Origin of the sequence: Chryseobacterium ginsenosidimutans (assembly GCF_039536845.1) — a bacterium.
Taxonomy (GTDB): Bacteria; Bacteroidota; Bacteroidia; order Flavobacteriales; family Weeksellaceae; genus Chryseobacterium; species Chryseobacterium ginsenosidimutans_B.
The window spans coordinates 340,583-455,925 of sequence record NZ_BAAAZJ010000003.1 but is presented as its reverse complement, the minus strand read 5'-3'; the positions used below and the strand labels follow the sequence as shown (position 1 = coordinate 455,925).

The following is a 115,343-nucleotide window of genomic DNA, read 5'->3' as shown; positions in this document are numbered from 1 at the left end:
TAATTTCATTTTCTAAATTAAAATGTTTTCCTGTCTGTAAACTTAAAGCAAAAGCAATACGAGGAGCGATTCCTTCATTTTTAAAAGTATATAATTTTTTAAGATTATATAGTATTTCATCATTTTCTTTACTTAATGTTATTCTCATAATTATGGAAATAGCCGTTTTTTAAATTAGTGTTTATACCATCATTAACCAACAAATAGGACTTTGCAATATTTTCTGAAATATCTTTAAATCTTTTAGGTGTAATCTCACTATTAGTTGAGAAAAGGACAACCTGTTCGGATAAAGTAGGATAATATTTTTTAGTAATAGCATCTCTATGTTCTTCGTCAAGTCTTCCTAAAGGTGTGTCGATGAAAATTGGTAAGGTTTGTATAGATTCATTCAAGATGGCTTTTATTAAACAAGAAATATAAATCTGTTTTTCTCCTGATGATAAACTTTCTTTTCTAATTTCATTATCATCTTGATCAAGCAATGTAATTTTCATTCCTTGTCCAGAAGCTAAAATTGTAACCTTGACATCTTCAATAAATTTACTATTATTTTCTTCACTTGCAAGTTTATGCATCAAGGCTTTTAATTCGTTAAGAATTGTTTTTTCTAAGCTATCCTTATGTTTACTCTTTTGTTCTTCTAAAAAAGTATTAAGTGTATCAATATATTTTTCTGCTTCTTTAATCTTTAATTTGTTTTGAGCATTAATATCAACCTTATTTCTCAGACCAACAAGTTCTTGATTAAAACGAGTTATATCCTTCCTTAATTTATTTATTTGTTGATTGTTTTCCCCAATTTTTCGATTATTCATAGTGATACTATATTCTGTTGTCTCTTTTTCTGCAAAATATTCTAAAATAATATCATCTTCTAAATCACCATCTGCCTGATTTAATATTTTTATTAATTCAGACATTCTCATAGTAGTAATATTTAATTCTTCTGCTGCACTTTGAAATGAATCGCTTGATTGAGAGTTTACAAAATTAATGGCGTTAGAAATTAAATTCTTTTCCGCATTATTTAAATCATGTTCAAACTCTACTTCTTGATGCTTATCCCCAGAAATATAAAGTTCACTCCCTAAACGCTTTGCTTTTTCATAATAGAAACTTTTATCTTTGAAAGACATGGTTGAATTGTCAGGTTCAGGTGGTTTGTTAAAAAGTAGTTCAATAAAATTCTCAATTTTTTCTGCATTTTCTTTCCATACTTTTTGAGAAATATCATTACTTTCTTGAGTTGAAATATGTTCTTTAACCTCTTCAAGCTTTCCAGCTAAAATAGTTAATGGCAAAATCTCATTTAATTCACTAAACTTTTCAGTAAGTTCTAATTCTTTTATCTTTAACTCTTGTATCTCGGAAATTACTTTCTCCCTATCGAAATTTGAATTTATTTGCTTGCTATTTTGAGAAATTAAACTATCGAAATGTCTAATTTGTTTTTTTAATTCATCAATTTCTTTAAGTTTCTCAGCATTCTCCTCTTCTGATTTTTCTATTTCTAAGTTTGATAATTCAATAGCTTTTTCTTTATCAATAATTAGCTCTTGAAGATTTTTATTTGCTCCTTCTTTTTTTAAGGTATTTATATAAAATTCAAAATCATCAATTAAAGCTTCATAAGTATCTAATCCTAATATTTTACCAAGTGCATCATTTATAAAACTTCCTTCTTCTTTAATAGATAGATTGGCAATATCAGCAATTTTTTCAGCATCAAAAAACACAAACTTAGCTGCATCTATAGGTATAATGTAGTCATTGATGAAATTAAACTTATCCTCATCATCATCGAATATATCCAAACCTGATATTGAATCGACAATTGATAATTTCTCTTCTGTATTTGCTGTATTTCGGGATCTGGTTATTATTATTTTATCCGTAGTAGAAGATAACTTAGTTATTTCAGGCAATTCAATTTCATCAACAAGAATACTAACCGAAAAAGTATCAATTCCCTCTTTTTGTGCAGACCAATTTATTGACTGCTGCATAAATGAAGAATAATTTTTTTCTTTTTGAATTTCTTTTTTGAAATTGTCATCTATTTGAGAAATTTTCTCCCCATACAAGCACCAAACAATTGAAAGCAGAAAATTAGTTTTACCATACCCGTTCTTACCACCAATAACTACAATGTTATGTTCTTCATTAGTAGATAAATCAAAATCAATAGTATTGTAATATTGTCGAAAATTGCTGATTTTTATATTAGAAAATTTCATTTTATTCCTTTTTCAATTGTATCAACAATTTTTTGTTGATGATAGTTAACTCGTTTTAATTTTTTAGCTTTCACAGAGTCTAGCAAAGATTCTAAGGATTTATAATCAATTCCTTTATTTATACAAATCTCTTTAAGTCGTTCGTTTTGATATATTTTGGTTTCTTTTATTTTCATAAATTTTGGTCATTTAATATTTTACTTACCTTTAAAAAACAATTATTCTCATAATTGTCAAGTTCATTATTACTATACATCTTTCGTTGTTTGTAAAAGAAATGGTAAAGTTTTTCTTCTCCCTCTATATTAATGCTGGGTAATCTGTGTTCACTTATAATGAAATTAAATAGTTCATCATATTTTTCAATTGAGTTTAAACGTCTTCTTCCATTTGTTGGTGGAAATTTATCAAAAATTTCAATAATTAGTTTTTCTTTTTGTTCATCTAATTCTTTAAATTTGATCTTTCTTTTTTGCACATTAAGCCATCTATAAAGCTTATTTTCCTCTTCCGAAAAATCATTATTAGAAAATGGTAATCTTTTTTCGATAGAAAGAAATTCATTTAAATCTTCGAATCGATCTTCCCAAGAGTTACGTTCATTAATATCAGAAGCATCCAAGACTTCAAACTCTTTTTCATACGTTTTAGTATTTATTCCAATATGAGAGTTTTTAAAAAAAATGAAAGTTTTAGATTCGTCAATTCTTAAGTTATAATAAATACTTTTATCATTTGACTTTGGTCTATATTTTAGTACATATTCTGTGATGCTTGAAATATGTTTTGGCTCATTAAATTTTTCAAGAAATTCAATAGCAATACTTCTAATTGTTCCACCTTTAAAATCTTCTAATTCTTTTTCCCATTTTTTTAAACCAAATATACTATCTCTACCAACTGGAACAAATCCATCCTTTCTTTTCATTGAAGCACGAACTTTGTTTTGGTCCGTATCATAATTGGGGTATAATTCTATAATTTTTTTTAAAATCTCCTCAACTTTTGATGGTTGACCTAGATTTTCAAGAGCCTCATAAGCATATTGATAGGATTGTTTGATGGTATTTTTTTTAAATACAATATTATCGTCTAAATCAAGATACAATTCAAATTCATCTCTTATTATTTTTTCAGCTACAGGAAAAGCCGAATCAATTGTTTCCATTTCAATTTTTGTAATAAATCTTGATAAATAGCTTTTAAAATTGAAAGAATAAGTTTCTTCAATCCGCTCATTTATTCTTTCTTCTATATCATTTACAAACAAACTGAAATCCAAGTTACCAATAATGTTTGTACGAATTAAATATATGTTATTCCAATTATGTCTGTTTCGAGAAGTAAAAAATCGAGATAATAGTACATCTTCAACATTTCCAAGCAAAGAAAAATCGTTATTCAAATAAACAGACAATACGAAAGAAATGAATTCTTTTGAAAAATTAGTATCATTCACATCATTTACACTAATCATTATATCGTCTGTTATTTCAATTTGCTTCGTAGAAATATCTAATCCATAGTTTTGAAATAAGTTATCATTAAAGTTTTTAATAAACAATAATTTTTCATAAAAGCTTTCCAAAGCATCTTTTCTTATCTGCCTAACTCTTTCTCTTGTCAAATCCATCTCTAGTGCAATTTCATCAAGAGTTAATACTTTTTCATTTCGATAAATTTTTAATCCTTTTTTTATTATTACAGTATAGTTTTCATTAAAAAAAGCATTTTTATTTAGCAAAAAATCAATAATCTGAAAAATATTTTCTGATTCTAATATTTTTACTGGAATTTTTGATATTAGAAATGTCTTCTGTATTAAATATTCATTTTTTAAAGTTATCAATTGCTTTTCATCATTTAATTGACTCACTTCTAATATAAAATCTTTTACAATTGAAATATAAACATCTAACTCGGGAATACATTTTGCTCCAATATTATCAATATCTCTTATTTTAAAGTTTTGAGATACTAAAAGTTTTTCAGCGAAGTTTTTTACTTTGAAATTTCCATCTACAAACTTAGCAATGCCATTTCGGCTTCTTACGGATAAACTGTCTGAATTAATTACAATAAAACTATTAATAACTTCTCTTTGTGTTCTTGTTAAACTTGAAATTATTTCTTCTAAAGACCTTCCCTGCATTGCATCATTTGCAATATTTTCCGAAACAATTGTCTGATATTTTTTACAAACTTCAATCAATTCTTCACTGGATCTCCTTCCGCAATTTCTAAGTTTTTCGAACGAGCCACGAGTTAAATAGTACTGCATTAACTTTCCAATAGAATCTAATCCATTATATTTACAAATATTGTAAGAACGTATACTTATGTCTTCTTTTTCGTAAATTTCATCTATTGTCATTTATGCAGAATTATTATTAAGTTTTCATTTGTCAAGTTAAAAAAAAATTAGGAGTTTGAATTACGGTTTCCCTCATTTTGTTTACAAAGCGATTTTACTTATCATATATCTACATATATTAAATTTACTTTTCCTATTAAAAAATATTATCAAGTATATTTTTTTTAAATACAATACAAAATTATCTATTTCCTAATGGGGTTATATAATAAGTATAGTTTTCTTCCGATTTTTTTTGAAAGAATTCAACATATTTTAAATCTTGATGAATAAATATCCTGCCCCATTCTGATGAATATTCATATCCTGCCTTATTTTTATTATAAATCTTATCTTTTAAATCTCTGTATGAAAGTTCCCCATTGGCTTTTTTAAATAAAATTTTATCTTCATTAATCAAAATATAAGAATTAGTCAGTATGGTTTCATCTTTTATCCTTTTGTTATTACTGTCAAAAATAGCAATATTATAGACTGGAAGTGTTCTGCCATAATTAGCTGTTATTTTATTATCATAATCATTTAAAGAATTACTTTGATAACTATCATTAGAACTGGAAGCAGTAACATTTCTAATAATTTTATTTAAACTTTCACGTAGATAGTTCAAAACTCTATTCGTTTCACTTAAACTACTATAATTATAAGCCCTAGTATTAACAATTCGCAATGACTCATTTTGAAACTTACTAACAATTTTTGTTTTTTCTTCATCAGTCAAATCTAAATCATAAACTGATTGAACCATTGCTGAAACCTGTTGTTGCAGATATGAAGTATTGTTATTATAACGATTTTGCAAGGTTGATGCTGCATTACCTAAAGATGATATATCTGGTTGTACTGGATCCCGATATTGCGTTGAGTTTCTCTGTGAGGTTTCGTAATATTCCCATTGCCTCGTCATTGTATTATAAAGCTCATAACCTGTCATATTTCCCCGTGCGTCAAAGTATTCATATCTCCGATTCATTGAGTTATATTTTTTTGTTGCAGATTGAGAAAAACAAAAAATTCCAAATAATAGAAATGCTGAAAAGATAATTTTTTTCATAAGTGAATATTTTACTCACTCAGTCCCTAAAGTGAAAAGGTTTAGTTTATAAATGCAGAAACGCAGGACTAAACCATATTAACTACCGAGGTACTGGTATACCCATACAGACTAATAGGAAAGCCCTGCGCATAGCAGGACGTTTCACTATTTACTTTTGTCTGTATTAAAAATTACCAGTTTTCGGCAGAACAAATAAACAGCTTACGCTTCTTTTTCGATAAAATTTGAATCACAAAGATATAAAAATTTGCAATCCGTATTTTACCATCAAAAATTATTCCTAAGCTTATCACAATAAAAATTTCCTTCAGGATAAATCCTCTTTAATATATACTTCGGTTTTGTCCTTTTTTACCCCTTCCAAACATCAACATTTAAAACTATCTTCACCCATTCCTGCACAGAATACCTATCCCTCAATCAAAAAGTTAAATTTATGAATGAGCGAATCCCTTAATTCTTGTTTTATGGTATCTAATCTATACTTTTCTAACAGTTTGTTGTATGAGTCCCTTATGTCATAATAGTAGGTAGAGGATTGATTGTTTTTTATTTTGCGCCAATATGAGGGACTTTTACCTATTTCAATGAATGTTTTTTCTTTTTGCGGCACTTTTTCAGCAGTATGACTGTCAATAATGTTTATTTCATCAAATACCTTTAAAAGGAGCTTAAACAACTTCATAAGACAGTTTTTGTTATAAATATCCTTAACAATGAAAATACCACACCTATTTTTTAGCATTTTACTGTCAATTATCTTAATTTCAACCCTCATTAAATTGTAAGGAAGCCCAAACTGTAAGCCTTTGTCGTAAATTTTCACTAAATACTCACTTCTATTGTACTGTTTATAACAACCTTTTCCTTTGAAGGTATCATTTTGGCTAAATTCATCAAAATTAAACATGACAAAGTTGTTTTCTAATAGGGTTTTAGGACTTTGTGAGGTTTTAATATTCAATCCAAATTCCAAATTGGTTATTTTGTAATCTTCAATATTTTCGTTGAGATCCTGTTGAAACTGTTCAAAAGCAATCAGAATATCAGAATAATAAAAATCCGTATAATTGTTGTTTCCTAAACTGTTTTTAATATTAAAAAATTTATGCACTGAATTTCTGATTATCCCCATTCTATCGGTAATCCTAACTTCTATATTTTCAAAATATCGTCTGCAAGGGTATTGCGGTTCTTTTGTGCAATAGTTCATTGAGCATATTGTATCACCAAAATTCTTTTTCAGGTTGGTTTCCAATGCTTCCTTAGTTTGGGTGTATATTTTAATAAAATCTATCATTTTTATTGCTTATTGTTAAAATTCGACATAGAATATCCCTCCTTAGTATATTACTATGGTCAAATATTGCTTTACGATTAAATTAAAGGGGTTTTAAGAGTGTTTTTAGTGTTTGATAGAGCAAACCATCAAACAAAACTGTCACCTGAAGAAACAACAAGAATGGAGCTCAATATCTTATTATTGAAAAGAATTAAATTCTGAATGACAGTGAATATAGAATAATGATGTTTTTATTCAGATTTTCTATTACTGATAAACTGTTCAACATCACTTTTTTTGTACCTAATACTTCTACCAAGTCGTACAGGGTTTAGCATTCCCTTATTTTCCCAATTCCACAGACTTACAGAGGAACAATTCAGAAAATTGCAAACCTGCTTTTTAGTCATAAGTTCGTCATTTTGGGATTTTTCAGTAAAATGAAGTTGGATTCTTTTTAATTCTTCCCTGATTCCTGATACAATAAGTTCAGATAAATATTCAGGACTTGCCTGAATTAAAATTGAATGTTCTTTAGTTGCCATAATATTTCTTTGTTTATTTATTATGGTGCTAAATTATAACCTGCACATACTATACTAAATCTTATACCGTATAACATCAGTATAATTTGATTTTACTCATTAATTGAGGTTAATTTTTCTATTTTGCCAGAGAAAAAAGTTGACAATTCTTTTTGTTGTGAGTGGAAATCTTCTGCAATGAGTTGCAGATATTTTAATTTTGAAATATCAAACAGATTTTTATCCGAGTTTACCTCTTTTATCGTTTGATTTAGATAGGGTTGAAGAGAAGATTTTGAAATTTTATAATCCTGAGAAATAATTTCTGCCAGTTCATTTATGGTATCATACCGCTTATTACCGTATATAGCTGTCATTTTCTCAAATGTGAGGGTTCCGTCTGCAAAAAGGAGTGCAATCCTATATACATTACTGTTTCGTAGCTTTTCTTTTTGTTTATCTGCTTTGTTGGCAAAGATTTGGGTCACATTCTCCTCAATCGGTTTAATATCATTGGGGAAAATAGTTTTAAAATACTGCTGAACATCAAATAAAAGGTATTCATTATACTTTAAAAGCCAATAACAAACAGCTTTTTGAACTTCCTGAGATAAGACATTGCCAAAATATATATGGCTTCTTAAAAAACTGCTAGATTCTTCTATATGTAAAAGCAAATCCTGATATATAATTTTACAGGCTGTTTCAGTTTTTGCATCAACTAATTGCAATTTAAGAGATTCAAGAAATTCAGGATGATATTTTTCAGTCATTTCATCCATAAATGAAGGCAAAGATTCCAAATCAAAACTTTCAGAAAATAAATCATAATCCGTAACAGCTATTTTATAATCGTAATCAGTTTTAGAATTTTTCAACTTTCCTATACTGTTTGGATCCCTTTGAATAATATAAACATTCTCTCCAAACTCCGTTATCAGATATAAACTACTGTCAATAGTCGAAATATCAAATACAACCTCTGGAGTATAGTATATAATTTTTCCATAATCTTTTATTATTTTATCTAATTGGAAAATATCCGTAACAATAAAGTCAATGTGGGTGAGATTTTTTAAAACTGGAGGTATCATAAATTCAAAAATACTATGAAATTTTGTGATTCAGTTCAATTATTTTTCCCATTTCTACTAAATCTCCCTTTTTATGATACTTTAAAATTTCCTGCATCTGATTTTTTAATTGCTCCAATTCTTTTTCTTTAAAATCAATATTTTTTATCTTTTCATTCCTTTTCTTGATATTATGACGTCTTACCTTTTCATGTTCTGCTGTTGGTCTGAAATACGTTTTAAAAGTAGATTCGTTGGAATGTCCTGTATAATCCCATATTTCCAATAATTCCCACCCCTCACAATAACGATTGGTACAAAAACTCCTACGGCTCGTATGAAAGTCTATTGTTTTGATAAAATCAATATCGGTAAATTTTATTCCTTTTCCTGATAAGGTTTCAATTCTCAAAACTTTTTCCTGAAAATAAGGTATTTCTTTTAACAGCTCTTTTAAGTATTCATTGGTTTTTTGGTTGGATATTGCCAACTGTCGAATATCATAATTATATTTTTCTAAAATTTCTTTGGTATAGCCATGAAATGAAAAGCTCAAATTTTTGTAATGGGTACTTGTACTCGTTTTTTGAGAAATCATATTGATTCTTTCTTCATCAATACTGATATGATCCGTTTGTAGTCTTGTAATATCACTAAATCGTAATGAAGTATGACAGGCTAAAACAAATAAATCCCTTATTCTTTCCAATCTTTTATTTTGGGTAAAATCAAACTCATACAATAAAGTAATTTCTTTTTCTGTTAAACTTGTGGAAACAGTAGGAGGAACTTTTATTTTAAATTCATCTAATAAATAAGCTCGTTTGTCTGTATATCCTTTTTCAAAAGCTCTTTTCAAAATCAAACTGATTCTTTTAATTCTGGTCTTAATAGTAGTCTGTTTCAGTTTCTTTACTTTTATAAGCCAGTTTTGAAAATTTAAACATATTTGTTCGTCAAATGTATCAATATCTAAAATCAATCCTTTTTCCTTTGCAAATTCCTTTAGTTCCCTATACGCAACCCTATAAGAGGAAGCATAACTTTTATGCAGGGTTTTAACAGATTCTCCCCTCTTTATAGCTTCTAAAGCATTGTTTTGTCTGGTTTCAATAATTTCTAAAACCTCCTGATAAATTTCTTCAAAATTTTTCTTTTGTTTTCTGATAGATTTTGTGCCACTCCCCTCGATTGCTGACTTAACAATACCTTTTAATTCCTCTTTTGTGGGGATTCTATTATATGTTTCATTAAAATTTTTATGAGACTGGATTACAGATAATTTAAACTTATTTAATTTATCGTTGTAATCTCTTCTATTCTTCCCTGCAATTACAGTGTTTTGATCTTTATTCCATTCTTTAACTGGAATTACTTTAATTCCTGTACTAAAACCGATATTATAATTTTTAAACAAATAACTACCTTTTAACAAAGTAGCTTCAAGGGAGTTTCTATCTTTTAAAAAATATCGCACTGTACCTAATTCACTGTTAAATTCTTCTTTCATTTTGAATGTAATTGTCAGTCATAAATAAGCAAAAATTAAACCAAAGGTCAAGGTACAGGTCAAGGTAAATATTTAATTTTGGTTAATTTTAATGAATCTTAATTAGCAACACTGAAATGAATATCAATCACTTATAATTAATAAAAATCATTCATTATTAATTAAAATTCACAGGTGATATAACCTGTGGGTCTACATAAAAAGCAATCTTCTGATTTCAGTTGATTGCTTTTTTATTTTATCATTATTTTTGTGAAATGAAAGTAAATGCCTAATAATAATCTTCAAACTACATCTATTTATTAACCAAACTATTCGATTTCAAATTATCAAGCAAAAAAAAGCAGATAACATTACTGCTATCTGCTACTTCTTAAGTAGAGAAAGATTAATCTTTCTTTAATTATGCTATACGAACGTTAACTGCGTTAACGCCTTTTGTCCCGTTCTGTAATTCAAATGTTACGACATCGTTTTCGCGAATACTGTCTACTAAACCTGAAGTATGTACGAAAACGTCTGGGCCACCATTTGATGGAGTGATAAAACCAAATCCTTTAGTTTCGTTAAAGAATTTTACTGTTCCTTGTTGCATTGTAATGTATTATAAAATTATTGTATTATTGATAAAATCTTTTTGAGTACAATAAATGATGTTATATTTTTTATAATCTTGAAATATTCAAGCTGAAAAAAGTACGGCATCTTTTATTGATAACAAAAATTAGCAGCTGAAAAAGCGAAGACTGAGATAAAAGAGTAAACTCAAAAGTTTCAGAAGAAGCGTCGGCAGAAGCCCTGATTGTTTTGCAAATGTACACATAATTTATTGAAAACAAGCACTTTTTATTTTTTTATTTATTTTCTTTACATTAAACCGCCATTAATTGGTTTTAACTGCTAATAAATTTCATATAAAAACTTATATATATCGAGATAAATTTAAAAGAATAAAAGAAACCACCTTTGTAAGATGGTTTACTTTTAATGATGTCTTAAAAAATTAAATATTTGAAATTAATATCTGGAAACAATCAACCATGCAGAACCTGTACTTTGTACTACAATTCCTCTTCCCATATCATTATTATTTAATCCATAATTAGAAAAATCACCTCCGTTAATTCTGAAAGTCCCGTTTACAGTAACATTTCCGGTAGTATCATTAATTAAATTATAGACTTTTCCTAAATTAGAAGTATTTGCTGCCGGAAGCGAAATATTTCCGGAAACAAGAATTGTGTAATCATCCGCCGAAACTGTTCCCGATGCTAAAGTTCTTATTTTTAAATTAAGAGAAGAAGCATCTTTCCATGATAAACTTGCACTTGCACCTGATCCATCGGTTACTAAAACCTGATTTGCTGAGCCATTAGTTCTGGGAAAATCATACGATCCCTGCACATTACCTGCAGAATCTGAAAAACTAAATGTGACACCTTTTGTTTTTTCAATGGTCATACTTGCAGATTCAGCACTTGTTTTGGCATGGCTTAGATACAAATTACTTGCACTTCCGTCATTATATCCCCAAATTGATGATGATACACTTTGATCGGTATTATTGGCAATCAGCGCAAAATTTCCTCCTGTAGAATTTGAAAAAGCGGCCATACTTCCACCTCCAAGTCCATTATTAGACTGTAAAGTACTCATTCCCGGATATACGGAAACCACACTGCTTTCTGTAGCAGAAATTAAATTTGTGTTATTAGAGGAATACATCAAATTGACAGGAATTCCAAAATCTGAAAAATTTGTTTCAAGGCCGTAATAATTTGTTCCGTCTGTATATTTTGTTTTGAAATCACCTGCAACGTCCAGTTGTTTTGTACTGACAGCTGATGAAGAAGTTGTACCAATCGCCACTTTTCCCTGCTGATAAATATCTTCTGTATTCTGAGTAGAAGCAGCGGATGTTCCCTGCACTTTCCATGGTTCCGATAAATTTCCGGATACAATTTTTATCCATTTATTTAAATCTCCATTAAAGTAATAATATCCTGAAGACGTAACGTCGACTGTCTGTCCCGATGGACTCGTATCAGCACTTGTAACATACACTAAAGCTCCTGTCTGAGAGGAAGTATAGTTTTTTAGTTTCAGTTGATCTCCCAAAATTCTGGGTGCAATAATACCATCAAATTTATTTGTATCGGAAGGTTTTCCCACTACATCGAAAGTAGCATTTGGAGTTTCAGTATTAACCCCAATTTGAGCATTAGCAAATACACCCATTAATAAAATGGGAAATAATAATTTTTTCATTTGTTTAAAATTGTTTTTTCAAACACAAAATTAGATTTTATTTAAACAAATCCTAATTTTTATCTTAAAAAATTAATAAATTCACACAAAAAAAAGGTGATCATACGACCACCTTTCAATTATTATGTTAAATATTTAAATTATGTTAAATTATTTCAAGTCGAACCTATCCGAATTCATAACTTTCACCCAAGCAGAAACAAAATCACTAATAAACTTTTCATGAGCATCAGAACTTGCATACACCTCAGCAATTGCTCTCAATTCAGAATTCGATCCGAAAACAAGATCCGCACGAGTTGCCGTCCATCTTTTTTCACCCGTCTTACGATCAACCCCCTCATACAATTCATTATCATTTGAAGCTACTTTCCATTGCGTATTCATATCTAAAAGATTTACAAAGAAATCATTGGTAAGAGTTTCAGGATTTCGCGTAAAGATTCCGTGAGAAGAACCGTCAAAATTTGTATTTAAAGATCTCATGCCTCCGATTAAAACCGTTAATTCCGGAGCGGTAAGATTTAATAGTTGTGCTTTATCTATTAATAAAGATTCTGTGGAAACCGAGAATTTTTTCTTCAGATAATTTCTAAAACCATCCGCTGCAGGCTCAAGATAACCCATTGCTTCTACATCAGTCTGCTCCTGTGAAGCATCCATCCTTCCCGGTGCAAAAGGAACGATTAAATTTTGTCCTGCATTTTTAGCCGCTTTTTCAATTCCGGCACTTCCGGCAAGAACAATTAAATCGGCAAGTGAAACTTTTTTGCCCGCTGTCTGATTTTCATTAAATTCTTTCTGAATATTTTCTAAAATGCCCAAAACCTTTTGAAGCTGGGACGGATTATTCACTGCCCAATATCTCTGAGGAGCCAAACGAATTCTTGCGCCATTTGCACCACCTCTTTTATCACTTCCTCTGAATGTAGAAGCCGAAGCCCAAGCTGTTGAAACCAATTCTGAAATGCTTAAACCTGAATCTAAAATTTTTGATTTTAATGCTTCAACATCAGAATTATTAATCAAAACATGATCAACCTCCGGAATAGGATCTTGCCAGAGTAGCTCTTCCGAAGGAACTTCCGAACCTAAATATCGAGCTTTCGGTCCCATATCTCGGTGCGTCAGCTTAAACCAGGCTCTTGCGAATGCATCTGCAAATTCTTCAGGATTTTCGTAAAATCTTCTTGAAATTTTTTCATAAACCGGATCAATTCTTAATGACAAATCCGTTGTAAGCATCGTCGGTCTATGTTTTTTATTAGGATCAAATGCGTCTGGAATAATTTCTTCTCCGCTTTTAGCAATCCATTGATGAGCTCCAGCTGGACTTTTTGTCAATTCCCATTCGTTTTCGAAAAGGTTTTTGAAGAAATAATTGCTCCACTGAGTAGGAGTTTCCGTCCAGGTAACTTCCAAACCACTCGAAATTGCGTCCGCTCCTTTCCCTGATTTATAAGAACTGTTCCATCCGAAACCCTGCGCTTCAATTCCTGCTGCTTCCGGTTCTTTTCCTACATGATCTGCAGGTCCTGCACCGTGGGTTTTCCCAAAAGTATGACCTCCTGCAATTAAAGCTACTGTTTCTTCATCATTCATCGCCATTCTTCCGAATGTATCACGAATGTCTTTTGCAGCTGCAATCGGATCCGGATTTCCATCAGGACCTTCGGGATTTACATAAATTAATCCCATTTGTACCGCTGCCAAAGGCTTTTCTAAATCTCTGGAATGATTAACTTCAGAATCATCATCACTTGGAAGAACGCCGTGACCTTCGACTCCTGGTGAACCATGAGCATAACGAAGATCTCCTCCTAACCATGTTTTCTCGGTTCCCCAATATACATCCTGATCCGGCTCCCAAACATCTTCACGCCCCCCCGCAAAACCAAAAGTTTTGAATCCCATTGATTCTAAAGCAATATTTCCTGTAAGAATCAGCAAATCTGCCCATGAAATATTTTTACCATATTTTTGTTTGATTGGCCACAGCAATCTCCTTGCTTTATCTAAGCTCACATTATCCGGCCAGCTGTTTAACGGTGCAAAACGCTGTTGTCCCGCTCCTGCTCCACCTCTCCCATCACCTACACGATATGTTCCTGCGCTGTGCCAAGCCATACGAATAAATAAAGGACCATAATGCCCAAAATCGGCAGGCCACCAATCCTGAGAATCAGTCATTAATGCGTGAAGATCTCTTTTTACGGCTTCAATATCCAGACTTTTAAATGCTTCTGCATAATTAAAATCTTTATCCATAGGGTTTGAAAGATTCGAATGCTGACGAAGAATATCTACCCTTAATTGTTCCGGCCACCAATCTAAATTTTTTGTTCCGCCGCCAGCAACGTTTTCTTTTTTCATTGTTCCGTTGTGGAATGGGCATTTACTGATGTCTCCTGAAGTATTTTCCATATCGTTTAATTTTTTATGTTGATTTTAAGTTAATTTCTAAGGCAAAGCAAACTTACAATTGTTATAATATAAATACAATCTATCAAAAATATTTTTACAATAGTTAAAAACAATAACCAATATTAAATCATTGATTTACTGGTAACATGAATATAAAACATATAATAATGCAATTAAGTTAGTAAAATTTTATATTAATTTGAATGAAAGTTAAAGCCCAACAAACATATTTAGAATAATTCAAGCTAACGTTAAGAGTTTCATAAATTTCAAACTTTTTAATTATCAAAAATTTAATTAACTTTATCTATTCACAAAACATGATATACAGGATATGAAAAAAGTATTAGTTGTAATTCTCGTCGCATTTATTATTATTCAGTTTTTCCCTATCGACAAAACGAATCCCGCTCCCACACCGGGAATGGACTTTTTAAAAATAAAAAATACACCTCCAGAAATTGCAAAAATCATTAATACTTCATGCTATGACTGTCATTCCAACGAGACAAAATATCCGTGGTATTCCAATTTTTCTCCAGCTTCATGGTTTATGAAAAATAACATCAATGAAGGAAGAAAACATCTGAATTTCTCTACCTTTGCAACATATGAACCCAAACAACAGGCTCATAAATTAGAAGAATGCATCGAAATGGTTGAAAAGAAAGAAATGCCTTTAGAATCTTATTTTGTGGGTCATCAGGATGCAAAACTTACGGATGAACAAAGAAAAATTTTAATCGATTATTTCAAAAAAGAAAAAGCAGAAACAGAACGTAAAATGGCATTCTAAATCTCAGAATCATGGAAGAGAATTGGCAAAATAAATATATTGTATTTTTCGATGGAGATTGTGGTGTATGCAATTTTTGGGTACAATGGATCTTGGAAAGAGATAAAAAAGACCAGTTTATGTTTGCATCTCTCCAGTCAGATTTTGGTCAAAAATTTTTATCTGAAAGAGGTTTGGACACGAAAATTTTCAACACACTGTATCTTTGGAAACCTCAACAATATTATTATATCAAATCAAGAGCTGTTCTACAAATCGCAAACTTACTCGGTGGAGTTTATAAACTTTCAGGGATCGGAAAAATTATCCCGAAATTTTTGAGTGACAGTGTTTATGATATGATCTCAAGAAACAGAATGAAACTGGCAAATCAGAAATGTTATTTGCCCACACCTCATCAACGAGCGAAATTTATTGAGGTTTAGAATAATAGCGAAAGATGCTTCGACTCCGATCGGCATGACATCGCTTCGATATACCGTTAATAAACACAGTTAGTATTAGAGTTGTCATGCTGAGCTCGTCGAAGCATCTACTATTTATAAAAAAAACTGCTTCAAAATTGAAACAGTCTCTTAATATTATTGATTCAAAGACCAAACAGAATAAGAATTCGGGGCACATTGAATTTTCACCCACTTGTCGCCTTGTGTAGTAGGATACCAACCTGAACTTCCAGTGAAATCTTTGATCTGCTGACTTGCCCAATTTGTCTGAATCCATCTTTCCTGCCACGTCGAAGAATTATTGATATAAACAACCAATCCCGGATTTCCATTGTAGCCGTTTCTTCTTGCAATATATTCGTCATTATCGGTGTATAAGATGGAAGTTGTTCCAGTAGCTTTGTTGTTGTGAATCCAGATCAGATTGTTTAATCTTTCTTTATTCAGCCACTCTTCATAATCGCGGTAGAAAATTGTAGGATACCCTTCATGAGTTAAAATATAAGCATATGCCAACATTTTATTATAAATAACATCTGTATCATGGTTTGCTACAAAGGTTACCGCTTTATAAGGATTCCTTTTCCACATCATATCGTCGTTCAGAGCATTTAAATTTCCATTATCAAAAGCTTCATCCATTTTATAATAGGCTGCAAAATCGAATACAGAACTATTAGCATTATTTGCCCACCATTCCAGTGTGTTTACATTTGAATCCCAAAGTTCTCCCACAGAAAATCCACCAACATTGGAGTTCCAGTTATTGACAACCCAAGGTCCGAAACCTTTCACATAATCAAACCTCCAACCATCAAATTTCATTACATTTTTATAATATTTCCCGACAGAATCATCTCTTCCCCAAAGCCAATCCTGAACATAAGGATTAGCGTGACAGAGATCCGGAAAACCTCCGAAAGCTCCTTCATCATTATTACCATAAGAGTTTTTATAAAAATCATTGTATGTTCTTGGAAATTTACCTGAAGCCACTCCAGAAAAATTCGTCCAAGTGTTTGTTCCTGTGTAAGGATTTGCTTCTGATTGCCCACCGCTGTTATGATTAATAACAATATCGGCATAAACCTGCATATTTTCCGTATGAGCTTTTGTAATTAAGGCTTCCAATTCCGCTCTTGAACCAAAACGGGTTTCGACGCTTCCATTTTGATTAAAATTTCCAAAATCATAATAATCTGTAGGATCATATCCCATTGAATAAGCTCCGTTTTGCGCTTTTGAAGCCGGAGGCAACCAAATTGCACCAATTCCGGCATTTGACCAATCGGTTACTTTTCCTTTAACGGTATCCCACCAATTGCCGCCATCGGGAACATCCCAATAAAATCCTTGCATGAGAACACTTCCTCCCGGTCCGGCAACAAATTTTGCATTGGAAGATGTTCCGGTACTGAAAGGATGACCATCATGATGGGTAACGTTCACTATTTTGTCGTGGACTTCTAATTGTTTTGAGGTTTCGTTAACGATTTCATCATTGTTCTGACAAGAGCTTACAAAGCCCAACGCCAGAAGCGAAAGTAAGAAATGTGTTTTTTTCATATCGAAAGTTTTAATTATTAAACTAATAACTAAAATACACTTTTATTAAAATATATTCTTATCGAAGGAGAAAAAATTTAACTTTCAATAAAAAACCCTAACAAAATCATTATAAATATTTTCATTAAAAAATCATAAACTTTTAAGATTTTCGGTACAATTTTTCCATTATTGCATATATTTGCAGACTATGGAATATAATACCCAAAAAACTCAGCTCCTTTTGCCAGAATATGGCAGAATTATCCAACAATTGGTTGAACGTTGCAAAGGGCTTTCTACAAAAGAAGAGAGAAGCGAAATGGCATTGGGCATCATTGATTTTATGGGTCAAAGAAACCCGCAGCTTCGCGACGAAGAAAATTACAAGCATAAACTTTGGGATCATCTTTTTATTCTGGCTAATTATGACCTGGATGTAGATTCACCCTATCCGTTTCCTACGAGAGAAGAATTGGCTGAAAAGCCGAAAAGAATGGAATATCCTAAGCTTCAGGGTGATTTTAAATTTTACGGAAAAAGTATTCTTCAATTAATAGAAAAAGCAATAGAGCTGAATGAAGGTGATGAGAAAGAAGCTCTTATCGAAGTGATTGCCAACAATATGAAGAAATCTTACAACGTATATAATAAGGAACATGTAACGGATGATGTAATTTTTCGTCATTTGAAAGAGCTTTCGGAAAACAGATTGGATCTTACAGGAATTGATTCTCTTGAGAAAAGTAAAATCTATTACACGACCAACAATAACAACCGAAACAACAACAATAATAACAACCGAAATAACAACAGGAATAACCAAAATAACAAAAGAAGGCACAACAACAATAACAACAATAATCATAATAAAAGAAAGTAGACATGAGTGGAACATTTCAAATAAGAGGAGGAAAAAGATTGCATGGTGAAATCACTCCACAAGGAGCTAAAAATGAGGCTCTACAGATTCTTTGTGCTGTTTTGTTAACTGATGAGGAGGTAAGAATTAAAAACATTCCTGACATCCACGACGTTAATCGATTAATTGAAATATTAGGAGATTTTGGAGTAAAAGTTACTAAAAACGGGCATGGAGATTATACTTTCAAGGCTGATAAAGTTAATTTTGATTATATAAAATCGAACGAATTCAAAAAAGACGGAGCCAAACTAAGAGGTTCGATCATGTTGATGGGTCCGATGTTGGCAAGATACGGTGAAGCTTACATGCCGACTCCGGGAGGTGATAAAATCGGAAGAAGAAGATTAGACACTCACTTTCAAGGACTTGTAGAGCTTGGTGCAGAATTTCATTATGATGAAGAAGAATTCTTTTATTCATTAAAAGCTAAAGAACTTAACGGTAAATTTATTTTACTGGAAGAAGCTTCCGTAACAGGAACTGCCAACATTGTGATGGCTGCGGCCTTAGCAAAAGGAAAAACAAGAATTTATAACGCAGCTTGTGAGCCCTACCTTCAGCAACTTTGTAAGATGCTGAACAGAATGGGAGCCAATATTTCAGGAATCGGTTCAAATTTATTGACGATCGAAGGTGTTGAATATCTTCACGGAACTGAGCATACAATGCTTCCTGACATGGTAGAAATCGGATCCTGGATCGGTCTTGCAGCCATGACAAAATCTGAAATCACTATTAAAAATGTAAACTGGAACCAACTTGGTGTTATTCCGAATACATTCAGAAAATTGGGAATCCAGCTTGAGCAAAGTAATGATGATATTTTTATTCCGGCTCAGGAAAATTATAAAATTCAGAAGTTTATTGACGGTTCTATTTTAACGATTTCCGATGCGCCGTGGCCAGGATTTACGCCGGACTTGTTATCTATTATTTTAGTAGTGGCAACCCAGGCAAAAGGAAGTCTTTTGGTACACCAGAAAATGTTTGAATCAAGACTATTCTTTGTGGATAAATTGATCGACATGGGTGCTCAAATTATTCTTTGTGATCCGCATAGAGCGACAGTTATTGGTTTAAATCAAGAAGCTCCGTTAAGAGGAACAACAATGGTTTCTCCGGACATCAGAGCTGGAAATGCCCTTCTTATTGCAGCACTTTCCGCTGAAGGAAAATCAATTATCCATAATATCGAACAAATCGACAGAGGTTATGAGAATATTGACGGAAGATTGAAAGCAATCGGAGCTGATATTGAAAGAATTTAATTCAAAAAAGAAGTTAGAAATTAGAGGTCAGAAGTTAGTTTTCCCTTTAATTATTTATAAATCAAAAGCGTTCAGTTTTCACTGAACGCTTTTTGTAATTAAAACTATATGAATCTCACCTATGAGTATTTTCTGCAAGTATATTCCACAGAAGTACTTAAAAGTTTATTTTTATTCAGATAAAATTCCAATTGCTCAAAATCATCTGAATTTACATTAATGTATAATTGAACAGACCCAAAACTTCTTCCGTTCACATATTCAACGTTTGCCGACAACACCCTGTGACAAATTCCAAACTGATTATAAATGGTATTCATCAAATGTTCGAATTTCATTTTACCATTTAATTCTACTTCAAGTATCAATTCTTTTTTTGGCAGGCTTATTTTGTTTTGTAAAACCTGCAGGTTTGGATTTGGTGTAATCATAACAAAACATTTTTTGGTTTAAATACTAATATTCATTGCTCTTTGCATTAAATCTTTGACAAAAATATAAAAAAATATTAGTCTACCAAATTAGTAGGGTAATATTTTTTTAATTTTAATTAAATTTTTTTCTTTGGAATTTAAATTTCGGTTAAAACCATTTGATTTTATTTCATAAAAAAACGGGCTAAAGCCCGTTCCTATTGATCTGAATATCTTCTATAAATCAATTTAATTCCTTTATTTTTTCGAGTTTATCAGAAGCAGCCAAACCATTCGGATTGCAGCCTAATTCACCTTCAGGAACTTTTAAATTCTTTTTTTGATAAAATTCTTCCCAAAAAGTGTTGGTTTTTCCGGTTTTCGGATCAACGAAAGTCATTGGTTCTAATTTAAAAATATGATCTTTTCTAAAGGCTCTTTCGATAAAATCTGAACAGTAATAAGAATTTTCATCCAAGATATAATTGAAATTGTAAGGTTTTCCCAACATAGATTCAGCTTCTGAAATCGCTCCGGGAATTGAGTTTTGGTATGGGGGTTTTAATCGATAGACAATTACTCTTTGTCCGTCATTTGCCTGATCTTTCAGAAAATATTTTAAATCCTGTTTTTGAGAGCCTCCTTTCGGAGCTGCGTGAAGAACAAAAACTCCATCTTTATTTTTTTCTAAAATTCCGATATGATCGAAAGAGGCGTTTTTCTGTTTTTGGGTAACATTATTAATCGCTCCCGAAAGTCCGGTTTCTTTTGCAGTCACAAAAAGCAAATCTCCGTTTTTTAATCCTGAAGCTTGTGGATTTTTACAGCTTACAATTACATTTAGAATAGAAATAACTGCAAAAATTTTCAGTAAAAAATTATTTATTTTTAAAATTCGTTTCATAAGTAGTAATCCAGTCTTCAACAGTCATTTTTTTGCTCAACTCAGCCAACAATTCCAAAGGAATTTCATCTATTTTTTTGAAGCGGACACAAGACTTTCCCATATCCAGCTTTCTTTTTGAATGTTTTGGAAATTCCTCAACAAACCAATTTAATAATTCTGGTTTTGCATACATTCCCATATGATACAATGCTATAAAATTCTTCTGAGAAGCAATACTGATAAAAGGTAATGGTGTTCCTGGAGCACAATGATAACCTGCAGGATAAGTTTTCAACGGAACTCCCCAACCAACCATTCCGTAGCTGATATTCCCAGAAAAACCTTCCGGTAAATTATCTTCGATTGTCTCGTATAATTTCTTGAAAATCTCCTGCCTTTCTTCAGGTATTTTAGAAATGTAATCTTCTATTGAAACAGCTTGTACCTGCATATTGTTCAGTTTTAATAATTCTTCAAATTAACAAAATTTGAATGAAATACTCAATTTAAATCAGGTATATCTAAAAAAAGCAGCTATACCAAAAGTATAGCTGCCCTGCGCAAATTATTAAGGTTAAAAATTATTTCTTGATTGCTTTTACAGTAGATACTGATCCATCATTAAATATAATGGTCACCAAATACAATCCGGAATTCAATTCACTTAAATTCAATTCTTTACTAGGGTTTTCAATAGTTTTCACTACCCTTCCAGACACATCTGCAATTGAAACAGATTTCATGTTCTTAGTTTCAGCAATGTATAAAACATCTTTGAATGGATTTGGATACACCTTAACCTCATTTTTCTTAACAGATGTTTCAGCGGTTCCTAAATTAGACTGTGTAAGAGAGAAGTCATCAAATCCCATATAAAACGGATCTGTTGTTGTATTGAACGCTTTAATTCCAAAAGAATAATCCCCCGTAGCCGTAGGTGTATAAGTAACGCTTACATTAGTATAGTTTGTACTATTACTTCCTCCTGTTGCAGTTTGATCAGCCGTAATAAATGTTGTTAAGCTCGTAGCTCCTGTTGCTGTTTGTCCGTTATTTACCAATACCTCATTTTGCCAACCTGTATAGTTATCTCCTACCCAATAGAATGAGAAAGTATAAGTGTTCCCTGCTGTTAAAGTAAATGTCGGAGTCCATAAATAAGCTGCATTTGTATATGGATAATAAATTGTCACATAATTCGGTGCAGATCTAGGATCATTATAACTTTGCTGAGAAGCATTTGCTGAAGTAAAATTATAAGTAGACGAACTACCTCCCGGAGTCTGCTTCCAACAATTTGGAACTATTGCCGATCCTATAGTTGACATTGCATCAAAATTCTCACTCCAAGGCAATGTAGTTATAGGAATACAAAGTGTTGTAAATGTTGTTGAAGTAGTACTCCATATACTTTTGTCTGTGGCACTACAGCTTGATCTTACCCATACATAATATGTAGTTGCTGGCAACAACCCGTTCAGCGGTGCTGAAATTGTAGCAGACGTTGCAGAGTTGGTCGCATTTAAAACCGTAGCAGAAGTAGGTGCCGTATTCGTAGTACTGTAATATACTTCGTATCCACTTGCAGGAGCAGGAGTCGGAGCCGTCCAGCCAATTGTAGCCGAGTTTGAAGTCACATTCGACGATGTAATTGCAGTCGGCTCAAGACAACTAGGAATATTCTGAACTGTAATATCATCTATATAAATAGAACGCCCCGAACCACCTAAACCATGTTTAAATGCTAATTGTACATCTGAACCAGCAGGAATATTAACAGTATACAGTGTTTGAGTAGTTGTTAAAGTAATCGCAGAACCAATTTGTGTAAAAGAAGCTGGATCTGTAGGGTTTGATAAAGTACCCACTAACAATGTATAATTAGCCGATCCCGATTTTGCATAGAACCTCACACGTTTAGTACCATCTGAAAGATTTACAGTTGGAGGTGAAACCAACATTTGGCTGCCTGTAGTAGCACTCGAATTATATAAATAATAAGAATTAGGTGATGAATAAGGATTTGATGCAGCTACATATCCATACCCCACAAATGATGCGCTTTCTAAATATGACCAACAACTTGGTGCATTATTATTCGTTGAAGAACCTGTACTTGTAGTATCAAAATTCTCTGTATACGGAACAGTGAAAGTAGAGCAGGCAGTTTTAAAAGTTCCTGCAAAAGACCAAACACTTTGGCTTGTTCCAGAGCTACAGTTAGTTCTTACCCAATAATAATAATTTGTATTCGAATTCAGACCTCCAATTGTAGTACTTGTACCTGTTACCCCCGGATAAGTAGGAGTTACTGTACTTGCAGGTATTGTATTGGAAGTACTGTGATAGACGTCGTAGCTTACAGCATTAGTTGGAGCTGTCCAGGAAACCAATGCAGAATTTGCCGTTATGCTTGCAACTGCCTGCAAAGTAGGAGGAGTACAAGTAGAATATGCATCTACCGAGAAAGCAAAAACATTCGGAATACCTGAACCACTCGCTTTAGTTACCGTTACACTTTGTATAAGCTTCGCCTGATTTGCGGCATTTATCAATAGCTCACTTTGATATAATCTCGGATTTGTCCCGCCTTCAGGTGAAGGAACATCATCACCAGCAGCAGGAGTTGCACCTGGTTTTTTTATCCTTCCGATTCCCTGAATTGCAAAATTAGCCGCGTTATACCAATCCGCAAGAGCGACGCCTGAAAATGTTTGTGAAGTAGCATCTGTAAAATTTACAACCACATTTACCGTAGAAGTACCACTTCCACTAACGGCAAGCATATACAATTTAGTAGCTGCTTTTGGCGTTGTAAACTGTAAAGTCCCCGCATCATTTATTGCAGCTAATCTTAAAGAGTTATTTGCACTCAAACTTCCCAATTGATAACTCAATCCGGGAGTTGTTGCCACCACAGAATTAATAATTCCGTCAACAGGAATACCATATGTAATAGGTGCACTTGCAGATGTTAGCTGAAAATCTTTAGCTACAAAAGCGTAAGAAACTCCATCTACATCATTATTTGTTGAAACGGTTGAAGAACCTATCCCGTTTGCAATCACATCTGCAGTAAGACCTGAAGCAATAGGCATTTGTTGGTAGTTTTGAGCTGCCATAGTACCTGCAGCCAACAGAGCCATCATATTGAAAGCTCCATAAAGTAGTTTTAATTTCATATTTACCAGTTATTGTAGCTGTAAATTTATAAAAAAAACAACATAAAAACGATTTTGATAATATTTTTATACAAAAAAACAAATATCATTAACATTAATTGCAATTAATCACAAATAATTGAAATATTAATTAAAAATATTAGCAATACAAAAACCTAATAATTCATTATATATCAGACATATTATTACCAATTATTTAATTCAAACAAAAACATTTCTTAGGTAAGGCATTATTTTATTATTGAGAAATTAAATCTTATTTTTGCCATACAAATTTTTTCAATAATGCCGAATATTTCAAACAGAGCACAACACATGCCGCCATCGCCGGTAAGAAAACTGGTTCCTTTCGCCCTTAAAGCAAAACAGAAAGGGATAAAAGTATACCACCTTAATATTGGACAACCCGATATTGAAACCCCGGAAACGGCTCTTAATGCTTTAAAAAATATTGATTTAAAAGTATTGGAATACGCTCTTTCTGAAGGTAACATCGAATACAGAAAAGCACTTACAGATTATTATCACTCATTAGATTTCACAGATCTTACACCTGATAATTTTATCGTAACAAACGGAGGATCAGAAGCATTAAACTTTGCCATCTCAACTTTATGTGATGATGGTGACGAAGTAATCATTCCTGAACCTTATTATGCAAACTACAACGGATTTACAAGTACGTTTAATGTAAATGTAGTTGCCGTTCCTTCAACAATTGATACGGGATTTGCACTTCCTCCGATTGAGGAATTCGAAAAGAAAATTACCGAAAAAACAAGAGCAATCGTTATTTGCAATCCTGGAAATCCAACAGGTTATCTTTATACTCGTGAAGAACTTCAGCAATTAGCAGAAATTGCTTTAAAATATGACATTGTCGTTATTTCAGACGAAGTTTACAGAGAATACGTTTATGATGGAAAACAACAGGTTTCAATGCTTGCGTTTCCTGAACTGGCTGAAAACTGCATCATTATCGATTCAGAATCAAAACGTTACTCTATGTGCGGGGTTAGAATCGGATGTATGATTACCCGTTCTAAAAAAATCCACGATGCTGCCATGCTTTTTGCTCAGGCAAGACTGAGCCCTGTTTTATTGGGACAAATCGCTGCAACTGCCGCTCATCAAAACGACGGAGCTTATATCAGAGCCGTAAGAGAAGAATATACCCACCGAAGAAATGTTTTGGTTGATTTGCTGAATGCAATTCCGGGGGTTATCTGTCCGAAACCAAAAGGAGCGTTCTACTGCGTTGCCGAACTTCCGGTTGACGATACAGAAAAATTCGCTCAGTGGTTATTGGAAAAATATTCTTTCCACGGAGAAACCATTATGGTTGCGCCTGCAGGAGGATTTTACAGCAACCCTGAATTGGGTAAAAAACAGGTAAGAATTGCCTACGTTTTAAACGAACAGGACTTAAGAAAAAGTGCGGCTATTTTAAAAGATGCGCTTGAAAAATATAAATTAGAATTCAATTTTTAATTTAAAATAATTAAAATATGTCAGCAATAAAAAATCTTGGTTTGAAAATATTCTGTCCAATACTTTTATTGCTGATATTTTTTTGCTGCGACAGTAAGAAAACTGAAAACAGTTCTTCGGCAAATCCAAACGAGATCATTTCTATCAATTATTCGGATATTGGCGGAGACCTCGGAAATTACAAAATCGTAAAAATCACAAAGGACTCTATTCATCTGGAAACGGGAATTACCAATAAGAAAACCCATAAAGAATGGAAATCTGCCATCACTCCTCAAATCTGGCAAAACCTTACATCAACCATTGACGTAAAAACTTTAGATAAAATTAAAAGTTCGCCCAGCAAGCAGTCCGTAGATGGATTTGATGAAACTTTCCAGATCAGAACTCCGAAAAAATACCATGCTTATGTAAATTCGTACGTTGATACGGTTTATTACAAGCAACTTCAAAAACTAAAAGATCAGATTCAAAATATTCTTCCTACAGAATACAAATAAAACCAATGCAAGAAAATTTTTCACTTCAGTCATACAACACTTTCGGTGTAGACGCAAAAGCAAGATATTTTGCTGAAATACATTCTATCAAAGAATTAAAAGAAGCACTTAACTTCTCGGACGTTCAAAATCTCCCACTTCTTTTTTTGGGTGGCGGAAGTAATATTTTATTGACTAAAGACTTCGATGGATTAGCTATTAAACTAAGTTTAAAAGGAATTCACGAAGATATTATCAGCGAAAATAATGTATTGGTAACTGCAAAAGCCGGAGAAAACTGGCATGAATTCGTGATGTTTTGTCTGGATAAAAATTATGGCGGCTTGGAAAATCTTTCATTAATTCCGGGAAATGTAGGAACTTCGCCAATGCAGAATATCGGAGCTTACGGAACAGAAATTAAAGATATTTTCGTGAACTGTACCGTTTTGAATCTTGAAAATCTTCAACTGGAAACTTTCAATTTGGAGCAGTGTAAATTTGGTTACAGAGATTCTATTTTTAAGCAGGAAGGAAAAGGAAAATATGTGATTTTGGAGGTTACTTTTAAATTAACAAGACAAAACCATAAAATAAAAACAGAATACGGAGCAATAAAATCCCAACTGGAAAATTTAGGAATTCAAAATCCTACCATTCAGGACATTTCGAAAGCTATCATCAATATCAGACAAAGCAAATTACCTGATCCGAAAGAAATCGGAAATGCAGGAAGTTTTTTTAAAAATCCCACCATTCTTTTAACGCAATTCGAAGAATTACAACAGAAATTTGAGAATATCCAAGGGTATCCGAATGGAGACTTTGTAAAAGTTCCGGCTGGCTGGCTGATCGAGCAGTGCGGCTGGAAAGGAAAACAGATCGGAAATGTTGCTTCTCATAAATTACAGTCTTTAGTTATTGTAAATGCAACAGGATTAGCAACAGGAAAGGAAATTTTTGATTTTTCGACGGAGATTATCAATTCTGTGAAAGAAAAATTCGGAATTGAATTGGAAAGAGAAGTGAATATTATTTAGTATTGTTAAAATTTCCCATGTTTTTATTTTGATAGAAGCTTTATACATAAAAAGCCAGAGATAAAATCTCTGGCTTTTTCCATTATTTTAACATTTAAAAATCTTTTTTCAGCATCTGTTTTTCAAAAATAAATGTTTTGGGAATTCTTGTAGAACTAATTTGCACGATACCTATTGAAAAATAACTATCAAAGTACAAGTTTTTCAAAATTTCTTTCTGATAATCAATATTTTCTAATGTAATATCGTTTTCCATCCCATACTTTTTAATAGCTTTTTTAATAATGACAGAGTCATCTTGTACCGAAAAGTTATATACTTTTTTCTTTTTGTCTTTTATAAGTTCCTGATACCTTTCTATAGAATCAGGACTAAAGGATGCCCACATATTTATATAAATAACAGTATCATTTTTTTGAAGTATTTTTTTATATAAAGGTGAATCTTCATAAAGATACACTTTCATTGATGTATTTTTTTTAATTTTTGTTTTACCAAAAAAAAGTATAAATAAAATACCTAACGAAAAGAATACTAGAAAACAAATGATAATAGCTTTTTTCATTTATAAAAATTATTTAACTTCAATGATTTCCGGTTGAAAAGTTCCTGATGAAACATTATAAATACCTTCCTTAATTTTAAATTTTCTACCTTCATCGTTCTCAAAAATTTCTGAATCAATAATTTCAAATTCATCAATCGATCCCTCAGAGTTTTTATGAATCACAATATCTGGAATGGGTATACAATTCATTGTTAATGTTGTACAACAAATATTTATTGTTGTTTCGACCGTAAATATTCCTATACCAACAGTTGCTTTAACAGGCTGACAAAAACCTCTTACTTTACCATCAGCAGTTTTGTTTTCTGCAAGACTTTTAAAAAACACATCAGCTAATTTTTTTTGCTCAGCTTCAGGCAATTTTAAAAATGATGCATTCTTCTGCGTCAATTCCGTTTTGGTTGTGTCATTTGATCTTTCATTGCTGTCTTCATTACAAGAGATCATAAAAATACTTAGGGCAAAAACACCCATGAAAATTTTCTTTTTCATACATTTTGAATTTTAAAGTTAATAAATTATTTTTCAATGATGTGATTATTTTTAAATCACTCAGCTAAAATATATGCTATCAGTTTTCTCCACAACAACCAACAGTTATAAAATCAACAACCATTGGTTGTCATTTTAAAAAGTATTACTTTAGCATTTAAATCTTGTATTTATGAGTTTAGAAACAAAACTTCGCAAACTAAGAGAACAAAAAGGATGGTCGCAAATGGATGTTGCCCACCAATTAGATATTTCGCAATCTGCCTATAATAAATGGGAAGCAGGACAGGCAAAACCAACTTTACAAAATTTGCAGAAAATTGCAGAAATTTTTGAAATAGATTTTATAGATTTAGTACAGGCACAAATTCCAAATATTGATTTATCAAACGCAAAATTTGAAAATTCACAAAGTTTAATTTTTGACTCAACCATTGAAAATATTAATTATTCTTCTCCAGAATTAGCTGACAAAATATTAGAAAATCAACAACAGATGGCAAAGTTGATGGAAAATCAAAATAAATTAATAGAAATTTTATTAAAAAAATAAATCTATTGAGATGCTTCGAGAGCCTCAGCATGACAATCCTAATACTACCTGCATTATTAGTGATAAATTTGTAGCGATGTCATGCTGAGCTTGTCGAAGCATCTCATGAAACATTTAAATAAAAAATAACACAAACATGAAAATCGCAATTCTCGGAGCCGGAAATATGGGTTTATCTTTTTCAAAATCATTTTTGAAATATGAACTGTTAAAACCTGAAAATCTACATTTAATCACAAGAAATCAGGCTAAATTTCCAAAAATATCAGAAGAATTTCCCAAATCGAAAATATCAACTTTTGATGAAGTTCAGGAATTGGATGCCGACTTAATTATCATCGCTGTAAAACCACAGGATTTCCAACATGTTGCTGAAAATTTCAAGTTTCAGTTAAAAGAAAATCAAATGGTTCTGTCGATCATGGCCGGAATTAAAATCGAGAAAATTCAAAAATTATTAAATCATCCTTTGGTTGTAAGAGCAATGCCGAATTCCCCTACTCTTTTGGGAATGGGAATTACGGGCTATACTTCGGCAACGGGTATTTCTTTCAGTCAGTTGATCAATATTGAAAGATTACTGAACTCAACAGGAAGATCGGTTTATTTAGAAAACGAAGAGCTTTTAGATGGTGTTACGGCTCTTTCCGGAAGTGGACCTGCCTATTTCTATTATATCGTTGATGCCATGATAAAAGCCGGAGTTGAAATGGGTATTGACGAAAACTTATCAAAACTATTTGTAAAGCAGACCATGTTGGGAGCTTATCATCTGATTAATAATTCTGATAAAAACTTAGAAGAACTAATTCAGGATGTTGCATCAAAAGGCGGGACAACAGAAGCAGCATTGAAAAGTTTTAATGAAAATAATTTAAAAGAAATTCTAAAAAACGGAATTCTTAATGCCGAAAAACGTGCAAAGGAATTGAATGGATAAAATACACAGATGCTTCAACAGGCTCAGCATGACATCGCTACAAATAAGGCGTTCAATAAAAAGGTTAGTATTAGAGTTGTCATGCTGAACTCCGTCGAAGCATCTCAATTGATTTAAACAACCCAATTTCCCAACCGTTTCTCTATAAATTTCCGAAGCAAAAATCCAAGAAGCACTCCAAAAGTATTCAAAATAATATCATCCACTTCAAAAATCCCCATTCTTGTAAAATACTGAAGTGCTTCAACAATGGTAATTACCGAAATAAAAGCAAAAAGCAACGTTTTTAAATCTTTAAACTTAGAAAAAATCCAACCCAGAAATCCGAAAGGAATAAACATCACGACATTTCCGACAACAATAATCACAATATCTTTCCACGAAATACACCCTTTTATAAAATTTATTGTAGAAATAATAGGTTCCATTGTTAATAAATTATCATCAAACTGTGTTCTGCCCATCCCAAAAAACATGAGATACAGCAAAAATAAAGTATAGGGAACGATAATAATTTTATAAAATTTCTTTAACATCGATTGCAAATTTATTCATTTCAAAAACATTAAATTTGTGTGTTAAATAAATTTAATGAAATACGTTTTACTTACGCTCATTTCAGCGATGCTTTTGTCCATTTCGTGGCCGACTTACGGTGTTCCGTTTTTTATATTTTTTGCCCTTGTTCCGCTTTTAATGATGGAACACGGAGTTTCAAAATTTTCAAATTACAACAGGAAAAGCTGGGTAGTTTTCGGACTTTCTTACCTGTGTTTCGTGATTTGGAATGTGGTGACAACAGGTTGGCTCTACGGTTCAAAAAATCCTGACGGAAGCCATTCTATGATGGCGGTTTTATTTCCGGTTTTGGTCAATTCATTTTTATATTCTCTTGTTTTTCAATGTTATCACTCGTATAAAAATGCACAGGGAACCTATTGGGGATTAGGATTTTTAATTGCCATTTGGATGAGTTTCGAAAAATTTCATTTAGGTTGGGAACTCACTTGGCCCTGGCTGAATCTCGGAAATGTATTTGCAGATTATCCGAAATTAATTCAATGGTATGATACTTTAGGAGCAACCGGCGGAAGTTTCTGGATTTTATTAATTAATATCCTGATCTTCTATACCGTAAGAACCTGGGAAGCAGGAAGAAAAAGAAAGGACTTAATTAAAAACACTTCTATTGTGGGAGCTTTGATCCTTATTCCTATGATAATTTCCATTATTAAGTTTAATAATTTTAATGAAAAACCAATCGGAAGTGTAAATGTTTTGATGCTTCAGCCCGATCTTGATCCTTATGCTGAAAAATATTCTCAGGACAGTTTAACGATAGAAAACGATCTTTTAAGTTTAGCCGAAAGAAGCTCAAAAGGGAAAATAGATTATTATATCGCTCCTGAAACTGCACTTCCGGGAAGAGGATCCATTTCTGAGAGAGCTTTTGAAAAGAGTTTAATTTTAAATAATATCAAAGGATTTCTAGCAAAACATCCGGGTTCGGTTTTCTCAACAGGCATTTCTTCGCATAAGTTTTATACCAATGGTCAAAATTTACCAAAAGAAGCCTATCAAATAAATCCCGGACTTTGGGTTGAAAGTTTTAACTCGGCGATTCAGGTGGTTCCGAATCAAAAAGTAGAAGTTTATCATAAAGGAAAACTAGTTCCGGGGGTTGAAATTTTCCCTTATATGAGCTATTTAAAACCGCTTTTAGGTGATGCTATGATTAATTTGGGAGGAACTGTTGCCTCTTTGGGAACAGATAAAGAAAGAGTGGCTTTCTCAAATCCTTTTAATAAAGGAAAAATCGCTCCTATTATCTGCTATGAAAGTATTTATGGAGAATTTACCACCGATTATGTGAAAAAAGGCGCTAATTTCCTTACAATCATGACAAACGATTCCTGGTGGGGCGTTACGGAAGGCCACAAACAGCTTTTATCATATGCAAAACTAAGAGCTATCGAAACAAGAAGAGAAATTGCACGTGCCGCAAACAGTGGAATTTCTGCACATATCAACGCAAAAGGTGAGATTACAGAAGATACTTTTTATGGAGATAAAACAACCTTATTTGCAAAGGTAAATCTTTATGATAAAATGACTTTTTATGCAAGAGCCGGAGATTTGCTTTCGAGATTTTCCATTTTTGCATTGGGATTTTTGTTATTTTATTTCTTGATTAAAAAATTCCAGAACAGAATGAAAAAGGATTAATTTATTTTAATTATTTTTATTACAAAAGACCTTAAAGTTCTCTTATATGACCATTTTTGAATTTTTCAGCTTAAAATCAAGAATATAAATGAGCAACTTATTTCTAAATAATTTTGTAAAAGATTTGTCTATCTAAAAAATTCTTCGTTATTTTGCAACCTCAAATATTATACAAATAAAGAACATCGAGATATGTCAAGAATTTGCCAAATAACAGGAAAGCGTGCAATGGTTGGTAACAACGTTTCTCACGCTAATAACAAAACGAAGCGTCGTTTTGAAATTAACTTATTGGAGAAGAAATTTTACCTTCCAGAGCAAGATAAGCACGTAATACTGAAAGTATCAGCTCATGGATTGAGAGTGATTAACAAGATTGGAATCGAGGAAGCTATTGAAAGAGCTACTAGAAACGGATTGATTAAAAAGAACTAAATCATGGCAAAAAAAGGAAATAGAGTTCAAGTAATCCTTGAATGTACAGAGCACAAAGAAAGCGGTATGCCAGGAATGTCTAGATACATTTCTACTAAAAATAAAAAGAACACTACAGAGAGATTAGAGCTTAAGAAGTACAATCCTGTTCTTAAAAGATCTACCCTTCACAAAGAAATCAAGTAATTTATAAATATAATTTACCATGGCAAAGAAAGTAGTAGCAACCCTACAAAGCGGACAGTCTAAAAAAATGACTAAAGTTGTGAAAATGGTGAAGTCTTCTAAATCAGGAGCTTACGTTTTCGAAGAAAAAGTAATGAATGCAGACGAAGTGGACGGATTTTTGAAAAAATAATCCCTACTTTATTTACAATATAAAAAACTACTCAGATTTTGGGTAGTTTTTTTGTTATCTTTGCTTTTGAGTTAATTACGAGCTGTTAATTGAATCGATGAATAAAGAATTCATTCGCTAATTGTATGGCTGATAATTTGTAATTTAAAATTCCGTAATTCATAAAAATGAGTTGGTTTAAAAATATTTTTAAAAAAGAAGAAAAAGAAACTTTAGATAAAGGATTGGAAAAATCCAGTCAGGGTTTCTTTGAAAAAATGACAAAAGCCGTAGTCGGCAAAAGCAAAGTAGACGATGAAGTTCTGGATGATCTGGAAGAAATACTTATTGCATCCGACGTTGGTGCGTCCACAACCATCAAAATCATAGAAAAAATTGAAGAACGCGTTGCAAGAGATAAATTTGTAAGCGTAAACGAATTGGATAAAATTCTTCGTGAAGAAATTTCAGGACTTTTACTTGAAAATCCTCACGCAGGAACAGGAAATATTGATACTTCGAAAAAACCCTATGTAATTATGGTTGTCGGAGTAAATGGCGTTGGAAAGACAACAACGATCGGAAAATTAGCACATCAGTTCAAATCTGAAGGAAGAAAGGTTGTTTTAGGAGCTGCGGATACATTTAGAGCTGCCGCAGTCGATCAATTGGTAATCTGGAGTGAAAGAGTTGGAGTTCCGATTGTAAAGCAGGAAATGGGCTCTGATCCGGCTTCTGTTGCATTTGATACGGTACAAAGTGCTGTTGCTCAGGATGCAGATGTTGTTATCATTGATACTGCAGGAAGACTTCACAATAAAATTAATTTGATGAATGAACTTTCGAAAATCAAAAGAGTAATGCAAAAGGTTATTCCTGACGCTCCTCATGAGATTTTGTTGGTTCTTGACGGTTCTACAGGTCAGAATGCTTTCGAACAGGCAAAACAGTTTACGGCTGCAACAGAAGTAAATGCTCTAGCCGTAACGAAATTAGACGGAACTGCAAAAGGTGGTGTAGTCATTGGTATTTCCGATCAGTTCCAGATTCCTGTAAAATATATCGGTGTCGGAGAAAAGATGCAGGATCTGCAATTATTCAATGGTACGGAATTTGTTGACTCGTTCTTCAAGAAAAGATGATTTCAATCATGTTTTCCCTAAATTAGCAATAACAAACTTTAAATATTAACAAATTAAAAAAAATGCAACTATGGGAATTTTAACATGGATTTTATTCGGTCTTATTGCCGGAGCAATCGCAAAATTGATCATGCCTGGAACTCAAGGAGGAGGATGGCTTATTACAATTATTTTAGGAATCTTAGGAGCTTTCGTGGGAGGAGCGATCGGAGTCTATGTCCTTCATTGGGGTGACGTAACTTCTTTCTGGAACCCTAGAAGCTGGATTTTATCAATCGGTGGAGCATTGCTTCTTCTCTGGATCTACGGAATGGTAACAAAGAAAAGTTAAAAATTTTTAGCTAAAAAAATAAAACGGCGGATTTGAAATTTCAAATCCGCCATTTCTTTGTACAATATAATTTAGTTTAGTTGATTTTTATCTGATATGGCATTTCCATTTTTACTTCAGACTGTAATTTTCTTTCTTCAACAATCTGCTGCAAAATTTCATAATTAGCCTTTCCTATTTTGCTTTTAACAACTCTTGCAGAAATATCATCTTCATTTAAATTTTTAAATATCTGCTCAAAAGGTGTCATGCTTTTCGGATAAGATGAAACAGCGTAAGACGATTTTAAGCCCGCTTTCTGAGCTGCAAATTTTACGGCATCATTCAGAGTACCCAACTCATCTACAAGCCCGATTTGCTTAGCTCTGGTACCGCTCCAGACTCTTCCTCCTCCGATATTATCAATCTGTTCAAAAGTTTTCTTTCTATTTTGAGTCACAAAATGTACAAATCTTTTATAAGTTCCTTCAACGCTTCTGGTAATTAAGCTTACTCCATAGGGTGTAACTCCATTTAAAGAAGAATAATATTGAGAATTGGCATTCGTAGCAACAATATCTGCACGGATTCCGTTTTTATTAGCAATATCTTTGAAGTAAGGAATCACTCCGAAAACACCGATCGATCCTGTAAGTGTATTGGGTTCAGAATAAATTTTATCAGCTGCCATGGCAATATAATATCCTCCTGAAGCAGCATAATCACCGAAAGAAACGATAAGCGGTTTTTTCTTTTTCAATTGCTGAAGTTCAAACAAAATTTCATCAGAAGCATTGGCGCTTCCTCCGGGAGAATTAATTCTGAAAACAACAGCTTTTATTTTATTATTTTCCTGAAGATCTTTGATATATTTAATATATTTCTCAGAATGAATATCATTATAATCATCACCACCATTGATAGAACCTGAAGCATATAAAACAGCAACTTTATCACCCGATTTATCATCATCAGAGTAAGAAGCAACATATTTTCCTAGAGAGATTTTATTTACTTTTTCATCTTCTTTTAAGTTTAATTTTGATTTAATTAACTGATCATATTCTGTTTTTTGAATTAATTTATCCGCTAATTTATATTTCAAACCTAAATCAGGAATCATCCCATACAAACTGTCAACAACCGTTCTGAACTGAGCTGTATCAATTTTTCTGGAAGCCGCTATTCTTGATGAAGTATTTTTCCAGATATCATTTAAAAGAGTGCTTAGCTGTTCTTTATTTTCAGGAGAAATATCATTTCTCAAAAAAGGTTCAACCGCAGATTTGAATTTTCCATGGCGGATCACTTCAATTCCAATGCCGTATTTATCCGCAAAATCTTTATAAAAAGCTACTTCAGTTGCAAGACCTTTAAGCTCAATCATCCCTGAAGGGTTTAGATAATACTGATCCGCAACAGAACCTAAATAATAAGAAGCCTGAGAAACTGCATTTCCGTATGCATAGACGAATTTTCCACTCTTTTTAAAATCCTGAATAGCATTTCTAAGATCATCAATCTGAGTAATTCCCGCATTAAGCTGATCGGCTTCAATACTTATACCTTTGATGTTATCATCAGTTTTTGCCTTATTAATTGCTTCAATTGCATCATAAATCAGAACACTTTTATTCTGATCGCTAATCCCAAATAATCCTTTCTGCTCTTCAGTCGGGCTGTCTATTATATTTGTTTTTAAATTAATTGTAAGTACAGAATTCTTTTTTACAACCACAGACTGCTCGCTTCCCATCGCACTAAATACAAGCATTATGATGAAAAAGAAGAAAAACACGACACATAATATGACAATAGCCACTATATTTGCCAGTACATTTTTAAAAAAACTTTTCATAAATCAATCATTTTCCAATATGTCGCAACATAAAGTGGTTTTGTTACTCGGAAGTAATCTTGGAGATCAAAAAAAAAATTTAGAAACAGCCCTGGAAAAAATCAAAGAAGGGGGAAATGAAATATTACAAATTAGTGAATTTTTAACATCCGAGCCCGTAGAGTTTGCCAGTTCCAATATTTTTTGTAATATTGCAACGATAATATTTACACATCTTTCGCCAATTCAATTACTTGATTTTGTTAAAAGCATTGAAATTGAAATGGGAAGAGTTAACGATTCGAAAGCAAAGGGAGGATATGCTGATAGAATTATAGATATAGATATCGTTAAGTATAATGAATTAAAATTTTTATCAGAAAGATTGGAAATCCCTCACAAGAAGCATCTTTTTGAAAGAGAGTTTTCCAGAATATTATTAAAAAAATTTATTTGAAATAAAACATAAAACATATTGTATGAAATTAGGTTTATTATTATTGGCCACATTGCCTATTGCTACTTACGCACAGGATAGTATAGCTGTTACTTCAAATAATAAGTATCCCAATACGTTCTCTTCAGGTTCTGCCAATGTTCAACCTTTCAACAACAAGGCTAAAAGATTCAATGACTGGTCTGTATCAGTCGGTGGTGGTGTAGCTTTTATGGCTCACTCTGATCTTAAATCAATCACTGACAAGAAAGTCAATTGGGGCTATAACACCTATGTGAGTTTGGATAAACAAGTTTCTCACGTATTAGGAATCAGTCTTATTTATCAGAGAGGTGAAACTACACAGAAGGCTCAACTGGAAGGAGCTGCAGGGATTGCTGCCGGAGTTGCAGAAGCGAAAACAAAGTATAATCAGATTGCCTTAATGGGAGACGTTAACTTCTCGAATATTTTAAGAAGAGTTGACAATCATTCTCCATACAGATGGGCTTTACATGGTTACGGAGGTATAGGTTTAATGAACTTCAATACATCATTGCATGATAATAATGAGTTCAGATGGAGCACTACTCCTGCTAGAATCCCTTTATTTATCAATCAAAAATTAGATATTAATTCAGTTTATTATCAATTTGGAGTAGGTGTGAAATATAATGTTTCTAAACTTATTGACATTGAAGCAAGAACAATGTACATCATCAGTGGTGATGATGAATTTGACGGAGGTGGAAATGCAGGTCCTGATGATTATGATGTAACTTCTAAAGTATCTAAGTACAACATGATCGACAAAAGAAGGTCTGATAATGCATGGACTGTTAACTTAGGAGTTTCTTTCAAACTAGGGAAACATATGTCTCATCTAGCATGGCATGATCCTTTACAAGAAGCATATTACAGAGTGAATGTTTTGGAAAATCAAAGTACAGATCTTGTCGTTTGTGAAAAAGGAGATCTTGACAACGATGGGGTTTGTGATGATTGGGACAGACAGCTTGATACTCCTGCAGGTGCAAGAGTTGACGGTGCGGGTGTTGCTTTAGATATGGATTTGGATGGAGTTATAGACTTATACGATAAGTGTGTGACTGTTCCAGGACCGGTAGAAAACAATGGTTGCCCTCCAACCCCAGTAGCTCCAGTAGTTACTCCTGATATTGTAGAAAAAATCAATAAGGATTTTGAAGGTATTGAATTTGAATTAAATAGCGACAAAATAAGACCTCAATCTTTTGATAAGCTTAACCATGCAGCAGAAGTTATCAAAGGATTAAACTCAAATGATCAATTTTTAGTGATCGGAGCCACTGATGCCAGAGGTTCAGCTACATACAATTTGAAATTATCTCAGAAAAGAGCTGATGCTGTTGTAAAATATCTTACAAACAAAGGTATTGCTTCTGGTATGCTTACCGCTGAAGGAAGAGGTAAAACGGATCTTAAATATCCTGAATGTGACCCTGCTACTAAATGTCCTGAATCAAAAAATGAAGCAAATAGAAGAGTTTACTTCAAAGCAAAATAAAATCATTTAATTAACTAAATAAAAAATACACTATGAAATTAAGTTTAGCAATTGTTGCATTGGCATTAGCTGTTCCTACAGCCAGCTTTGCACAAGACTCAACTGCAGTAGTTTCAAATGGAGAATATCCAAATACATTCTCTTCAGGCTCTGCGAATGTTTCCCCATTTACAAATAAATCAAAGAGATTTAATGATTGGGCGATTTCATTTGGTGCGGGTGTACCATTGATCCAATCTGCAGATTTAACATCTATAAAGAACGGTAACGGTAAAAACCTTTTTGGTTATTCTGCATATATTAGTATTGATAAAGCTATTACACACGCTTTTGGTATTAACTTACAATATGATAGAGGAGAAACAAGACAGGGATGGTTTAATACTAAAAATGCAGCTCCAGCAAATGCTTCTGCATATCAACAAGTAGCCGCCAGAACTCAATATGATGCGATTACATTATTAGGAGATATTAACTTTTCAAATTTATTGAGAAGAGTTGATAACCATTCTCCTTACAGATGGGCATTGCACGGGTATGCAGGTATCGGAACTTTAGCATACAGAGCATACCAGAAAGACGAAATGGGACAAAGAATGGTGACAGAAATTAAGCCATTCCAACTTGGTTCTATGTTTGCACAAGCTGGTGCTGGTGTTAAATACAAAGTTAACAGAAGAATCGATATCGAAGGTAGATTAATGTATGGTATTACAGGTGATGATGAATTCGACGGTGGTGGTAATAAATACAGCGCAATCAACCAACGTGAAGAGCAGGTTTCTGACAACTTCTTTAACGCAACTTTAGGGGTTTCTTTAAAACTTGGAAAACACGAATCTCACTTAATGTGGCATGACCCACTTCAGGAAATCTATTACAAATTAGATGTATTGGCAAACAAAAGCCAGGATATTGAGGTTTGTAAGAAAGGTGATCTTGATAATGACGGTGTTTGCGACGATTGGGACAGACAGCTTGATACTCCTGCAGGTGCAAGAGTTGATGGTGCCGGTGTTGCTCTTGATACTGACCTTGATGGTGTTATCGACCTGTACGATAAATGTGTAACTGTTCCTGGACCGGTAGAAAACCAAGGTTGTCCTACCACGACTCCTCCGGTAACTGGACCTGTAAAAGAAGATGTAACAACAATGGAAGGAATTGAGTTTGATCTGAACTCAGACAGAATTTTACCTTCTAATACACCGATCCTGAATAACGCTGTAAACTATATTAACTCTTCAAATGGTACTTATACCGTAATCGGAGCTACTGATACAAGAGCTTCTGATGCTTATAACCAAAAGTTATCTGAAAGAAGAGCCAACAACGTTAAAAATTATTTAATTAAAAACGGTGTTCAGTCTGGTAAGTTGAATGCAGAAGGTAGAGGTGAAAAAGACCTTAAATATCCTGAATGTGAACCTGCTACTAAATGTCCTGAATGGAAAAACAGAGCAAACAGAAGAGTTTACTTCGAAGCTAAATAATAAACTTATTAGTAAATTATATAAAAGTCACGCTTTGCGTGGCTTTTTTTATTATATTACTTTCATTATTTTTATCACATGATTTCTCAACAAGATCTTCAAGAGTTAAAATTTAAAACCCTGAAACATTTTTGGGGTTATGATAATTTCCGGGATTCTCAGGAAGCTATCATCGATTCGGTTATTAATGAAAAAGATACTCTTGTTCTTTTGCCTACAGGCGCCGGAAAATCTCTCTGTTATCAACTTCCGGCTTTGCTGAAGGAAGGAACGTCTCTTATCATTTCGCCGCTTTTAGCTTTGATGAAGGATCAGGTAAATCAATTGAAATCAAGAGGAATCGAGGCAGAATACCTATCTTCAGAATTGGATGAATATGATGCTGAAGGTATCTATGCCCGTTGTAAAGAAGGTCTGACAAAAATGCTTTACGTTTCTCCGGAAAGATTATCAAACAAACAGTTTCTACAAAATATTGAAGAAATACAATTATCATTTATCGCGGTAGATGAAGCGCACTGTATTTCAGAATGGGGGCAGGATTTCAGACCGAGTTATCAGAATATAAAAGATTTTAGAAAGAATAATCCTAAAATTCCTTGTCTTGCACTGACAGCAACTGCAACTTCCAAAGTTTTAGAAGAAATTAAATTAAAACTTGAATTAAAAGACCCAAAAGTTTTCCAAAAAAGTTTTAGAAGAGAAAATATCAGAATTTTCACCGAAGAAGTTTCGGACAAATTCCAACGTATTTTTGATATTTTAAAATTCACAAACGAATCCGGAATTATTTATGTAAGAACAAGAAAGGAAGCTGAGCAGTTAGCAGAGTTTTTACGCAAAAATCAATTAAATAATGTTGATTTCTTTCATGCTGGATTAACTACAAAAGAAAAAAACACCAAACAAACTATTTGGAATAACAGTAACAACAACGTTCTGATTTCCACAAATGCCTTTGGAATGGGAATAGACAAAGACAACGTTCGTTTTGTCATTCACTACTCTCCTGCCCCGTCTATTGAAAATTATTATCAGGAAATCGGAAGATCCGGAAGAGACGGTAATGAAAGTTTTGCTTTTTTACTTTGGAATAAACAGGAAATTTTAAATTTTGATCAAATCTTAAAAAACCAAATTCCGAATAAATCTGAATTTTTAAAAATTATCAATTACCTCTACTCCATTTTTCAGGTTGCAGAATTTGAATTGCCTGAGAAAGTTTTTCAATTAAATGCAGCCGGAATTCAGAATTTCACAAAGCTATCGAATGCAAAAATTAAAAATGTTTTAACCTTTCTTCACAATCAGGAAATTATTTATTTTAATGAAAATAAAAGTCTGTCATCATTACAGCTTTTAATGCAGGCAGATGAAATAGATCAGTTACCACAAAAAGACGCCTATTTTATTGAATTAATGCTCCGAACAATTTCCGGAATTACTACTCACAAAGTGATGTTCAGTGAACAACAGGTCAGTAGTAAAATTGGGGTAGATATTCATTTAATCAAAGAAAGACTGAAAGAACTTCAGCAAAAAGGGTATGTGGAATATATTGATGGTGCTTTATCTAGTATTAAATTTTTAAAACCACGAGACGAAAGAGTTAATAATTCAGCATACTGGAAACTTTTTGAGCATATTCAAAAAAATAAAATCCAGAAATGGGAAGAAATGAAGTTTTATATTGAAGACAATCAATATTGTAAAATGAAGTTGATTCTTGCCTATTTTGGTGAGAAAAATTCTAAAAACTGTGGTCAATGTTCTGTTTGTGAAAAGAATAAACAGTTGATTTTTGGCAAAAATATTTCTAATCAAATTGTTAATATGTTAGCAAAAAAACCTTCGACGATTGAAGAACTTTCGATTCAGTTAAGCTATCATTCCAAAGAAAATATTTTAGAAAATTTGATCTTTTTATTGGATTCAGGAAAAGTAAAAATGTTGAACTTTAGAACTTATACCTTAGCATAAAAGATCTTTTTTGTCATTCCAACGAAGGAGAAATCTGTTTTTATGTGAGGTGCTTCGACTCCGCTCAGCATGACATCTCTAATAAGAACTGTCAATTTTTTAATTTCAAATCTTTTAATCCTTTAATAAAGACCTTATCTTTGCACCATGAAATCATTGAAAGTCGTATTTTTAGGAACTCCGGAGTTTGCAAAAACTTCGTTGGAAGCTATTCACCAATCTCATCATGAAGTTGTCGGCGTTGTCACCGTTGCAGATAAAGCAAGCGGGCGCGGACAAAAAATCAATCAGTCTCCGGTAAAAGTTTTTGCTGTAGAAAATAATATTCCTGTTTTTCAACCTGAAAAATTGAGAAATCCAGAATTTTTAGATGAATTAAGAAAACTAGAAGCTGATGTTTTTGTCGTTGTTGCTTTCAGAATGATGCCTAAAGTTCTATTTGAAATGCCTAAAATTGGAACTTTCAATCTTCATGCTTCGTTACTTCCTGATTACAGAGGTGCTGCTCCGATCAATTATGCAGTCATTAATGGTGAAGAAAAATCGGGAGCAACTACTTTCTTTATTAATGAAAAAATTGATGAAGGAAATATTTTATTACAGGAGGAAATTCCGATCCTGGAAGATGAAAATGCAGGAAGTCTTCACGACAGATTAATGGAAATGGGTTCAAAACTGGTTGTAAAAACATTGGACGGATTAGCAGAAAATTCAATCATAGAAAAACCTCAACCGGAAGTTGAACATCCGAAAAATGCTTTTAAAATTTTCAAAGAAGATACAAGAATCGACTGGACGAAAAATTCAAAAGAAATTCATCAGTTTATTTTAGGAATGTCGCCTTATCCTGCTGCTTTTACAACGTTGAAAATCGGGGAAGAGGAAAAAGGATTAAAAATATTCGGAGGTAAATTTGAAGTTTCCAATCATGGGGAAACTGTCGGAAGTTTAGATATTTCAAAAAATGAATTTAAAATTTACACTCAAGACGGTGTATATTTTCCTTTAGAATTACAGTTAGAAGGTAAGAAAAGGATGAATATCAAAGATTTTCTGAACGGTTTCAGAAACTTTGATGAAATAAAAATGGCATAAAAGAAAAACCTTCAAGGTTTTAAAAACCTTGAAGGTTTAGTTTATTTATAATTGAACCATCTCTGTAACCTCAACATCATAACCTCCAACCTGAGGTTTGATATCCGGATTTTGAGTGATTACTTTAAACTTATTAATTCCAAGATTCTTTAAAATCTGAGTTCCGATTCCGTAATCTCTGTAATTGAAAGCCGCTGTCGGATGCTTTTGCTGACCATCCTGATAATTGATGAACTGCTGTAATTTTCTCAATGTATTTTCAGAATTTGAAACATTATTAATGAAAATAATTGCCCCTTTTCCAGCTTCATTTACCATGTTGGTTACTTTCTCCAATAAAGGTTTTTCACCGTTATTCAATCTTGTCAATACATCAAAGTAAGAATCAGAAGACTGCACTCTTACCAAAACAGGCTCATCAACGGTCCAGCTTCCTTTTGTTAAAGCAAAATGAATCTGATCATTAGAAGTTTCTCTGAAAGCACAGAAATCATAATCTCCGTAAGCAGTTTTTACTTTTCTTTCTTCAATTCTTTCGATAAGGTTTCCTTTTTTAAGCTGATAATGAATTAAATCTTCAATAGAAACAATTTTCATATCGTGCTTTTGGGCAAAAACCTGTAAATCCGGTAGACGAGACATTGATCCGTCTTCATTCATGATTTCGCAGATCACCCCACCTTCTTTCAAACCTGCCAAACAAGTAAGATCGATCGCAGCTTCTGTATGTCCTGCTCTTTTCAGCACACCTCCTTTTTTGGCACGAAGCGGGAAAATATGACCCGGTCTCATGAAATCTGTCGGTTTGGATTTTTCATCCATCAAAGCAAGAATTGTTTTTGCTCTGTCGCCTGCAGAAATTCCTGTAGAAGTACCATTTCCAAGAAGGTCAACCGAAACTGTAAAAGCTGTTTCTTTAGGATCGCTGCTTCTGCTTACCATCACTTCCAATCCCAATTCATCACATCTTTTTTCAGGAAGCGGCATACAGATCAAACCTCTTCCGTGAACTGCCATAAAGTTGATCAATTCCGGTGTTGTCAGTTCTGCAGCACAAAGAAAATCACCTTCGTTTTCTCTGTCTTCATCATCTACTACTATGATTATTTTACCATTTTTAAGGTCTTCAATAGCCTCTGGAATAGTATTTAATTTAATATCAGACATTTTTACTTTAAATTTTTGCAAAGATACTCATAAAAACAAGCATCTGCCAATTAATATAATCGGATTATTACGCTTTAAATATCGAGTCTTTTGCCTTTCTGATGATCCCATAAGACTCTAATCTTTTCTGATGATCGTAAATGTGAGAATTAATCATCAGTTCATCTACATTGAATTTCTCTTGAAAATTTTTCAACTTTTCTTTAATTTCCGACTGATCTCCGATAAAAGTATATTTCAATTTCTGCAGTACCATCGATTTTTCCATGGGTGACCAAATATCATCCATATCATCAACAGGCGGTGTAAAAGGTTTTCTGTCGTTTCTTACAATATTAATGAAAGCCTGAAATAAAGTCGTTGACATTTTATGAGCTTCTTCTGAAGTTTCTGCCGCCACTCCATTCACACAGGCAATGATGTAAGGTTCGCCTAAATATTTTGAAGGCTCAAAATTCTGTCTGTAAATATTAAAGGCCATTTCCATCTGTTCCGGAGCAAAATGTCCTGCAAAAGCGTAAGGAAGTCCCAATTCTGCAGCCAAAAATGCACTGTCTGTACTAGAACCCAAAATATACAAAGGAATATCCAAACCTTCTCCCGGAATGGCACGAACCAATGCATTAGAATTTTCTTTGGAAAAATATTTCTGTAATTCTAAAATCTGTCTCGGAAATTGCTGATTGATAATCGCAGGATTTCTTCCCAAAGCCTGAGCCGTCAAACCATCCGTTCCGGGAGCTCTTCCCAAACCAAGATCGATTCTTCCGGGAAAAAGTGATTCCAACGTTCCGAATTGTTCGGCAATGACTAATGAACTGTGATTCGGAAGCATAATTCCCCCCGATCCTACTCTTATCTTTTTTGTTCCGTTGGCAATAAAACCGATCAGAACTGAGGTTGCAGAACTGGCAATGCTTTCCATATTGTGATGTTCGGCGAGCCAGAATCTTTTATAATCTAAGTTTTCAGTATGGTTTGCTAAAGATAAACTGTCCTGAAAGGTATCGTGAATGGTCTTATTCTGTTTTACGGGAGCAAGATCCAACACCGATATTTCAAAATTTTTCATATTTTAAATTTTAGGTTTAAAAAACCAAACAAATTTAAAACTAATAAATTACATTAGTTACTTTTTGTAATTGATAGGATTGATGGTGTAGTTCAGGAAAAAACTATTGTAAAATTTCAAATCCCATTAATATTTTTTGTACTAAAATTCAATTTTTCGTTAGTATATTTGAATAAATAAAATTATTTCGTGAAGAACATTTTTCTTATTTTAATAACTCTAACTCTCTTAAATTGTAATAATAATGATAGTTCTAAAAATACAAAGGGAGAAACTATTACAGAAATTCAAAATATTAACCCTGTTAAAAAGCGACAGCCTGATAATTCAAAGTATTATACAACATTAGACACCATTTTATTATTACCTGAAACTGATGTTGCATTAAAATTAGAAAAAAAAGAATTCAATAAAATAATAGATTTTCACCCCGAATTCTTTGAAGATATAACTGAAAATCCAGATAAATTATACTATCTTTTTGGAAATGGTTTTGGAAGTGAAGTTGGAAAAGATTCTTATTTTATTTTGTATGCTTATTTTCTTAAACAGAAAAATGGTTCTGAAAAATATGCAGAACAACGAAAAAAACTTATTGATATTTATTCAAACATTAATTCCTTATTTCAATATCTTGAATATGGAGGAACATATTTTGTGCATCAGCATCCCAGGATATTAGGGTATGCAGAATATTCAATTTATTTATATCCAAAAAGTAAAGATGAGTTTCATAAAACATATGACATCTCAAAACAAAAAGACCTTTATTTAAAATCTTTAAGACAATTAATTGACGATGACAGTAAAATTGATTTTGACGCTACGAAACAGCAAAAAATTGAAAAAATATCATCAATGGAAAAAATAGTCAATGAGCTCAATCAATTAATTACAGACAATTTTTATCTTCGAAGAGCTCAAGAATTCCATTATAGAAATTATGAATATTATTAAATTAAAATCATGAAACCAAAAATAATGTACATCGAAAACAAATCCTACGGTCATCACGGACCAGCCTGGATTGGTTTTGTAGAATTTTCAAAATCCGGTCAAACAGTTTACTTTAATAATAAAGCTTTGAAAAAACTTAAAACTCCCGGAATTAGTGGAAATCATTTCGACATAGAAACTGGAGAAGAATATTGGATTTCCGGAGTTAAAAAGAACGGACAAGACAGACATTGGTGTGGAAACGGGAAAATTATGATCGATAAAAGTTCCATTGCTGAATATTTAAAATTGGTTGATTCTAATAATCTTGATGAAAAATATTTCACAATAATTGAATTCATTAAAACTGATAAAAATAGATTCAATGAACTTGAAAATACAGAAGTGGAATTAACAGATAGAGGTCGACACACGTGGTTTTGGGATAATAACAAAAGAAAACTCAGTAGTATTTAAAGACGGATTCCAAGTAAATTGAATCCGTCTTTAAAATTTATTTCGCTTTTTCCTTCTGATAATTAAAATGATTAATCAAAATTCTGATCTCATTAAACTCAAAATTACTTGGCAGCGCATTTTTCCATTCTGTTAACGTTTCGTGTGGGGTCTTGTAGAAAATATCTTCAAATGCTCTGATCTTATCCGAAGTAATCACTCTTGAAATATCCAGCAAGCCTTGTTCCGCAAATTTCGCCAGATGACCAATGACAGTCTCCTTTACCAAACCTCTTTCCAATGCAATCTCACCGATGGTTTTTCCCTGTTCAAATAACTGGAAAGTAAGAACCTGAGAAGGAACTTTTGCAATTTTCATGCTGATTTCCTTATCATTTTTTTCATCTAAAAGTTTAGTTTCCAATAGATGAACTTCTTTCAAACTGTTCAGATATTCTTCAATATCTTCAAGCCAGACTCTAAAGTCTTCGTTGTATTGTTTTAAACCTTTTGCACCTTTTATTTCCGCATAAAACTCTTTCAGCGGATTGAAAACTTTATCTCTTATCTCGCTAAAAAAGAAATTAACAGCACCTTTTGTTTTGTTTTCAATTTCGGACCATTCTTCTTTATTTTCAATAAAATTATTAACCTTTTGAGAAATAACACGGTCTAATTTTTCGAAAATCTTTCCAAGGTTTACAATCTCGTGTTTCAATTGCACATACAGCTGTTTTGTTTTTACATGATCGATACTCTTTGTAACAATAGAAAGATTATTCCAGTCTTCTACTTCTTTTAAAAGCCATTGAGAATCAACCGTCCGAAGCACTTTCTTGATGCTATAATCATATTTTTCTTTATTTAAAATCGCCTCAACATTATCATTGGCGTGAGTTTCACCCTGGAATTTTAAAATCCTGTTATCCTTAAAAATAACTTCCGGAGTAATTTTAGATTTTAAAACAATTCCTTCCAACGTCCGGCAACGCGACAATGCTACATAAACCTGTCCCGCTGTGAAACTTTTTCCGGCATCGATAATCACTTTATCAAATGTCAAACCCTGACTTTTATGAATCGTAACTGCCCAAGCCAATTTTATCGGAAACTGCTCGAAACTTCCTAAAACTTCTTCCTTAATATTTTTATCGGTATCAAGGAAATACTTTTTCTGTTCCCAAACTTCACGTTTTACGGTGATTTCTCTTTCGTTTCCATCGAGAATGACTTTAATTTCATTTTCATCCAACGCAGAAATTTCACCCAATTTTCCATTGAAATATTTCTTTTCTCCGGAAATATCGTTTCTGATAAACATAATTTGAGCGCCTATTTTTAATTCTAAAAACTGCTCATTCGGAAACTGATTTTCTTTAAATTCACCGAAAAGTTTTGCTTCATAACTTTTAGGATCAACTTTTATCTCCGTTAATTTTTCTTGATTGATTTCGTCCGCCATCTTGTTATGCGAACACAAGTAAACGTAAGATTCCGTTCCCATATCAAAATCGGGATCGTATCTTTCATTTAAATGATCAAAATCAATATTGGCAACATCTCCGTCACGAATTGCATTTAAAATTTCTAAAAAACTTTCATCAGACTGACGGTAAACTTTCGTTAATTCAATTGTAATCAATGGAATTTCCTTGATGGCATGACTGTCGAAAAAGAAAGGAGAATTATAATACATTTTCAAGATATGCTCATCTCTCACCACCGGCGGAAGCTGATACAAATCCCCAATGAACAACATCTGAACACCCCCAAAACGCTGATTATTTCTTCTGATAAACTGTAAAGAAAAATCCATCATATCCAAAACATCCGATCTCAACATGGAAACCTCATCAATGATAAGGACTTCAACTTCTCTTAAAAGTTTAAGTTTATCTTTTCTGTATTTGAAATGTGGCATCAAATCGGCAATATTATTCGCCAAACTTGTATCAATTCTGTCGGTTGTCGGCAAAAAAGTTCTGAGAGGCAGCCCAAACATCGAGTGAATGGTAACACCTCCCGCATTGATCGCCGCAATTCCCGTAGGAGCAACTACAATGTGTTTCTTTCTTGTGCGTTTTACAAAATCATTCAGGAAAGTCGTCTTTCCCGTTCCCGCTTTTCCGGTAAGGAAAATACTTCGGTTGGTATGTTCTATTAAGTCAAAAAAATGATTGTTCATCGTTGTCAAAATTACGCAAAATGAAATTTAAATCCATATCTTGGCACAACTTTTGAAAATATCTCAACAAAAATAATTTATGAAACTGTCTATTTTAGCTGTTTGTACAGTGCTTTTCATGGCTTCTTGTTCTTCAACAAAAAATGCCAACACCAATCTACCAAAAGACATTGCGGAAAGACCTGCAGACGAAAACAGCCAAAAATATGATCAGGCTCAATTAGATAAATTAAAAGCATCCATTGAATCTGAGGCTTCTAAAGAAAAATGTACCGACGCTAATGAATGGACATTTGCTCCGATGGGTGCAAAAGCTTGCGGAGGACCTCAATCTTATATTGCTTATCCTAAAAAAATGGAAGCAACTATTTTAAATAAAATCAATGATTATACGGAGAAAGTGAAAGCTTTTAATCAAAAATATCAAATCATGTCCGATTGTATGATGATTAATCCACCGACATCTGTAAAATGTGTAAACGGAAAAGCTGAACTGGTTTCAGCATAGATAATTTACCTGGAAGACTTGTTTAAAATATATAAACCCTATCTGAGGATTTTTTAATGTAAAAAGCTTTATCAAAATTGATAAAGCTTTTTATTTTTTTAATTGAAATATTATTTGTGAATTTTACCCTTCAACATGCTTTACATTTTCTTTATACCATGAAGAATATTTCACGTAATTATCTGCAATTCTGTTCACTTCACCCTCCAACAATAAAGAATTAATATCTTTAATTTTTCTCGCAGGAACACCACCCCAAACTTCTCCGGATTTAATATGGGTTCCCTGAGTAACCACAGAACCTGCTCCAACAATAGAATTTTCTTCAACCAGGCAAGCATCCATTACGATAGAGCCCATTCCGATTAAAACATTATCCTGAATTGTACATCCGTGAACAATCGCATTATGTCCAATCGATACATTATTTCCTATATTTAAAGGATGTTTCTGATAAGTACAGTGTAACATTGCATTATCCTGAATATTTACCTTATTTCCCATTTTAATATAGTGAACATCTCCCCTGATTACAGCATTATACCAGATACTGCAATCTTTCCCCATTGTAACATCTCCGATGATCGTTGCTGTTTCAGCCAAAAAAGTATTCTCCCCGATCTGCGGTGTTTTTCCTAAAAGTTCTTTTATTAAAGCCATTTCAATGTGATATTTTAATTTTATGATTTGAAAATGAATGAATTCGAAGATAAAACTTTCACCTGATAATTTTGAAATGATACCGATAGCAAAAATCTAACTTCCAACGTTTAGCTTCTAATTTCTAAATCCGTATTTTTGTAACTCAAATTTAAAGAAAAAATGCATACTATACTTATAGAACCAACCGAAAACCCGAAAGTGATGAAATTTGTGGCTGACTACAACCTGATTCCGGGATCTTTGGAGTTGGACAGAGATTCAGATATTTCAGAAATTCCTTTGGCACAGGAACTTTTCAATTATCCTTTCGTGGAAAGAATTTTCATTACAGCCAATTTTGTAGCGATTGCAAAACAGGATACTGTAGAATGGGAACACGTTGCAGAAAGCCTGAAAAATGTTGTTGAGGACGAATTGTTGGCGAACCCAAGAGTTTATCTTCAGAAGAAAAAAGAAATGTATCAGATTTACGCGGAAATGACTCCGAATCCGAATGCCATGAAATTTGTCTCAAGCAAATTATTAATGGATGGTTTTGTAGAAGTAAAATCGAGAGATGCAGTAGAGGGAGTTCCTTTAGCAGAAGCTATTTTTAAAGAATTTGATTTTGCTAAAGAAGTTTTTATTTCTGATAATTTCGTAGCGGTAACAAGAGATAATTCTGTAGAATGGCATCAGGTGATGATGGCTGTTCGTGGTTTTATAGCTGAATATCTTCAGAACGGAGGTGAAATTTCTAATATTGAATCCCAGAAACACGAAAATCCTGTAGAAAAGATCATCAACAGAGATTATACCGACGACGAACAGAAAATTTCTGATATTCTAAATGAATATGTTGCTCCTGCAGTAGAAAACGATGGTGGGAAAATTTCTTTGATGGAATATGATAAGGAAAATAAAACTGCAAAAATGCTTCTACAAGGCGCTTGCTCAGGCTGCCCAAGTTCAACTGCTACATTAAAAGGAGGGATTGAAAATATTTTAAAACAATTCGTTCCTGACTTAGTAGAAAGAGTGGAAGCTGTAAACGGGTAAAATTCGCTTATGAGAATATTTCTTCTTTTAATTTGTTTGAGCTTAAGTCTTTTTTCATGCAAAAAGGAACCTCAGCTGAATGACGGAATTCATGACGACCTTGTTGAAATGGGCGTTGCGAAAGACAGCATTCAGAAGATGGATACTATTCTGGAAAAATTAAACAAGAAAAACACAACCTTTCTTGATTATTATTTCCACAATTATTATGAGCTTGATAAAGAAATTCATGACGAAATAAAAAAACTAAAAGGGGAACAATTCGTATATGATGCTGATGAAGAGTATCAAAAATTATTCACAAAAACAGCTATTCAAAAAGGCGATCAATATTTAAAATCTTTGGGAATGACCGAAGAGGAAAAACATTTTGCGTTGGAGCTTTATATTTTACGTTTAAAGAAAAAATATGGTCCGACAATTGATGAAAGAATGAGAAATCTAAATTAATCATGAAGGGAATTCTATTAGTAAATCTGGGATCGCCGAGATCTACGGAAGTAAAGGATGTAAAAGAATATCTTGACGAGTTCTTGATGGATGAAAAAGTAATCGACTACCGATGGATTTTCCGTGCACTGTTGGTTCGTGGGATCATCTTGAATACAAGACCTGCAAAATCTGCCGAAGCTTATAAAACGGTTTGGACGGATGAAGGCTCTCCTTTGATTGTTATTACCGAAATAATTCAGAAAAAACTTCAAAAGCTGGTTGATGTTCCTGTAGAAATCGGAATGAGATATGCTCAACCGAGTATTGAAGCGGGAATTCAGAAATTAGTTGATAAAGGCGTTACTGAAATCGTACTTTTCCCTTTGTATCCACAATATGCGATGAGTACAACGGAAACTGTGATCGAAAAAGCTGAAGAAGTAAGAAAAGAAAAATTCCCGGATGTAAAAATTAATTATATTCAACCTTTTTATAACAGAGATATTTATATTAACTGCTTAGCAGAAAGTATCAAGGAAAAACTTCCTGAAAATTTTGATGCTTTACAGTTTTCTTATCACGGAGTTCCGGAAAGACATATTTATAAAACCGATCCTACAAATACATGCAATTTAAACGATTGCTGTTCCCGCGAAAGCAACCCGAGTCATCAGTTTTGTTACCGTCATCAATGTTTTGATGTTACCAATTCGGTAATTAAAAAATTAGGACTACCAAAAGAAAAGGTAATGGTAACGTTTCAATCGAGATTGGGAAAAGATAAATGGATGGAACCTTACACAGACGAAACCCTTGAAAGCATTGGCAAAAAAGGCGTAAAAAACTTAGCGATCGTTTGTCCTGCTTTCGTTTCAGACTGCCTGGAAACATTGGAAGAAATTTCTGTGGAAGGAAAAGAACAGTTCTTACACGGAGGCGGAGAAAATTTCCATTACATCCCATGTCTTAATGATGAAGATCGATGGATTGAAGTTGTAAAAACTTTGTGTGAAGAAAAGCTCAATGAATTTTATTTAGTTTAAAAATATATAAAACCTCCAGTGATGGAGGTTATTTTTTTGTCAATATTTTTTTCAGTTCAAACCTTGAGGATTTTTCTATTCTACTTTCAATTCAATAGGATTGTATGTATCATATGATTTTCTCATCCTTCTACTGAGTTCTTTAATGGTTTCAGGATCTGTTCCTTTTAAGACTTCTGAATAATCAGTTGTCAGAAAAGAATCCTTTCTCCATTGATAGACTTTTTCCTTCTTGACAGGTTTTACGTTTTTGTAAGAATTGGCAAACCTGCAAACTCCTTTTCTTTTTTTGAAGCTGTATAATTTGTAATGAAAATCATCTTTAGTATCATACAATTCCACAATAAGACCAGGCAATTTACTGAATTTATAAGGCCCGAAATTTAACGGAATATTAGGGTTGAAATAAGCTATCCAATTTCTTCCGTATTTGGTAGTCACCGCTTTCTGGCATTGGGCATTCCCAATTTTTTTAAATTCGTTCACCAGCTTCCACTCTACATTGTTTGGTTCTTCATACGAAACAAACGCGCTGGAAATAGGAGTTGTTACGTATATATTTCCGGAAGTAGTACCTATATTTTCAGGATATTCGCTTTGATAATTAGAAAAAGTTTTGTAATCTGTAAGACCATCTCCCGTTTCTTTTATTTTTTTATAATATTTCAGAGAATCTCCTACATGAACATTCATACTTTTAAAATAAGATTCTTTATCATTCATCAGCAGAATAAAGGTGGTGAGCTGGCTCTTTGTATTGGGCAGATTAAAAACCTTATAATCTAATGTATATCCCGCCTCATATTCCGAAGAAAAACTTTTTTGAGCTTTTGCAAAGAAAATAAAAAAGGTGAGAATTAAAAATAATATTCTTTTTTTCATAAATGTAAGTAAGAAAGGCTATCCTGAGACCAAGATAGCCTAAATTTCATTATCTTTTAAATTATTAATTAACCGAACTTATATAGTAAACAATTCTTGTTGGAAAAACTCCGCAAGCATTAAAATTAAGCTGAGTTAACTGAAAATTTACAGCTTCTGGTGTCATATTTTGAGGATTAACTTGAAAAACCAATCCACAAGAAGTTCTGAAAGGAAAAGCGCTCGCAAGTGTTCCGATAACGACAGCGCCAATAATAAATACTTTTTTCATAATAAATGTCTTTTTGTTCTCAAATTTAAAAAAAGCCAAGCCGAGAACTTTTACTTAACTTTTGATTAATTGTTTTTATTTTATCCGATAGCAAAATAAATGTAAATTGTTATATTTACCTATTAGAAAATGAATAACTTTAATTAGAAAACAAATAATTTATAATAATGGCTGTCGGAAGAAAAATATACAAACTTCGTGAGGAAAGAAAAATGTCCCAAACAGAATTGGCGCATTTATTAGATGTATCCCAAACTACGTTGCACAATATAGAAAGTGAAAATTCTAAGAAAATAGATTTTGCATTGATGGATAAAATTTGTAAAATTTTCGATAAAGATTTTTCTTATTTTACAGATGATACTGTTTTTAATAATAATGTAACAGGTGAAAAATCGACAGTGGCTTTGATAAATGGTCAAAATCACGGAACCGTAAATATGTGTCCCGAGAATTTTATTGAAGAACTGAAGAAAATTATTGAGGACAACAAGAAAAAGGAAGATAGAATTGAAATATTGGAAAAAGAAATTGAATTTTTAAAAAAATTATCAAAAGAATAAATTTATATGCAAATTAAGGCTTAAAAATACTTACAATTTCACAACTCACCTCCTCTACCTTACCCATCAATCCATCATAATTTCGGAAACGGAGGTTATTTTTTTAATTGTATTGAATTCATTATTTACAGATGCTTCGACAGAGCCCAGCATAACATCTCTAGTACTACCACTCTCTTTTAGCAGCATATTTTTAGTGTTGTCGTGCTGAGCTCCAGCGAGACATTCAACAAGCTAATTAAAAATATATTTTTTCACACCACCCCCCCTTTATTCTCTGCAAGAAATTTAAATTAATATTAAATTTTACAAAACACCCCTATTATTTTTAAATAAAATATTAAAATTTAAATATTTTTCATACCTTTACCCCATCAAAGAGCACAAGTAACCTTAAAATTTTAAAATGATGAATGCAACTGCCGAAATTTTAAAAACAAAAATTGAAACCTTCACTCCGGAAATCCTGGAGGCTTTTGCAAAAATGATGGAAAGCTTTGAAGTGAAAAACAAACCTGTCATTCAACAGTTTTATTTGGATGAAATTTTATACAGAATTCAGTTTCACAACGAAAATCCTAAAACGAAATTAGATTTTTACGAAAACATTTCGGAGCTGAAAAAGTATTGCGCTTAAATGAAAGTTCTTTTATCATCTATTGCAAAAAATGACATAAGACTGCTTATGCGGGTTTTCGATGCAGAAAAAGACAATAAAGGAATAGATTTTTTGGAAGAATTAAAAGAATCCATCAATGAAATTTCTCTGCAATCGGAAAAATCTCAGGAAATTAATATCAATACAATGAAAAGCTTTCCTGTCAATATTCATTATATTTTTGAAAATGAAGAAATCTTATTCGTGACTGCTATTTTCAAAATTTAAACACGATTTTCCAGACTATTATTATATTAAACCTTACAGGATTTTTCTGTAAGGTTTTTATTTTAATTTTTTCTTTCTGTCATTTCTGCAAAGGAGAAACATATAATAAAAGATGCTTCGACAAGCTCAGCATGACAACTCTAATATCAACCGCCTTATTTAGCAGCAAATTTATGCTGAGCTTGTCGAAGCATCCTTATATTTATCAATAGTAAGAAGAAGAAAACCTCTCCCACGCTAAAACTCAAGACTATCTCACAGGTGTTCTAAATTCACCATATCCCATCAAGCCATCATAATTTCTACCAAACGGCGCATAATATAAAAATGCCTGATAAAGGTTTTCCGTTTGCCAAAAGTTACCATTCACTTCTCCAAAATTTAAGCTTCCATCAGGATTTTTTGTTGCTAAAATATAGTTGTAAAATCCCTGTTTTAAATAAATTTTTGCCACATATTTTTTTGACACCTCATCATACTGCATCTGATTTTCTTTACTTGGTTTAAAATTATTAAAACCTCCCAAAACATAAATTTCTTTATCAACAGGATCAGAATCCAAAGAAAAATATACCCAGGAATAATCTGCTTCTCGCTCTGCATTTCTTTCGTTTCCAAGATCATTTCTTCTATAATACCAAGCTCCGTTCACGTCCGGCTGATATTGATAATTAAGCGGAAAAGCCCAAACCGGATGAAGATAAGTCTGATTCACCCCCTCCTTTAATTCTGTTGCACGAACCATATCTGCAGCCAGGTTCATATTTTTATTATCGAAATAATAAAACTCATTATTCCCGGGGAAAAGCAAATTCGTCTGCTGGAAAAGCAACTGATTTCCAAGTGTGGCACTTGGCTTTAAATTATTTACCGTAACATTTGGATTATTATTTTGCATAACATTCAATGTCATAGAATTGACATTTGAAGTTAAATCCCCACCTTTCGAAACAGCCTGAACTTCTACTCTTTGATTCGCATCAGGATTTCTTGCATCCGCAAATCTCGAAATATTTAAACCCAGAGTTACCGCATTCTCAACCAGATAAAATCTTCTTTTAAAAAGTGGTTTTTCCGCTGAATCTTTATAAACAATAAGTTCAAAATTTCCTGAAATCTTTGGCTGTATTTTTTCATTCGGAAACGTCAATGTATAATGTGTATAAGGCTGCAAAGTATTGAATGAATACTGGAATTTATCTAATAAACCGTTTAAACTTCCATTCGCAATTTCTGTAAAGAAGAGATTATCATCTTCCCAATTCCTGTTGTAATGCTTAATGGTATATCTGTAAATTTCGCTTGCGTTGGTAAGATCATCAAAACTTAAAACCAATTGTTGGCTAAAATTAATAACAGGTGTCTCATCATTAGTTTGAGGATTAAACAGCTGAATGCTTTGGATGTTTTGTCCAAAAACCAATCCGCTCAAAGAAAGTAAAAATATTCGCAAAGTTTTCATTATGACGAAGATAACAAAAAACAGGGATTTTTTTTACAATAAATATGTTTTAACTTATTAATTTCTTAAAGCTGAATTTATAAAAAACACATGCTTCGAGAATCTCAGCATGACACCGCTAAAATTACCCCAAGTAAAACAAATAGTATTAGAAATGTCATTGCTGAACTTGTCGAAGCATTGCAGTTAATTAAACATTTCAACTAAAAAAATTCCAAACCAAAGCTTTTGTGATTAAATTTGTCCTATTAAAAACATTCAGAATATGCTTCAGATTCAAGGTTTCGTATTCAATTTTGCGAGCGAAAATACTTACATTCTTTACAATGAAAATAAAAATGCCTGGCTGATCGATCCGGGAAATATGAATGAACAGGAAACGAATGCCATTCAAAGTTTCATCACAGAAAATGATTTAAAAATCCAGAAAATCTTGTTAACTCATGCTCATATCGACCATGTTTTAGGATTACAATGGGCTTTTGATACGTTTAAGGTTCCTGTGACGATGCACCAGGATGATAAAGAAGTTCTGGATATGCTTCAGGCAAGCGGAATGAGATTCGGTTTTCAGATCAATCCTGTAAACGTTGAGATTAAATTTGTAAATGAGGGCGATGAACTAGATCTTGACGGAGAAAAATTCAAAATTTATCATGTTCCGGGACATTCTCCGGGAAGTGTGGTTTATCATAACGACAATCAGAAATTTATAATTTCAGGAGATGTTTTATTTGAAGGAAGCATTGGAAGAACTGATCTTTACAAAGGAAATTACGAACAGTTGATCGAAGGAATTAAAACAAAACTCTTTATTTTGGATGATGAAACACAGGTTTTTTCAGGGCATGGAAACCCAACGACTATTGGTTTTGAGAAAGGATATAATCCGTTTTTAAAATAGACTCTTTTCGAGTTTCGGGATAAGAGATTGAATATCTTTAAAAATATTGAGATGCTTCGAGAAATCAGCATGACATTACTGCAAAAGACTGTAAAAAAAATTGGCATTAGAACCGTCATGCTGAGCTCCGTCGAAATATTTATTTAAAACAAAAACCGTCAGAAAATTTCTGACGGTTTAATCAATTTTATGAAGAAACTAACTTAGAAGTCCAAAGTAATAGAAGCCCTTACAGCTGCACCCATAATTGGTCTTGCCATAATAGTTCCGTCTCCTGATGGAGATCCTGCTCTTGGATCGCCTTCTGTAATACCAATTGTATTAAAGATATTGGTTCCGTCAACAGCAAAACGAATTTTTCCTAACTGATAAGAAGTTCCCGCTCCGAATTCTGAGAACGAAGGCAATGTCTGTGCATTTTTCTCATCCTGAAAACGTTTTCCATAATAATTTACACTTGCATAAGCTCTCCATTGTTTTGTAATATTCACTGCAGGAGCGATATTGAAGTAAAACTTAGGCATTCTTCTTACGATGTTGTCATCATAATTAAATGTCGATCCATCTGCATTTCTTCCTGTAAAATCCTTGTACTTAGGATTTTGAATCGTTCCATTGAATGTAATTTCCAATAAATTATTAAACAACCTTGCGTAACCTTCCAATTCTACTCCGTAATTGGTCGTATTTGCAAATTTATTTTCTGAAGTTCCGTCAGAGAAAACATCCGTAAATGAAAGATTCTTCAAAGTGGAATAAAAAGGAATCACAGCAATATCGAAAGCTCTTGAATAATATTTATATCCAACTTCCAGCTGATTGGTTGTTACAGGTTTTATAGCCGAAAGATCCATCATATTATTATAATACGCTTCTTCATTCGGAGATCTGAAACCATTAGAAAAACGAGCATACACCGCATTTTCTGAATTAATTTTATAATTCAAAGCTGTAGTAAAAGAAACTCTGTTTACGTCATAATTCCAATAAGTATATTTATTCCCCAACACCGACATATTATCATCTGCAGTAGTTGTCAGGAAACTGTGAGTTCCGTCTGTTGTCAACCCTGAATTATTCAGGTTTCCATTTGTTGTACTTACCCCATAACCTTTGTAGAAATCACGGCTGTAACGAATCCCTGCATTGAAACTTAAATCATCTGTAATGTTGTAATCTAAATTTGCATAAAGGTCATTCAAACTTCCCTGAACCTGAGAATCTCTCAGCAGGAAAGACATATCCGTAACTCCATTGTAAGTTTTAGAATAGCCTGTACTTGATGGTGTAAGAGAAGTATCAACTAAATTTAATAATTCAGGATGATCTGATGCCGTAGCTAAAACGTTACTCCAGTTCCAGTTTTGATGAGATTTCCAGTTTGATTTATAAAAACCAGCTGTTACATTTCCTTTATCAAATTTATAATTGAACTGTAAATCATTTACGAAGTTATTCATCTGCTTGTCAATTGCCCAGAATCCTAATTTCTGAACGTACGCAGGATTCATAATTGCTCCAGAACTTACCGAAGAATATTGGAAATTATTTCCTGTAATTCCATTATTATGTGCAAAGTCAGCTGCAGAAGTTGGTCCTCCAGAAGGGAAGATCCCTGTGTAATTCATATTGATATTGGTATATCTTGTTTTATTTAAAACTGAGAAATTATTTCCAAGATCATATTTAAATTCAGCACCCAAAACATCAACTTTCGGATGAATTCCGTCTTCTAAATTTCTGCTGAAAAATCCTCCTCCAGCTTGTGGAATATTCAGCTGACTGATATTCCTGTAACTGTACGTTCCGTAATTGGCATCAAAACCTGAAAATTCTTTTAAATCATTTCCATTTTGCACTAAAGGAATCGGAAGATAGAATGTATTTCTGTCGTCCAGTTTTTTATAATAAACTTTAGCATACCCTTTATCGAAAACATATTTCAGATTCATTCTGATTTGTCCGCCCTGATTAGCTTTAAAGCCAGTTTTTCTGATTCCGTCATCCGTTCTGTAAAAACCTCCGACATTAAAGAACAATTTATCCTGAACCAAAGCTCCGCCCAAATTCACATCGGTACGCATCAATCCGTAAGTACTTGTTTCTAATTTTGCCGTACCTCTGAAATCATTTGACCCTTCTTTTGTAATAAAATTGATCAAACCTCCAGGAGAATTGGTTGCAAAAATAGATCCTGAACCTCCTCTCAAAGCCTCCAATCTGCTCACAGAATTATCTACACGGAAGAAATTATCCGCATTCGCAAACTGCAAAGCTCCATCTTCAAAAACCGGAAGACCATCTTCCTGAACCTGTACAAATTCATAAGCTCCCGCCGAAGGAATACCTCTCGCAAAAAGGTTATTTCCAACTTCACCACCAGAAGTTTCAACTGCAAAACCAGGAACTCTCTGTAACAAAGCAGCCGCACTGATCGGGTTTTGTTTCTGAATTTCTTTCGCGCTGAAGGTAGAAATCGCCGTACTGGATTCTATTTTCTTTTTCGGATTCGAGTTACCCGTAATTACGACTTGTTCAATCGACGCCGATCTCGTGGAATCTTGTGGAGTTTCCTGAGCGTATGCATTATTGTAATAAAGTGTTGCAATCCCGGCAAGCAAAAAGATCGATTTTTTTTTCATAGCCATATTGATTTTTTATAGTTAGTTTTAATTATTTTTCAATTTAAGATAAACGCCATTCGTCCATCCGAAACCGTCCTGATTGGGATACTCTCCTCCTCCTGCGACAGTTTCTATATCTAAAGCATTGTATTTTTCCATTAATTTTCCGGTGTTGTTGTAGACTCTTTCTACATTTGCGCACCAGTTATTTTTAATTTTTTCAGCCAGATCATTAAATCCGTAGTTTTTCATAGATTGAAAACCAAGCCATTGATAAGGCGCCCAAGCATTCGGAAGATCCCACTGTTGTCCGGTTTTTTTCGTTGTTGTTACCAATCCGCCTTGATATAAGAGCTTTTCTTCTATATTTTCAGCAACAGATTTCGCTTGTTCATCACTTGCCAATCCAAGAAATAAAGGATAAAGAGCAGCAATATGTTCAGACGGTGTTGTTGTGTTTTTTTTCGTGTGATAATCTTTATAAGTTCCGGAATTTTCATCCCAGAAATATTTGTCGATCATCTGTCTTCTGTTTGCCGCTCTTTCTGAATAAAAGTTTTCTTTTTCAGACAAATTTTGAAGTGATGAAGATTTTGCCAATGTTTTTTCCAAATGCCATAAAAGACAGTTTAGATCAACTTCTGCAAGATTCAATGTTTCAATAGTCTGTATATTTTCTCCGTCTGCAAACCATCTGCTGGAAAAATCCCAACCCGATTCACAGGCACTTCGTATATTCCTGTAAAATTCTTCTCCTGTATTTTCGCTGTCTTTAATATCAATTAAATAACTTTCAGGGCGCGGTTCATTTTCCGCATCATAATATCTGTTTAAAATATCTCCATCAACAGTTTTCACTACTCTATTTTTGCTTGAACCGTTTTCCAAATCTTTTTCACCATTCATCCAAAAAACATATTCTTTTTCTAGCGTATCGAAATATTTAATGTAAATATTTTCGTCTTTTGTTGTCTCAAAAAGTAAATCGAGCATCAACGAAAAATACGGAGGCTGGGAACGGGTTAGAAAATGAGTTCGGCTCGCATTCGGTACAAATCCAATGGTTTGAATTAAATAAGAACAGTTTTCAATAATATTTTCCATCATTTCCACTCTTCCGGAAACCTGTAAGCCCAACATAATAAAATAACTGTCCCAATAGAAAAACTCATTGAAACGACCTCCGGGAACGATGTATGGTTTTGGAAGTTTTAACAATGTACCTTTTTCTTCGTAAGCCGTTCTTGTCAATTCATCCCAAAGCTTTTCAATATGTTCATTGATAGGCAAATGATCCTCTCTCTGAATTGAAACTTTAGCTCCTAAAAAGTCAAAATTTGACAGTACGAATTCTTTTAAATCAAATCCTTCCGCATATTTTTCTTTTTCATATTTTGCATTAATTTCATCAACCGGAAACAACGGAACCGCATCAGTCATCATCTTCTGATCCTCAAAAACCTCCGATCTTTGAACATCATCAAAAAGAGTCTGAATTTCGTTTATATATAGCTGTTTGTTCATCTTTATTTTTTAGGATTTATTTTTAATTTGTTCATAATAATTGCTGAAATGATCAACAATGAAAGCGGAATCAAGGAAAGGTAAAACGCCTCCTGCCCACTGAATTCCTGAAATACAAAACCCGTAATAATCGATCCGATAGTTCCTCCGATTGCAGAAAAAACCACAATTAAACCAGACATTGCACTGTGTAAATATTTCGGGATTGATGCTAGAATCACAGAATTAATACTTGGATAAATTGGTGCCAACAAACCTCCCATCAATGGAAAAAGATATACTACAAGCGGAGCGTTTAACCAGGTTGTATTGATATCAATACGAGTATTGTGCGTTAATGGTAAAACCAGTAAAATACTTATCGCAAAGCCAATAACACAAAAGGAAACGACATAAATCCAACTGAATTTCTTCGAGAAAAAGCCCGATAAAAATCTTCCTAATGCAAAAGCTCCCGCCAAAACAGCTCCCGCCTGAATACTCATGGAGGTCGGAACTTTTAAAATTTCTTTATAAAAAGTCGGTGTCCAGGTTTGGAAACTTTGTTCCACCAAAACGAAAAGGAAAGCACACAACAAAAAGAACAGCACTTTTTTGTAACTGAATAAACTTACGCTGTTTTTTAAGTCTCCTAATAAGTCGGTTTTCTCACTTTTTGCTTCATTTTCATTCAGTTTTGTAAAGAATAAGAATAAAAACGACAATGCCGAAAGTCCGCCCAACACCCAATACACATTCAGCCAATGGGTTGATCTTGGATTGTGGTCATCAATAAATAAGCTGAATAAAACATTTCCCATTAATACGCCGATCATGAAAAACCCTTCCAGATAACCCATAAAACTTGAATGCTCTTTATCTGTATTCGTCACCAATCCGATGGAAGTGAAGACCGAAATTTTAATTAAAGCGAAAGAAATCCCAACAATGGTAAACAGCAGTTTGAAAAACCAAAAGTCATTGGCAAACGGCATTACAAAGCACATGCAACTCACTAAAAATAACGCAATCAACATTGAGTTTTTGATCCCGATTTTTGGTAAAAATGATGCTAAAATAAACGAGCAAATCGCAATCGGCAAATCTTTAAACCCCTCCAAAACGCTTGCAGAAGATTTTGTAATTCCGAAATTCTGCTGCATTTGTAAAATAACCGTTCCTACCGAATTCAAAAGAATCGCAAAAACGAAATAGTTTAAAAATAGAACCGCCTTTATGTTGAAATTTTTCATTAAATAATTTCTTGGTGGCTAAGATAGAAGCATTTTAGTTAACGTTAATTTAACACAGTAAATGAATATTTGAACTATATTAATATAATTATTATTTTAGTCGATAAAATATCATTAATTGAATGAAAGTTACCTTTGAACGAGTAATCCCCGATGAAAAGAGCTCTTTTCGCACAATTCACAACAACTCACCTATTTCAGAATTCAAATGGGAGTATCATTATCATCCCGAAATTGAGCTGGTCTGCGTGATTTCCGGGAGCGGAACACGACATGTCGGCTATCACAAAAGCAATTATACGAATGGCGATTTGGTATTGATCGGTTCCAATATTCCCCATTCCGGATTTGGATTGAATTCTATTGATCCGCATGAAGAAATTGTTCTACAATTCAAACAGGAAATTTTGCAGTTTCCAGAACAGGAAGTTGAAGTGAGGTCAATTAAAGACTTGTTGGAGCTTTCTAAATATGGCATTAAATTTCACAGAAAAGTAAAAAGAGCCATGATTCCAAAACTAAAGCTAATGCTGGAATCCGAAGGCTATAAAAGATATTTACTGCTGTTGGAAATTTTATTTGAGCTTTCAAAATCTAAAGATTATGAACTTTTGAATAACGAAATCATGCCTTATACAATCATTTCTAAAAATAAAACGCGTCTGGAAAACATTTTCACCTATGTAGAACACAATTACGATAATGAAATTGATATTGAAGATGTAGCGAAGCTGGCAAATCTCACGTTACCTGCTTTTTGTAATTTTTTCAAAAAGGCAACTCAGATTACATTTACGGAGTTCGTGAACCGATATCGCATCAACAAAGCATGTTTATTGATGGCGCAGGATAAAAGTATTTCAGAATGCAGTTATAGCTGTGGTTTTAATAATGTTACTTATTTCAACAGAATGTTTAAAAAATACACGGAGAAAACGCCATCTGAGTTTATTAAGAATTTCTCACATAATAAAGTGAATATAGGTCTAAAAGTTGAAAAGGAACCAAAAATTAAAGTTGGTTTTTAAATGATATTTATTGAAGCTATTATCCTCAATAATGAACATTGTAAATATGTGGATAACTTTTAAAATAATAAATAACCTTCATATTATTAAATAATTACAATTAATATTTAGAAATAAATAATCCACAAAAATGAATCTCCTGATAGTAATCCTCAAAATTTAATTTTTAGGGTAAATATGAAACGGATTGAGATTTATCCACAATAAAATGTTAATAAACATATAAAACACTGTGGATAACTTATGAATAAATAATCAGGACACTGATTTTCAATAATTAAAAATAGTAATTTAAAAAATATTAAACTGTAAAACTTAGATTATTTGATTTTAAAATGGAATATTTCAATTTATCCACAAATGAATGTTGGTAACCCTGTGGAAAACACTGTTGATAACTTTACAACCATCATGTTATCAATTAATAAACAAAAAAAGCTGTTCCAAAAGAACAGCTTTTATAATATCGAATTGCAAACTGTCAACCAACAATCCACAACTATCAACTTCATATTATTTCCACTTAATATTACAACCCATACTCGGTCTTTGAATTTCTTCCTGTGGCTCACCTAATAAAAGATTTTCGAAAGCAATAATCAAGTCTTCACCTGTAACATCCTTATGATTTCCAGGTCTCGAATCATCCATTTGTCCTCTGTAAATAAGGTCTAATTTTTCATCAAAGAAAAAGAAATCCGGTGTGCAAGCTGCGTCATAAGCTTTTGCGATTGCCTGGCTTTCGTCATATAAATAAGGAAAATCAAAATTTCTTTCGATCTGGAATTCGATCATTTTTTCCGGCGAATCTGCAGGGTATTTTTCCACATTATTCGAGTTGATACCGATAAATTCAATTCCTCTTTCATTATAATCTTCATACAGTTCATTCAACTTATCAATGGCATGAAGAACGAACGGACAATGGTTGCACATAAAGATCACCAATGTTCCTTTTTCTCCTTTCAGGTCATCTAGTGACTGAATTTCGTTAGTTTTTGATGGGTTTGGAAGCTCAAAAAACGGTGCTTTTGTACCCAATTCTATCATATTTGAGGGAGTGTCCATATTTTTTTATTTATCCACAAAGATAAATATTTCTTTTATTAATCGTGTATTCAGGATTTTATAAACTTGCGTTAAAAGTTAAAGTTTAAATAATATTTGGAAGATATATTCAAAAGTTTGTAGTTTTGCTAACACTGTTAGTAAATAAAAATCATGGGTTTACATGAACGTCGCCAAAGAGAAAAAGAATCAATACGTGCCAATATTTTGGACGCAGCTTTTTCTTTGGCTAAAACCGAAGGGTGGGCTTCACTTTCCATGAGAAAAATTGCCGATGCTATTGAGTACAGCGCACCGGTAGTTTACGATCATTTTGAAAACAAGGAAGCTATTTTATACGAAATTTCGTTGAATGGGTTCCATTGTTTACACATAGAATTGTTGAAAGCTCAGAGAGAACACGACAATCCGGAAGACCAACTGAAGGCTATTGTTGATGCTTACTGGAAGTTTGCATTTAAAAACAAAGAGTATTATCAGCTGATGTTCGGATTGGGAATGCAATGTAGCGGCAAAGGAATGATGAAAGAAGAATTTTCGTCGTTTCAGGATATGCTCTACGATTGCACGTATAAAATTATTAAGAGAAACGGATCGAAACCGGAAAACGCATGTCATATGTCTCACGCACTATTTTCAGCAGTGCATGGATTGATCTCGATCATGATGATGCGTAACGACGATATTCCTTCTACGATGAACAAAACGACTTTGGATGAAACAGTTTCTGCTTTCGTTAAGTCTTTGTAAATTTTTTTTGAACTAAAAATTAACACCGTTAGGAATATTAACGCTTTACTAATTTAAATTATTCATTTAAAACGGAATTAAAAAATTAAAAACAATTATGTAAAATTTTGAAAATGAAATAGAAAGAAGCATTTTTTTATCTTCCCACTTAACGCCGTTAGTAAAAATAACATACATTACACCTCATCTTAATTATACTTAAACCAACATTAAAAACAATTCAATTATGGAAACGCCGATCTAAAATCGAGTATTAAAATTCTGTAAATTTTTTTTGAACTAATCATTAACACCGTTAGGAAATATAACAGGATTTAAATCAAAACATTATTACTTAATCTAACACTTCATTAAAAAACTTAAATCAAAATGAAAATACCTGGAAAAATAAGGTTTATCGTACTTATATCAAGTATTATCCTTTTACAAAACTGCACAAAGGCGGCTGAAGGAGCAAATATGGCTCCTCCAACTCCAGAACTGCCTGTTTATACAGTAATTTCGTCTCCAGCTACAACATATCAGGAATTTCCAACCGCTTTGGAAGGAAAAAACAATGTGGAAATCAGATCGCAGGTAGACGGTTATTTAGATAGAATTTATGTGGAAGAAGGCGCTTATGTAAGAGCCGGACAACCTTTATTTAAAATAGATTCAAGAGCTTACGGAGAGCAGATGAATATGGCAAATGCTAATTTACAGGTTGCCAACGCAAATATTCAGAAAGCAAAGGTAGAAGTTGACAGACTGGAACCTCTTGTAGCTGCAAAAGTAGTTTCTGATGTACAGCTAAGAACTGCAAAAGCAAATTATGCAGCTGCAGTGGCAGCCGCTTCACAGGCGAAAGCTTCTGTTGGTGGGGCTAAAATCAATGTAGGATTTACAACGATCACAGCTCCGGTAAGCGGATATATTGGTAGAATTCCTTATAAAAAAGGAAGTCTGATTTCAAGAACAGATCCTAATCCATTGACTTTATTGTCAGACATCAGCGAAATTTACGCCTACTTTTCTTTAAGTGAACTTGATTTTATTGCTTTTCAAAATAAATATCAGGGAGCAACTTTAGAAGAGAAATTAAAAGATATGCCAATGGTAGAATTGGTGATCGCTGACAACAGCATCTATCCTCAAAAAGGTAAAATGACTATTGTTGACGGGCAATTTGATAAAACAACAGGCGCAATCAGCGTTCGTGCAGTTTTCCCAAATCCAAACGGAACATTGAGAACAGGGAACACAGGACGTGTCCGCATGCCTCAGCTAATGTCAAATGCTGTGATAATTCCACAGGAATCTACTTTCGAAATTCAGGATAAAACTTACGTTTATGTTGTCGGAAAAGACCAGAAGGTAACCAGCAAGCCTATCAAAATCTCAGGAAAAACTGAAAATTATTACTTCATCTCTGAAGGTTTACAGCCGGGAGAAAAAATAGTTTATGTAGGATTGGGCAGCTTAAAAGATGGCGCTTCTATCAAAGCGAAACCGATTTCTTCTGACAGTTTGCTTAAAGCAAAACCGTTATAACTCTTTTCAGAAAACAGAAGACTAAAAAAATAAACTTCTTATGTTAAAACAATTTATAGAAAGACCGGTACTTTCAACGGTCATCTCCATAATACTTTTATTATTGGGGGCATTGTCCCTCTTTAATTTACCCATCGCCCTCTTTCCGGATATTGCTCCGCCGAGTGTTCAGGTGACAGCATTTTATCCGGGAGCGAATGCGGAAGTTGTGGCCCGTTCGGTAGCAACGCCTATTGAAGAAGCGGTAAATGGAGTTGAGAACATGACTTACATGACCTCAAATTCCAGTAACGACGGAACAATGACCTTGAGTGTATTTTTCAAACAAGGATCAGATGCAGATAATGCAGCCGTAAACGTTCAAAACCGTGTATCAAAAGCGATGAGCCAGCTTCCACAGGAAGTTGTACAGGCGGGAATTTCGACACAGAAGGTTCAGAACAGTATGATTATGTTTATGGGATTATCAAGTGATGACCCAAAACAATATGACGAACTTTTCCTTCAGAATTATTTGAAAATCAACGTTATTCCACAAATCCAGCGTATTCCCGGGGTTGCTCAGGCGCAGGTTTTCGGAACGAGAGATTACTCAATGAGACTTTGGCTGAAACCGGACAGATTAGCAGCCAACAATCTTTCTCCACAGGAAGTTTTGGCAGCAGTAAAAGATCACAACTTAGAAGCTGCTCCCGGTCGTCTTGGACAAGGAAGTAAGGAAACTTACGAATATATTCTAAAATATAAAGGTAAATTAAATAAAAACGAAGACTATGAAAACATTGCCATCAAAGCGAACAGCGACGGTTCTTTCTTAAGACTGAAAGATGTAGCAAGAGTAGAATTCGGTTCTTATACATACACAGCAGCTAACAGAGTGGATGGTAAGCCCGTTGCCGGATTTGCCATCCTTCAAACTGCAGGTTCAAATGCGAATGAAATCTTAACTGAAATTGAAAAACAGGTTGAACAGATGAAAGCATCTCTTCCAAAAGGGGTTGAACCGATCATCATGTATAATTCTAAGGATTTCTTAGATGCATCAATTCATCAGGTAGTTGAGACTTTAGTAATTGCGTTTGTTTTGGTATTTATTGTAGTATTTATTTTCCTTCAGGATTTCAGATCTACATTAATTCCTGCGATTGCCGTTCCGGTTGCGATTATCGGTACATTCTTCTTCCTTCAGTTGTTTGGATTCAGTATTAATATGTTGACATTGTTCGCATTAGTACTCGCCATTGGTATTGTAGTGGACGATGCGATTGTAGTAGTAGAAGCCGTCCATTCCAAAATGGAACGTACAGGAATGCCTGTGGAGCATGCTACAATGAGCTCAATGAGTGAAATTTCCGGAGCGATTATCTCTATTACATTGGTAATGTGTGCCGTATTTATTCCGGTTGGTTTCATGCAGGGTCCTGCAGGAGTTTTCTACAGACAGTTTGCCTTTACATTGGTAATTGCGATTCTGATTTCTGCAGTTAACGCATTAACATTAAGCCCGGCTTTATGTGCAATGTTCCTGAATGATCCTCAGGGAGAACAAGGTGACCATGGGAAGAAAACAGGTTTTGGAGCAAGATTTTTCAATGCTTTCAATGCAAGTTTTGATAACATGACCAGAAAATACATCTATAGCCTTAAATTTTTAATTAAAAATAAATGGGTCGCAATCGGTGGTTTAGCCCTTCTTATTGCTTCAAGTGTTTTCTTGATTAAAAAAGCTCCGTCAGGATTTATTCCGACAGAAGACCAAGGTTTCATTTTGTATGCTGTAAACACTCCTCCGGGAAGTTCATTAGACAGAACACACAAAGCAACAGAACAGATTGATCAAATCATCAACGGTGAAAAAGCTAAAAACCACCTTTGGGTTGCAGACGGTCTGAACTTCATCAGTAACGCCAACGCTTCTCCATATTCTGCAGGTTTTATTAAGCTTAAAGATTATGAGCAACGTGGCGAAATGAAAGATCCCGATCAGATTGCAGCAGCATTAACAGGAAAAGTTGCGCAAGTGAAAGATGCGAATGCATTCTTCTTTAACTTCCCCACCATTCAGGGATTTGGTAACGTTTCCGGTTTCGAATTTATGCTTCAGGATAAAACCAACGGCTCTTTCGAACAATTAGGAACAACCACTCAGGCATTCATCGGAGAATTAATGAAACGTCCGGAAATTGCGTTTGCCTTTACAACGTATGCAGCAGGAAATCCACAATATACGATTGATGTAGATTCTGATAAAGCCAATCAGCTAGGAGTTTCTATTACAGAATTGATGCAGACGATGCAGATCTATTACGGAAGTAGTTTCGTTTCCGACTTTAACAGATTTGGAAAGTACTACAGAGTAATGGCTCAGGCAGATATTCCTTATCGTACAGATGCGAATTCTTTGGAAGGTATTTATGTTAAAAATAAATCTGGCGAAATGGTTCCTGTAAAAACATTAGTTACTTTAAAAAGAACTTTCGGGCCTGAAACAGTGACTAGAAACAACTTATTCAACGCTGTTACGATTAACGGAACTCCAAAACCCGGTTACAGTACCGGAGATGCAATTAAAGCGGTAGAAGAGACTGCTCAGAAATCACTTCCAAGAGGTTTTGGATACGAATGGACAGGAATTACCCGTGAAGAAATTAAAACTGGTGGACAGACTACTTTCATCTTTGCATTAAGTATCTTATTTGTGTATTTCTTACTGGCAGCTCAATATGAAAGTTATATTCTTCCGTTTGCCGTTATTTTAACGATTCCTACAGGGATTTTCGGAGTATTTGCTTTCACGGGATTAGCCGGAATTGATAATAATATTTACGTTCAGGTCGGATTGATCATGCTCGTCGGATTATTAGCGAAAAACGCGATTCTGATTGTAGAATTTGCTGTACAGAGAAGAAAAGCAGGAAGAACATTACTTGAATCTGCCCTTCAGGCTTCAAGACTACGTTTAAGACCGATTTTAATGACATCATTTGCCTTCATCGTAGGTATGCTTCCATTAGTCTGGTCTCAAGGTGCGGCTGCAAAAGGTAACCACTCTATCGGTATCAGTACAGTGGGAGGAATGTTCACTGGTGTTGTATTCGGGATTTTCATTATTCCTGTAATGTTTGTGATCTTCCAGTATTTACATGAAAAAATGCCGAGCAGAAAGAACAAAAGACTTCAAAAACAAAAATTGGAGGCAGAACTTTTAGCAACTGCTCATTAATAAAAATGATTTACAAAACTTTGAGATAAAATAGAGAAGCAACTATTCAAACTATATCATAAAAAAGCAAAGTATTTTCTCCTACTAAAGACGTCTTTGCGTAAACAATTTCTCAAAGTTTTGTAGTCAATTAAAAGTCATATTTAAAAATTATGAAAAGAATAATAAATATCATCATCGCTTTTGGACTCGCTTTAGGTTCGGTCTCTTGCGTGTCAAAACTGGCATACAAAGAACCCGAGCTTGAACTTCCCGAAACGTTCAAATATACTGCAACTGCAGATACAGCAAGCGTAGCGAATTTGGAATGGAGACAGTTTTTCAGCGATCCGATCCTGCAAAATTTAATCGAAAAAGGAATTAAAAACAATTACGATTTACAGATTGCTTTAAAACAGGTTGCTTCTTCACAGGAAAAACTGAAACAGGCAAAATACCTTCAATATCCTGATGTTGGTTTCGGAGTTTCAGCACAGATTTCAAAACCTTCAAAAAACAGCATGAACGGACAGAGCTTGAATCTATTTTTAGGAAAAAGCTATGTTGAAGATTATAATGCAGCTTTCAATCTTTCCTGGGAAGCCGATATTTGGGGGAAAATTAAAAATCAGCAGGAAGTTTCAAAGATGCAGTATCTGCAAACTTATGAGGCTACAAAAGCAATTCAGACACAGGTTGTTGCAGCGATTGCTCAGGGATATTATAATTTATTGATGCTTGATAAACAATTACAGATTGCAAAATCAAACTTAGAACTAAGCACCAATACCCTTTCTCTTACAGAAAAATTGTGGCAAAGCGGTGATACAACTTCTTTGGGAGTTCAGCAAGCTACAGCTCAAAAGCAATCGACTGAACTTTTGATTACTCAATTGGAACAAAATATCGCAATTCAGGAAAATGCATTGAGTATTTTGGTGGGTGAAAATCCAAATAAAGTTGACAGAACAATTGAAATGTCCGACACTTCTTTACCACAGGATATTTCTGCGGGACTTCCTGCGGCAATGGTAAGTCGTCGTCCGGATGTTCGTCAGCAGGAATTGGTTTTGTTGGAATCTAATTCAATAGTGGGAATTGCTCAGGCAAATATGTATCCTTCATTGAAGATTACAGCAAACGGAGGAGTAAATTCATTTAAAATTGATAACTGGTTCCAGATTCCGGCTTCATTATTCGGTTCTGTTTTGGGTGGATTGACTCAGCCTATTTTCCAGAAAAGACAATTGAAAACAGATCTAAATGTTGCTAAAATCCAAAGAGAGAAAAACGTTTTGGCTTTCCGTCAATCTGTTTTGAATGCTGTGGGCGAAGTTTCTGATGCATTGGTTTCTAATGAAAGTTTAAAAGTTCAGGAACAAAAAGCAACAGAACAGGTAACAACCTTAAAAAATGGAATCAAAAGCGCCGAAATGCTTTATAAAGGCGGAATGGCAAATTACTTAGAAGTGATTACAGCTCAGGGAAATTCTTTACAGGCTGAACTGAATCTTGCATCTGTAAAAAGACAGAGATTAAGCAGTATTGTAGATCTATACCGAGCTTTAGGTGGCGGTTGGAAGTAGTAAATTTAATTATATTGTTAATGGAATGCGGTCTTTCGGGATCGCATTTTTTGTTTTAAATTTATTACTTGCTGTCATTCTGAATGTAATAAAGTGAAGTGAAGAATCTATAAACCATGATGAGATTCTTCCTTCGTCAGAATGACAAAAATGCTGTAAAAATTATCCACAAAGTTTGTCATTCAGAGCGAAACGCAGTGGAGCGTAGAATCTAAGCTATATTTGTAGATATTTATTTTTTTGCCATACTCTTGGCGAGATTCCTACGGAATGACAAAGGGTGCGTAATATTTTACTTTTGAAATTGCTCATCAATATACCCAATCAACCCATCAAAATCCTCCTGAGAATATCCCAACTGCAAATAATGAATATCCCCCGCTTTTCGATACCACGTCAATTGTCGTTTTGCGTATCTTCTGCTGTTTTTTTTGATTTCAGAAACGGCAAAATCCAAATCCCATTCTCCATCAAAATATTTGAAAAGTTCAGCATAACCAACCGTATTCAAAGCCGTTAAATGTTTAAATTTTTCTAAACCTTTTGCTTCATCCAACAAACCTTTCTCCATCATTATATCCACTCTCCTATTGATTCGGTCATACAATTCTTCTCTTGGAGCTTCAATTCCGATTCGGATCACGTTAAAATCTCTGGAATCTTGTGAAACAGCAATTAATTCAGAATATTTTTTATTGGTCTGCCAAATAACATCAATGGCACGTAAAAGCCTTCTGTGGTTATGAAAATCTACTACAGCAAAATATTCCGGATCGAGTTCTTTCAACATTTCCTGAAGTTTTCCAATTCCTTCATTATCCAGAATTTCCTGTAATTTCTTCTGATTTTCATCATTGGCTTCCGGCAGATCATTCAAACCCTCAATCACCGCTTTTTCATACATCATGCTTCCGCCGACCAAAATGACGGTTCCATATTTTTTAAAAAGTTCAGTGAGTTTTTTTAATGCATCCTCCTCATATTGTCCGATAGAATAATACTCTTCGACCGAAAGATTTCCTATAAAATGATGATTTGCTTCTGCCAATTCTTCCTGCGACGGTGAAGCGGTTCCGATTTTCATTTCATTAAAAAACTGGCGCGAATCACAGGAAACAATTTCCGTATTGAAATGTTTCGCCAAATCAATTGCCAATCTCGTTTTTCCAATTCCGGTGGGTCCTACAACAGAAATCAAATTTTTCTTTTTCACAGCGCTAATTTACGAAAATTGATTTTTTATTTTTTTAACCGCAAAAGTCACAAAAGACTTTCTTTAATTTTAGATATTTAAAAGTTCAAAAAAGCAGAACGTAAACTTTTTGCCCTTTTGAAAACTAAATATTTTCAAGTGTTTCTTTTGTGACTTTTGCGGTTAAAATTGAATATATTGAGAACACATACACTTAAATGTTTATCTTTGTACGACAATAAAAAACTATGATTTTATCAATGACAGGCTTTGGTAGAGCCGAAGGTCTTTTCGAAGGAAAAAAAATTACTATAGATATTAAATCATTGAACAGTAAAAGCTTTGATTTAAATATCAAAATTCCTTTGAGGTATAAAGAAAAAGAATTTGAAATCAGAAAAATTCTTAATGATAGAATAATTCGTGGAAAAGTAGACTGCTACATCAATATAGAAAATCTTGAGGAGACGAACGACGTAAAAATCAATAAAGCTTTGATCGATTCTTATATGAATCAACTTCGTGAAGTCGCTGCAGACGGACCCGATTTCGAATATCTGAAAATGGCAGTAAGACTTCCTGATGCCATTACATCAAGACCGGACGAAATCTGCGAAGGCGAATGGGAAACTTTGGCAGGTATCGTTCAAAATGCCGTTGACCGCTTTATGGAGTTCAGAACAACGGAAGGTAAAATTTTACATGAGGAATTAGAAAGAAATATTCAGAATATTGATAAAAACCTTTCTGAGGTAATTCCATATGAAGAGGAAAGAATTAATAGTGTAAAAGAGCGTTATCAAAAAACTTTAAAAGAATTTGAAAATGTTGATGAAACACGTTTCTATCAGGAAATGGCTTATTTCACGGAAAAATTGGATATTTCCGAGGAAAAAGTAAGACTTTCTCAGCATTTGAAATATTATAAAGAAGTAATGGATAATGAAGATTTCAATGGGAAAAAACTAGGTTTTATTTCTCAGGAAATCGGTCGTGAAATCAATACATTAGGTTCAAAAGCCAATCATGCAGAAATCCAGAAACTGGTAGTCATGATGAAAGATGATTTGGAAAAAATTAAAGAACAGACGTTAAACGTATTATAATTTAGTTGATGGAATTTAGTTGATAGTTGTTGGAATTTTTTTTTAACTATCAACCGAAAACTATTAACCAACAACAATATGAATAAAGTTATCATATTTTCAGCGCCGTCCGGAAGCGGGAAAACTACATTAGTAAAGCATTCTCTGGAAGTATTTAATGAACTTCAGTTTTCAATTTCGTGTACAACGAGACAGCCGAGAGGAAGTGAAGTTCATGCTGTGGATTATCATTTTTTGAGTCCTGATGAATTCAGACAAAAAATTTCGGAAGATGCTTTTGTAGAATTTGAAGAAGTGTATACTGATAAATATTACGGTACTTTAAAATCTGAAGTTGAAAAGATCTGGAACCAGGGAAAAGTAGTAATTTTCGATGTTGATGTAAAAGGCGGAATTTCCTTAAAGAAATATTTTGGAGAAAAAGCTTTGTCAATTTTCATCGAACCGCCTTCCATTGAAGAATTGGAACGAAGATTGATTTCAAGAAACACAGATGATGCAGAAACTATCAAAACCCGTGTAGAAAAGGCAGAAGAAGAAATGTCTTATGCGAAAGAATTTGATAAAATCGTGATTAATTCCGATTTGGATATTGCAAAAAAAGAAATAGAAAGTTTAATAAAAAAATTTATAGAAAGAAACTAGAAGTTAGGGATTAGAAGTTAGTAAAAAATGCGGATTAATTCTGGAGAAAATCTAACTTCTAGTTTCTAAAATCTAACTTCTATAATCAAAAACATTGAGGTGGATATGAGTACCGAAACATTAGAAAAAGCTAAATCTGCGATTCCTGTTAGGGGATTTTTAGATATAAAAGATATAGCGATTCCTCAAGGAGAAGAGCTTGTAAAGGCAATTCTTAAATTGAAAGAAGAGAAAAATGCGGTTATTTTAGCGCATTATTACCAACCTGGAGAAATTCAGGATATTGCTGATTTTCTGGGAGATTCTCTGCAATTGGCGAGACAGGCAAAAGATACCAATGCAGACATGATCGTATTCTGCGGAGTACATTTCATGGCAGAGGCAGCAAAAATCCTTAACCCAACAAAAAAAGTTGTTCTTCCTGATACGATGGCAGGATGTTCTTTGGCAGACGGTTGTTCAGGAGAAGGGTTGAGAAAAATGCGTGAACAGCATCCGAATGCTTTGATTGCAACCTACATCAACTGTAATGCTGAAACCAAAGCAGAAAGTGATATTATCGTAACCAGTTCAAACGCTGAAACGGTAATTGAAGCTCTTCCGAAAGACAGACCGATTATTTTCGCTCCGGATAAAAATTTAGGAAGATATTTATCTCAAAAAACAGGTCGTGATATGATTCTTTGGGATGGAAGCTGTATCGTTCACGAAGCATTTTCAATGGAGAGAATTGCAAAACAATTGGCAGAAAATCCTGATGCAAAACTGATCGCACACCCTGAAAGTGAAGAATCTGTACTGAAACTGGCTCACTTTATCGGTTCAACTTCTGCTCTATTGAATTATGTGGAGCAAGATGATTGTCAGAGATTTATCATCGCAACAGAGGAAGGAATTCTTCACGAAATGAGAAAGCGTGCTCCTCATAAAGAATTGATTCCGGCTTTGGTTTTTGACGAAAGCTGTAATTGTTCAGAATGTTTCTACATGAAGCGTAATACAATGGAAAAATTGTACTTATGTATGAAATATGAACTTCCAGAGATTCTTATCGACGAAGATCTTCGTTTAAGAGCTTTGAAACCCATTGAGGCAATGCTTGATCTTTCAAAAAGCATAAAATAAATGAAAAGCACTGTAAAAACAGTGCTTTTGTTTTTCTTAATTTCGTTAAAATATTTATTCTTATTGGATCTGTTCAAAACAATCCATACTTACCAGTACACACATTCTGCAATGTTCAGGCAATGCCCAATATGATGCACATGAAGCTGTAAATCCTTCTCCATCACCAAAAGTAGCATTTACAGGACATCCATTACAATTTTTGGCAGCTCCGTTTACTTGCTGAAGATCTTCTCTGTTTAATTTCTTTAGATTTTTCATAGTATTTTAATTTATTTGGTTAACATTTTAAAAGTAACAAATTAATTTAATTAATTCACTACTAATTGATAAATAATATTTTATGTTAAATCCCTTACAATCAAATCATGGTTTTTGAATAATTGGCTTCCTATTTCAAAATAATTTGTACATTTGTCATCATTACAATGAATTTTTTAAGAAACATATCTGATATTTCTGCTCCGAAGTTTTCTATTTCGGACGTATCTTTTGTTTCTTCTACATCAACTACCACTACCCCATAAGGGGTAAATTTTCACATATTATTTCAGGGCATTATACTCTTTTTTTAAGAGTGAAATTTCAATTTATAATCTCAAAATAATTAATTATGAAAGTTTTAAAATTTGGTGGAACATCAGTTGCCAATGCACAGAATATTCTTCTGGCAGAAAATATCATAAAAAAAGAATCTCAAAAAAACAGAATTATTGTCGTTGTTTCTGCACTACAAGGAGTAACAGACAGTTTAATTCAAGCTGCAGAATCCGCTTCTGACAAAAATGAATCTTATCTACAAATCATAAAAAATCTTGAACAGAAACATTTAAATCTGGTAAAAGAACTTATCCCCATTTTAGGCCAAAGTTCGTGGTTAAGCTTTATCAAAAAACATTTCAACGATATAGAAGATATCTGCAGCGGAATATTTGTTTTGGGTGAATTTACACCGAAGATTAAAGACAGAATTACTTCTTACGGAGAATTTTTATCATCCAATATTATCAATGCAAGATTACAGTTTGAAAGTTTAGATTCTGTGTGGATAAATTCTGCAGACTATATAAAAACTGACAGTAATTTCACCAATGCAAAAGTAGATGCTGAAACTACGGAAGAAAATCTCAAAAAATATCTGATAGAAAATAAAAATCAGATCGTTGTAGCTCCGGGGTTTATTGCTCAAGACGAAAAAGGAAATGCAACAACTTTGGGAAGAGGAGGTTCAGATTTCACGGCATCTATTATCGCATCTGCACTGAATGTTGATGAGCTTCAAATCTGGACAGATGTAAGCGGTATGATGACGGCAGATCCAAGAATTGTTCACAACGCAAAACCAATTTCTGAAATTTCTTATCATGAAGCCATGGAACTTTCTCATTTTGGCGCAAAAGTTTTGTATCCACCAACAATCCAGCCTGTAATGATTAAAAATATTAATCTGCGAATTAAAAATACATTTGATCCTGAAGTTTCCGGAACTTTGATTAGTCACAATTTTGAAAAAAAAGATTCGGAAAACCAACAGATCGCAATTGGGATTTCAAATATGAATAACATGGCTCTTTTAACACTGGAAGGCAGCGGAATGATCGGAATTCCCGGAGTTTCTGCGAAATTATTTCAATCGTTGAGCCTTGAAAAAATAAATATCGTTCTGATTACTCAAAGTTCTTCGGAACATTCTATCACAATTGCTATTAACGAAAAAGATATTTTTAATGCAAAAAATGCTATCGATTCTGCTTTCGAAGATGATTTAAAGCTAAAAAAAGTTGAACCTGTAAAAATTGAATCGAATCTTGCCATCGTTGCATTAGTCGGTGAAAACATGAAAAGCAGAAGCGGCGTAAGCGCCAAGATGTTTGGCTGTCTGGGAAATAACGGAATCAATATCAGAGCAATTGCACAAGGTTCTTCGGAGAAAAATATCAGCATTGTTATTTCAGAAAAGGATATTAAAAAAGCTGTTAATATACTTCATGAAGAATTTTTTGAATCAGAAATAAAACAGGTTCACCTTTACATCTGCGGAACAGGAAACGTAGGGAATAAGCTTATTCAGCAGATTTATGATCAAAATGAATATCTTAAAGAAAATCTTTTAATCAATTTAAGAATTGCGGGACTTTCCAACAGTCGAAAAATGCTTTTCTCTGAAAAAGGAATTTCAGAAAATCAGTTTATTGATTTTAAACAAAACGGAGAAGAAGCATCCGCCGAAAAATTTGCGCAGGAAATTATTTCCAGAAACTTAAGAAACTCCATCTTTGTTGACGTAACTGCAAGTTCTGAAATTCCGAATATGTATGAAAAACTATTGAAAAAGAGTGTGAATATTGTCGCCTGTAATAAAATTGCCGCCTCTTCGGATTTTGAAAAATATAAAACATTAAAATCAACTGCCCGAAATCACAGCTGTAAATTTTTCTTTGAAACTAATGTCGGAGCGGGACTTCCCATCATCGGAACAATTAATGACTTAATAAGAAGTGGTGATAAAATCACATCTATTCAGGCGGTTTTAAGCGGAACACTCAACTTTGTCTTTAATAATTATGACGGAGGTAAAATATTTTCCGAAGTTGTAGCTCAGGCTCAAAAAGAAGGTTATACCGAACCTGATCCGAGACTTGATTTAGCAGGAACAGATGTTGCCAGAAAGATTTTGATTTTAGCAAGAGAAGCAGGTTATCAGCTTGAATTTGAAGAAATTGAAAACGAAAGCTTTCTTCCTGAAGAATGTATGCAGGGAAATGTGGAAAACTTTTACAAAATGCTCACAAAATATGAAGATCACTTTAAAAATTTATTTACTGAAGCCAAAAATCAAGATAAAATTTTAAAATATGTGGCTGAATTTAAGGATGGTAAAGCAAAAGTCGGTTTGCAGCATATTGCCCAAAACAGTGATTTGTATCATCTTTACGGCAAAGACAATATCGTCATTTTAAAAACATTACGGTATTCTGAACAGCCGTTGGTTGTAAAAGGAGCCGGCGCAGGAGCTGAAGTTACAGCCAGTGGAATTTTCTCAGATATTGTACGTTCAGTGTAAAAAATCAATAGTATGAAAAAAGTAAAATTAAGAGTTCCTGCAACTGTTGCCAATTTGGTTTGTGGATTCGATATCTTGGGAACGGCAATTCATGAGCCTTACGATGAAATGGAAGTCAACATATTAGACAATCCTGAAATTATCATTAAACATACAGACAATTTCGGATTGCCGGAAGAGCCTTCTAATAATGTTGCAGGAGTTGTTTTAATGAAAATTCAGGAGCATTTAAATCTTAAAAATGGTTTTGAAATCATCATTAATAAAAAAATAAAACCGGGAAGCGGGCTTGGTTCCAGCGCTGCAAGTGCAGCCGGAGCTGCTGTTGGAGCCAACGTATTATTAGGAAATATTTTAACCAAAGAAGAATTAGTACATTTTGCTATGTTTGGAGAAGAATTGGCTTCCGGAGTGCGACATGCGGACAATGTTGCGCCTTGCATTTTTGGCGGAATAACTTTAGTGAAATCATCAAATCCGGTTGATATTATTCCGTTGAATTCACCTGATTTATTTGTTACTGCAGTTCATCCGCAAGTTGAAGTAAAAACTTCTGATGCAAGACAGATTTTAAAGAAAAATATTCTGCTGAAAGATGCTATACAACAATGGGGAAATATTGCGGGATTGGTTGCAGGAATTCAGAAGAATGATTTTGGGTTGATTGGCAGAAGTTTGCATGACGTAATTATTGAACCTGTGAGAAGTATTTTAATTCCGAAATTTGATGAGATAAAACAGAAAAGTTTGGAAATTGGAGCTTTAGGCGGGGGAATTTCAGGTTCCGGACCTTCAATTTTTATGCTATCTGAAAAAGAAGAAATTTCACAAAAAATCGCTAAAATGATGAAATCTGTTTATGATGAAATTGGTATTGAAAGTTTTGTATATGTTTCAAAAATAAATCCTTATGGGATTCAAATTATTGATTAATCAAAAAAACATAAACAGATGAAGTATTATAATTTAAAAGATAAAAACGAAATTGTAGATTTTAAAACGGCTACAATAAAAGGACAGGGCAATGAAAAAGGGTTATTTTATCCTGAATATATTCCACAATTTGACAAGGAATTTATTGAAAATTTACACAAACTTTCTGATGAAGAAATTGCTTTTCAGTGTATGAAAGATTTTGTTGGAAATGAAATTCCCGAAGATGTTTTAAGGCAAATTGTTTCAGAAACCATCAGTTTTAAAATTCCTTTGAAAAAAATTAATGATGCCATCTATTCATTAGAACTTTTTCATGGACCGACGTTGGCCTTCAAAGATATCGGAGCGAGATTTATGAGCCGATGCCTTTCTTATTTTTTGAAAAATGAGAATAGAAAAGTTACCGTTTTAGTTGCCACTTCAGGCGATACGGGAGGCGCCGTTGCTCATGGTTTTTATAAGTTTCTCAACATTGATGTAGTGATTCTTTACCCCAAAAACAGAGTAAGTAATGTTCAGGAAAAACAGCTTACAGCTCTTGGGGAAAATATTTCTGCACTGGAAGTTGACGGCAGTTTTGATGATTGTCAAAGTTTGGTAAAACAGGCATTTTCGGATGAAGAAATTAATACAAACTTATTTTTAACATCTGCCAATTCCATTAATGTTGCAAGATGGCTACCTCAGCAGATTTATTATTTATTGGTCTTAAAACAATGGCAGAAAACAGAAAATGAAGATCCCGTGATTTGTGTTCCGAGTGGTAATTTCGGGAATATTTGTGCCGGACTTCTGGCTCATTTCAGAGGACTTCCGGCTGAACACTTTATTGCAGCATGTAATGAAAATGACGCTGTTCCCAATTATCTAAAAACACAAAAATTAGAGTCAAAAGAAACTATCACAACCCTTTCTAATGCTATGGATGTAGGAAATCCAAGTAATTTTGTGAGAATTTTAGAGCTTTTTGATCATCAGTTTGATAATCTTAAAAATAAAATTTCAGGATATTCTATTGACGATGAGATAACGTTAAAAACAATAAAAAAAGTTTATGAAAAATACAATTATCTGCTTGAACCTCACAGTGCCGTTGCATACACAGCTCTGGAACAGTATTTGAAAGATTATCCGGGTAAAAAAGGTTTTATTTTGGGAACTGCACATCCCGTAAAGTTTCCTGATGCTGTGGAAAAGGCAGCACATATTAAAATTAATCTTCCTGAATCATTGGAAGATTTAATGAATAAGGAGAAAAAAAGTATCGAAATACAACCGGATTTTGCAGAATTAAAACGATTTTTGCTTAATAAAAATTAGAAAAAATGAGCAAGATTTATCTTGAAGACGTAAAAATATATGCCTATCACGGGGTTTTACCAGAAGAAAACATCATTGGTACTTATTATATCTTAAATATAGAACTTCATACAGATTTGTGGAAAGCTGCAGAATCAGATGACTTGAATGACACAATAAGTTATGCAGATATTAATGAGATCATTCATAATGAAATGAAAATCAAGTCGAAATTGCTTGAACACGTTGCCGGAAGAATCATTACTAAGATTCAGGAAAAATTCTCGGAAATTTCTTATATTAAATTAAAAATAACAAAAACCGCTCCTCCAATGAAAGGCGAAATGAAAGGCGCAAGCATAGAACTGGAAAAAAGTTTTAAACCTGAAAATTAAATTATTTCTTAATTTCATTAAAAAAAAATCACAAAAATTGAAATCGATTAAAATCTTATTTTTATTAGCATTCGTGAATGTTTTCGGACAAAATAATTCTGAAAATCAACTGGCAGCTTACAATTTTCCAAAGGTAAAATCCAGCATTACAATGCCGGTGACAATTCCACTTTCGGAGATCAGCAATATGATTAATGCTTCGGTAAAAGAACTTATTTATCAGGATGATTCTTATACAGACAACAATAATGACCAGTTTAAAGTAAAAGTCTGGAAAACAAGACCTATCAGACTTGTCGGGGGAACCAATCAAAATCTTTTAATTGAAGTTCCGTTAAAAATATGGGCAGAAAAAGGTATCGGAACACTTGGAGTTTACAGTTATCAAAACACGACTTTTGAAACGGTGATGTCATTTAATACTGCTTTAAATTTTAAAAATAACTGGACAATCACTACCAATACTCAGCCGAATGGTTTCAGATGGGTAACAAAACCAGTGTTGGATTATGGCAGAATTCAAATTCCGATCACTCCTTTGGTTGAAAAAAGCTTGATAGAACAACAGCAAAAATTCTGTAAAACCATCGATCAGCAAATGGCAACACAACTCAATTTCCAGCAATATGCAGTGATGGCCTGGAATGTTTTTTCACAACCATTCAATATCTCGGAAGAATACAATACGTGGCTGAAAGTAACCCCGATGAATGTGAATATTACCCCTTTGAAATTCTATGCAAATCAAATTAATACCAATTTGGGAATTGATGTATATTCTGAAACTTTTACAGGCAGCAAACCTGCAGCTTCGGAACTTGTAAAATCGGCATCAAGTTTTAATTTCATTCCTGTTTTAGGAGATAAATTTCTGCTTCAGACCACAGCAAATGTTCCGTTCACGGAAGCTACAAATATTGCGAGAACGATGTTTTTAAATAAAGAATATGATGTAAGAGGTTCTTCTGTAAAAATTAAAGATATAAAAGTATATGGCGTTGAAGACAGAATAATGATTGAAGCCGAAACTGAAGGTTATGTGAATGGTAAAGCTTTTATTTCCGGAATTCCGGTTTATGATGAAACGAAAAAGAAAATTGTTCTTTCGAATACAAAATTCAATTTAAAAACTTCAAATTTTCTTCAGAAGACCGCCACTCTCCTATTTAAAGGGAAAATTGTGAAGATGATTGAGGATGAATACGGAATTCCTACGCAGGATCTTGAAAACATTTCTAAGAAAAGCATAGAAGAAGCCTTCAATAAAGAATATTATAAAGGATTAAAAATGAATGGGAAAGTTTTTAATTTAAAACCCAGTAAGATCCTTTTAAATCCTTACGGAATTACAGCTGTTATCGATACTAATGCAACTTTAAAACTAATATTAAACGGAATTTAAATTGATTAAACTATAAACATGAGAAACTATTTAAAAATTGTTGATAAACACAGAGCATCAACAGGGTCGAGATTTGCAAATTCATTTTTAGACGGAATTTTTTTACAGATTACCTTCTATATCTTCGTTTTTATTTTCGGGTTAGCTTATGCCATTATTGTGGGAGAGCCTCTTGATGCAAATACAATTGAAGACGATACTAAAGTTAATTTTTCTTTTATGCTTGTATATTTTCTTTTTTATTTTGGGTATTTTATTTTAATGGAATATTATTTAGGAAAAACACTTGGCAAATATATTACCGGAACTTCAGTAATCAGTATTGATGGTAATAAACCTACAATCGGACAAATAATAGGTCGTACCTTTTCAAGATTAGTTCCTTTTGATGCCTTTTCTTTTTTAGGTGAAAACGGGTGGCATGACAGTTGGAGTGATACCCGGGTAATTAATACAAAAAATTATCAGTCTGAAAAACAGACAAAAAGCGAAATTGACACACTCGGAAACAAAGAATTTGCTTAAAAAATTTGTTTGAACAGGACTTTTTACTATATTTGCACACCTCAAAAATGGTAAAAACGGTGCTTTGGCCGAGCGGCTAGGCAGTGGTCTGCAACACCATCTACAGCGGTTCGAATCCGCTAGGCACCTCCAAAAACCTCTGATCTTCGATTGGAGGTTTTTTTGTTTTTAAAGTGTGTCAATATTTGTGTCAATAAGAATTAATATAAATCTTTCTTATTGAGACTCGGCAAAAGGATTTAATATTTTATTGAATATTATAATTAAATCTGTCTATAAAACAAAACCTCTCATGATGAGAGGTTTTGTTTTTTAATTGAATTCAAAGTTCATTTAAGGAGAAGGTATTGTAGTAGTCAATCTTGCTTCGTTTTCAATCTCTTTTACAATAATATTATTACCTCATTGAATCTAAAAGTATGAACTAACCCAATAATAACGCCTTTATTATATACCCACTCCGGCAATTTCAATCTTTAAACCATGTGGTACATTAGGAATAGAAATCTGCGGTCTCTTCCGTATGGTTTCAATCGCACCTTCAAAAATTTCCTATTCCAACGGTGGAAACAAAGTTTCGTAACCACTAATAGAAGTAACATTTTGTACCACATCCCAATTAAAGTGATATTTGTTAAATGCTGCTTCACTTGAAATATATGTTAATTTATTTCCTTCTCTAAAGTAAACATAGCCATTAGTAACATTACGAATCAAACCATTATCAATGAATAAAGGCGAGCCTATTGGATAACCTGATAGTGCAGTCGCTTCTTGAAAGCTAGAAACTGTATATGTAAATGGTTTTGAAGAAAACAATCCGTCCCATGTAGCTTGAGAATCAATATGTCTTAATTCTCCTTTATAGCCCCACATATAGAATTGAACTCCATTTTGTACCACTTTAATAAATTGTCCTTCAAAATAATATCCACTTTTAAAATTTGTCTGGTCTGCTTTTGACTGGAATTTGTTCTGCTGTGTCACTTCACTTGTGTTTAGAGAATCGTTTGAACAGCTTGTAATTGCAAACGCCGCAAATATTGTTGCCGTAAGTAAAATCTTTGTTTTCATATATTTTTATTTTGTCGAACAAAAATAAAAAATATATCTCACATTAGGGATTATTATTTAAAATAAATATTCCCACTTTACAGGTGGGAAATGTTTATAAGTTGTTGTAGAGAATTAGTTAACACCTAAATTGTCAAAAAGATAAGCAAAACCCTTAGTCGTTCATGACAATTACTTTTTGTACAATAAAAAGGATTTAATATTTTATTGAATATGATAATAAAGTCTACTCTATAAAATAAAAACCTCTCATGATGAGAGGTAAACTTACTGAGAATAACACGTGTTATTTCTTTGCTAAAATTACACGGTAATTTGCCAATAATTCATGATCTTAATCATAACAAAAAAGTCCCCATATTTCTACGGGGACTAAAAACTAATAACCATGAAAACTCAATTAAACATGAGAATCAGTACAAATATATTGATTTATTTTATTTAATATCGTGATCGTGGTCTATAATTTGTTGCGATTTTTCGTAAATTTTTCACACAATAATGATTAAATTTGCATAAACTATTATCATGACATTCAACGAAGCAGTAAAACACAAAAAGAACATTTTAAAAAATTCAAGCGAATTCACAAAAACTCTTTACGATTATATTATCATTCCGGCTCAGAAAGAAGAGGGTTTAAAATACATCGACGAATTCCGTAAATCTCCGTCCTCATTTCTTGATGAAAGCTGCAAGGCCTATAGCAGCGATTCTAACTTCAAAGTATTTTTATTTGCTAAAAATCAAGATTAGAAAAAATAATACTTCTGTTTGAGAATATCTAAAGGTATTCGTAAAATAATAGAATATTATTAATAGAAAAATCCCCGTATTTCTACGAGGATTAAAAACTAATAACCATGAAAACTCAAATTAAACATGAGTGACTGCAAATGTATGAAATGTCTGCTTTACGTGTGTCTATTAGCGATATTAATTCAATCAATTAACAAAATTTAGTATAGATTAAAAAAGAGTTAAGAACATAAGAAGTGGAAACATTTTTAATATTTAAGTAAAAATCATACTTCCAGCTTATCATGGAATCTTTATAAAATAGTAAAATTCAAAACTGTAAGTTTAAAAATATAATAACTGTTAAAGTTTATATCAAATAAAAAAATAAGCTCTCATTTCTGAGAGCTTATTCTATTGTAAATTATCAATTAATAATTATTCTTTGATAAATTTCTTCTGAGCAGTTCCCTTCACATCATCAATATCAATTACATAAACTCCATTGATTAATGCATGTACATCAATCTTGTTATTTAAGATAATTCCTGATGATACAATCTGTCCTGCAGAATTGTAGATCTTATAATTAGCTCTTTGGCTAACGTTTTTAACATTTAATACTATTTTCACCGGATTAGGGTAAATCAATATATCAGTCTGATTGATCGGATTTGGAATAATCGGCTTAGAAATTCTTACTGTGTAGTCTTCTACTTCTCCTGTCGGGAAGCTTGCACAATTCACAGGAATTCCATCTTTCTGCATTGCTACTCTCATCACAACATATTTAAAATCTGTCATGCTGATGAATGCGTCTGCAGGTACAGAAAACGTTCCGCTTACTGTCTGATCAGCATTTGATCCATCAACCAATATTCTTTCGTTAATATCAAAATATCCGTTTCTGTTAAAGTCGATCCAAACAGCAACTCCAGCGCTTGCGTTACCCGTAAGTTTTTTATCGATAGTGATTTTATTGTTCGCAGAACCTTGGATCAATTCGATAAATTTCGGAGCAACACCTGTATAATCCGTATAGTTTGATGCATTAGAAGCATTTATCATTTCAGGTTTACCATTTGGAGTAACTGTCACTTTTGAAATATATTCAGAAGATGAAGTTGTAGACTTCACTTGGCAATATACTATTGTTGGTGTAGTAAACAAATATGGCTGAGTATAAGTACCCGGAGTTCCGCTACAAATGTTCGCCACCTGCATTTCGTACTGTGTTAATTCCAACAAACCTGTTAATGTAATAGTATTCGTATTAGAAGTAACTGTAGTCCAACTCGGAATACCTACTTTTCTATATCTTAAGATATATGTCGCACCAGGGAAAGGATCCCAAGTTACTTCAGCTGTAGTTGTAGTAAGGTTTGTAATAGTTAATCCCGGAGGAGCAATATCACAAGTTCTTTCTGTAGTAAATACTTTAGGGTTAGACCAAGTGTTTAATGTAGTTTCATTATCACACATGTTAGCAACCTGAACTTCATATGTAGTATAAACATTTAATCCGGCAAGAGTATAAGTGTTTGCAGGAGCTAAAGGCAAAGGAATATTTGCGCTCCATCCAGCATTTCCACTTCCTACAATTCTATATCTTAAGAAGTAATGCGAACTCGCTGCCAATGGTGACCAAGTAATCAATGCTGATGTCGTAGTGATATTACTAACTGTTACATTTGGAGGTGTAGGATCACATCTTGTAGTGAATAACTTCGGTGTAGCAGTACCTTCAACATTATTACAAACAGCAACTACCATTACTTCATATGTTGTAGCAGGATCTAAACCTGTTGTCATCACATAACTTGTTGTAGGTGGTGCTATTACCACAGATGAATTTGGCCATCCTGTAGTTCCTTGTTTTCTCCAATATACTTTATAACCAAGATTGTCTAGAGAAGCTGTCCAATGTACAGTTGCAGCATTGTGAGTAACTGTATCAACAAACACGTTAGTTGGTGCCACAGTGGAACAAGGTCTGATAATAAATGTAAAGTCTACATAATTACCGTAAGGAGCAGATCCACATGGAGTTATAGTACCAATATAAGATGTTGCAAATCGTGCTCTATAAGAACCTGAAGGGTGACCTACAGAACTAATCGGCGCATTCGTAACCGAATTGACATAACTACCTGAATAATATACTTGCTCAGTAGCAGGATCAAATACCATATCATTGTTCCAGTCGATCCATATATAATAATAATATGTACTTGTACCGGCATTCATTGAAACGTTTGCTGTACCTCCTGGCAATACCGAGAAGCTTGTAGCAGAGTTGTTTACATATGCACTGTATGATGTTGCTGTATATGCTAGATTAGTAAAACCATTAGTAGATGTAATAGTCTTCAAAAAATATGATGTTGAAGAAGAACCTCCTGTCGGAACACAGTAATTGGTATAAACCGTACGTGGACCAGACCAATAGCTAAGATCAGAACCACTACATCTTGCTCTTACCCAAATATAATATGTTGTACTAGGAGCTAATCCGGCTATTAACTGACTTGGTCCTGTTACACCTGTATATTGAGGAGTAGTTCCTGCAGTAGGAGCCACACCTGTTGTGTTATAATAAACGTCATAACCACCTGCAGGTGCCGGAGTTGGGATCGTCCATTGTATTGTCGTACTTGTCGTTGTTGTGTTTAACACGGTTAGACCTGTAGGAGGCAAACATGTAGGAGGAGCAACAACAGATAATGTAAAATCTACATAGTTTCCATAAGGTGAAGGTCCACAAGCCGTATTAGTCCCAATATAAGAAGACGATGTACGAACTTTGTAGTTTCCTAATGCCTGTCCTGCAGGTATTGCAATAGTTGCAGTTCCGGTTGCAGTATATGTTGTTGTAGCTAAAATAGTTTCACCCGGATCATTAAAGTCAAGATCATTATTCCAGTCAATCCATACATAGTAATAATATGTACCTGCACCTGCTGAAGCCAGATTAGTAACTACACTAAACCCAGGTGAGCTCATTACAACTCCAGGTGAGTTTACATAAGCCTGGTATGAAGATGCTGTATAGGCAAGGTTTGTCCACCCTCCGGTAGTTGTAACATTATTTAAATAATAACTCGTTGAAGATGTACCTCCGGTAGGAAGACAATGTCCCGTGTATACAGTGATTGGTCCTATCAATGAACTACTGGTACTAGCACTACATTTTGCTTTAATCCATACATAATAACTTGTAGCCGGAGACAATCCTGGAATTGTATAACTTGTAGTCGTTCCTGCAATACCCGTAATTTGTGGTGTACCTGGAGGAGTTGTTGTAGTACTATAATATATATCGTAGCCATTCGCTGGTGGTGTAGAAGGTGTAGCCCAACTAACCGAGGCACTTGTAGTGGTCATTCCTGTAGAAACAAAACCAGACGGCCCAAAGCAAGATGGCGGAGTCCACGTGTAGGTAAGACCATTCGTTGGCATTCCCGGAGTAGCTGCAGTGGTATTCAAGGCTTGCGAGCTAGTGTTTGCTGTTCCTGCTGCTGAATTCGTAAATAAAACAGAGGTAGCATTAAGTCTATTATTAAAGTCAGCATTCGTAGCACCTCTCAATCCTATTTGTGCAGTACCGCTTACAGAAGTACTTCCTACCAGATATGATCCGTTCTTATATACTACAGCAATAGTATTTGTAGTTTCTCTAAGTCTTATTTGAAAAGACAGGGTATAAACACTTGTTGTAGATGTAGAATAAGCAGCTCTGAAATCTGTCCATTGTATCACAATTTCCCTGTTAGGAGCAGTTCCAACAACCCCCCAACTGATATTACCCGTTGTAGATGCAATGTTAAAAACAGAGTTTAAATCTTTTCCTAATGCAGATACAGCACCTACATAGCCTTCTGTACTCGAAATCGGACTATAAGTAGAAGTTCCGGGTGTAGTAGCTCCGAAGGTAATAAAACCATTTGTCGAAACATTTATAGAAGTATAATTAGTTCCATTAAATGAAACACCAAACGGAAGAGCTACAGGATAAATGACATCATCTAATGAAGCAGCACCTGTATTCCCAGTTGCAGTTACCAGTACCGTCGCTGTACTTGGCAAAGGAGTATAAGTTCCTGCAGACTGTGCAAAGCTGTAAGAACTTACTTGTGCATTCATGATATATGAAAGCGCCAAGAAAAAAAATAGTAGAATTTTCTTCATGTTACTAAATATTAGATCCTCTAAGGATCTGAAAGTTATAAATTTTAATTAAAGAATAATCTTTTGAATTTACTCTGTACAAAAGATTAAGATTGTCACAAACTTGAAAAAAAGTAAAAAAATTCACCATAGGCTATAATTTAATATTAGTTACTGCAAATCTAATTCGTTTTTTAATAATTTATAGTATAAATCGCAATGTTTTTTATAGAAATTTTCTCATTTTTTAATAGAGAATTTACTGAAACTCGACTATATACATATTTAAAACAAACGTTTAATATTAAATTTTATTATATAATTGAAAGTTTTGAGAATAAAGCAATCAGTTTATTCGCCAATAGGTCATTTCGATTTCTTAACTAAAAGTGTATTAAGCAGTTTAAAAACTTTTAATTTATTATTATTTAATATTTTTTCCGTAAATTATCATTACTTCTACATCATACAATTGATTTTCTAAAAAAATATTTTCTATGTAAATTTTTAACAGATTTTTTAACAGATATAAAAAGGCCTCCTAAAAAGGAGACCTAAACACAAATGATGAAAAAAGATTTTTATAAATAGAATTATCTATAATTTCTTAAGTAAAATTAATTCGAGCAGTGCTTTTATTTTTATGAATCAGATCATATTCTTGCAAACTTTCATAAAATTCATAATCTTATATATTCAGGAATAACACATCAAAAAAATTCTAGCCAGTTTATTATTAAAACATCAGTTCTGTTTTATAACATTCTAAAAAACACTTCAAAACACTGATATACAGTCTGTTTAAATAAAACACTATCATCAACTAACATTAATCTTATAGAAATAATTCTATAAAATACTAATTATTTTTTAAAAAAGCATTGATCTGGATCATAAGATTTCAACATTATGTTAAATAAATTTGCTTAACAATTAAATCAAACAAAAGTGAATAAAGTATCCGTACTAATTGCAAATTATAACAATGGAAAGTATTTCAGAGATTGTTATGAATCAGTTATTTCACAGAGCTATGAAAATTGGGAAGTAATTATTGTAGATGATTGTTCAACAGATGATTCTGTAAAACTTATCAAAGAATTGATAAAAGATGACGTTCGTTTTAAATTGTATCAAAATGAATCCAACAAAGGTTGTGGATATACCAAAAGAAAATGTATAGATCTCGCAACAGGGGATTTTTGCGCCTTCTTAGATCCTGATGATGCGCTGTATTATTATTCGCTCGAATGTTCAATGGATGAATTCCAAAAAACAAACAAAATTGTAGCAACCTATTCACAATTAATATTTTGTGATGAAAAACTAAATCCGATAGAAATATTTTCCAAGATAAAACAAATCAATAATAACAGATTTTTTTTCAATAGCCCTATTCAGCTTTCAGCATTTTTTGTATTCAAAAAAGAGGCTTATCTGCAAACCTGCGGAATCAATCCAAACCTTAAAAATGCAGTAGACCAGGATCTTTATTTAAAATTACTGGAAGTTGGTGACGCAAAATTTATTGATGAAGTATTGTACAAATACAGACTTCACAACAATGGAATTTCTCAGCATACATCAAAACAAAGTGCAAAAGAGTCATTCTCAAGAGTCATCCATCAGGCAATGAAAAGGCGAAAAATTACCTCAATCAATAATATACCTGTTCCGGAAACATTTACAACATCCGATGAAATTTACAATCTATTAAATTACCAGACAAAAATACCTTATAGATTAATGAATAGAATAAAATCTACATTAAATATTTAACATTTCAAATGAAAGTTCCTCATTTTGAGGAACTTTCTTACTATTCATAGTATTAAAAAAATTCAGCCTCATTTAATATATTAAGATGATATATAAGCCGAATTATCTATTCAAAAGACAGTAATTTTTGATATAAACAAAAAATGGTCTCCTTTGCAGGAGACCGTAAAAACACAAATGATGAAAAAAATCTATTCAGAGTGCTCTGAACAGAGTCGTTATGCAGCAATAAAGCCACTATATTTTGTCCTACACATTCCACTTCGGAAATCGTTGTAGTATAAAACCCATTAATAATCTTCTTTTTAAGAAGTCGATAGAGTCCAAAGATAACAACCATTAATGAGATGACAAAATAGTTTGTATTAAAATTAAAAAAAAGTGGAAATCTTATATAATTATATTTCGTTTCAAAATTTCTAGGTTTTAAATTTTAGCATTATTTGATGAATATTTTTAACTTAAATCTCTAATTTTAGATATATTTTTAATTATTAATGACAAATATTTATGACATATTAGATAAAATATTATATAGCTTTATTAATAAAAACAAAACCAATTAGTCACAAAAATATCTACTAATCAAATACTTACATATAACAAATCATTATTAATCGGAATAATAATCAAATACAATTCACTTTATTTAGAATTAATATAAATTATTATTATTTCATGTTTTTGTGATTTACGAATAATATTTATTATTACATTTGATAAAAAGATAAATGATTTGGAAAGAAAAGTTTGTTTTATAGTAATATTATCATTCTCACAATTTATATTTTCACAACAGTTTAAAGTAACGGGAAAAGTTATTAATAAAAAAAATGATATAATTGAATTTGCGGAAGTATTATTAATGTCGAAAGATTCAACTATTATAAAAAACGAACTTTCTGATGAAAAGGGATTATTTTCTATAAATACAGAAAATGGCGCTTATATATTACAGATAAAAAGACTCAAAGATATTGTCTACACAAAAAATATTGAAATAAACAAAAATGTAGACTTAGGAAATATCACTATTGAAAATATTCAGGATATAAAAGAAGTTGTTTTAAATAGTAGAAAAAAGTTAATTGAAAGAAAAGTTGACAGATTGGTGTTTAATGTAGAAAATTCTATATCTGCAACAGGTGGAGATGCAACAGATGCTTTAAGAAACACTCCTAACATTAGAGTTCAAAATGAGCAAATCTCTATGATTGGTAAAAATGGAATGTCTTTAATGATTGACGACAGAATGGTACAATTATCCGGTGAGGAACTTATAAATTTCTTAAGAACCATTAAATCTGACGACATAAAAAGTATAGAAGTAATAACCAATCCACCAGCAAAATATGATGCAGAAGGAAACAGCGGAATTGTAAATATCAAATTAAAAAAAGCGGAAAAAAATAGCATAAGCGGAAATTTAAAATCCTCATATACGCAGGCAACGTACGCTTTAGGAAATATTGGAGGAGGTTTAAATTACCAAAAAGGTAAGCTGACTGTAACTTCCAATATAAATTATTCGAACGGAAGTTTTGCACCATATCAGGAATATACACTTAGCTACCCCAATTACACATGGTTTGAAACCAACAGAACAAGAAGTTTTCAAAACAGTTTAAGCGGGAGACTCGCACTGGATTATCAGGTGAGTAAAAAAACTACAATGGGAATTGAATACATGGGGGCATTAAGCAAACCTCTCCGTAAAGGAAATAATACCTCTCATATATATAATAGTATAAAAACATTAGACTCATTAGTCATAACACCATCAAGAATTGAAATGAATAGAAGAACACACTCATTAAACCTTCATTCTGTAACCAAACTAGACAGTTTGGGGAAACAATTCTCTGTGGATGTAGATTACTTTAAGTATATCTCTGACACGAATAATGATTTTAATACCAATACTTTTTTGCCTGATAATACACCTGTTTTCAACAGATATATTGCAGCCAGCAACATAAGCAATCAAAATGTAGATATCTATTCAGCAAAGATGGATTACGAATTTCCTCTGCAGTGGGCAAATTTATCTTTTGGGGCTAAAGTTTCTTTTATTAATAATAATAGCGGAGCATCATATTTTGACACAACAAATATGGTTTCTGTCTTTGATCCTACAAAGAGTAATATATTCAATTATAAAGAAAATACACAGGCTGTATATTTCTCAGGGCTTAAGAACCTTTCTGAAAAATGGGATATTCAGCTAGGTTTAAGATTAGAAAATACACAAACCAAAGGTTATTCAGAAACTGTAAATGAAACCACTAAAAACAATTATACTAAGCTCTTCCCTACTTTTTACCTGACCTATAAAGCCAATGAAAACAGCACTTTCGGATTAAATTATAATAAAAGAATCGACAGACCGGGATATTCTAAACTGAACCCATTCAGGTTTTACTCTTCCTCTTATAATTATTCCGAAGGAAACCCTTTCTTACAACCATTTTTTACAGATAATATCGAGTTTTCACATATCTATAAAAATTTCTACACAGCAATATATGGCAGTTATTTAAAGAATGGTATTGATGAAGTTACTTATGTTTCTAATGGCAGTATTTCACAAATTGTAAAACCAAATAATTTTTATGATCAAAAAACAGTTGGTCTGATTGAAAGTTTTACCTTTAATAAACTTACATTTTGGGAAAGCAATAATCAACTGAACGTTTATTATTCTAAAACGACCTCCGAAATATTAAATACAGTTCCAAATATCGACAATTGGACAATGTCTTTCAACTCTAATAACAGCTTTAATTTAAATAAATCAAAAACAATAAAAGTTGAACTTAACTTTAATTACCAATCCCCTTCCGTAGCAGGAAGTTACAAATTGTCGAGCTTTTATTATTTCGATACTGGTTTTAAATTCCTTTTCCTTAAAAATAAGCTTCAGACAGCTGTGAATTTCATGGACATTTTCAGAACCAACAAAACAACTTTCACTCAAATTGTAAGCGGAATAAAACAGGAAAATTATAATTATTCGGATACACAAAAATTCAGAATATCTGTAGTATGGAATTTCGGAAAAGCAATAAAAACAGAGAAAAAGCAACGAAGCAACGAAGAAGAAAAAACCAGGACAACATAAAATAGATTTAAGCATTGAGTATTTTGTAGTGCGCAATACGAAGGAAAGATGATTTAGATAAATAACTTGCAAGTGACCACCAACTCCGGATTTAATGTGTGTAAACTTTAATCCAATTAAATCAAATTAAAAATTTTAATATCATGAAAAAATTCTTTTTAAAAAACAGAGATTTAGAATCATTAAAGTCAAACGTTTCTAAATTAGAAAATCCAGCATTGAAAAATGCAGTTTTAGATACTTTATCAACTAATGATAAATTAGGAGGAGGAGTAGGTGAAATTTCTTACAGCAGAGTTCTTTGGGGTAAAGCTACTTGGTCTAAAGTAGTAGTACTTGAGCCATCTATAGAGTAAAAATAACTCTCGCTTATATAAAAATTTAGAGGTTGTTGAATTTATCTTCAACCTCTTTTTTACCTAAAAACTAAATACCTATGAAAATTGAAAGTATCGTTGTAAAAATTGCAAGTCGATGCAATATCAACTGTACATATTGCTATATGTACAATCACGAAGATAAATCTTATCTTAAACAGCCAAAATTTATTTCTGAGGAAACAACAACAGCTTTTGTCAACAGACTTCTTGAGCATGCCATTGAAGATGACGTAAAGATTTTCAATATCTGCCTTCACGGTGGCGAACCGTTATTATTAGGAAAGAAAAGACTTTTAGAATTTATAGAAAAATTTAATGTTTTAAAAGAAAATAATATAGGGGTAGATTTTACCATGCAAACCAACGGATTGTTAATAAATGATGATTGGTGCCAAACTTTTAAAGAAAACAAAATTGGTGTAGGAGTAAGTTTGGACGGTCCCAAAGAAATTAATGACATCTACAGAGTAGACCATCAGAACAAAGGTACTTTCGATAGAATATTAAAAGGAATCAACAGTCTTCGAAAAAACAATCTGCCTGTCGGAACACTTTCTGTGATGAATCTTCATGCAGATCCTGAATATCTTTATGAGTCTTTTAAAAACATGGAAATCTCAAATATGGATATTCTTTTCATGGATCTGAACTATGACAATTACAATAGTTTTATGGATGAAGTAAATTATACAATGTCGGAATGGTATATTCAGCTTTTCGATTTATGGTTTAATGATCCTTCAAAAAAAATCAGCTTTAGGTTATTTGATAATTTTATTGGAAATATATTAGGTGGCAATACTTCTGCAGACATGGTAGGAACAGCAGAAAAAAGTGTAATGGTATTGGAAACCAATGGAGATATGGAGCCGGTAGATTCATTAAAAATCTGTGGAGAATCATTTACAAAAAGAAATTATAATGTAAATGATAATAAGATCATTGATCTTGCTCAAAATGATATTATTTATTTGTACTACAAAAGTGGAACTTATGTATCCAGAAAATGCCAGGCTTGCCCGATATTGGAAATCTGCGGTGGCGGATATTTAACACATAGATATTCTTCTGCTAATGGCTTTAACAATCCTTCTGTATATTGTGATGATCTGCTGAGACTGATTACACATATTCAAAACAGGGTAATAGATAATCTTCCAGATGAAATATTAGAAGCTACCGGAATGCAGAAGCTTACCTATGAAAATGCTCTACAAATTATAGAAGAAACCTTGCCCGCAGTTCCTGAACCTGAATACACAGAATTATTAGAAAGTTTCCGTAAGTTAGAATATGAGAAAGTCATTTAAGAAATTTCCTTTTTTTCAACAATTAGATAGTCAGGATTGTGGTTTTACATGTCTTAAAATGATCAGTGAATATTATGGAATCCATATTGATAATTCTAATTCTGTACTTACTGAAGCTAATCTCTTAAAACAAGGAATTTCTGTTACTAACCTTAATGAAACAGCTCAGGCACTAGGATACAAAACACTAGTTGTACAACTTGATTTTGATAAAGCACTGGAAAATGCACCTGTTCCTGCAATATTTTTTTGGGATCAGGTACATTTTGTTGTAGTCTATAAAATTGAAAAAGATAAAGTATATGTTGCGGACCCTGCTTTCGGAAAAACAATTTACTCCAAAGAAGAATTTTTAAAAGGCTGGACGCAAGGAACTCAAGAAGGAATCATCTTGTTACTCGAACCTACTGAAAAATTATCTGAAAATAATTATACAATAAAAAAAGAAAAAGGAAGCCTGAAATATGTCACACAATATCTAAAAAAACACAAGGTTCAGCTAGCTCTCATTGCAGTAACTTTATTGATATCTTCATGTATTGAACTTATTTTCCCTTTTTTTACACAAAAAATTATAGACAAAGGAGTTGCACTAAAAAATGTATCATATATTTATTTGATTCTAATTGCACAGATCATCGTTTTTATCAGTAGAATTGGTCTAGAATTTTACCGTTCATGGTTATTCATTCATATCAGTAGCAGAATAAGTCTTTCTATTATTTCTGATTTCCTTGTTAAATTAATGAAATTACCATTGAAGTTTTTCAGCAGTAAAAATATCGGTGACCTTACACAAAGAATTCAGGATCATAAAAGAATCGAAGAATTTTTATCAAAAGATTTGATCCAGACTGTATTTTCAATATTTAGCATTATTATTTACGCATTTATTTTACTCTATTTTAATACTACTATATTTTTAATCATTTTAGCAGGTACAGTTTTAGAACTTATCTGGATATTCCGTTTTTTGAAAAAAATTAAAATCTTAGATCAAAAAACCTTCACTTTACAAGCAAAGGATCAAAATAAAATTTATGAGTTAATTAACTCCATGCAGGAAATTAAGCTTAATAATTTGGAAGATGATAAAAGAAATGACTGGCAAAAAATTCAGAAAAATATATATCTGAATAATATTGATAAGCTAAAAATTGATCAGCAATATGAAAGCTATAAATTCATCAGCTTTTTTCAGACAATATTAGTTATTTTCGTTGCATCAATATCTATTATGAATGGAGAATTATCCATTGGAAGTATGCTTGCCATCATGTTTATTATTGGGGGTATTAATGGCCCTATTGGTCAACTTATCAACTTTGTATTACAATATCAATTGGTAAAAATAAGCTTTGAAAGATTAAATGAAATTCATAATAAACCAGACGAAGAAAATATCAGTAAATATTCTGATCTTACCGAAATAAAAGATATTGTTATTCAGGATGTAAATTTCTCTTATGACAATTCAAATTATATTTTAAAAAATATTTCTTTAGATATACCGAAAGGCAAAACAACTGCAATTGTTGGTGTAAGCGGAAGTGGAAAAACTACATTATTAAAATTACTTTTAAAATTTTATAAGCCATTAGATGGAAACATCTTTTTAAATAATATGAATTTACAAGAAGTAGACAATACAATATGGCGCGACAAATGCGGTGTAATTCTTCAGGATAGTTTTATTTTTTCAGACACGATTGCATACAACATAGCCCTGCAAGAAAAACCAGATCAAGAAAAATTAACTCAAGCTTTAAAACTTGCAAATATTAATGAATTTATAGAAAGACTTCCTCTAAAATTAAATACAATAATCGGAACAGAAGGAATAGGAATCAGCCAGGGACAAAAGCAAAGAATCTTAATTGCCAGAGCAATATATAAAAATCCGGATTATCTGTTTTTTGATGAAGCAACTAATTCATTAGATGCAAAAAATGAAAGAATAATTGTAGAAAATATTGATACCTATTTCAAAAATAAAACAATGATTGTTGTCGCGCACAGACTTTCTACGGTAAAAAATGCTGATCAGATTGTAGTAGTGGATAATGGCAAAATCATTGAAAAAGGCAATCATGAAGAGCTAATTAAACACAACGGAAAATATTTCGAACTTATACAGAATCAACTAGAGTTAGGATCCTAATTATGAAAAATACAAAAGAAAATGAAGACTTGATGGGAAAAATCCCAAACTATTTTACGTTTTTAGGGATTATTTTATCTCTTTTTAGCCTGATAGCAATATGCTTTGCATTTAAAGTTTTATTCTTATAAAATAAAAACAAACCCCGATCAACATTATGATTTCCCTCAACAAATCAGTTTTTTAATATTTTTTTAGATTTTTTAACATTACTTAACTAAAACTTGGCTTCATAATTGGAAATACTATATCATCAAGGTCTTTTACTTTGAAACTCCTTATTAAAATTTGAATTATGAAAAATATAGTGTTAACAGGTTTATTGTCAGTTTTTTTATTGACTGCCTGTAAAAAAGATGATCAGGTAGCTGAAAAATCATTGGAACAACAAAAAATGGAATTCCAGATGAGACAATTGGATATTGAAAAACAAAAGCTAGCGATCGAGAAAGAGAAAATGGCTTATGAAGCACAGAAAAAAGCAGATAGCACCATCGAAGCACAAAAAGCAAAAACTGCTGCTGCCAATGCAAAACCTCAAATAATCAGAGAAACACATACAGTATATAGAGATACACCGAGCCAAAGCTCCAACAACGGAACTTATGCCAATAACGGAAGCAGTGCTTCTCAAGGTACTACTAAGAAAAAAGGCATAAGTGAAGCAGCAAAAGGAACAGTGATTGGTGCTGTAGGTGGTGCTGCATTAGGTGCTCTCGTCAATAAGAAAAACCGTGGTGCCGGTGCAGTAATTGGCGGTGTAGTCGGTGGTGCAACAGGATATACTCTTGGTAGAGCCCAGGATAGAAAAAGCGGAAGAGTTCAGCCAAAATAATTATTATTTTCACGATAACAAAGAAAGATTGCTTATTTTTAGGCAATCTTTTTTATGGTTTATATTCTGATTTCAACGGTTTTAATTCTTCCGACTTTGATGGGTTGGGGAAAAATCGTTGAAAATATTTCCAAAAAATTATTCACTGGAATTTCCGGAAAAATATTGTTGGGGATTTTAGGAATTAGTTTGATCTGGACAATCCTGGCATTTTTTATTCCTTTAAATATATATGTAGAAATCCCGACCATCTTATTGGGTTTGATTTATTTTTTCAAGGATAAATTGTATCACGAACTTCATCTGTTTTCAAAAAAAGATTTTTTATTGATTTCAGTTATTTCAATAATCATTCTATTCTGCGGCTCTTTCTATCCTTATATATTAGATCATTTCGGATATTATGTTCCAGCTATAAAATGGTTGACAGAATTTGGATTAATCAAAGGAATTTCAAATCTTGATCTTACTTTAGGGCAAATGTCGATCTGGCACATTTTTCAGGCTGGATTTTCTAATTTTTCAGATCCGTTTTTAAGAATTAATTCAGTTTTACTAATTATTTATACCTTATATATTATAGAAAAGAAAAACTGGATTCATCTATGTTTTCTTCCGGTTTTATTACTATTTTCACAATCACCAAGTCCGGATTTGCCTGTAATTATTTTTTCTTTAATTATTCTGAACGAAATTTTAAAAGACAATAAAAACACCTCTCTACTATTCGCTTTTTCAGTTTTTATTTTTGCTATAAAACCAACGATGATCTGGCTTCCGATTTTGAGTTTCCTCTACTCTATTCTTATTATTAAATCAAATTTAAAAAATTTACTTCCTGGAATTTTAATCGTTTTATTGTTTTTCATTAAAAATATTTACACATTCGGTTATCCGATTTTTCCTGTTTCAATCGGAAATTTGGATGTGAGTTGGAAACCCAATCCTGAAGTCCTGAAAATATCCTCACAATACGCTATTTTAAAAACTTATGATATGCAGTATTCCTATCAGGAAATTCAGAAATTTTCGGGTTTAGATTATATTAAAAATTGGTTTTTCTTAGATGGAATCAAATCAAAAATCAACATTATTTTCATCATAAGCTTAATTAGTTTCGCCGTTTTTAGCTTTATTAAAAAAAATAAAATCATCAGTTTAATTTGTATTTCAATTATCATTAAAAGTATTTTAGTCTTATTATTTTCCGCTCAGTACAGATTTTTTATTGATGTATTTTTCGTGATCTTTTTTGTCATTTTTCACAGCTATTTTAATCAAAAAAAATCGATTGTCGTATTTTCTGTTTTAAGTATAATTTTCATCGGATTTCTCACTTTACCGAATATGCTTCAGACTTATTTACCCAGTTTTAAACTTGGAAATTTTATGGGAAAATTTGAGATTAAACAAATTTATAAACCTTCAAGTTACAACTACAATAAGTTCAACACTTACAAAGTCGGGAATTTCAAATTTAATGTTTCAAAAAAATACCCGTATAGTTTTGATACTCAACTTCCGGCTGTTTCCGAAGGTTATCTTTTAGATGATTTAAAAGCAGGAATTTTTCCGCAAATGATTGACGGTAAAAATCTCAGAAAAGGATTCATCTGGAAAAAACTAAATCAGAACGGGAAAAAAGAGGCAGAAAACGTTATCAATTCTATCAACAATTCATATAAACAGAAGTGAATTTTATGGCATTTCCATCTGAAGAAAAAGCTGTAAATTTGCGTCATGTTAAATACTCTAGGTAATCTTCTCAGTCTTACAACATTTGGAGAGAGTCATGGTCTGGCTTACGGTGGAATCATTAATAATTTTCCGGCAGGTTTAACGGTTGATTTCGATAAAGTTCAATACGAACTGGATCGAAGAAAACCCGGACAATCCGCAATTGTAACCCAAAGAAAGGAAAGTGACACGGTAAAGTTTCTGTCAGGAATTTTTGACGGAAAAACAACCGGAACTCCCATTGGTTTTATCATCGAAAACGAAAATCAGAAATCAAAAGATTATGATCACATCGCGGATTCTTATCGTCCAAGTCACGCGGATTTCACGTATGATCAAAAATTTGGTTTGAGAGATTATCGCGGAGGAGGTAAATCTTCGGCAAGGGAAACGATGAACTGGGTAGTTGCAGGTGCTTTAGCAAAACAATTATTATCAAATATCGAGATCAATGCTTACGTTTCTTCTGTTGGCGACATTTTCTGCGAAAAACCTTATCAGGCTTTAGATTTTTCTAAAACGGAAAGCAATGAAGTTCGTTGTCCGGATTCGGAAACTGCCGAAAAGATGATCGCAAGAATTAAAGAGATCAAAAAAGAAGGCAACACAATTGGCGGAACAATTACCTGTGTCATCAAAAATGTTCCTGTGGGAATTGGCGAACCTGTTTTCTCAAAACTTCAGGCAGAATTAGGAAAAGCTATGCTGAATATCAATGCTGCAAAAGGTTTTGAATACGGAAGCGGATTCTGTGGTGCAAAAATGACAGGAAGTGAGCACAATGATCTTTTCAACGAAGATTTTACAACAAAATCAAACCTTTCGGGGGGAATTCAAGGGGGAATTTCAAACGGAATGGATATCTATTTCCGTGTGGCTTTCAAACCTGTCGCAACAATTTTAAGACCTCAGGAAAGTGTTGACAAATATGGAAATCCTGCGATTGTAGAAGGAAAAGGACGTCATGATCCTTGTGTACTTCCCAGAGCCGTTCCTGTGGTGGAAAGTTTAGCTGCTTTTGTTTTGGCAGATTTATTTTTGATCAATAAAACAAGAAATATCAATAATTTTTAAATATAATATTTTTAGTAATGAAAAATTACTGGGAAAAAAGTATCTCTTTCGAAGAGTATCTTGAAATCGGAAAACAAAGGTTAGAAAATCCTGCGACTCAACAGGAAATCGATTATAAACAATATTACGAACTGGGAATTCAGAGAATCGACAGAACATTAAAAAAATATGCTCCGAATGAAGATCAGCTAAAGGAATTGGAAGCAAAAAACTTCGATGGAAAAATTTTAATTATTTCTGAAGTGTGGTGTGGTGATGCAAGTTCTACCGTTCCGGCTTTAGTTAAATTCTTCGAAGGTAAAAATGAGGTTAGAATTTTTCTTAGAGACAGCGATAAAAGCTTAATTAATCAATTTTTGACTAACGGAACAGAATCTATCCCGAAAGTTATTATCCTTGATAAAGATTTTAACGTAAAAAACTCTTGGGGACCTCGTCCAAAATATGGAAAAGAATTGTTAATGAAATATAAAGCTGATCCTGAAAATTATACAAAAGATCATTTTTATAATGATTTGCAGTTGTATTATGCAAAAAACAGAGGGAAAGATGCTGTTCAGGAAATATTGGAATTGTTGTAACTCGTAAGTAAATTTAATTAAAAATATTACGTTCAGTTTGTCATTCCGTAGGAATCTAAGCTGAGTTTATTCAAATTTAAAAGTTAATTATTTTACATAGATTCCTACGGAATGACAAACTAAATGGTTAGTTTTTCTAGAAGATATATTTACCTTTAAGATTTAAAACAATTTTATTAAAAAGTAAAAATGAAAAAAAATATAATTTATCTCGTATTAATCATCATCATCGGAGTAATCGCTTTTGTTCCTGGCGTGAAAGACAAATTGAAAGACACTTTCTTCCCGATTGCAACAATTGAAAATGCTGTTCACATCAGCGACGAAGATTACGACATCGATTTAAAAGGAATCAATGTTCCGAATACAAATCTTAAAGCTTTCAAAGACAAAGCGGTTTTCCTGAATTTTTGGGGAACTTGGTGTCCTCCATGCAGAAAAGAATGGCCTTCGATTCAAAAATTATATGATACAAGGAAAGATCATGTAAATTTTGTTTTAATTGCAATGGAAGATAAAGAAGATGCGGTGAGAAAATTTTTAAAGGAAAATAATTACAACGTTCCGGTTTATATTGCTCAAAGTCCGATTTCAGAGAAAATACTTCCGAAAGTGTTTCCTACAACCTACCTTTTGGATAAAGACGGAAGGATTTTAATTAAAGAAGATGCCTCAAGAGATTGGAATACAGAATCCACCCATCAGTTCATTGATAATATTATTAAATAATTTTAACTAAAATTTGTAAATTATTGGTACGGAATTTGCGAAATTTACATTGTTAAAAAATTATTTAAACTAAACACAAAATGAAGTATTCTAAATTGAACCTGGCAAAAGAAGCCATCAGTCACAAAGGTTTTGTAAAAAAGATTCCTGACATTTTCAGAATGATAAAAATGTGGAGAAAAGGAAGTTATCCCATGAAATCCATTGATATTATTCTACCTTTAATAGGACTTTTATATGTCATCTCCCCGATTGATCTTCTGCCGGAAGTTGCCGTTCCTGTAATCGGAGTTTTGGATGATCTTGCGGTTTTATCACTCGCAATACCGAAACTGATAAAAGAAGTAGATAAGTTTCTGCTTTGGGAAGCCGAGCAAAATTACAACTCAGATATCACAAAGGTGATCGACGCTGAAATTGTAAAATAATTTAACAGAAATATTAAAAAGCCATCTCGAACAGATGGTTTTTTTATAATATATTTTTAATGTTAATAATCACCAAGCAATAAGTTTCACTGTATTTCTTAGTTCCCTTTCAAATCCTTAAATTTGCAACATCTAATAAAAAATAATGGAAAGTAAAAAAGAATTCTTTTTGGAGTGCTACAAACTAGGCATCATCAAATTCGGAAGATTTACATTAAAAAGCGGTATTGAAAGTCCGTTTTATGTAGATTTAAGACCATTGGCTTCAGATCCGAAAATTTTGAAAAATTTGGCTAATTATTTATTGGAAATGCTTCCTTTGGATAATTTTGATCTGATCTGCGGAGTTCCTTACGCTGCACTTCCGATGGCTACAGCGATGTCGTTGGAAAGCTATATTCCATTAATTATTAAAAGAAAAGAAGCTAAAAACTACGGTACTAAAAAACTGATCGAAGGAATTTACCAGAAAGGACAAAACTGTCTTTTGGTTGAAGATGTAATTACTTCAGGAAAATCTTTGATCGAAACGATTGCAGAAGTTGAACAGGAAGACCTCAAAGTCGCTGACATCGTTGTTGTTTTAGACAGAGAACAAGGCGGAAAACAGCTTCTTGAAAGCAAAGGATACAGAGTTCATACACTTTTCAATATTTCAGAAGTTTGCGAAATTCTTCAGGAAAATGGAGAATTATCTGACGAAGAAGTAAAAAGAATTCAGGATTTCTTACAGGGAAACCATATTCAGTTTGAAGAAAAAACGAGACTTTCTTATCAGGAAAAATTTGAAAATGCTCAGCATTCGGTTTCTAAAAAATTATTGGAAACAGCTTTGGCAAAACAATCTAATTTAATCGCTTCTGCAGATGTTACAACAACTCAGGAATTATTGGATTTAGCTGAAAAAGTAGGACCACATGTTATTGCATTAAAAACTCATATCGATATTCTTTCTGATTTCGAATATGAAAAAACAATTACTCCATTAAAAGCTTTGGCTGCAAAACATAACTTCTTATTGATGGAAGACAGAAAATTTGCAGACATCGGAAATACTCAGGAGCTTCAGTTTACGAGCGGAGTCTTCAAAATTACAGATTGGGCGGATTTTGTGACTTCACAGGTAATCGGAGGGTTTGAATCTTTAGACTGTTTCAAAAATGTGGGTGTTGTAGCAATTATCGGGATGTCCTCAAAAGGAACTTTAACGACAAATTCTTACAGAGAAGAAGCATTAAAAGTTGCCCTTTCTCATCCAAACGTAATCGGAGGAGTTTCTCAGAACGAACTTCCCGAAGAAATTTTATTATTCACTCCAGGTGTAAATCTGGCAGATTCCGGAGACGGAAAAGGACAGCAATATAATACACCGGAACATGTATTTAAAACACTTCATACAGATTTCATCATCGTAGGAAGAGGAATTTATAAATCCGAAAATCCTGCAGAAGCTGCGATCACGTATAAAAATGAAGGGTGGAATGCTTATTTAAACTCATTAGAAAAAAAAGCAATTCAAAGTTAAAGTTAATTTGAAGGAAATTCACACAAAATAAGTTATATTTGAACTTTATCACAGGTAATTGAAAAGGATTAGTATTTGTCTTATTTTGTTTTTGGGTGTTGTAGAAGTCTCTGCGCAGAAAGACAGCATTTATATTGAAGCCAAATTGTCTTCAGATAAGAAAACGCTGAACGTAAGTCAGGAATTGGTTTATTACAACAATTCGGAAAAAGATCTCAACACTGTAAAACTTTTAAACTGGGTTTCCGCTTACAACAAAAGAAGAACTTCGCTGGTTTACAGAAAACTGGAAGACAGAAATACCGATCTGCATTTTGCAAAAAAAAATGAGCTTGGGAAATTATTAAGTTTAAGTATAAAAAGCTCTGATCAGGAAATTCCTGTCAGCAATATTTCTGACGAAAGTTTTTTCCTTCCGTTACAACAAAGTTTAAAGCCGGGAGAAAAAATAAAACTTCAACTGCAATATCAGATTCAGCTTCCTGATAAAAGATTTACAGGATACGGAACTTCTGATAAAAATATAGCACTAAAATATTTCTTTATTGTTCCGGATCGCTTTGATCCGGACAATATCTCTAAGAGAAATTACCACGACATCGAAGAATCAGTAAGTTTCAACACTTTCTGGAGGGTGAATTTTGATCTTCCTGTGAATTATTTTGTTGAAAGTAATTTGATACAGTCTCAAATGAATTCCTTCAATGGTTATCTTGATTCTGACCCTGAATTTTTAATTTCTCAAAACGAATATCCATCAATTAATATCAATACCGAAGGTGTAAAGACAGAAGTAAAATTCGGATATAATTTGAAACCGGAAGAAAAGCAGAACTTAGAGTTTTATCTTCCTTTGCAATTAAAATTCATTAAAGAAAAAATCGGTTTTGTTCCTGAACGGATTTTTATTTCTGATAAATTCAGAAATAAAGAAGATTTTTTCGGAAATAATGATATTACTTTCTTAAAATTCAGATTTCAGCTATTTACTCCTGCAGAAAATACTGATCTCGATTATTTTGGAATTATTGCTAAAAAGATCTTAGACGAAAGCATTATTACTGATAAACAGGATTATCATTGGTTTAAAAGTGGTTTAAAATCTTATCTTGAAATTCAATATCTAAAAAAATTCTACGCAAATACAAAATTACTGGGAACTTTACCCGAAACGAAGATTTTCGGAGTAAAACCTTTAAAATTATTTCATGCATCCGATGTGAAACTGGTTGAACGTTACGGTTTGGCATATCAATACATTATGTCTCAAAATTTAGATCAGAAAATTGATGAAAAATATGCTGTTTTAAGTAATTTCAATGACATGGCGATCAGTAATTTTGAAACAGGAACATTATTCAATTATTCTGCGGACAAAATGGGCTATGAAAATTTTGATAATCTGGTTCAGAATTTCATCGCAAAAAATACTGATAAACAAATCGATCCGAGAGATTTTTTAAAAGAATTGGCTGAAAAAGACAAGAGAACATCTTATCTATCTGAATTTTTGCAACATAAAAACAGAGTTAATTTTAAGTTGAGAAAATTTAAAAAAGAAGGAGATTCTTTAAACATTAAAATTGAGAAAAATACATCAGCCAATATTCCTGTAAAACTTCAGACAACATCAAAAGATGGTGAGACAAAAGAATATTGGGTAGAAACCGAAGAAAAAGAAAAGACAAAAACCGTTTCAATTCCGGCTTTAGACATTTATAAAATCACTCTGAATGATGATTATATCTTTCCTGAATCGAATTACAGAGACAATTTCTTGTATGCCAAAGGTTTCTTTTCAAATACGAAAAAAATTAAATTAAAACTGATCAAAGACATCCCAAATCCTGAATTTAATGAAATTTATGTAAGTCCGAGGGTTCGTTTTAATAACACCTATGACAAATTCCTGATTGGATTTAATTTTAAAAACCAATCTTTTTTTGATCAGAAATTTTTATACTCCTTCACTCCAACTTACAGTACAGGAACAGGAAAACTGACAGGTTCGGGAGCGGTTGCCTATTCTTTTTTACCTGCAGAAAGCATTATCCGTAGTCTTACTTTTGGGGTTTCCGGTTCATATTTCCATTATGATTATGATCTGGCTTATCGTAAAGGTTCGATCTATTCAAATATTAATTTCAGAAAAAATCCGAGAAGTACGGTGAGCCGAAGCATTGGAGCTTCTTACAATTATTTTGAAAGAGATCTTAGCCCGCAAATGATTCTCAATAAAGATTATGACAAATACAATCTTTGGAGTGTAGGTTATGGATACAATGACAGCCAAAGTATCCATGAAAAAAGTTTGGGAATAAGCACACAATGGATGGAAGATTTCAATAAAGTAACTGCAGAAGGATATTATCGTTGGGAATTTGCACCCAGACAAAAACTGAGCGTAAGATTATTTGCAGGATATTTCATTAAAAACAATACCCGAAATAATACTTTTAATTATGGAATTTCCAGAGTTTCAGACTACTCTTTTTCTTATAATTTGCTAGGACAAAGCGCAACAGGCGGAATTTTATCACAGCAGTTTATCTTGGCTGATGGTGGTTTCAAATCTTTCCTTCCGGGTAGTGTCAATAAATGGATCACTTCTGTAAATGTTGACACAAGTGTCTGGAAAATTTTCCATGTGTATGCGGATGCCGGAATTTACGATAATAAAAACCGCCCAACGAAATTTATTTGGGACAGTGGCGTTAAAGTGAGAATCATCCCGGATTTCCTTGAAATTTACTTGCCGGTTCAGTCTTCTTTAGGTTTCGAACCCGGATTCAAAGATTATGCGAGAAGAATAAGATATACTTTGGTGCTTAATCTAAATTCAATTATTAATGCCGCAAGACGAGGCTGGTATTAAAAAAGACAGTTGCACTTTTGTGTACAACTGTTCAATTCAACCTTATAAAATTATTGACTGTTTTTTAATCTTTTAAAATTTTCTGAGAAACAGGCTCATTATTGATAGTTCCCGTAACGATATAGTTTCCTTTTGGTAATTCTGTAACCTCAAGATTGTGGGCTGATTTTGTAGGAGATATTTTCACAACCTGTCCAAACATATTGTAAACCTTAACATCCTTAATTTCACCACCGAAAATAATTTCATTTTCTTTCACGAAAGAATTTTTAATAAAATTGAATTTCGAATAATTAAAATCAATGTCCGAGATTGCTAATGTTCCACCTGTAGAGTTTGTAGGATTAGTTGCTCCTGTCGTAAAATCAACAATATTATTATTGGTATCACCTGAGATTCTTTTAATAGCTGTAGTTGTTGTAGGAGAAGGCGCAGCTCCGGAACCTTCATATTGATTGGCGGTTGATCCATATCCTACAAAGTCGAGTACATTAGAATTTGTTGGTCCGGTTACCTGTACAGCGTTATTAGCCAGAACAATCTTTCCGGAAGTTACAGCGATCCCAATTCCAACAGAAGGATTTGAAGATCCGTCAAAATTAATCACCGTACTTGCAATAAAATCAGGAGAAGGAAGATTAACTGTTCCACCTCCACCTGTGGCTTCCTGTATAAGATAAGTTTGTCCCGGATTTAAAGTAAGATTAGGCAATGTATGATACTGAGTAAAAGTAGATGTTGCCGGCGCATATTGTATCGTTGCCCCTGTAAGAGAAGATACCGTTGAACCTATATTTTTCAAAACTACATAATCATTTTTCAGTGTAGATCCGGAATTTCCACCTCCGCCATAAATTTCACTGATGACAATTTGAGCATTCAGAAATGCAATCATCGAAACGAGTCCGATAAAAGTAAAAACCTTTTTCATAATAAATTATTTTGTGTGATGTATTAAAATAAATACAAAAATAATACCATAAAAATTGATTAAATTTAAAAATAAAACCAAATAAATGTATTAAATTCAATAAATCACATATCCTGCAATAATTATTTTAGAAAAAAACTTTCTATTAATGATTAGGTTTTATAATTAAAGACAAAAAAACAGCCACTTCATTGAAGCAGCTGTTTTATATCTAGAAAATATTTGATATCAAAAATTAGTCTTTCAAGATTTTTTGAGAAACCGGTTGGTTATTTACTGTACCTGTTACGATATAGTTTCCTTTTTGTAATTCAGCAACGTTTAAAGATTCGTTTTCTTTTACAGAAGCTGTTTTTACAATCTGTCCGAACATGTTGTAAACTTTCACGTCTTTTACCTGAGCTCCGAAAGTGATTTCGTTTGTTTTAACGAAAGTATTTTTTACGAAGCTTCCAGCTTTTGTTGAGGATAAATCTGAAACAGCCAAAGTAGTTGTAGAATAAGTTCTTGCAACTAAATTATCAATACTAATATTACCTGTACCAGCACTAGCAGTTCCCGCTTCTCTGATAGCTACAGAAGCTAGCGAAGTTGCAGCAGCAGAAGTACCAGTAGCATTAGATAATAATGGTTGTGAGTTGATTTGTAATGTAGCAGTATTTGTTGATGCAACATTATCAACTGTATAAGTCACAGTAATATTTGCAGCTGTTCCGTAAGGGATCTCAGTACCATAAGTAGGAGTAGCAGTACCTCCACTATTATTTAAAATACCTAATGTATAACCAGTTGCACTTCCTTTAATATATAATCTTCCATAAAAGAAAGTTACACTTGTTCCAGCTGTACCACCAAACATTAAAAAGTAATCACCTGCTGTGGTAAGACCTGTAGCACTCGCAACATTAATAGTTGCAGAATAATCCGCTTTATTGATTACCCCAGCAGCAATAGTATAAGGTGTAGAAAATGCAATGTTAGCGTCTTCACTATTACCTGCAACTAAATTAGCAACAGATCCATTTGCTGTAAGTTGACCAGCTGTTCCACTGTGACTTACCCATCCATTTGATGTTAAAGCTCCAGTATAACTAAAGTTATCGGATGCTACTGTATTTTGTGCCATCAAACTAGCAACTATACCAACTGTAGCAAGAAAAGAATAAATTTTCTTCATGACTAAAATTTTAATTATTAATAATTTACATAGCAAAATTACATGAAATTTTCAAAATAAGGCAATAATTGGATTAATTTTTTGTTAATAACACTAAAACCCTTTCTATTAACAATTTTTAGTTATTTTTACCAATTATTTAAGAACACTTGCGGAATTTTATCTTATTATTCGCTGTTTTATTTGTGGGCATATCAATTACCGATGCTCAAATATTTACATGGAAAAATCCCAATCTTCCACAAGATAGTCTCAAGCAGGATAGTATTAAGCAAGACAGTATTCTCGCTTTAAAATTCGAACAGGATATTTTTGCAAAAGACACAATGGATTTTGTAAAAACAAATAACCGAATTATCGTAGATGAAGGTGTTCTTGCCAAAAATGATAAAAAAAGATTTTTAGGGGAATTAAATTCCAAAGGCTCCATCATTCGAGGGATTACTTTTGGTAATAATCAGGGGCAGTCTGTACAAAGTTCGATGGATTTACAGATTTCCGGACGACTTTCTAAAGATGTTACCATTTTAGCAAGTATCTCAGATCATAACTTACCGATTCAGGCAGATGGATATACGCAGACTTTGGAAGAGTTTGACAAAATCTATATGCAGCTTAATATTAAGGACAAATCAATTCTCCGAGCGGGACATCTGGATTTGGTAGAAGCTAAAAATTATTTTGCGAAATTTCAGAGACGAAGTATGGGACTTGAATTCCAGACCGAATTTGGAAAAGAAAATAAAACCTTCGTTGATGTTTCGATGGGTGTGGCGCGAAGTGAATTCCACAGAATCCGTTTTCAAGGGGTTGAAGGTAATCAAGGACCTTATCGTTTGACTGGTAAAAACGGAGAACAGTTTATTACATTAATTTCAGGATCCGAACAGGTTTTTATCGACGGGATTTTGATGAAACGTGGAGAAAATCAGGATTACATTATTAATTATAATACGGGAGAAGTTACTTTTACCAGTTTCCGACCGATTTTCCAACAGAATTTCATTACTATTTCTTATAACTATACTAATAGAAATTATTCCAGATATTTATTTACCGGAAAAATTGAGCATAAAAGAGAGAAATTAAAGCTTGGATTAAACTGGTTTATGGAAAATGATAATAAAAATGCACCATTATCTCTCAATCTTTCTGAAGAAGACCAAAAAATCCTTGCTGAAGCAGGAAATAATCCAAATCTGATGTATGCCCCTTCCGGAGTCGTTACGGAATATGATGTGAATAAAATTCTTTATCGGTTGGTTCAAAGTCCGGGTGGAAATTATTACGAATTTTCAACAGATGCAAACCAAACACTTTACACTGTTTCTTACACCTATTTCGGAGCCAATCTCGGAGAATACAAAATTACGCAGACAACCAACAACGGACGTGTTTTTGAATATGTAGGACCCAATATGGGAGATTACAGAGCCGTGAGAAAACTTCCTTCGCCTGAGAAATCGCAAGTTTATTCTGTGAATTCAGAATATTTATTAAAAGATGGAAAAATCGGAGCAGATATTTCTTTGAGCAATTATGATGTGAATTTATTTTCGTCAAAAGATTCTCAACAAAATATTGGTTATGCATGGAGAGTTTTCGGAAATAAAACTTTCAGTAAAAACAACTGGAAAGGAACTCCGAATTTTGAATATCAATATATTGACAAACAGTTCCATATTTTAGACAGAATTAATGATGTTGAATTCTCCAGAGATTTCAACTTAGCTCAGGAATTCAGTGGAAGAACTCAAAACAGATTTATTTTCAGTTTCTTAAATAAATGGAATAATAAATCAACTTTAAATTACAGAGTCAATTATCTTGATGAGCAGGATTCTTACAAAGGGATTAAAAATGATCTTGATTTTGGATGGATCACCGGTAAACTTTTCACAAAAGGAAATTTATCTTACCTGAATACAAACGCGATTCTTCAGGACACCAAATTCATCAGAGGAGGTGTTTCAACCGAATATACAGGCAAAAAGGGAAGCTGGGCTCTCGGTGGAAGCATGGAGCATAACGAAAAGAAATACAATGACACCCAACTGATGGATGTCACAAGTTTCAGTTGGAAAGAAATTTTTGTTCAGAAGAAAATCGGTGACAGTACGAGAACTAAGTTATTGGCAAAAGTTTATATGAGAGATAACGACTCGGTTCGCGATAACAGACTTCAAAGTATGAATAATATTTTGGGGTTCATGGCGGAAAGTCAGATCATTAAAACGGAGAAAACGACGTTAAATGCCCTACTCCATTACAGAAAGTTCTTTTACCAGAATCAGGATATTGACGCTTCTAAAAACAATGATTTCGTAGTCGGGAATATTCTTTATAATCAACAACTTTTCAGGAACGGGATGCGTCTGCAGGCTTTTTATGAACTAGGAAACGGTCAGGAAGCACAAAGAGAATTCCAGTATATTAAGGTTACGGATGGGCAGGGTATTTACAAATGGACGGATTATAATGGAGACGGTGTTCAGCAGTTAGACGAATTTGAGATTGCAGAATATTCTGATTTAGCGCAATATATAAGAATCTACACAAATTCCGTGAGATATATCCCTTCCAATAAAAACAAAATTCAGTTGGCGTTATTTGTAAATCCGTCGATTGTATTTAATTCTGAAAATAAATTTTTAAAACGCTGGAATTTCAATATTTCATTAAATTCTCAAAACTCTTTTTATAAGAAAGATAAAGTGTTGGTATTAAATCCGTTTGAAAAAAATGCTGACATGATTCTTAAAAACCAGAATATTCTGACATCAGTTCAGTTCAGTCCGACAGATAAATCCGGCTGGAACGGAAACTATCGTTTCATATCGAATGACAACCTCATCAATGCTAATTTCAGTAATGAAGAACGTGAGCAGACTTCACATTTCTTAAATATCGGATATTGGTTCAATAAAGAATTCAGAATCGACTGGGAAAATTCTGTTCATGATATTCAAAACTCTTCTCAATTATTTGCGACGAGAGATTATCGTCTGAATAATTTTGAAACCAAGCCAAAAGCAACCTATAAATTTACTGATGCTATTCAGGCCGAACTTTCGTCTGCGTTCCGTCAAAAAGAAAGAGTGGATGGTGAAGAACTTTTAAAGGCTTTTGATGTTACCGGAACGATTCAATGGGAGCGTAGAAAAACTTCTATCAGAGGGAATTTCTCATTTATTAATAACAATTTTACCGGAAATAATTTCAGTATCGTTGGAAACCAGATGTTGGATGGCTTAAAACCCGGGAAAAATCAGGTCTGGAGTGTTTTCATTCAGCAGGCAATTAATTCTTTCCTGCAATTGAATTTAAATTATGAAGGCAGAAATTCGGGAGAAAGAACGATACATATCGGAAGTATGCAGGTGAAAGCGAGTTTTTAAGCTAAAATTTTAGATATAAACAAAAATAAAACCCTAATATAATTATCAGGGTTTCATAATATTCAACTTTTCAAATCTTATTTTTTAATGATTTTTAATGATTGAGAATCTTTTTCAGAATTAACTTTTAAGATATAAACTCCCGCAGGAACTTTTCTCATATCAACAGAACCTTTTTCTGCATTCACCGTTTCATTAATCAATCTTTGTCCTGCTATATTGTAAACTTCAACATTTCTGATTTTGCTGTTATTATTAATCGTAATAAAGTCGACAACAGGGTTTGGATAGTAATTTAATTTATTTTTAGCAGCAACATCATTAACCGCTAAAACAATATTTGTAAACTCGTATCCTCCCAAATCAGGTGTTGTTGCATTTCTTGCAGCTCCATCTGCATCAACTGTTACTTCCGCAACCGGAGTTCCTTTATTGTCAAGAGCTGCATTCCCTGAAGTTGCCAAATGGAAATCTGTAGCAGAAACAAACACCGGAGAAACATTTATTGAGTTAACATTTCCTCCAAAACCTGCCTGAAGATCAGATAAAGCAGGCCTTGCTGAACCAATATACCCTAAAGCAGCACCTGTTGAGAAATAGTCATTATAATTAATATTAGAGAAAACTGTATTCGCTGCTCCAGAATAAATAGCGTATCGATCTCCTGTCTGTGTTTGCTTATTTACAAAAACATTATTCCTCAGATCTATTGCCCCGGCAGCTGTTACTGTACTTAAAATATTTAATGCCGAAGGTCTACCTGCAACCGTCTGATTTGTATCCATAATGACTGTATTGTAATACACCTTATAACCTCCACCATTACCAATTACAATTCCGTTGCCATTATCTGCCAATCCTCCGCCTAAGGCGTACCCTATACCGGCGATATCGTTAATAATATTATTATAAACCAATAGATTAGATGCAGCAACATTTGAGTTTAGATAAAGACCTACAGCACCGTATCCACCTGTATTTGGTTGTTTAATGTCCGAAATTCTATTTTTGAAAACAACACCATTCGTAACTGCAGCTCCAATTAAAATTCCTTGTGAAGTACCTGTAGAAGTTGCAGGAAGTGCAACACCGGTAATGGTATTTCCGCTCACTTCAAAGTTCTTTGCATTTTGTACAGCAATTCCCCTAAAAAGCATCTTATCTGCTGCAACTGTAGAACCTATTACATTATTTCTGATAATCCATCCTGTATCAGTATTCGTGGCATTACCAACAGCAAAAATAGCATTTTGAGCTCTTATAAATGTATTATTAATGGCTGAAAAATTATTGTTGGGAACTTCCGCTGCAGCCAACGCTGATCCCGAAACAAGAATATTTCCAACTGTTCCTATTGGAGTAGATCCTGCAAAATTGGTGTTTTTAATTGAAATATTTTCAGCTCCATCAGTAGTAGTACTTGTTACCCAAAGCACAATCGGGTTAGTTCCCGTTGTTGCTACATAAGTATTGCTAATTGATAAGTTTCTACTTGAAGTTCCATTATTACTTCCGTCAATAGTCACATTGTCTGCTCCATTAAACTTGATCGTTGCAACTGTATCTGCACTGGTAATTGTTGCGGTAACTCCGGTAGCGGGTTTTATCAAAACAGAAGTATAAAGGGATGTACCACCACTTGCATTTAATACAGCTGAAGCTGTTTCTGTAGTGTTTGCAGTAACATTAATCGTAATTGCTCCTTGGTGTGTTCCTGCATTAATAGCGTCAAAAGCTCCTTTTAATGTAGTATAAGTTCCTGTCGTTGTTCCGGCTGTTGCCGTAAGACTAATCTGCGCGTTGAAATTTGCGATGGCTATAGTCGTAATTAAACAAAATAGAATTTTTTTCATGGGATATTAATTTTATCTTATAAATATATATAAAATATCATCAATAAAAACAAATAAAATAAACAAAATCAACATTTTAACACATTTAATATTAAACAAAATATCATAAACTTCGTTAAACACTGATTAAAATAACAAAACAATAAAATTTTGAAA

The 115,343-nt window shown here is 33.0% G+C and carries 98 protein-coding genes and 1 tRNA gene (1 of these 99 cut by a window edge); 60 read left to right on the top strand and 39 right to left on the bottom strand.

Annotated features, from left to right (window positions below; genetic code table 11):
* From ABD745_RS02100 to katG, 12 genes are all read right to left on the bottom strand, one after another.
* Positions 1-148, bottom strand: the 5' portion of a protein-coding gene (locus ABD745_RS02100; RefSeq protein WP_344824460.1) for a DndE family protein. The gene continues 1,430 nt to the left of window position 1, outside the view; 148 of the gene's 1,578 nt are visible here — the first part of the coding sequence; the start codon lies at positions 146-148; its stop codon lies off the left edge, out of view.
* Positions 129-2,240 (bottom strand): DNA sulfur modification protein DndD, encoded by a 2,112-nt coding sequence (dndD, locus tag ABD745_RS02095; RefSeq protein ID WP_344824458.1) that lies wholly within the window; start codon positions 2,238-2,240, stop codon positions 129-131. Before dndD ends, ABD745_RS02100 begins: the two co-directional genes overlap by 20 nt.
* Positions 2,237-2,416, bottom strand: coding sequence for a DNA modification system-associated small protein (locus ABD745_RS02090; protein WP_344824455.1), 180 nt, complete (start codon positions 2,414-2,416; stop codon positions 2,237-2,239). The genes dndD and ABD745_RS02090 overlap by 4 nt, the downstream gene beginning before the upstream one ends.
* Positions 2,413-4,614: a sigma factor-like helix-turn-helix DNA-binding protein gene (locus ABD745_RS02085; RefSeq protein ID WP_344824452.1), complete on the bottom strand. Its 2,202-nt coding sequence runs from the start codon at positions 4,612-4,614 to the stop codon at positions 2,413-2,415. The genes ABD745_RS02090 and ABD745_RS02085 overlap by 4 nt, the downstream gene beginning before the upstream one ends.
* 181 nt (positions 4,615-4,795) lie before the next feature.
* Complete coding sequence (locus ABD745_RS02080; RefSeq protein ID WP_344824449.1) at positions 4,796-5,668, bottom strand: hypothetical protein; 873 nt, start codon at positions 5,666-5,668, stop codon at positions 4,796-4,798.
* A 412-nt stretch (positions 5,669-6,080) separates the two neighbouring features.
* Positions 6,081-6,971: a hypothetical protein gene (locus tag ABD745_RS02075; RefSeq protein ID WP_344824446.1), complete on the bottom strand. Its 891-nt coding sequence runs from the start codon at positions 6,969-6,971 to the stop codon at positions 6,081-6,083.
* A gap of 233 nt (positions 6,972-7,204) precedes the next feature.
* On the bottom strand, positions 7,205-7,498 hold the full coding sequence (locus ABD745_RS02070) for a helix-turn-helix transcriptional regulator (RefSeq protein WP_344824443.1): 294 nt from the start codon (positions 7,496-7,498) through the stop codon (positions 7,205-7,207).
* 92 nt (positions 7,499-7,590) lie between these two features.
* Positions 7,591-8,571 (bottom strand): hypothetical protein, encoded by a 981-nt coding sequence (locus ABD745_RS02065; protein ID WP_344824440.1) that lies wholly within the window; start codon positions 8,569-8,571, stop codon positions 7,591-7,593.
* Positions 8,572-8,584: 13 nt separating this feature from the next.
* On the bottom strand, positions 8,585-10,060 hold the full coding sequence (locus ABD745_RS02060; RefSeq protein WP_344824437.1) for a tyrosine-type recombinase/integrase: 1,476 nt from the start codon (positions 10,058-10,060) through the stop codon (positions 8,585-8,587).
* Between the two features lie 403 nt (positions 10,061-10,463).
* On the bottom strand, positions 10,464-10,655 hold the full coding sequence (locus ABD745_RS02055) for a cold shock domain-containing protein (protein ID WP_047399587.1): 192 nt from the start codon (positions 10,653-10,655) through the stop codon (positions 10,464-10,466).
* A gap of 422 nt (positions 10,656-11,077) precedes the next feature.
* On the bottom strand, positions 11,078-12,328 hold the full coding sequence (locus ABD745_RS02050; protein WP_344824432.1) for a hypothetical protein: 1,251 nt from the start codon (positions 12,326-12,328) through the stop codon (positions 11,078-11,080).
* A gap of 150 nt (positions 12,329-12,478) precedes the next feature.
* Positions 12,479-14,752, bottom strand: a complete 2,274-nt coding sequence (katG, locus tag ABD745_RS02045) for a catalase/peroxidase HPI (protein WP_344824429.1) — start codon at positions 14,750-14,752, stop codon at positions 12,479-12,481.
* A 334-nt stretch (positions 14,753-15,086) separates the two neighbouring features.
* Between katG and ABD745_RS02040 the strand changes: the two genes are divergently transcribed.
* Together ABD745_RS02040 and ABD745_RS02035 are read left to right on the top strand one after the other, a co-directional pair.
* Positions 15,087-15,548, top strand: a complete 462-nt coding sequence (locus tag ABD745_RS02040) for a heme-binding domain-containing protein (protein WP_344824426.1) — start codon at positions 15,087-15,089, stop codon at positions 15,546-15,548.
* Between the two features lie 11 nt (positions 15,549-15,559).
* Positions 15,560-15,973 carry a thiol-disulfide oxidoreductase DCC family protein gene (locus ABD745_RS02035; RefSeq protein ID WP_344824423.1) on the top strand — a complete coding sequence of 138 codons (414 nt, stop codon included), beginning with the start codon at positions 15,560-15,562 and terminating at the stop codon, positions 15,971-15,973.
* Between the two features lie 156 nt (positions 15,974-16,129).
* Here the strand turns inward: ABD745_RS02035 and ABD745_RS02030 are convergent, their stop codons facing one another.
* The gene (locus ABD745_RS02030) at positions 16,130-17,560 is read right to left on the bottom strand and encodes an alpha-amylase (RefSeq protein WP_344824419.1); all 1,431 of its coding nucleotides are present in this window, start codon (positions 17,558-17,560) and stop codon (positions 16,130-16,132) included.
* A 190-nt stretch (positions 17,561-17,750) separates the two neighbouring features.
* On the opposite strand from ABD745_RS02030, the gene ABD745_RS02025 reads away from it, so the two are divergent.
* Both ABD745_RS02025 and murA read left to right on the top strand, forming a co-directional pair.
* On the top strand, positions 17,751-18,422 hold the full coding sequence (locus ABD745_RS02025; protein ID WP_344824415.1) for a DUF4290 domain-containing protein: 672 nt from the start codon (positions 17,751-17,753) through the stop codon (positions 18,420-18,422).
* 2 nt (positions 18,423-18,424) lie between these two features.
* On the top strand, positions 18,425-19,732 hold the full coding sequence (gene murA / locus ABD745_RS02020) for a UDP-N-acetylglucosamine 1-carboxyvinyltransferase (protein WP_344824412.1): 1,308 nt from the start codon (positions 18,425-18,427) through the stop codon (positions 19,730-19,732).
* 119 nt (positions 19,733-19,851) lie between these two features.
* Here the strand turns inward: murA and ABD745_RS02015 are convergent, their stop codons facing one another.
* The 4 genes from ABD745_RS02015 to ABD745_RS02000 all read right to left on the bottom strand — a co-directional run bounded on the left by ABD745_RS02015 (position 19,852) and on the right by ABD745_RS02000 (position 24,213).
* Positions 19,852-20,163 (bottom strand): NIL domain-containing protein, encoded by a 312-nt coding sequence (locus ABD745_RS02015; protein ID WP_344824409.1) that lies wholly within the window; start codon positions 20,161-20,163, stop codon positions 19,852-19,854.
* Positions 20,164-20,389: 226 nt separating this feature from the next.
* Positions 20,390-21,049, bottom strand: coding sequence for a YiiX/YebB-like N1pC/P60 family cysteine hydrolase (locus ABD745_RS02010; protein WP_344824406.1), 660 nt, complete (start codon positions 21,047-21,049; stop codon positions 20,390-20,392).
* The gene (locus tag ABD745_RS02005; RefSeq protein WP_344824403.1) at positions 21,024-21,482 is read right to left on the bottom strand and encodes a DUF1801 domain-containing protein; all 459 of its coding nucleotides are present in this window, start codon (positions 21,480-21,482) and stop codon (positions 21,024-21,026) included. The genes ABD745_RS02010 and ABD745_RS02005 overlap by 26 nt, the downstream gene beginning before the upstream one ends.
* 130 nt (positions 21,483-21,612) lie before the next feature.
* Positions 21,613-24,213, bottom strand: coding sequence for a T9SS-dependent choice-of-anchor J family protein (locus ABD745_RS02000; RefSeq protein ID WP_344824400.1), 2,601 nt, complete (start codon positions 24,211-24,213; stop codon positions 21,613-21,615).
* Positions 24,214-24,498: 285 nt separating this feature from the next.
* Between ABD745_RS02000 and ABD745_RS01995 the strand changes: the two genes are divergently transcribed.
* From ABD745_RS01995 to murB, 3 genes are read left to right on the top strand one after another with little or no spacing between them, the layout of a single operon-like run.
* Positions 24,499-25,704 (top strand): pyridoxal phosphate-dependent aminotransferase, encoded by a 1,206-nt coding sequence (locus ABD745_RS01995; protein ID WP_344824398.1) that lies wholly within the window; start codon positions 24,499-24,501, stop codon positions 25,702-25,704.
* A 17-nt stretch (positions 25,705-25,721) separates the two neighbouring features.
* Entirely contained in the window at positions 25,722-26,204 is a 483-nt protein-coding gene (locus ABD745_RS01990) for a hypothetical protein (RefSeq protein WP_344824395.1), read from the top strand.
* Positions 26,205-26,209: 5 nt separating this feature from the next.
* Positions 26,210-27,223 (top strand): UDP-N-acetylmuramate dehydrogenase, encoded by a 1,014-nt coding sequence (murB, locus tag ABD745_RS01985; protein WP_344824392.1) that lies wholly within the window; start codon positions 26,210-26,212, stop codon positions 27,221-27,223.
* Between the two features lie 94 nt (positions 27,224-27,317).
* Here the strand turns inward: murB and ABD745_RS01980 are convergent, their stop codons facing one another.
* The gene (locus tag ABD745_RS01980; RefSeq protein WP_344824389.1) at positions 27,318-27,788 is read right to left on the bottom strand and encodes a hypothetical protein; all 471 of its coding nucleotides are present in this window, start codon (positions 27,786-27,788) and stop codon (positions 27,318-27,320) included.
* A 9-nt stretch (positions 27,789-27,797) separates the two neighbouring features.
* Positions 27,798-28,283, bottom strand: a complete 486-nt coding sequence (locus ABD745_RS01975) for a hypothetical protein (protein WP_344824386.1) — start codon at positions 28,281-28,283, stop codon at positions 27,798-27,800.
* A 172-nt stretch (positions 28,284-28,455) separates the two neighbouring features.
* Between ABD745_RS01975 and ABD745_RS01970 the strand changes: the two genes are divergently transcribed.
* Together ABD745_RS01970 and proC are read left to right on the top strand one after the other, a co-directional pair.
* Positions 28,456-28,836 carry a helix-turn-helix domain-containing protein gene (locus ABD745_RS01970; protein ID WP_344824383.1) on the top strand — a complete coding sequence of 127 codons (381 nt, stop codon included), beginning with the start codon at positions 28,456-28,458 and terminating at the stop codon, positions 28,834-28,836.
* Between the two features lie 136 nt (positions 28,837-28,972).
* Entirely contained in the window at positions 28,973-29,776 is an 804-nt protein-coding gene (proC, locus tag ABD745_RS01965) for a pyrroline-5-carboxylate reductase (RefSeq protein WP_344824380.1), read from the top strand.
* A 113-nt stretch (positions 29,777-29,889) separates the two neighbouring features.
* Here the strand turns inward: proC and ABD745_RS01960 are convergent, their stop codons facing one another.
* The gene (locus ABD745_RS01960) at positions 29,890-30,312 is read right to left on the bottom strand and encodes a VanZ family protein (protein WP_344824377.1); all 423 of its coding nucleotides are present in this window, start codon (positions 30,310-30,312) and stop codon (positions 29,890-29,892) included.
* A gap of 55 nt (positions 30,313-30,367) precedes the next feature.
* Between ABD745_RS01960 and lnt the strand changes: the two genes are divergently transcribed.
* The 6 genes from lnt to ABD745_RS01930 all read left to right on the top strand — a co-directional run bounded on the left by lnt (position 30,368) and on the right by ABD745_RS01930 (position 34,247).
* On the top strand, positions 30,368-32,002 hold the full coding sequence (lnt, locus tag ABD745_RS01955) for an apolipoprotein N-acyltransferase (protein WP_344824373.1): 1,635 nt from the start codon (positions 30,368-30,370) through the stop codon (positions 32,000-32,002).
* 192 nt (positions 32,003-32,194) lie between these two features.
* The gene (gene rpmB / locus ABD745_RS01950; protein ID WP_344824370.1) at positions 32,195-32,437 is read left to right on the top strand and encodes a 50S ribosomal protein L28; all 243 of its coding nucleotides are present in this window, start codon (positions 32,195-32,197) and stop codon (positions 32,435-32,437) included.
* Positions 32,438-32,440: 3 nt separating this feature from the next.
* Positions 32,441-32,623, top strand: coding sequence for a 50S ribosomal protein L33 (rpmG, locus tag ABD745_RS01945; RefSeq protein WP_027373683.1), 183 nt, complete (start codon positions 32,441-32,443; stop codon positions 32,621-32,623).
* Between the two features lie 19 nt (positions 32,624-32,642).
* A complete protein-coding gene (locus ABD745_RS01940) occupies positions 32,643-32,795 on the top strand; it encodes a DUF4295 domain-containing protein (RefSeq protein ID WP_065399141.1) in 153 nt (50 codons plus the stop codon).
* 167 nt (positions 32,796-32,962) lie between these two features.
* Positions 32,963-33,916 carry a signal recognition particle-docking protein FtsY gene (ftsY, locus tag ABD745_RS01935; protein ID WP_344824349.1) on the top strand — a complete coding sequence of 318 codons (954 nt, stop codon included), beginning with the start codon at positions 32,963-32,965 and terminating at the stop codon, positions 33,914-33,916.
* A gap of 70 nt (positions 33,917-33,986) precedes the next feature.
* Entirely contained in the window at positions 33,987-34,247 is a 261-nt protein-coding gene (locus ABD745_RS01930; protein WP_047399556.1) for a GlsB/YeaQ/YmgE family stress response membrane protein, read from the top strand.
* Between the two features lie 76 nt (positions 34,248-34,323).
* On the opposite strand, the gene sppA is transcribed toward ABD745_RS01930, so the two are convergent.
* Positions 34,324-36,084 carry a signal peptide peptidase SppA gene (sppA, locus tag ABD745_RS01925; protein WP_344824345.1) on the bottom strand — a complete coding sequence of 587 codons (1,761 nt, stop codon included), beginning with the start codon at positions 36,082-36,084 and terminating at the stop codon, positions 34,324-34,326.
* Between the two features lie 19 nt (positions 36,085-36,103).
* On the opposite strand from sppA, the gene folK reads away from it, so the two are divergent.
* The 5 genes from folK (at position 36,104) to fmt (ending at position 42,613) form a co-directional block, all read left to right on the top strand.
* Positions 36,104-36,520, top strand: coding sequence for a 2-amino-4-hydroxy-6-hydroxymethyldihydropteridine diphosphokinase (gene folK / locus ABD745_RS01920; RefSeq protein ID WP_344824342.1), 417 nt, complete (start codon positions 36,104-36,106; stop codon positions 36,518-36,520).
* Between the two features lie 22 nt (positions 36,521-36,542).
* Complete coding sequence (locus ABD745_RS01915) at positions 36,543-38,045, top strand: OmpA family protein (RefSeq protein WP_344824339.1); 1,503 nt, start codon at positions 36,543-36,545, stop codon at positions 38,043-38,045.
* 32 nt (positions 38,046-38,077) lie between these two features.
* Positions 38,078-39,538: an OmpA family protein gene (locus ABD745_RS01910; RefSeq protein ID WP_344824336.1), complete on the top strand. Its 1,461-nt coding sequence runs from the start codon at positions 38,078-38,080 to the stop codon at positions 39,536-39,538.
* A gap of 78 nt (positions 39,539-39,616) precedes the next feature.
* The gene (locus ABD745_RS01905) at positions 39,617-41,518 is read left to right on the top strand and encodes a RecQ family ATP-dependent DNA helicase (protein ID WP_344824333.1); all 1,902 of its coding nucleotides are present in this window, start codon (positions 39,617-39,619) and stop codon (positions 41,516-41,518) included.
* Positions 41,519-41,665: 147 nt separating this feature from the next.
* Entirely contained in the window at positions 41,666-42,613 is a 948-nt protein-coding gene (gene fmt / locus ABD745_RS01900; protein ID WP_344824330.1) for a methionyl-tRNA formyltransferase, read from the top strand.
* A gap of 45 nt (positions 42,614-42,658) precedes the next feature.
* Here the strand turns inward: fmt and ribB are convergent, their stop codons facing one another.
* Positions 42,659-43,780 (bottom strand): 3,4-dihydroxy-2-butanone-4-phosphate synthase, encoded by a 1,122-nt coding sequence (gene ribB, locus ABD745_RS01895; protein WP_344824327.1) that lies wholly within the window; start codon positions 43,778-43,780, stop codon positions 42,659-42,661.
* A 67-nt stretch (positions 43,781-43,847) separates the two neighbouring features.
* Positions 43,848-44,852 (bottom strand): LLM class flavin-dependent oxidoreductase, encoded by a 1,005-nt coding sequence (locus ABD745_RS01890; protein WP_344824324.1) that lies wholly within the window; start codon positions 44,850-44,852, stop codon positions 43,848-43,850.
* Between the two features lie 189 nt (positions 44,853-45,041).
* On the opposite strand from ABD745_RS01890, the gene ABD745_RS01885 reads away from it, so the two are divergent.
* Together ABD745_RS01885 and ABD745_RS01880 are read left to right on the top strand one after the other, a co-directional pair.
* Positions 45,042-45,809, top strand: coding sequence for a hypothetical protein (locus tag ABD745_RS01885; protein WP_344824321.1), 768 nt, complete (start codon positions 45,042-45,044; stop codon positions 45,807-45,809).
* Between the two features lie 9 nt (positions 45,810-45,818).
* On the top strand, positions 45,819-46,265 hold the full coding sequence (locus ABD745_RS01880) for a hypothetical protein (protein WP_344824318.1): 447 nt from the start codon (positions 45,819-45,821) through the stop codon (positions 46,263-46,265).
* A 37-nt stretch (positions 46,266-46,302) separates the two neighbouring features.
* Here ABD745_RS01880 and ABD745_RS01875 read toward each other — a convergent pair whose 3' ends face one another.
* A complete protein-coding gene (locus ABD745_RS01875; RefSeq protein ID WP_344824315.1) occupies positions 46,303-48,429 on the bottom strand; it encodes a helix-turn-helix domain-containing protein in 2,127 nt (708 codons plus the stop codon).
* A gap of 79 nt (positions 48,430-48,508) precedes the next feature.
* Here ABD745_RS01875 and ABD745_RS01870 point away from each other — a divergent pair, with 79 nt between their 5' ends.
* A complete protein-coding gene (locus tag ABD745_RS01870) occupies positions 48,509-48,937 on the top strand; it encodes an outer membrane protein assembly factor BamD (protein ID WP_344824312.1) in 429 nt (142 codons plus the stop codon).
* Positions 48,938-49,060: 123 nt separating this feature from the next.
* Here ABD745_RS01870 and ABD745_RS01865 read toward each other — a convergent pair whose 3' ends face one another.
* Positions 49,061-49,597, bottom strand: coding sequence for a gamma carbonic anhydrase family protein (locus ABD745_RS01865; RefSeq protein WP_344824309.1), 537 nt, complete (start codon positions 49,595-49,597; stop codon positions 49,061-49,063).
* A 162-nt stretch (positions 49,598-49,759) separates the two neighbouring features.
* Between ABD745_RS01865 and ABD745_RS01860 the strand changes: the two genes are divergently transcribed.
* Genes ABD745_RS01860 through hemH form a run of 3 tightly spaced genes read left to right on the top strand, consistent with a single transcriptional unit; the run spans position 49,760 to position 52,113 of the window.
* Positions 49,760-50,638 carry a NifU family protein gene (locus tag ABD745_RS01860; RefSeq protein ID WP_344824306.1) on the top strand — a complete coding sequence of 293 codons (879 nt, stop codon included), beginning with the start codon at positions 49,760-49,762 and terminating at the stop codon, positions 50,636-50,638.
* A gap of 9 nt (positions 50,639-50,647) precedes the next feature.
* Positions 50,648-51,088, top strand: a complete 441-nt coding sequence (locus ABD745_RS01855; protein ID WP_344824303.1) for a hypothetical protein — start codon at positions 50,648-50,650, stop codon at positions 51,086-51,088.
* Positions 51,089-51,090: 2 nt separating this feature from the next.
* Positions 51,091-52,113 carry a ferrochelatase gene (hemH, locus tag ABD745_RS01850; protein WP_344824300.1) on the top strand — a complete coding sequence of 341 codons (1,023 nt, stop codon included), beginning with the start codon at positions 51,091-51,093 and terminating at the stop codon, positions 52,111-52,113.
* A gap of 75 nt (positions 52,114-52,188) precedes the next feature.
* Here the strand turns inward: hemH and ABD745_RS01845 are convergent, their stop codons facing one another.
* Together ABD745_RS01845 and ABD745_RS01840 are read right to left on the bottom strand one after the other, a co-directional pair.
* Positions 52,189-52,995, bottom strand: coding sequence for a GLPGLI family protein (locus ABD745_RS01845; protein ID WP_344824297.1), 807 nt, complete (start codon positions 52,993-52,995; stop codon positions 52,189-52,191).
* Between the two features lie 64 nt (positions 52,996-53,059).
* The gene (locus ABD745_RS01840) at positions 53,060-53,266 is read right to left on the bottom strand and encodes a hypothetical protein (RefSeq protein ID WP_344824294.1); all 207 of its coding nucleotides are present in this window, start codon (positions 53,264-53,266) and stop codon (positions 53,060-53,062) included.
* Positions 53,267-53,433: 167 nt separating this feature from the next.
* Between ABD745_RS01840 and ABD745_RS01835 the strand changes: the two genes are divergently transcribed.
* From ABD745_RS01835 to ABD745_RS01825, 3 genes are all read left to right on the top strand, one after another.
* Positions 53,434-53,829: a helix-turn-helix domain-containing protein gene (locus ABD745_RS01835; protein WP_344824291.1), complete on the top strand. Its 396-nt coding sequence runs from the start codon at positions 53,434-53,436 to the stop codon at positions 53,827-53,829.
* 406 nt (positions 53,830-54,235) lie between these two features.
* Complete coding sequence (locus ABD745_RS01830) at positions 54,236-54,466, top strand: hypothetical protein (RefSeq protein WP_344824288.1); 231 nt, start codon at positions 54,236-54,238, stop codon at positions 54,464-54,466.
* Positions 54,467-54,715, top strand: a complete 249-nt coding sequence (locus tag ABD745_RS01825) for a hypothetical protein (RefSeq protein ID WP_047399533.1) — start codon at positions 54,467-54,469, stop codon at positions 54,713-54,715.
* A gap of 250 nt (positions 54,716-54,965) precedes the next feature.
* Here ABD745_RS01825 and ABD745_RS01820 read toward each other — a convergent pair whose 3' ends face one another.
* Positions 54,966-56,177, bottom strand: coding sequence for a type IX secretion system plug protein (locus tag ABD745_RS01820; protein WP_344824284.1), 1,212 nt, complete (start codon positions 56,175-56,177; stop codon positions 54,966-54,968).
* A 265-nt stretch (positions 56,178-56,442) separates the two neighbouring features.
* Here ABD745_RS01820 and ABD745_RS01815 point away from each other — a divergent pair, with 265 nt between their 5' ends.
* Entirely contained in the window at positions 56,443-57,081 is a 639-nt protein-coding gene (locus ABD745_RS01815) for an MBL fold metallo-hydrolase (RefSeq protein WP_344824281.1), read from the top strand.
* A 203-nt stretch (positions 57,082-57,284) separates the two neighbouring features.
* Here the strand turns inward: ABD745_RS01815 and ABD745_RS01810 are convergent, their stop codons facing one another.
* The 3 genes from ABD745_RS01810 to ABD745_RS01800 are packed head-to-tail and all read right to left on the bottom strand — an operon-like array spanning position 57,285 to position 62,461.
* Positions 57,285-59,723: a TonB-dependent receptor gene (locus tag ABD745_RS01810; protein ID WP_344824279.1), complete on the bottom strand. Its 2,439-nt coding sequence runs from the start codon at positions 59,721-59,723 to the stop codon at positions 57,285-57,287.
* Between the two features lie 27 nt (positions 59,724-59,750).
* On the bottom strand, positions 59,751-61,229 hold the full coding sequence (locus ABD745_RS01805) for a trehalase family glycosidase (protein ID WP_344824276.1): 1,479 nt from the start codon (positions 61,227-61,229) through the stop codon (positions 59,751-59,753).
* Between the two features lie 2 nt (positions 61,230-61,231).
* Positions 61,232-62,461: an MFS transporter gene (locus tag ABD745_RS01800; protein ID WP_344824273.1), complete on the bottom strand. Its 1,230-nt coding sequence runs from the start codon at positions 62,459-62,461 to the stop codon at positions 61,232-61,234.
* A gap of 122 nt (positions 62,462-62,583) precedes the next feature.
* Between ABD745_RS01800 and ABD745_RS01795 the strand changes: the two genes are divergently transcribed.
* On the top strand, positions 62,584-63,489 hold the full coding sequence (locus tag ABD745_RS01795; protein WP_344824270.1) for an AraC family transcriptional regulator: 906 nt from the start codon (positions 62,584-62,586) through the stop codon (positions 63,487-63,489).
* A 513-nt stretch (positions 63,490-64,002) separates the two neighbouring features.
* Here ABD745_RS01795 and ABD745_RS01790 read toward each other — a convergent pair.
* Positions 64,003-64,557 carry a redoxin family protein gene (locus tag ABD745_RS01790; protein WP_047399524.1) on the bottom strand — a complete coding sequence of 185 codons (555 nt, stop codon included), beginning with the start codon at positions 64,555-64,557 and terminating at the stop codon, positions 64,003-64,005.
* Between the two features lie 153 nt (positions 64,558-64,710).
* On the opposite strand from ABD745_RS01790, the gene ABD745_RS01785 reads away from it, so the two are divergent.
* The 4 genes from ABD745_RS01785 to ABD745_RS01770 all read left to right on the top strand — a co-directional run bounded on the left by ABD745_RS01785 (position 64,711) and on the right by ABD745_RS01770 (position 71,625).
* A complete protein-coding gene (locus ABD745_RS01785) occupies positions 64,711-65,307 on the top strand; it encodes a TetR/AcrR family transcriptional regulator (protein ID WP_344824265.1) in 597 nt (198 codons plus the stop codon).
* A gap of 369 nt (positions 65,308-65,676) precedes the next feature.
* Entirely contained in the window at positions 65,677-66,837 is a 1,161-nt protein-coding gene (locus ABD745_RS01780; protein ID WP_047399522.1) for an efflux RND transporter periplasmic adaptor subunit, read from the top strand.
* Positions 66,838-66,877: 40 nt separating this feature from the next.
* Entirely contained in the window at positions 66,878-70,060 is a 3,183-nt protein-coding gene (locus ABD745_RS01775; protein ID WP_344824259.1) for an efflux RND transporter permease subunit, read from the top strand.
* Positions 70,061-70,212: 152 nt separating this feature from the next.
* Positions 70,213-71,625, top strand: a complete 1,413-nt coding sequence (locus tag ABD745_RS01770) for an efflux transporter outer membrane subunit (RefSeq protein WP_344824256.1) — start codon at positions 70,213-70,215, stop codon at positions 71,623-71,625.
* 292 nt (positions 71,626-71,917) lie between these two features.
* On the opposite strand, the gene miaA is transcribed toward ABD745_RS01770, so the two are convergent.
* Positions 71,918-72,838, bottom strand: a complete 921-nt coding sequence (gene miaA / locus ABD745_RS01765; protein WP_344824253.1) for a tRNA (adenosine(37)-N6)-dimethylallyltransferase MiaA — start codon at positions 72,836-72,838, stop codon at positions 71,918-71,920.
* Positions 72,839-73,065: 227 nt separating this feature from the next.
* On the opposite strand from miaA, the gene ABD745_RS01760 reads away from it, so the two are divergent.
* From ABD745_RS01760 to nadA, 3 genes are all read left to right on the top strand, one after another.
* Positions 73,066-73,923 (top strand): YicC/YloC family endoribonuclease, encoded by an 858-nt coding sequence (locus ABD745_RS01760; RefSeq protein ID WP_344824250.1) that lies wholly within the window; start codon positions 73,066-73,068, stop codon positions 73,921-73,923.
* A gap of 78 nt (positions 73,924-74,001) precedes the next feature.
* Complete coding sequence (gene gmk, locus ABD745_RS01755) at positions 74,002-74,568, top strand: guanylate kinase (RefSeq protein WP_344824245.1); 567 nt, start codon at positions 74,002-74,004, stop codon at positions 74,566-74,568.
* A gap of 105 nt (positions 74,569-74,673) precedes the next feature.
* Complete coding sequence (nadA, locus tag ABD745_RS01750; RefSeq protein ID WP_344824242.1) at positions 74,674-75,693, top strand: quinolinate synthase NadA; 1,020 nt, start codon at positions 74,674-74,676, stop codon at positions 75,691-75,693.
* A gap of 60 nt (positions 75,694-75,753) precedes the next feature.
* Here the strand turns inward: nadA and ABD745_RS01745 are convergent, their stop codons facing one another.
* Positions 75,754-75,954 (bottom strand): bacteriocin-like protein, encoded by a 201-nt coding sequence (locus ABD745_RS01745; protein ID WP_344824240.1) that lies wholly within the window; start codon positions 75,952-75,954, stop codon positions 75,754-75,756.
* A 352-nt stretch (positions 75,955-76,306) separates the two neighbouring features.
* Here ABD745_RS01745 and thrA point away from each other — a divergent pair, with 352 nt between their 5' ends.
* The 7 genes from thrA (at position 76,307) to ABD745_RS01710 (ending at position 83,446) form a co-directional block, all read left to right on the top strand.
* Positions 76,307-78,757, top strand: a complete 2,451-nt coding sequence (thrA, locus tag ABD745_RS01740) for a bifunctional aspartate kinase/homoserine dehydrogenase I (protein WP_344824238.1) — start codon at positions 76,307-76,309, stop codon at positions 78,755-78,757.
* A gap of 12 nt (positions 78,758-78,769) precedes the next feature.
* The gene (locus tag ABD745_RS01735; protein WP_344824235.1) at positions 78,770-79,690 is read left to right on the top strand and encodes a homoserine kinase; all 921 of its coding nucleotides are present in this window, start codon (positions 78,770-78,772) and stop codon (positions 79,688-79,690) included.
* 18 nt (positions 79,691-79,708) lie between these two features.
* On the top strand, positions 79,709-81,013 hold the full coding sequence (gene thrC / locus ABD745_RS01730) for a threonine synthase (protein WP_344824232.1): 1,305 nt from the start codon (positions 79,709-79,711) through the stop codon (positions 81,011-81,013).
* 5 nt (positions 81,014-81,018) lie between these two features.
* Positions 81,019-81,387 carry a dihydroneopterin aldolase gene (folB, locus tag ABD745_RS01725; protein ID WP_047399510.1) on the top strand — a complete coding sequence of 123 codons (369 nt, stop codon included), beginning with the start codon at positions 81,019-81,021 and terminating at the stop codon, positions 81,385-81,387.
* A gap of 37 nt (positions 81,388-81,424) precedes the next feature.
* Entirely contained in the window at positions 81,425-82,789 is a 1,365-nt protein-coding gene (locus tag ABD745_RS01720; protein ID WP_344824227.1) for a DUF4403 family protein, read from the top strand.
* 18 nt (positions 82,790-82,807) lie between these two features.
* Positions 82,808-83,314 carry an RDD family protein gene (locus ABD745_RS01715; RefSeq protein WP_344824224.1) on the top strand — a complete coding sequence of 169 codons (507 nt, stop codon included), beginning with the start codon at positions 82,808-82,810 and terminating at the stop codon, positions 83,312-83,314.
* A 58-nt stretch (positions 83,315-83,372) separates the two neighbouring features.
* Positions 83,373-83,446: transfer RNA gene (locus ABD745_RS01710), tRNA-Cys, on the top strand.
* Positions 83,447-83,866: 420 nt separating this feature from the next.
* Here ABD745_RS01710 and ABD745_RS01705 read toward each other — a convergent pair.
* Positions 83,867-84,388, bottom strand: coding sequence for a hypothetical protein (locus ABD745_RS01705; RefSeq protein ID WP_344824221.1), 522 nt, complete (start codon positions 84,386-84,388; stop codon positions 83,867-83,869).
* A 528-nt stretch (positions 84,389-84,916) separates the two neighbouring features.
* On the opposite strand from ABD745_RS01705, the gene ABD745_RS01700 reads away from it, so the two are divergent.
* Positions 84,917-85,144 (top strand): hypothetical protein, encoded by a 228-nt coding sequence (locus tag ABD745_RS01700; RefSeq protein ID WP_344824218.1) that lies wholly within the window; start codon positions 84,917-84,919, stop codon positions 85,142-85,144.
* 420 nt (positions 85,145-85,564) lie between these two features.
* Here ABD745_RS01700 and ABD745_RS01695 read toward each other — a convergent pair whose 3' ends face one another.
* Positions 85,565-89,314, bottom strand: a complete 3,750-nt coding sequence (locus tag ABD745_RS01695; RefSeq protein ID WP_344824215.1) for a fibronectin type III domain-containing protein — start codon at positions 89,312-89,314, stop codon at positions 85,565-85,567.
* Positions 89,315-90,241: 927 nt separating this feature from the next.
* Between ABD745_RS01695 and ABD745_RS01690 the strand changes: the two genes are divergently transcribed.
* The 13 genes from ABD745_RS01690 (at position 90,242) to ABD745_RS01630 (ending at position 107,828) form a co-directional block, all read left to right on the top strand.
* Positions 90,242-91,072 (top strand): glycosyltransferase family 2 protein, encoded by an 831-nt coding sequence (locus tag ABD745_RS01690; RefSeq protein WP_344824212.1) that lies wholly within the window; start codon positions 90,242-90,244, stop codon positions 91,070-91,072.
* Between the two features lie 736 nt (positions 91,073-91,808).
* Positions 91,809-94,193, top strand: a complete 2,385-nt coding sequence (locus ABD745_RS01685; RefSeq protein WP_344824209.1) for a TonB-dependent receptor domain-containing protein — start codon at positions 91,809-91,811, stop codon at positions 94,191-94,193.
* 143 nt (positions 94,194-94,336) lie between these two features.
* Positions 94,337-94,549, top strand: a complete 213-nt coding sequence (locus ABD745_RS01680) for a hypothetical protein (RefSeq protein WP_344824206.1) — start codon at positions 94,337-94,339, stop codon at positions 94,547-94,549.
* Between the two features lie 80 nt (positions 94,550-94,629).
* Positions 94,630-95,883: a radical SAM protein gene (locus tag ABD745_RS01675; RefSeq protein ID WP_344824203.1), complete on the top strand. Its 1,254-nt coding sequence runs from the start codon at positions 94,630-94,632 to the stop codon at positions 95,881-95,883.
* Entirely contained in the window at positions 95,867-98,044 is a 2,178-nt protein-coding gene (locus tag ABD745_RS01670; protein WP_344824201.1) for a peptidase domain-containing ABC transporter, read from the top strand. The genes ABD745_RS01675 and ABD745_RS01670 overlap by 17 nt, the downstream gene beginning before the upstream one ends.
* 295 nt (positions 98,045-98,339) lie before the next feature.
* Entirely contained in the window at positions 98,340-98,879 is a 540-nt protein-coding gene (locus tag ABD745_RS01665; protein WP_344824198.1) for a glycine zipper domain-containing protein, read from the top strand.
* Positions 98,880-98,933: 54 nt separating this feature from the next.
* A complete protein-coding gene (locus ABD745_RS01660; RefSeq protein WP_344824195.1) occupies positions 98,934-100,574 on the top strand; it encodes an LIC_10190 family membrane protein in 1,641 nt (546 codons plus the stop codon).
* Between the two features lie 45 nt (positions 100,575-100,619).
* Entirely contained in the window at positions 100,620-101,690 is a 1,071-nt protein-coding gene (aroC, locus tag ABD745_RS01655; protein WP_344824192.1) for a chorismate synthase, read from the top strand.
* Between the two features lie 17 nt (positions 101,691-101,707).
* Positions 101,708-102,271, top strand: a complete 564-nt coding sequence (locus ABD745_RS01650) for a thioredoxin family protein (protein ID WP_344824189.1) — start codon at positions 101,708-101,710, stop codon at positions 102,269-102,271.
* Between the two features lie 189 nt (positions 102,272-102,460).
* Positions 102,461-103,000 carry a TlpA family protein disulfide reductase gene (locus ABD745_RS01645; protein WP_344824186.1) on the top strand — a complete coding sequence of 180 codons (540 nt, stop codon included), beginning with the start codon at positions 102,461-102,463 and terminating at the stop codon, positions 102,998-103,000.
* 80 nt (positions 103,001-103,080) lie between these two features.
* Positions 103,081-103,428: a YkvA family protein gene (locus tag ABD745_RS01640; protein WP_344824183.1), complete on the top strand. Its 348-nt coding sequence runs from the start codon at positions 103,081-103,083 to the stop codon at positions 103,426-103,428.
* A 145-nt stretch (positions 103,429-103,573) separates the two neighbouring features.
* A complete protein-coding gene (gene pyrF / locus ABD745_RS01635; protein WP_344824180.1) occupies positions 103,574-104,953 on the top strand; it encodes an orotidine-5'-phosphate decarboxylase in 1,380 nt (459 codons plus the stop codon).
* A 58-nt stretch (positions 104,954-105,011) separates the two neighbouring features.
* Positions 105,012-107,828: a gluzincin family metallopeptidase gene (locus tag ABD745_RS01630; RefSeq protein WP_344824177.1), complete on the top strand. Its 2,817-nt coding sequence runs from the start codon at positions 105,012-105,014 to the stop codon at positions 107,826-107,828.
* 64 nt (positions 107,829-107,892) lie between these two features.
* On the opposite strand, the gene ABD745_RS01625 is transcribed toward ABD745_RS01630, so the two are convergent.
* The gene (locus ABD745_RS01625) at positions 107,893-108,759 is read right to left on the bottom strand and encodes a lamin tail domain-containing protein (protein ID WP_344824174.1); all 867 of its coding nucleotides are present in this window, start codon (positions 108,757-108,759) and stop codon (positions 107,893-107,895) included.
* A 235-nt stretch (positions 108,760-108,994) separates the two neighbouring features.
* Complete coding sequence (locus tag ABD745_RS01620) at positions 108,995-109,936, bottom strand: T9SS type A sorting domain-containing protein (protein ID WP_344824171.1); 942 nt, start codon at positions 109,934-109,936, stop codon at positions 108,995-108,997.
* Between the two features lie 197 nt (positions 109,937-110,133).
* Here ABD745_RS01620 and ABD745_RS01615 point away from each other — a divergent pair, with 197 nt between their 5' ends.
* A complete protein-coding gene (locus tag ABD745_RS01615; protein WP_344827179.1) occupies positions 110,134-113,334 on the top strand; it encodes a hypothetical protein in 3,201 nt (1,066 codons plus the stop codon).
* Positions 113,335-113,411: 77 nt separating this feature from the next.
* Here the strand turns inward: ABD745_RS01615 and ABD745_RS01610 are convergent, their stop codons facing one another.
* Positions 113,412-115,187, bottom strand: coding sequence for a T9SS type A sorting domain-containing protein (locus tag ABD745_RS01610; RefSeq protein WP_344824169.1), 1,776 nt, complete (start codon positions 115,185-115,187; stop codon positions 113,412-113,414).
* Positions 115,188-115,343: the final 156 nt, after the last annotated feature.

Excerpts from the sequence above, each read along its gene's own strand:
- ABD745_RS02050 (WP_344824432.1), bottom strand. The coding sequence starts at position 12,328 with ATGAAAAAATTATTATTTCCCATTTTATTAATGGGTGTATTTGCTAAT.
- ABD745_RS02005 (WP_344824403.1), bottom strand. The coding sequence starts at position 21,482 with ATGCAGGTACAAGCTGTTTCAATAGAAGATTACATTTCTAAAATACCT.
- ABD745_RS01700 (WP_344824218.1), top strand. The coding sequence starts at position 84,917 with ATGACATTCAACGAAGCAGTAAAACACAAAAAGAACATTTTAAAAAAT.
- ABD745_RS01770 (WP_344824256.1), top strand. The coding sequence starts at position 70,213 with ATGAAAAGAATAATAAATATCATCATCGCTTTTGGACTCGCTTTAGGT.
- ABD745_RS01875 (WP_344824315.1), bottom strand. The coding sequence starts at position 48,429 with ATGAACAATCATTTTTTTGACTTAATAGAACATACCAACCGAAGTATT.
- ABD745_RS01665 (WP_344824198.1), top strand. The coding sequence starts at position 98,340 with ATGAAAAATATAGTGTTAACAGGTTTATTGTCAGTTTTTTTATTGACT.
- rpmB (WP_344824370.1), top strand. The coding sequence starts at position 32,195 with ATGTCAAGAATTTGCCAAATAACAGGAAAGCGTGCAATGGTTGGTAAC.
- ABD745_RS01670 (WP_344824201.1), top strand. The coding sequence starts at position 95,867 with ATGAGAAAGTCATTTAAGAAATTTCCTTTTTTTCAACAATTAGATAGT.
- ABD745_RS01970 (WP_344824383.1), top strand. The coding sequence starts at position 28,456 with ATGAGTTTAGAAACAAAACTTCGCAAACTAAGAGAACAAAAAGGATGG.
- ABD745_RS01800 (WP_344824273.1), bottom strand. The coding sequence starts at position 62,461 with ATGAAAAATTTCAACATAAAGGCGGTTCTATTTTTAAACTATTTCGTT.
- ribB (WP_344824327.1), bottom strand. The coding sequence starts at position 43,780 with ATGTCTGATATTAAATTAAATACTATTCCAGAGGCTATTGAAGACCTT.
- ABD745_RS01910 (WP_344824336.1), top strand. The coding sequence starts at position 38,078 with ATGAAATTAAGTTTAGCAATTGTTGCATTGGCATTAGCTGTTCCTACA.
- murB (WP_344824392.1), top strand. The coding sequence starts at position 26,210 with ATGCAAGAAAATTTTTCACTTCAGTCATACAACACTTTCGGTGTAGAC.
- dndD (WP_344824458.1), bottom strand. The coding sequence starts at position 2,240 with ATGAAATTTTCTAATATAAAAATCAGCAATTTTCGACAATATTACAAT.
- ABD745_RS02000 (WP_344824400.1), bottom strand. The coding sequence starts at position 24,213 with ATGAAATTAAAACTACTTTATGGAGCTTTCAATATGATGGCTCTGTTG.
- ABD745_RS01855 (WP_344824303.1), top strand. The coding sequence starts at position 50,648 with ATGAGAATATTTCTTCTTTTAATTTGTTTGAGCTTAAGTCTTTTTTCA.
- ABD745_RS01715 (WP_344824224.1), top strand. The coding sequence starts at position 82,808 with ATGAGAAACTATTTAAAAATTGTTGATAAACACAGAGCATCAACAGGG.
- ABD745_RS01840 (WP_344824294.1), bottom strand. The coding sequence starts at position 53,266 with ATGAAAAAAGTATTTATTATTGGCGCTGTCGTTATCGGAACACTTGCG.
- pyrF (WP_344824180.1), top strand. The coding sequence starts at position 103,574 with ATGGAAAGTAAAAAAGAATTCTTTTTGGAGTGCTACAAACTAGGCATC.
- lnt (WP_344824373.1), top strand. The coding sequence starts at position 30,368 with ATGAAATACGTTTTACTTACGCTCATTTCAGCGATGCTTTTGTCCATT.
- ABD745_RS02085 (WP_344824452.1), bottom strand. The coding sequence starts at position 4,614 with ATGACAATAGATGAAATTTACGAAAAAGAAGACATAAGTATACGTTCT.
- ABD745_RS01860 (WP_344824306.1), top strand. The coding sequence starts at position 49,760 with ATGCATACTATACTTATAGAACCAACCGAAAACCCGAAAGTGATGAAA.
- ABD745_RS01680 (WP_344824206.1), top strand. The coding sequence starts at position 94,337 with ATGAAAAAATTCTTTTTAAAAAACAGAGATTTAGAATCATTAAAGTCA.
- ABD745_RS01825 (WP_047399533.1), top strand. The coding sequence starts at position 54,467 with ATGAAAGTTCTTTTATCATCTATTGCAAAAAATGACATAAGACTGCTT.
- ABD745_RS01995 (WP_344824398.1), top strand. The coding sequence starts at position 24,499 with ATGCCGAATATTTCAAACAGAGCACAACACATGCCGCCATCGCCGGTA.
- ABD745_RS01820 (WP_344824284.1), bottom strand. The coding sequence starts at position 56,177 with ATGAAAACTTTGCGAATATTTTTACTTTCTTTGAGCGGATTGGTTTTT.
- murA (WP_344824412.1), top strand. The coding sequence starts at position 18,425 with ATGAGTGGAACATTTCAAATAAGAGGAGGAAAAAGATTGCATGGTGAA.
- sppA (WP_344824345.1), bottom strand. The coding sequence starts at position 36,084 with ATGAAAAGTTTTTTTAAAAATGTACTGGCAAATATAGTGGCTATTGTC.
- ABD745_RS01640 (WP_344824183.1), top strand. The coding sequence starts at position 103,081 with ATGAAGTATTCTAAATTGAACCTGGCAAAAGAAGCCATCAGTCACAAA.
- katG (WP_344824429.1), bottom strand. The coding sequence starts at position 14,752 with ATGGAAAATACTTCAGGAGACATCAGTAAATGCCCATTCCACAACGGA.
- ABD745_RS01870 (WP_344824312.1), top strand. The coding sequence starts at position 48,509 with ATGAAACTGTCTATTTTAGCTGTTTGTACAGTGCTTTTCATGGCTTCT.
- ABD745_RS01830 (WP_344824288.1), top strand. The coding sequence starts at position 54,236 with ATGATGAATGCAACTGCCGAAATTTTAAAAACAAAAATTGAAACCTTC.
- ABD745_RS01845 (WP_344824297.1), bottom strand. The coding sequence starts at position 52,995 with ATGAAAAAAAGAATATTATTTTTAATTCTCACCTTTTTTATTTTCTTT.
- ABD745_RS01960 (WP_344824377.1), bottom strand. The coding sequence starts at position 30,312 with ATGTTAAAGAAATTTTATAAAATTATTATCGTTCCCTATACTTTATTT.
- ABD745_RS01835 (WP_344824291.1), top strand. The coding sequence starts at position 53,434 with ATGGCTGTCGGAAGAAAAATATACAAACTTCGTGAGGAAAGAAAAATG.
- ABD745_RS01695 (WP_344824215.1), bottom strand. The coding sequence starts at position 89,314 with ATGAAGAAAATTCTACTATTTTTTTTCTTGGCGCTTTCATATATCATG.
- ABD745_RS01815 (WP_344824281.1), top strand. The coding sequence starts at position 56,443 with ATGCTTCAGATTCAAGGTTTCGTATTCAATTTTGCGAGCGAAAATACT.
- ABD745_RS02080 (WP_344824449.1), bottom strand. The coding sequence starts at position 5,668 with ATGAAAAAAATTATCTTTTCAGCATTTCTATTATTTGGAATTTTTTGT.
- ABD745_RS01620 (WP_344824171.1), bottom strand. The coding sequence starts at position 109,936 with ATGAAGAAAATTTATTCTTTTCTTGCTACAGTTGGTATAGTTGCTAGT.
- ABD745_RS01990 (WP_344824395.1), top strand. The coding sequence starts at position 25,722 with ATGTCAGCAATAAAAAATCTTGGTTTGAAAATATTCTGTCCAATACTT.
- ABD745_RS01865 (WP_344824309.1), bottom strand. The coding sequence starts at position 49,597 with ATGGCTTTAATAAAAGAACTTTTAGGAAAAACACCGCAGATCGGGGAG.
- ABD745_RS01760 (WP_344824250.1), top strand. The coding sequence starts at position 73,066 with ATGATTTTATCAATGACAGGCTTTGGTAGAGCCGAAGGTCTTTTCGAA.
- ABD745_RS01735 (WP_344824235.1), top strand. The coding sequence starts at position 78,770 with ATGAAAAAAGTAAAATTAAGAGTTCCTGCAACTGTTGCCAATTTGGTT.
- ABD745_RS01780 (WP_047399522.1), top strand. The coding sequence starts at position 65,677 with ATGAAAATACCTGGAAAAATAAGGTTTATCGTACTTATATCAAGTATT.
- ABD745_RS01795 (WP_344824270.1), top strand. The coding sequence starts at position 62,584 with ATGAAAGTTACCTTTGAACGAGTAATCCCCGATGAAAAGAGCTCTTTT.
- ABD745_RS02075 (WP_344824446.1), bottom strand. The coding sequence starts at position 6,971 with ATGATAGATTTTATTAAAATATACACCCAAACTAAGGAAGCATTGGAA.
- ABD745_RS01805 (WP_344824276.1), bottom strand. The coding sequence starts at position 61,229 with ATGAACAAACAGCTATATATAAACGAAATTCAGACTCTTTTTGATGAT.
- ABD745_RS01940 (WP_065399141.1), top strand. The coding sequence starts at position 32,643 with ATGGCAAAGAAAGTAGTAGCAACCCTACAAAGCGGACAGTCTAAAAAA.
- thrA (WP_344824238.1), top strand. The coding sequence starts at position 76,307 with ATGAAAGTTTTAAAATTTGGTGGAACATCAGTTGCCAATGCACAGAAT.
- ABD745_RS01810 (WP_344824279.1), bottom strand. The coding sequence starts at position 59,723 with ATGAAAAAAAAATCGATCTTTTTGCTTGCCGGGATTGCAACACTTTAT.
- ABD745_RS02040 (WP_344824426.1), top strand. The coding sequence starts at position 15,087 with ATGAAAAAAGTATTAGTTGTAATTCTCGTCGCATTTATTATTATTCAG.
- ABD745_RS01905 (WP_344824333.1), top strand. The coding sequence starts at position 39,617 with ATGATTTCTCAACAAGATCTTCAAGAGTTAAAATTTAAAACCCTGAAA.
- ABD745_RS02065 (WP_344824440.1), bottom strand. The coding sequence starts at position 8,571 with ATGATACCTCCAGTTTTAAAAAATCTCACCCACATTGACTTTATTGTT.
- ABD745_RS01660 (WP_344824195.1), top strand. The coding sequence starts at position 98,934 with ATGGTTTATATTCTGATTTCAACGGTTTTAATTCTTCCGACTTTGATG.
- ABD745_RS01880 (WP_344824318.1), top strand. The coding sequence starts at position 45,819 with ATGAAACCAAAAATAATGTACATCGAAAACAAATCCTACGGTCATCAC.
- ABD745_RS02025 (WP_344824415.1), top strand. The coding sequence starts at position 17,751 with ATGGAATATAATACCCAAAAAACTCAGCTCCTTTTGCCAGAATATGGC.
- thrC (WP_344824232.1), top strand. The coding sequence starts at position 79,709 with ATGAAGTATTATAATTTAAAAGATAAAAACGAAATTGTAGATTTTAAA.
- ABD745_RS01930 (WP_047399556.1), top strand. The coding sequence starts at position 33,987 with ATGGGAATTTTAACATGGATTTTATTCGGTCTTATTGCCGGAGCAATC.
- ABD745_RS02015 (WP_344824409.1), bottom strand. The coding sequence starts at position 20,163 with ATGATTACACCAAATCCAAACCTGCAGGTTTTACAAAACAAAATAAGC.
- ABD745_RS01980 (WP_344824389.1), bottom strand. The coding sequence starts at position 27,788 with ATGAAAAAAGCTATTATCATTTGTTTTCTAGTATTCTTTTCGTTAGGT.
- ABD745_RS01775 (WP_344824259.1), top strand. The coding sequence starts at position 66,878 with ATGTTAAAACAATTTATAGAAAGACCGGTACTTTCAACGGTCATCTCC.
- rpmG (WP_027373683.1), top strand. The coding sequence starts at position 32,441 with ATGGCAAAAAAAGGAAATAGAGTTCAAGTAATCCTTGAATGTACAGAG.
- folB (WP_047399510.1), top strand. The coding sequence starts at position 81,019 with ATGAGCAAGATTTATCTTGAAGACGTAAAAATATATGCCTATCACGGG.
- ABD745_RS02030 (WP_344824419.1), bottom strand. The coding sequence starts at position 17,560 with ATGAAAAAAACACATTTCTTACTTTCGCTTCTGGCGTTGGGCTTTGTA.
- aroC (WP_344824192.1), top strand. The coding sequence starts at position 100,620 with ATGTTAAATACTCTAGGTAATCTTCTCAGTCTTACAACATTTGGAGAG.
- hemH (WP_344824300.1), top strand. The coding sequence starts at position 51,091 with ATGAAGGGAATTCTATTAGTAAATCTGGGATCGCCGAGATCTACGGAA.
- ABD745_RS01610 (WP_344824169.1), bottom strand. The coding sequence starts at position 115,187 with ATGAAAAAAATTCTATTTTGTTTAATTACGACTATAGCCATCGCAAAT.
- ABD745_RS01675 (WP_344824203.1), top strand. The coding sequence starts at position 94,630 with ATGAAAATTGAAAGTATCGTTGTAAAAATTGCAAGTCGATGCAATATC.
- gmk (WP_344824245.1), top strand. The coding sequence starts at position 74,002 with ATGAATAAAGTTATCATATTTTCAGCGCCGTCCGGAAGCGGGAAAACT.
- nadA (WP_344824242.1), top strand. The coding sequence starts at position 74,674 with ATGAGTACCGAAACATTAGAAAAAGCTAAATCTGCGATTCCTGTTAGG.
- ABD745_RS02010 (WP_344824406.1), bottom strand. The coding sequence starts at position 21,049 with ATGAAACGAATTTTAAAAATAAATAATTTTTTACTGAAAATTTTTGCA.
- ABD745_RS02090 (WP_344824455.1), bottom strand. The coding sequence starts at position 2,416 with ATGAAAATAAAAGAAACCAAAATATATCAAAACGAACGACTTAAAGAG.
- ABD745_RS01705 (WP_344824221.1), bottom strand. The coding sequence starts at position 84,388 with ATGAAAACAAAGATTTTACTTACGGCAACAATATTTGCGGCGTTTGCA.
- ABD745_RS02035 (WP_344824423.1), top strand. The coding sequence starts at position 15,560 with ATGGAAGAGAATTGGCAAAATAAATATATTGTATTTTTCGATGGAGAT.
- proC (WP_344824380.1), top strand. The coding sequence starts at position 28,973 with ATGAAAATCGCAATTCTCGGAGCCGGAAATATGGGTTTATCTTTTTCA.
- ABD745_RS01975 (WP_344824386.1), bottom strand. The coding sequence starts at position 28,283 with ATGAAAAAGAAAATTTTCATGGGTGTTTTTGCCCTAAGTATTTTTATG.
- ABD745_RS01645 (WP_344824186.1), top strand. The coding sequence starts at position 102,461 with ATGAAAAAAAATATAATTTATCTCGTATTAATCATCATCATCGGAGTA.
- ABD745_RS01785 (WP_344824265.1), top strand. The coding sequence starts at position 64,711 with ATGGGTTTACATGAACGTCGCCAAAGAGAAAAAGAATCAATACGTGCC.
- ABD745_RS01745 (WP_344824240.1), bottom strand. The coding sequence starts at position 75,954 with ATGAAAAATCTAAAGAAATTAAACAGAGAAGATCTTCAGCAAGTAAAC.
- ABD745_RS01915 (WP_344824339.1), top strand. The coding sequence starts at position 36,543 with ATGAAATTAGGTTTATTATTATTGGCCACATTGCCTATTGCTACTTAC.
- ABD745_RS02070 (WP_344824443.1), bottom strand. The coding sequence starts at position 7,498 with ATGGCAACTAAAGAACATTCAATTTTAATTCAGGCAAGTCCTGAATAT.
- ftsY (WP_344824349.1), top strand. The coding sequence starts at position 32,963 with ATGAGTTGGTTTAAAAATATTTTTAAAAAAGAAGAAAAAGAAACTTTA.
- ABD745_RS02055 (WP_047399587.1), bottom strand. The coding sequence starts at position 10,655 with ATGCAACAAGGAACAGTAAAATTCTTTAACGAAACTAAAGGATTTGGT.
- ABD745_RS01790 (WP_047399524.1), bottom strand. The coding sequence starts at position 64,557 with ATGGACACTCCCTCAAATATGATAGAATTGGGTACAAAAGCACCGTTT.
- ABD745_RS01650 (WP_344824189.1), top strand. The coding sequence starts at position 101,708 with ATGAAAAATTACTGGGAAAAAAGTATCTCTTTCGAAGAGTATCTTGAA.
- folK (WP_344824342.1), top strand. The coding sequence starts at position 36,104 with ATGTCGCAACATAAAGTGGTTTTGTTACTCGGAAGTAATCTTGGAGAT.
- ABD745_RS01890 (WP_344824324.1), bottom strand. The coding sequence starts at position 44,852 with ATGAAAAATTTTGAAATATCGGTGTTGGATCTTGCTCCCGTAAAACAG.
- fmt (WP_344824330.1), top strand. The coding sequence starts at position 41,666 with ATGAAATCATTGAAAGTCGTATTTTTAGGAACTCCGGAGTTTGCAAAA.
- ABD745_RS01625 (WP_344824174.1), bottom strand. The coding sequence starts at position 108,759 with ATGAAAAAGGTTTTTACTTTTATCGGACTCGTTTCGATGATTGCATTT.
- ABD745_RS02060 (WP_344824437.1), bottom strand. The coding sequence starts at position 10,060 with ATGAAAGAAGAATTTAACAGTGAATTAGGTACAGTGCGATATTTTTTA.